General features: G+C 51.0%; 101 protein-coding genes and 11 pseudogenes (2 of these 112 cut by a window edge). 63 read left to right on the forward strand and 49 right to left on the reverse strand.

The features are described from left to right. Positions 1-266: the 3' portion of a ferredoxin:protochlorophyllide reductase (ATP-dependent) subunit N gene (locus tag ACM1PF_RS13145; protein WP_416675158.1), read on the forward strand. The gene continues 1,135 nt to the left of window position 1, outside the view; only the last 266 of its 1,401 coding nucleotides appear in the window; its start codon lies beyond the left edge, outside the window; its stop codon occupies positions 264-266. Positions 267-421: 155 nt separating this feature from the next. Here ACM1PF_RS13145 and ACM1PF_RS13150 read toward each other — a convergent pair whose 3' ends face one another. Further along, positions 422-745, reverse strand: a complete 324-nt coding sequence (locus ACM1PF_RS13150) for a hypothetical protein (RefSeq protein ID WP_416675160.1) — start codon at positions 743-745, stop codon at positions 422-424. 276 nt (positions 746-1,021) lie between these two features. Between ACM1PF_RS13150 and ACM1PF_RS13155 the strand changes: the two genes are divergently transcribed. Both ACM1PF_RS13155 and ACM1PF_RS13160 read left to right on the forward strand, forming a co-directional pair. Continuing rightward, positions 1,022-2,101: a substrate-binding domain-containing protein gene (locus tag ACM1PF_RS13155; protein ID WP_416675163.1), complete on the forward strand. Its 1,080-nt coding sequence runs from the start codon at positions 1,022-1,024 to the stop codon at positions 2,099-2,101. Between the two features lie 102 nt (positions 2,102-2,203). Further along, positions 2,204-3,079 (forward strand): S-methyl-5'-thioadenosine phosphorylase, encoded by an 876-nt coding sequence (locus tag ACM1PF_RS13160; protein WP_416675166.1) that lies wholly within the window; start codon positions 2,204-2,206, stop codon positions 3,077-3,079. 231 nt (positions 3,080-3,310) lie between these two features. On the opposite strand, the gene ACM1PF_RS13165 is transcribed toward ACM1PF_RS13160, so the two are convergent. The 3 genes from ACM1PF_RS13165 to ACM1PF_RS13175 all read right to left on the reverse strand — a co-directional run bounded on the left by ACM1PF_RS13165 (position 3,311) and on the right by ACM1PF_RS13175 (position 5,574). Beyond that, complete coding sequence (locus ACM1PF_RS13165; protein ID WP_416675168.1) at positions 3,311-4,474, reverse strand: DUF4335 domain-containing protein; 1,164 nt, start codon at positions 4,472-4,474, stop codon at positions 3,311-3,313. Beyond that, the gene (locus ACM1PF_RS13170) at positions 4,471-5,073 is read right to left on the reverse strand and encodes a DUF3038 domain-containing protein (RefSeq protein ID WP_416675171.1); all 603 of its coding nucleotides are present in this window, start codon (positions 5,071-5,073) and stop codon (positions 4,471-4,473) included. The genes ACM1PF_RS13165 and ACM1PF_RS13170 overlap by 4 nt, the downstream gene beginning before the upstream one ends. A gap of 216 nt (positions 5,074-5,289) precedes the next feature. Then, positions 5,290-5,574, reverse strand: coding sequence for a DUF427 domain-containing protein (locus tag ACM1PF_RS13175; RefSeq protein WP_416675173.1), 285 nt, complete (start codon positions 5,572-5,574; stop codon positions 5,290-5,292). A gap of 305 nt (positions 5,575-5,879) precedes the next feature. Here ACM1PF_RS13175 and ACM1PF_RS13180 point away from each other — a divergent pair. From ACM1PF_RS13180 to ACM1PF_RS13195, 4 genes and pseudogenes are all read left to right on the forward strand, one after another. Continuing rightward, a pseudogene (locus ACM1PF_RS13180) lies at positions 5,880-7,771 on the forward strand (AMP-dependent synthetase/ligase). 35 nt (positions 7,772-7,806) lie between these two features. Continuing rightward, positions 7,807-8,256 (forward strand): YlqD family protein, encoded by a 450-nt coding sequence (locus tag ACM1PF_RS13185; RefSeq protein ID WP_416675176.1) that lies wholly within the window; start codon positions 7,807-7,809, stop codon positions 8,254-8,256. Between the two features lie 2 nt (positions 8,257-8,258). Further along, a pseudogene (locus ACM1PF_RS13190) lies at positions 8,259-9,579 on the forward strand (dihydrolipoamide acetyltransferase family protein). 188 nt (positions 9,580-9,767) lie between these two features. Then, entirely contained in the window at positions 9,768-10,964 is a 1,197-nt protein-coding gene (locus tag ACM1PF_RS13195) for a thiolase family protein (protein ID WP_416675178.1), read from the forward strand. A gap of 121 nt (positions 10,965-11,085) precedes the next feature. Here ACM1PF_RS13195 and ACM1PF_RS13200 read toward each other — a convergent pair whose 3' ends face one another. Next, positions 11,086-11,907 (reverse strand): cyanophycinase, encoded by an 822-nt coding sequence (locus tag ACM1PF_RS13200; protein WP_416675181.1) that lies wholly within the window; start codon positions 11,905-11,907, stop codon positions 11,086-11,088. 31 nt (positions 11,908-11,938) lie between these two features. Beyond that, complete coding sequence (locus tag ACM1PF_RS13205; protein WP_416675184.1) at positions 11,939-12,535, reverse strand: chromophore lyase CpcT/CpeT; 597 nt, start codon at positions 12,533-12,535, stop codon at positions 11,939-11,941. 97 nt (positions 12,536-12,632) lie between these two features. Between ACM1PF_RS13205 and ACM1PF_RS13210 the strand changes: the two are divergent. Next, positions 12,633-14,196 (forward strand): annotated as a pseudogene (locus ACM1PF_RS13210) (phytoene desaturase family protein). A gap of 157 nt (positions 14,197-14,353) precedes the next feature. Here ACM1PF_RS13210 and psaK read toward each other — a convergent pair. Further along, entirely contained in the window at positions 14,354-14,614 is a 261-nt protein-coding gene (gene psaK, locus ACM1PF_RS13215; RefSeq protein ID WP_416675187.1) for a photosystem I reaction center subunit PsaK, read from the reverse strand. 230 nt (positions 14,615-14,844) lie between these two features. Between psaK and ACM1PF_RS13220 the strand changes: the two genes are divergently transcribed. After that, positions 14,845-15,354: a hypothetical protein gene (locus tag ACM1PF_RS13220; protein ID WP_416675189.1), complete on the forward strand. Its 510-nt coding sequence runs from the start codon at positions 14,845-14,847 to the stop codon at positions 15,352-15,354. A 193-nt stretch (positions 15,355-15,547) separates the two neighbouring features. Continuing rightward, positions 15,548-16,435, forward strand: coding sequence for a hypothetical protein (locus tag ACM1PF_RS13225; RefSeq protein ID WP_416675192.1), 888 nt, complete (start codon positions 15,548-15,550; stop codon positions 16,433-16,435). 221 nt (positions 16,436-16,656) lie between these two features. Here ACM1PF_RS13225 and ACM1PF_RS13230 read toward each other — a convergent pair whose 3' ends face one another. The 4 genes from ACM1PF_RS13230 to ACM1PF_RS13245 form a co-directional block, all read right to left on the reverse strand. Next, positions 16,657-17,328 carry a hypothetical protein gene (locus tag ACM1PF_RS13230; RefSeq protein WP_416675195.1) on the reverse strand — a complete coding sequence of 224 codons (672 nt, stop codon included), beginning with the start codon at positions 17,326-17,328 and terminating at the stop codon, positions 16,657-16,659. 120 nt (positions 17,329-17,448) lie between these two features. After that, positions 17,449-17,775, reverse strand: coding sequence for a hypothetical protein (locus ACM1PF_RS13235; RefSeq protein WP_416675198.1), 327 nt, complete (start codon positions 17,773-17,775; stop codon positions 17,449-17,451). Then, on the reverse strand, positions 17,775-18,704 hold the full coding sequence (locus ACM1PF_RS13240; protein ID WP_416675200.1) for a tetratricopeptide repeat protein: 930 nt from the start codon (positions 18,702-18,704) through the stop codon (positions 17,775-17,777). Before ACM1PF_RS13240 ends, ACM1PF_RS13235 begins: the two co-directional genes overlap by 1 nt. Before the next feature lie 73 nt (positions 18,705-18,777). Then, positions 18,778-20,160 (reverse strand): trypsin-like serine protease, encoded by a 1,383-nt coding sequence (locus ACM1PF_RS13245; protein ID WP_416675203.1) that lies wholly within the window; start codon positions 20,158-20,160, stop codon positions 18,778-18,780. A gap of 246 nt (positions 20,161-20,406) precedes the next feature. On the opposite strand from ACM1PF_RS13245, the gene ACM1PF_RS13250 reads away from it, so the two are divergent. Then, positions 20,407-21,912: a sensor histidine kinase gene (locus tag ACM1PF_RS13250; RefSeq protein WP_416675206.1), complete on the forward strand. Its 1,506-nt coding sequence runs from the start codon at positions 20,407-20,409 to the stop codon at positions 21,910-21,912. On the opposite strand, the gene ACM1PF_RS13255 is transcribed toward ACM1PF_RS13250, so the two are convergent. After that, a complete protein-coding gene (locus ACM1PF_RS13255) occupies positions 21,873-22,547 on the reverse strand; it encodes a response regulator (protein ID WP_416675209.1) in 675 nt (224 codons plus the stop codon). The two genes, ACM1PF_RS13250 and ACM1PF_RS13255, sit on opposite strands and share 40 nt — an antisense overlap. Positions 22,548-22,945: 398 nt before the next feature. On the opposite strand from ACM1PF_RS13255, the gene ACM1PF_RS13260 reads away from it, so the two are divergent. Beyond that, a complete protein-coding gene (locus ACM1PF_RS13260; protein WP_416675211.1) occupies positions 22,946-23,968 on the forward strand; it encodes an ABC transporter substrate-binding protein in 1,023 nt (340 codons plus the stop codon). Between the two features lie 113 nt (positions 23,969-24,081). Beyond that, a complete protein-coding gene (locus tag ACM1PF_RS13265; protein ID WP_416675213.1) occupies positions 24,082-25,215 on the forward strand; it encodes an aromatic ring-hydroxylating oxygenase subunit alpha in 1,134 nt (377 codons plus the stop codon). 164 nt (positions 25,216-25,379) lie between these two features. On the opposite strand, the gene ACM1PF_RS13270 is transcribed toward ACM1PF_RS13265, so the two are convergent. Next, a complete protein-coding gene (locus ACM1PF_RS13270) occupies positions 25,380-26,420 on the reverse strand; it encodes an ABC transporter substrate-binding protein (RefSeq protein ID WP_416675216.1) in 1,041 nt (346 codons plus the stop codon). 198 nt (positions 26,421-26,618) lie between these two features. Beyond that, positions 26,619-26,822 carry a hypothetical protein gene (locus ACM1PF_RS13275; RefSeq protein ID WP_416675219.1) on the reverse strand — a complete coding sequence of 68 codons (204 nt, stop codon included), beginning with the start codon at positions 26,820-26,822 and terminating at the stop codon, positions 26,619-26,621. 161 nt (positions 26,823-26,983) lie between these two features. Here ACM1PF_RS13275 and ACM1PF_RS13280 point away from each other — a divergent pair, with 161 nt between their 5' ends. The 3 genes from ACM1PF_RS13280 (at position 26,984) to ACM1PF_RS13290 (ending at position 28,498) form a co-directional block, all read left to right on the forward strand. Continuing rightward, positions 26,984-27,190, forward strand: coding sequence for a ribbon-helix-helix domain-containing protein (locus tag ACM1PF_RS13280; protein ID WP_416675221.1), 207 nt, complete (start codon positions 26,984-26,986; stop codon positions 27,188-27,190). A gap of 77 nt (positions 27,191-27,267) precedes the next feature. Then, positions 27,268-27,492 carry a hypothetical protein gene (locus ACM1PF_RS13285; RefSeq protein ID WP_416676642.1) on the forward strand — a complete coding sequence of 75 codons (225 nt, stop codon included), beginning with the start codon at positions 27,268-27,270 and terminating at the stop codon, positions 27,490-27,492. A gap of 241 nt (positions 27,493-27,733) precedes the next feature. Further along, positions 27,734-28,498 (forward strand): Rpn family recombination-promoting nuclease/putative transposase, encoded by a 765-nt coding sequence (locus ACM1PF_RS13290; protein ID WP_416675224.1) that lies wholly within the window; start codon positions 27,734-27,736, stop codon positions 28,496-28,498. A 20-nt stretch (positions 28,499-28,518) separates the two neighbouring features. On the opposite strand, the gene ACM1PF_RS13295 is transcribed toward ACM1PF_RS13290, so the two are convergent. Beyond that, complete coding sequence (locus ACM1PF_RS13295) at positions 28,519-28,779, reverse strand: hypothetical protein (RefSeq protein ID WP_416675227.1); 261 nt, start codon at positions 28,777-28,779, stop codon at positions 28,519-28,521. Between the two features lie 159 nt (positions 28,780-28,938). Between ACM1PF_RS13295 and ACM1PF_RS13300 the strand changes: the two genes are divergently transcribed. After that, positions 28,939-29,304 carry a hypothetical protein gene (locus ACM1PF_RS13300; RefSeq protein ID WP_416675230.1) on the forward strand — a complete coding sequence of 122 codons (366 nt, stop codon included), beginning with the start codon at positions 28,939-28,941 and terminating at the stop codon, positions 29,302-29,304. Positions 29,305-29,504: 200 nt separating this feature from the next. Beyond that, a complete protein-coding gene (locus ACM1PF_RS13305) occupies positions 29,505-30,017 on the forward strand; it encodes a transposase (protein WP_416675233.1) in 513 nt (170 codons plus the stop codon). 136 nt (positions 30,018-30,153) lie between these two features. Here the strand turns inward: ACM1PF_RS13305 and ACM1PF_RS13310 are convergent, their stop codons facing one another. After that, on the reverse strand, positions 30,154-31,203 hold the full coding sequence (locus ACM1PF_RS13310) for a glycosyltransferase family 4 protein (protein ID WP_416676643.1): 1,050 nt from the start codon (positions 31,201-31,203) through the stop codon (positions 30,154-30,156). 440 nt (positions 31,204-31,643) lie between these two features. On the opposite strand from ACM1PF_RS13310, the gene grpE reads away from it, so the two are divergent. The 5 genes from grpE (at position 31,644) to rsgA (ending at position 37,411) form a co-directional block, all read left to right on the forward strand. Beyond that, positions 31,644-32,426, forward strand: coding sequence for a nucleotide exchange factor GrpE (gene grpE / locus ACM1PF_RS13315; RefSeq protein WP_416675236.1), 783 nt, complete (start codon positions 31,644-31,646; stop codon positions 32,424-32,426). Positions 32,427-32,797: 371 nt separating this feature from the next. Then, positions 32,798-34,786, forward strand: coding sequence for a molecular chaperone DnaK (dnaK, locus tag ACM1PF_RS13320; RefSeq protein ID WP_416675239.1), 1,989 nt, complete (start codon positions 32,798-32,800; stop codon positions 34,784-34,786). A gap of 143 nt (positions 34,787-34,929) precedes the next feature. After that, the gene (gene dnaJ / locus ACM1PF_RS13325; RefSeq protein WP_416675242.1) at positions 34,930-36,045 is read left to right on the forward strand and encodes a molecular chaperone DnaJ; all 1,116 of its coding nucleotides are present in this window, start codon (positions 34,930-34,932) and stop codon (positions 36,043-36,045) included. Further along, positions 36,042-36,311: a sulfurtransferase TusA family protein gene (locus ACM1PF_RS13330; protein WP_416675245.1), complete on the forward strand. Its 270-nt coding sequence runs from the start codon at positions 36,042-36,044 to the stop codon at positions 36,309-36,311. The genes dnaJ and ACM1PF_RS13330 overlap by 4 nt, the downstream gene beginning before the upstream one ends. Next, positions 36,305-37,411, forward strand: coding sequence for a small ribosomal subunit biogenesis GTPase RsgA (gene rsgA, locus ACM1PF_RS13335; protein WP_416675248.1), 1,107 nt, complete (start codon positions 36,305-36,307; stop codon positions 37,409-37,411). Before ACM1PF_RS13330 ends, rsgA begins: the two co-directional genes overlap by 7 nt. A gap of 17 nt (positions 37,412-37,428) precedes the next feature. On the opposite strand, the gene ACM1PF_RS13340 is transcribed toward rsgA, so the two are convergent. Continuing rightward, positions 37,429-37,656: a helix-turn-helix domain-containing protein gene (locus ACM1PF_RS13340; RefSeq protein WP_416675250.1), complete on the reverse strand. Its 228-nt coding sequence runs from the start codon at positions 37,654-37,656 to the stop codon at positions 37,429-37,431. Between the two features lie 173 nt (positions 37,657-37,829). On the opposite strand from ACM1PF_RS13340, the gene ACM1PF_RS13345 reads away from it, so the two are divergent. Continuing rightward, positions 37,830-37,997: a hypothetical protein gene (locus ACM1PF_RS13345; RefSeq protein WP_416675252.1), complete on the forward strand. Its 168-nt coding sequence runs from the start codon at positions 37,830-37,832 to the stop codon at positions 37,995-37,997. Between the two features lie 138 nt (positions 37,998-38,135). Here ACM1PF_RS13345 and ACM1PF_RS13350 read toward each other — a convergent pair whose 3' ends face one another. The 3 genes from ACM1PF_RS13350 to ACM1PF_RS13360 all read right to left on the reverse strand — a co-directional run bounded on the left by ACM1PF_RS13350 (position 38,136) and on the right by ACM1PF_RS13360 (position 39,044). Further along, a complete protein-coding gene (locus tag ACM1PF_RS13350; protein WP_416675255.1) occupies positions 38,136-38,588 on the reverse strand; it encodes a hypothetical protein in 453 nt (150 codons plus the stop codon). A 121-nt stretch (positions 38,589-38,709) separates the two neighbouring features. Further along, on the reverse strand, positions 38,710-38,916 hold the full coding sequence (locus ACM1PF_RS13355; protein WP_416675258.1) for a hypothetical protein: 207 nt from the start codon (positions 38,914-38,916) through the stop codon (positions 38,710-38,712). Further along, positions 38,913-39,044 carry a hypothetical protein gene (locus ACM1PF_RS13360; protein ID WP_416675261.1) on the reverse strand — a complete coding sequence of 44 codons (132 nt, stop codon included), beginning with the start codon at positions 39,042-39,044 and terminating at the stop codon, positions 38,913-38,915. The genes ACM1PF_RS13355 and ACM1PF_RS13360 overlap by 4 nt, the downstream gene beginning before the upstream one ends. Before the next feature lie 166 nt (positions 39,045-39,210). On the opposite strand from ACM1PF_RS13360, the gene ACM1PF_RS13365 reads away from it, so the two are divergent. The 3 genes from ACM1PF_RS13365 to ACM1PF_RS13375 all read left to right on the forward strand — a co-directional run bounded on the left by ACM1PF_RS13365 (position 39,211) and on the right by ACM1PF_RS13375 (position 40,502). Then, the gene (locus ACM1PF_RS13365) at positions 39,211-39,453 is read left to right on the forward strand and encodes a hypothetical protein (protein WP_416675263.1); all 243 of its coding nucleotides are present in this window, start codon (positions 39,211-39,213) and stop codon (positions 39,451-39,453) included. 393 nt (positions 39,454-39,846) lie between these two features. Continuing rightward, positions 39,847-40,077 carry a hypothetical protein gene (locus tag ACM1PF_RS13370; protein WP_416675265.1) on the forward strand — a complete coding sequence of 77 codons (231 nt, stop codon included), beginning with the start codon at positions 39,847-39,849 and terminating at the stop codon, positions 40,075-40,077. Further along, complete coding sequence (locus ACM1PF_RS13375; protein WP_416675267.1) at positions 40,074-40,502, forward strand: type II toxin-antitoxin system VapC family toxin; 429 nt, start codon at positions 40,074-40,076, stop codon at positions 40,500-40,502. Before ACM1PF_RS13370 ends, ACM1PF_RS13375 begins: the two co-directional genes overlap by 4 nt. A gap of 84 nt (positions 40,503-40,586) precedes the next feature. Here ACM1PF_RS13375 and ACM1PF_RS13380 read toward each other — a convergent pair whose 3' ends face one another. The 5 genes from ACM1PF_RS13380 to ACM1PF_RS13400 all read right to left on the reverse strand — a co-directional run bounded on the left by ACM1PF_RS13380 (position 40,587) and on the right by ACM1PF_RS13400 (position 45,159). Continuing rightward, positions 40,587-40,796 (reverse strand): hypothetical protein, encoded by a 210-nt coding sequence (locus ACM1PF_RS13380; protein WP_416675269.1) that lies wholly within the window; start codon positions 40,794-40,796, stop codon positions 40,587-40,589. A 36-nt stretch (positions 40,797-40,832) separates the two neighbouring features. Beyond that, complete coding sequence (locus ACM1PF_RS13385) at positions 40,833-41,645, reverse strand: ABC transporter permease (protein WP_416675271.1); 813 nt, start codon at positions 41,643-41,645, stop codon at positions 40,833-40,835. A gap of 64 nt (positions 41,646-41,709) precedes the next feature. Further along, positions 41,710-42,624, reverse strand: a complete 915-nt coding sequence (locus ACM1PF_RS13390) for an ABC transporter permease (protein WP_416675273.1) — start codon at positions 42,622-42,624, stop codon at positions 41,710-41,712. Then, the gene (locus tag ACM1PF_RS13395) at positions 42,624-43,793 is read right to left on the reverse strand and encodes an ABC transporter substrate-binding protein (protein ID WP_416675276.1); all 1,170 of its coding nucleotides are present in this window, start codon (positions 43,791-43,793) and stop codon (positions 42,624-42,626) included. The genes ACM1PF_RS13390 and ACM1PF_RS13395 overlap by 1 nt, the downstream gene beginning before the upstream one ends. 157 nt (positions 43,794-43,950) lie before the next feature. Beyond that, complete coding sequence (locus ACM1PF_RS13400; RefSeq protein ID WP_416675279.1) at positions 43,951-45,159, reverse strand: ABC transporter ATP-binding protein; 1,209 nt, start codon at positions 45,157-45,159, stop codon at positions 43,951-43,953. Positions 45,160-45,566: 407 nt separating this feature from the next. On the opposite strand from ACM1PF_RS13400, the pseudogene mrdA reads away from it, so the two are divergent. Beyond that, positions 45,567-47,383: pseudogene (gene mrdA / locus ACM1PF_RS13405) on the forward strand (penicillin-binding protein 2). Between the two features lie 142 nt (positions 47,384-47,525). Here mrdA and ACM1PF_RS13410 read toward each other — a convergent pair. Further along, positions 47,526-47,813, reverse strand: coding sequence for a hypothetical protein (locus ACM1PF_RS13410; protein WP_416675281.1), 288 nt, complete (start codon positions 47,811-47,813; stop codon positions 47,526-47,528). Between the two features lie 385 nt (positions 47,814-48,198). On the opposite strand from ACM1PF_RS13410, the pseudogene ACM1PF_RS13415 reads away from it, so the two are divergent. After that, a pseudogene (locus tag ACM1PF_RS13415) lies at positions 48,199-48,584 on the forward strand (DUF1824 family protein). 50 nt (positions 48,585-48,634) lie between these two features. On the opposite strand, the gene hisF reads toward ACM1PF_RS13415, so the two are convergent. Further along, positions 48,635-49,405, reverse strand: a complete 771-nt coding sequence (hisF, locus tag ACM1PF_RS13420; RefSeq protein ID WP_416675284.1) for an imidazole glycerol phosphate synthase subunit HisF — start codon at positions 49,403-49,405, stop codon at positions 48,635-48,637. Between the two features lie 225 nt (positions 49,406-49,630). Here hisF and ACM1PF_RS13425 point away from each other — a divergent pair, with 225 nt between their 5' ends. Further along, a complete protein-coding gene (locus ACM1PF_RS13425) occupies positions 49,631-50,872 on the forward strand; it encodes a cation:proton antiporter (RefSeq protein ID WP_416675286.1) in 1,242 nt (413 codons plus the stop codon). Positions 50,873-50,923: 51 nt separating this feature from the next. Here ACM1PF_RS13425 and ACM1PF_RS13430 read toward each other — a convergent pair whose 3' ends face one another. Beyond that, positions 50,924-51,049: a hypothetical protein gene (locus ACM1PF_RS13430; RefSeq protein ID WP_416675288.1), complete on the reverse strand. Its 126-nt coding sequence runs from the start codon at positions 51,047-51,049 to the stop codon at positions 50,924-50,926. Between the two features lie 592 nt (positions 51,050-51,641). Here ACM1PF_RS13430 and gltB point away from each other — a divergent pair. From gltB to gltD, 4 genes are all read left to right on the forward strand, one after another. Further along, entirely contained in the window at positions 51,642-56,237 is a 4,596-nt protein-coding gene (gene gltB, locus ACM1PF_RS13435; RefSeq protein WP_416675290.1) for a glutamate synthase large subunit, read from the forward strand. Positions 56,238-56,320: 83 nt separating this feature from the next. Next, the gene (locus ACM1PF_RS13440; RefSeq protein ID WP_416675293.1) at positions 56,321-56,653 is read left to right on the forward strand and encodes a DUF6883 domain-containing protein; all 333 of its coding nucleotides are present in this window, start codon (positions 56,321-56,323) and stop codon (positions 56,651-56,653) included. 20 nt (positions 56,654-56,673) lie between these two features. Beyond that, on the forward strand, positions 56,674-56,922 hold the full coding sequence (locus tag ACM1PF_RS13445) for a DUF4926 domain-containing protein (protein ID WP_416675296.1): 249 nt from the start codon (positions 56,674-56,676) through the stop codon (positions 56,920-56,922). 68 nt (positions 56,923-56,990) lie between these two features. Beyond that, on the forward strand, positions 56,991-58,475 hold the full coding sequence (gltD, locus tag ACM1PF_RS13450; protein ID WP_416675300.1) for a glutamate synthase small subunit: 1,485 nt from the start codon (positions 56,991-56,993) through the stop codon (positions 58,473-58,475). Positions 58,476-58,559: 84 nt separating this feature from the next. Here the strand turns inward: gltD and ACM1PF_RS13455 are convergent, their stop codons facing one another. Further along, positions 58,560-59,111 carry a transposase gene (locus tag ACM1PF_RS13455; protein ID WP_416675302.1) on the reverse strand — a complete coding sequence of 184 codons (552 nt, stop codon included), beginning with the start codon at positions 59,109-59,111 and terminating at the stop codon, positions 58,560-58,562. Positions 59,112-59,265: 154 nt separating this feature from the next. On the opposite strand from ACM1PF_RS13455, the gene ACM1PF_RS13460 reads away from it, so the two are divergent. From ACM1PF_RS13460 to cbiB, 3 genes and pseudogenes are all read left to right on the forward strand, one after another. Then, positions 59,266-59,418, forward strand: a complete 153-nt coding sequence (locus tag ACM1PF_RS13460) for a hypothetical protein (protein WP_416675305.1) — start codon at positions 59,266-59,268, stop codon at positions 59,416-59,418. 159 nt (positions 59,419-59,577) lie between these two features. Continuing rightward, positions 59,578-60,296: pseudogene (locus ACM1PF_RS13465) on the forward strand (Uma2 family endonuclease). Positions 60,297-60,298: 2 nt separating this feature from the next. Further along, a pseudogene (cbiB, locus tag ACM1PF_RS13470) lies at positions 60,299-61,319 on the forward strand (adenosylcobinamide-phosphate synthase CbiB). Here cbiB and ACM1PF_RS13475 read toward each other — a convergent pair. Beyond that, positions 61,281-62,928 (reverse strand): annotated as a pseudogene (locus tag ACM1PF_RS13475) (B12-binding domain-containing radical SAM protein). The pseudogenes cbiB and ACM1PF_RS13475 overlap by 39 nt on opposite strands. Positions 62,929-63,035: 107 nt before the next feature. On the opposite strand from ACM1PF_RS13475, the gene ACM1PF_RS13480 reads away from it, so the two are divergent. Then, positions 63,036-64,661: a cyclic peptide export ABC transporter gene (locus ACM1PF_RS13480; protein ID WP_416675307.1), complete on the forward strand. Its 1,626-nt coding sequence runs from the start codon at positions 63,036-63,038 to the stop codon at positions 64,659-64,661. Positions 64,662-64,667: 6 nt separating this feature from the next. Here ACM1PF_RS13480 and ACM1PF_RS13485 read toward each other — a convergent pair whose 3' ends face one another. The 3 genes from ACM1PF_RS13485 to ACM1PF_RS13495 all read right to left on the reverse strand — a co-directional run bounded on the left by ACM1PF_RS13485 (position 64,668) and on the right by ACM1PF_RS13495 (position 66,871). Then, a complete protein-coding gene (locus tag ACM1PF_RS13485) occupies positions 64,668-65,465 on the reverse strand; it encodes a fasciclin domain-containing protein (RefSeq protein ID WP_416675309.1) in 798 nt (265 codons plus the stop codon). A gap of 122 nt (positions 65,466-65,587) precedes the next feature. Further along, a complete protein-coding gene (locus tag ACM1PF_RS13490) occupies positions 65,588-66,268 on the reverse strand; it encodes a dioxygenase family protein (RefSeq protein WP_416675312.1) in 681 nt (226 codons plus the stop codon). Positions 66,269-66,424: 156 nt separating this feature from the next. Next, a complete protein-coding gene (locus ACM1PF_RS13495; RefSeq protein ID WP_416675315.1) occupies positions 66,425-66,871 on the reverse strand; it encodes a hypothetical protein in 447 nt (148 codons plus the stop codon). A gap of 34 nt (positions 66,872-66,905) precedes the next feature. On the opposite strand from ACM1PF_RS13495, the gene ACM1PF_RS13500 reads away from it, so the two are divergent. After that, positions 66,906-67,037 (forward strand): hypothetical protein, encoded by a 132-nt coding sequence (locus ACM1PF_RS13500; protein WP_416675318.1) that lies wholly within the window; start codon positions 66,906-66,908, stop codon positions 67,035-67,037. Between the two features lie 343 nt (positions 67,038-67,380). On the opposite strand, the gene ACM1PF_RS13505 is transcribed toward ACM1PF_RS13500, so the two are convergent. Then, entirely contained in the window at positions 67,381-67,917 is a 537-nt protein-coding gene (locus ACM1PF_RS13505; protein WP_416675320.1) for a DUF937 domain-containing protein, read from the reverse strand. 565 nt (positions 67,918-68,482) lie between these two features. On the opposite strand from ACM1PF_RS13505, the gene ACM1PF_RS13510 reads away from it, so the two are divergent. The 4 genes from ACM1PF_RS13510 (at position 68,483) to ACM1PF_RS13525 (ending at position 75,341) form a co-directional block, all read left to right on the forward strand. Then, entirely contained in the window at positions 68,483-68,776 is a 294-nt protein-coding gene (locus ACM1PF_RS13510) for a hypothetical protein (RefSeq protein WP_416675322.1), read from the forward strand. A gap of 783 nt (positions 68,777-69,559) precedes the next feature. Further along, a complete protein-coding gene (locus ACM1PF_RS13515; protein WP_416675326.1) occupies positions 69,560-73,036 on the forward strand; it encodes a PAS domain-containing hybrid sensor histidine kinase/response regulator in 3,477 nt (1,158 codons plus the stop codon). Then, positions 73,033-74,328, forward strand: coding sequence for a hybrid sensor histidine kinase/response regulator (locus ACM1PF_RS13520; protein ID WP_416675328.1), 1,296 nt, complete (start codon positions 73,033-73,035; stop codon positions 74,326-74,328). The genes ACM1PF_RS13515 and ACM1PF_RS13520 overlap by 4 nt, the downstream gene beginning before the upstream one ends. Before the next feature lie 185 nt (positions 74,329-74,513). Beyond that, entirely contained in the window at positions 74,514-75,341 is an 828-nt protein-coding gene (locus ACM1PF_RS13525; protein ID WP_416675330.1) for a peptidoglycan-binding domain-containing protein, read from the forward strand. An 847-nt stretch (positions 75,342-76,188) separates the two neighbouring features. Here the strand turns inward: ACM1PF_RS13525 and ACM1PF_RS13530 are convergent. Beyond that, positions 76,189-78,495, reverse strand: coding sequence for a hypothetical protein (locus ACM1PF_RS13530; RefSeq protein ID WP_416675332.1), 2,307 nt, complete (start codon positions 78,493-78,495; stop codon positions 76,189-76,191). A 333-nt stretch (positions 78,496-78,828) separates the two neighbouring features. Between ACM1PF_RS13530 and ACM1PF_RS13535 the strand changes: the two genes are divergently transcribed. Further along, positions 78,829-79,479: a hypothetical protein gene (locus ACM1PF_RS13535; RefSeq protein WP_416675334.1), complete on the forward strand. Its 651-nt coding sequence runs from the start codon at positions 78,829-78,831 to the stop codon at positions 79,477-79,479. Positions 79,480-79,863: 384 nt separating this feature from the next. On the opposite strand, the gene ACM1PF_RS13540 is transcribed toward ACM1PF_RS13535, so the two are convergent. Further along, complete coding sequence (locus ACM1PF_RS13540) at positions 79,864-80,100, reverse strand: hypothetical protein (RefSeq protein WP_416675336.1); 237 nt, start codon at positions 80,098-80,100, stop codon at positions 79,864-79,866. Positions 80,101-80,735: 635 nt separating this feature from the next. Between ACM1PF_RS13540 and ACM1PF_RS13545 the strand changes: the two genes are divergently transcribed. Next, positions 80,736-81,626, forward strand: a complete 891-nt coding sequence (locus tag ACM1PF_RS13545) for a hypothetical protein (protein WP_416675339.1) — start codon at positions 80,736-80,738, stop codon at positions 81,624-81,626. A 397-nt stretch (positions 81,627-82,023) separates the two neighbouring features. On the opposite strand, the gene ACM1PF_RS13550 is transcribed toward ACM1PF_RS13545, so the two are convergent. Beyond that, a complete protein-coding gene (locus ACM1PF_RS13550) occupies positions 82,024-83,274 on the reverse strand; it encodes a glycosyltransferase (protein WP_416675342.1) in 1,251 nt (416 codons plus the stop codon). Between the two features lie 506 nt (positions 83,275-83,780). On the opposite strand from ACM1PF_RS13550, the gene ACM1PF_RS13555 reads away from it, so the two are divergent. Beyond that, entirely contained in the window at positions 83,781-83,918 is a 138-nt protein-coding gene (locus tag ACM1PF_RS13555) for a hypothetical protein (RefSeq protein ID WP_416675345.1), read from the forward strand. Between the two features lie 98 nt (positions 83,919-84,016). Here ACM1PF_RS13555 and ACM1PF_RS13560 read toward each other — a convergent pair whose 3' ends face one another. Beyond that, positions 84,017-85,048, reverse strand: coding sequence for an isochorismatase (locus ACM1PF_RS13560; protein WP_416675347.1), 1,032 nt, complete (start codon positions 85,046-85,048; stop codon positions 84,017-84,019). Between the two features lie 592 nt (positions 85,049-85,640). Between ACM1PF_RS13560 and ACM1PF_RS13565 the strand changes: the two genes are divergently transcribed. The 4 genes from ACM1PF_RS13565 to ACM1PF_RS13580 all read left to right on the forward strand — a co-directional run bounded on the left by ACM1PF_RS13565 (position 85,641) and on the right by ACM1PF_RS13580 (position 90,398). Beyond that, a complete protein-coding gene (locus ACM1PF_RS13565) occupies positions 85,641-87,107 on the forward strand; it encodes a sensor histidine kinase (protein ID WP_416675350.1) in 1,467 nt (488 codons plus the stop codon). Continuing rightward, positions 87,104-88,756: a hybrid sensor histidine kinase/response regulator gene (locus tag ACM1PF_RS13570; RefSeq protein WP_416675352.1), complete on the forward strand. Its 1,653-nt coding sequence runs from the start codon at positions 87,104-87,106 to the stop codon at positions 88,754-88,756. Before ACM1PF_RS13565 ends, ACM1PF_RS13570 begins: the two co-directional genes overlap by 4 nt. A 72-nt stretch (positions 88,757-88,828) precedes the next feature. Next, entirely contained in the window at positions 88,829-89,518 is a 690-nt protein-coding gene (locus ACM1PF_RS13575) for an NUDIX hydrolase (RefSeq protein WP_416675354.1), read from the forward strand. Positions 89,519-89,732: 214 nt separating this feature from the next. Then, positions 89,733-90,398: a class I SAM-dependent methyltransferase gene (locus tag ACM1PF_RS13580; RefSeq protein ID WP_416675356.1), complete on the forward strand. Its 666-nt coding sequence runs from the start codon at positions 89,733-89,735 to the stop codon at positions 90,396-90,398. A 231-nt stretch (positions 90,399-90,629) separates the two neighbouring features. On the opposite strand, the gene ACM1PF_RS13585 is transcribed toward ACM1PF_RS13580, so the two are convergent. Then, a complete protein-coding gene (locus tag ACM1PF_RS13585; protein ID WP_416675359.1) occupies positions 90,630-91,922 on the reverse strand; it encodes a hemolysin family protein in 1,293 nt (430 codons plus the stop codon). A gap of 295 nt (positions 91,923-92,217) precedes the next feature. Between ACM1PF_RS13585 and mfd the strand changes: the two genes are divergently transcribed. Continuing rightward, positions 92,218-95,850, forward strand: a complete 3,633-nt coding sequence (gene mfd, locus ACM1PF_RS13590) for a transcription-repair coupling factor (RefSeq protein ID WP_416675362.1) — start codon at positions 92,218-92,220, stop codon at positions 95,848-95,850. Between the two features lie 201 nt (positions 95,851-96,051). Further along, on the forward strand, positions 96,052-96,351 hold the full coding sequence (locus tag ACM1PF_RS13595; RefSeq protein WP_416675364.1) for a 30S ribosomal protein PSRP-3: 300 nt from the start codon (positions 96,052-96,054) through the stop codon (positions 96,349-96,351). Between the two features lie 159 nt (positions 96,352-96,510). Here the strand turns inward: ACM1PF_RS13595 and ACM1PF_RS13600 are convergent, their stop codons facing one another. Together ACM1PF_RS13600 and ACM1PF_RS13605 are read right to left on the reverse strand one after the other, a co-directional pair. Beyond that, a complete protein-coding gene (locus tag ACM1PF_RS13600; protein WP_416675366.1) occupies positions 96,511-96,684 on the reverse strand; it encodes a hypothetical protein in 174 nt (57 codons plus the stop codon). Next, entirely contained in the window at positions 96,665-97,186 is a 522-nt protein-coding gene (locus tag ACM1PF_RS13605; RefSeq protein WP_416675369.1) for a pentapeptide repeat-containing protein, read from the reverse strand. Before ACM1PF_RS13605 ends, ACM1PF_RS13600 begins: the two co-directional genes overlap by 20 nt. A 288-nt stretch (positions 97,187-97,474) precedes the next feature. Here ACM1PF_RS13605 and ACM1PF_RS13610 point away from each other — a divergent pair, with 288 nt between their 5' ends. Then, on the forward strand, positions 97,475-98,110 hold the full coding sequence (locus ACM1PF_RS13610) for a fasciclin domain-containing protein (RefSeq protein ID WP_416675370.1): 636 nt from the start codon (positions 97,475-97,477) through the stop codon (positions 98,108-98,110). 251 nt (positions 98,111-98,361) lie between these two features. After that, complete coding sequence (locus ACM1PF_RS13615; RefSeq protein WP_416675373.1) at positions 98,362-99,651, forward strand: glucose-1-phosphate adenylyltransferase; 1,290 nt, start codon at positions 98,362-98,364, stop codon at positions 99,649-99,651. A 216-nt stretch (positions 99,652-99,867) separates the two neighbouring features. Here the strand turns inward: ACM1PF_RS13615 and ACM1PF_RS13620 are convergent, their stop codons facing one another. Together ACM1PF_RS13620 and ACM1PF_RS13625 are read right to left on the reverse strand one after the other, a co-directional pair. Beyond that, entirely contained in the window at positions 99,868-101,460 is a 1,593-nt protein-coding gene (locus ACM1PF_RS13620; protein ID WP_416675374.1) for a M23 family metallopeptidase, read from the reverse strand. 52 nt (positions 101,461-101,512) lie between these two features. After that, on the reverse strand, positions 101,513-101,767 hold the full coding sequence (locus ACM1PF_RS13625; protein WP_416675377.1) for a hypothetical protein: 255 nt from the start codon (positions 101,765-101,767) through the stop codon (positions 101,513-101,515). Positions 101,768-102,017: 250 nt separating this feature from the next. On the opposite strand from ACM1PF_RS13625, the gene ACM1PF_RS13630 reads away from it, so the two are divergent. The 3 genes from ACM1PF_RS13630 to ACM1PF_RS13640 all read left to right on the forward strand — a co-directional run bounded on the left by ACM1PF_RS13630 (position 102,018) and on the right by ACM1PF_RS13640 (position 103,941). Continuing rightward, on the forward strand, positions 102,018-102,200 hold the full coding sequence (locus tag ACM1PF_RS13630; protein WP_416675379.1) for a CsbD family protein: 183 nt from the start codon (positions 102,018-102,020) through the stop codon (positions 102,198-102,200). A gap of 429 nt (positions 102,201-102,629) precedes the next feature. Next, on the forward strand, positions 102,630-103,403 hold the full coding sequence (locus ACM1PF_RS13635) for a sterol desaturase family protein (RefSeq protein ID WP_416675381.1): 774 nt from the start codon (positions 102,630-102,632) through the stop codon (positions 103,401-103,403). Positions 103,404-103,635: 232 nt separating this feature from the next. Next, positions 103,636-103,941 carry an RNA recognition motif domain-containing protein gene (locus ACM1PF_RS13640; protein ID WP_416675383.1) on the forward strand — a complete coding sequence of 102 codons (306 nt, stop codon included), beginning with the start codon at positions 103,636-103,638 and terminating at the stop codon, positions 103,939-103,941. A gap of 274 nt (positions 103,942-104,215) precedes the next feature. Here the strand turns inward: ACM1PF_RS13640 and ACM1PF_RS13645 are convergent, their stop codons facing one another. Together ACM1PF_RS13645 and ACM1PF_RS13650 are read right to left on the reverse strand one after the other, a co-directional pair. After that, complete coding sequence (locus tag ACM1PF_RS13645) at positions 104,216-104,470, reverse strand: DUF3134 family protein (RefSeq protein ID WP_416675384.1); 255 nt, start codon at positions 104,468-104,470, stop codon at positions 104,216-104,218. Between the two features lie 271 nt (positions 104,471-104,741). Next, the gene (locus ACM1PF_RS13650) at positions 104,742-105,845 is read right to left on the reverse strand and encodes a precorrin-8X methylmutase (protein WP_416675387.1); all 1,104 of its coding nucleotides are present in this window, start codon (positions 105,843-105,845) and stop codon (positions 104,742-104,744) included. 87 nt (positions 105,846-105,932) lie between these two features. On the opposite strand from ACM1PF_RS13650, the gene ACM1PF_RS13655 reads away from it, so the two are divergent. From ACM1PF_RS13655 to ACM1PF_RS13675, 5 genes are all read left to right on the forward strand, one after another. Beyond that, positions 105,933-107,843, forward strand: a complete 1,911-nt coding sequence (locus tag ACM1PF_RS13655) for a heavy metal translocating P-type ATPase (protein WP_416675390.1) — start codon at positions 105,933-105,935, stop codon at positions 107,841-107,843. A 68-nt stretch (positions 107,844-107,911) separates the two neighbouring features. Further along, a complete protein-coding gene (locus ACM1PF_RS13660) occupies positions 107,912-108,301 on the forward strand; it encodes a hypothetical protein (protein ID WP_416675391.1) in 390 nt (129 codons plus the stop codon). Between the two features lie 84 nt (positions 108,302-108,385). Beyond that, positions 108,386-108,526 carry an HNH endonuclease gene (locus tag ACM1PF_RS13665; RefSeq protein ID WP_416675394.1) on the forward strand — a complete coding sequence of 47 codons (141 nt, stop codon included), beginning with the start codon at positions 108,386-108,388 and terminating at the stop codon, positions 108,524-108,526. Further along, positions 108,501-108,704 carry a hypothetical protein gene (locus ACM1PF_RS13670; protein WP_416675397.1) on the forward strand — a complete coding sequence of 68 codons (204 nt, stop codon included), beginning with the start codon at positions 108,501-108,503 and terminating at the stop codon, positions 108,702-108,704. Before ACM1PF_RS13665 ends, ACM1PF_RS13670 begins: the two co-directional genes overlap by 26 nt. Next, a complete protein-coding gene (locus tag ACM1PF_RS13675) occupies positions 108,701-109,285 on the forward strand; it encodes a Uma2 family endonuclease (protein ID WP_416675399.1) in 585 nt (194 codons plus the stop codon). The genes ACM1PF_RS13670 and ACM1PF_RS13675 overlap by 4 nt, the downstream gene beginning before the upstream one ends. A 171-nt stretch (positions 109,286-109,456) precedes the next feature. Here ACM1PF_RS13675 and alaS read toward each other — a convergent pair. From alaS to ACM1PF_RS13690, 3 pseudogenes are all read right to left on the reverse strand, one after another. Further along, positions 109,457-112,082: pseudogene (gene alaS, locus ACM1PF_RS13680) on the reverse strand (alanine--tRNA ligase). Positions 112,083-112,183: 101 nt separating this feature from the next. After that, positions 112,184-113,358, reverse strand: a pseudogene (locus ACM1PF_RS13685) (HhoA/HhoB/HtrA family serine endopeptidase). 213 nt (positions 113,359-113,571) lie between these two features. Beyond that, a pseudogene (locus ACM1PF_RS13690) lies at positions 113,572-114,347 on the reverse strand (response regulator transcription factor). Between the two features lie 349 nt (positions 114,348-114,696). Between ACM1PF_RS13690 and ACM1PF_RS13695 the strand changes: the two are divergent. Next, positions 114,697-114,945, forward strand: coding sequence for a DUF6761 family protein (locus ACM1PF_RS13695; RefSeq protein WP_416675401.1), 249 nt, complete (start codon positions 114,697-114,699; stop codon positions 114,943-114,945). Between the two features lie 168 nt (positions 114,946-115,113). Here the strand turns inward: ACM1PF_RS13695 and grxD are convergent, their stop codons facing one another. Beyond that, positions 115,114-115,343, reverse strand: partial view of a Grx4 family monothiol glutaredoxin gene (gene grxD, locus ACM1PF_RS13700; protein WP_416675404.1) — the 3' portion only. Its footprint extends 94 nt past the window's final position; only the last 230 of its 324 coding nucleotides appear in the window; the start codon falls outside the window, past its right edge; it ends in the stop codon at positions 115,114-115,116.

Here is a 115,343-nt window from a genome sequence, read left to right on the forward strand (position 1 = left end):
CCCGGATTGTGGAGAAACCCGACAATTACAATCAAGTTCAACGGATCTACAAACTGGAACCGGATCTGGTGATTACTGGCATGGCCCATGCAAATCCCCTAGAGGCGCGCGGCATTAATACCAAGTGGTCGGTCGAATTTACGTTTGCCCAAATTCACGGGTTTACGAACGCCCGCGATATTTTGGAACTCGTAACCCGTCCCCTGCGCCGGAATAATTCCCTCAAGGATTTGGGCTGGGATAAGTTGGTGAAGGAAGTACGCTAGATGACCATAGGGTGGGCAATGCCCACCTTTTTGTTTTGTTGTTTGGTGCGATCGTTTTACATTGCTGACTGGGCGGGCAAGATGCCCACCCTACAAGAGTTTTGAACCCACAAGAGGTTTAGCCCCACAAAAGGTTTAGTTTGCCTGGCGACTCCTTACCAGTACTGGGCAGATAACCGATCGCTCGATCGCCGATATCGTTCTTCTAACCAGAACTGCACCGCTTCAGGGGAATCAAACTGCACTGAAGTGTCTTGCTCAGGAACATAGACTCGCCAGATGGTATTACCTGCGCGATCGACCGTTTCTCGAACGAGCGGCTCAGGATGGAACACAAGGATTGATTTGGTTTGCCCCCAAGCGCGATGCAGAAATGCCAGGACTGGAAACGGGCGATTTTGAGGCGGTGGAGTAGGAACGGCAATTTGCTCCAGTTCCTTGTAGTTCTGCCACTGTTGGTACGTTTGATGCGATTTCATTGGGAACCTCCCAAGTTTTTCAAGTGAAGCTGTGCGAGATGAACTAGAGAATAAAAACGGTGTAGCTGGTAGCTAGCCTGGGAACCGTTTAGTTTAGGGATGCCGTAACCTGAATGGAGGTATCTGGCTCTGAATCGATTCAGTTGCCCCTATGTTAACATTCGTATCTTGATCGATCAAGATAATCCTTTCCCCCATTAGAGTGAATTAGGAGCGAGCGGATAAACTTGGAAAGGCAGCACCTGTCCTGAGCCTCTTTCACTGCCATTCAGGAGCATGACGCACGATCATCCCCCAGAATCTATTACGTTGAAGGATATTGCTAAGGCAACGGGCGTTTCTCGAACCACTGTCTCCAATGCCTTTAATCGTCCCGATCAGCTTTCACCAGAATTGCGCCACAAAATTTTGAGTATTGCCCAGCAAATGGGGTATCTTGCACCAAACCCGATGGGACGAATGCTGCGAACTGGACGGACGGGGGCAATCGGCTTAGTCTTTCATGATTCTCTCTCCTATGCCTTTGCTGATCCAACTGCGATCGCATTCTTACAGGGGGTGGCCAAAATTTGTGAAACGGCCCAGGCAAGTTTGCTCATTGTGCCTGTTTTAGAAGATCGCTCCGTGCAGCAAACCGTTCAACAGGCTGCCGTAGATGGATTTATTGTTTACTGCTTGCCGAATCAAAGTGATGCATTTACCCAGGTATTGAAGCGACAATTACCTGTGGTGGTGGTGGATCAGCCGACGGTGAAAGGGTTTCCCTCCGTTGCCATCGACGATCGCCACGCAGCTTATACGGCTGCAACGCATCTATTAAAACTCAATCATCAGCGGCTTGCGATCATTTCGTTAGAGTTTCAAGACACGGTTCCCTCTGGACGGGTCGATCGGCAGCGGATTCAAACGGCAAGCTTTCCAATCACCCAACAACGCTGGCAGGGTTATATGGATGCGATTTGCGAGGCTGGGCTGGATCCAGAGGCAGTGCTCATCGAAGAATGTGCTGGGAACAGTGAGGAGAGTGCATTTCAGGCGACCCTGCGTATTTTGAGCCATACCCCTCGCCCCACGGGAATTCTCGCCATGAGCGATCGTCTGGCCCTGGGAGCACTGCGCGCTGCCAGGCAGTTAGGGTTAAGCATTCCCGCCGATCTGTCGATTGTGGGGTTTGATGATATTCCCCTGGCTGCCCAGGTTCAACCTCGCCTGACCACCGTGCACCAACCGTTGATCGAAAAGGGGACGATCGCGGCTGAACTACTCCTCAAAAACGTGCCTGCCCATTCCTCTAGAGTGCTGCCCACTGAGTTAATGATTCGGGAATCTTCTGGAGTCGCTCCGACCCGCGATTGATGTTGCGTGACGATCGGGACTGACTGATCGGCAAGAACCATAAGGCTGATAGAATATCCACGCATTACAAGATCCACGCATTGCAGCACAGGTAAGGTAACTATGGCAGATCCGGTCAAGATTGGGATTATCGGCGGTAGCGGGCTATACAAAATGGATGCCCTCAAAGAGGTGGAAGAGGTGCAGGTGGATACTCCCTTTGGCGCTCCATCGGATGCGTTGATCCTGGGAACGCTGGAGGGAACGCGGGTGGCTTTTCTGGCGCGGCACGGACGCAACCACACCCTGATGCCTTCAGAACTGCCCTTTCGAGCCAATATTTACGCCATGAAGAGTCTGGGCGTGGAGTACCTGATCTCAGCTTCTGCGGTCGGTTCCCTGAAGGAAGAAGTCAAACCCCTGGATATGGTGGTTCCCGATCAGTTCATCGATCGCACTAAAGGCCGGATTTCTACTTTCTTTGGCGAAGGGATTGTGGCCCATATTGCATTTGGCGATCCGGTCTGCCATAACCTGGCAGGAGTATTGGCCGATGCGATCGAGAGTTTAAACCTGCCGGATGTCACCCTGCATCGCGGTGGCACCTATGTTTGTATGGAAGGGCCCGCTTTTTCCACTAAGGCAGAATCCAATCTGTACCGCAGTTGGGGAGCCAGCATTATTGGCATGACGAACCTACCGGAAGCCAAGCTGGCCAGAGAAGCTGAGATCGCCTACGCCACCCTGGCCCTATCCACGGATTATGATTGCTGGCATCCCGACCATGATAGTGTGACGGTCGAAATGGTGATTAGCAACCTGCAAAAGAACGCAGTCAATGCCCAGCGCGTGATTCAGGAAACCGTGCGTCGCCTCAGCCAAACGCCTCCTGCCTCTGATGCCCATTCAGCCCTGAAGTTTGCCATCATCACACCGTTGGATAAAGCTCCTGCGGCAACGAAGGAGAAGTTGGGCTTGTTACTCAATAAGTACCTTTAGGAATGCAAATCTAATTGCCTGAAATTCCTGTGGGGGTAGGCAACTCTTGTGGGGTGGGCAGCGTTTCGACTGAACTAAAGCCGAAGTCTTGCCTGCCCAGTCAAAAAGTGGTCTAGCTACACAGGGGGATTAATCCACGCTCCCTGGTGCTGAAATCTCTGTAGGTGGGCACTGCCCACCCTACGCCTCACTCCTGTAGGGGCGATTCGCGAATCGCCCCTACTCCTCACTCTAAGGCTCTGCCCCAGGCGATTCCTGAGGGGCTGGCGTTGAATCTGGCGGCAGACCGTACCAGGGACTGACTTCGATGATTTCATCAGGACGGAAGACGACCAGAAATTGGGCCAGGGATTCGGGCGTGACTGTCCCCCCCGCTTCAGAGGTGGGAAATTGCACGTCGGATAAGGGAATCTCGTTCAGATAGGTGAGGGCGGGTTCATTCACAAACCGATACCCGACAATTTGCCCCGCTTGATCCACTCCAACCCGGTACTCCAGGGTTTGATCGAAGGACGGATCAGGTTTTTCAGCCCAGGCGGCGTACAAATTATTTTGCAATGTCGCAGTCAGGGCATCTAGCTCGGCAGGATCAGAAATATTGGCAGCAGTGGCAGCGATCGCATCTAAATCCCCTGGTTCCGAACTGGTGCCTGCTCCATTAGCGTCAGGAGAATTGGGCGAGTTAGGCGAATTGGGCGGCGGATCAACCACTTCTGTATCCGGGGGAGCCGCTGGGTCATCCAGATCGGTAGCGTTGGGGGTCGTTTCCTCCGTGGTTGGCTCGGGGTTCGTTTCGGTCCGACGAATTTCTGGAGTGGGTAAGAAAAACATGGCGGCGGCAGCAACCGCCAGGCTGGAAATCCCTAGAGCTGCGGGGACAGCCCGTTTCGTGATGGGTTCCTGAGAGATAACATACCGCTTTGGCAACGGCTTCAGGTTCAGGGATAGCTCTGGCAGGGTTTGGGCATCGGCATAGAGTTGATCGACTGCCTCCACCAGGTCAAACAGTTGCACCGTAGTCAGGTCGATTTCCATTGGAGGGGGAAAGTCTCCCGCCTTGCTGTCATCGGTGACGGGAGGTTGCAACGAGAGCCGATGCAAATTTTTGTCAATGCGGTAAAGCTGGACATACTCTGCATCCCGCCGATCGCGCCGAGCCGCATGGGGAATTCCACTCAAGTGATCCTGGGCATACTCACTGACGGCTTTCACCAGGCTTTCTAGAAACGATCGCCCTCCGGTTAACGGCTTTTCCACCCCCGTTAGATGGCATTCCACATAGGTCAGCATCGACAACTGAGGGCGGGCGGTTGCGCCATCCACCGGATGATCGTTGGGTAACCCTTCAATCACAAATTTGCAGTTGGGCAGACTGTACTGGCGTTGAATCGTCATGCCACCTCTCCATCAAACAAGCTGCTCCAGAGCCGTTGCACTCCGAAGGTTCCTGTACAGAATAACAACTGTCCCAATAGATCCATAGCCAGTTGATTCAGCCTTTCATCGGTGTAGGCCATGACGGCTGCCCGTTTGGGATTCATCCGGGAGCGAAAGTGGGCCCGAAACCGCTCCAGATATCTTGCCAGCCGCAGGTTATGTTCTGGGGAAAGCTGCTTTTCCAGGAGTTGATCGTAGGACAGCAGGAGTTGGCGAATCACAACCGTCAGCCGCCGGGATAAGTGACAGGTGATGACCACCAGTGCCTTTGCCTCCGATAGACTCATGGAACGACGCTGGCTATTGCGCCGCAGGGGATTGGTGGTTCGCAGTCTCCACAGGGCAACCCGGTTTTTCACTAACTCTTGCAATTCCAGGTCTCTCGCTGCCACCAGCAAGGCTTCTGAGCCACCCAGATCAAGGGCTTCGATCGCCAGCAGTAACAGATCAATTTGTTGCCGTGTTCTTCGAGGGCAAACTTTATCTGAAACTTGTGGATCGGGTAAGGTACTTAAAATTGCTGGCGTTGACGGGGCAGGGGGACTGTTGGCTTGCATTACGCTCACAGAGAAAACAGCAGAATTGTATCAGATGACTCAAGTAATGACCCGGCAAATGAATGCCGCTCAGGATAGTTTTTCCCAATTTTGGGTTGAATGTTTGTAACGAACAAATTCATCCACCCAGAATCGATAGGCTACAATCCTTGATCCTAGCGTACTCTCAATTTGAAGTAACTTGAGAGCTGGGATTCAGAGCTATCGTACCCAGAGTCAGGCTTCTACCTTCACTCCCCGCCAAAATGCCACATATCCCTCAATGTTTTTGGCAGCATCTTTAGCCTGGGGATAGTACCAGGCCGCATCAGTGTTTGCCTTGCCATCAACTTCGATCGTGTAGTAGCTGGCGATGCCTTTCCAGGGGCAAGTGGTATGGGTTTCACTGGGTTTGAAGTATTGAGACTGAATCGAGTCTGGGGGAAAATAGTAGTTTCCTTCAACAACTTCACACTGATTGCTTTCCGCTAATACAACACCGTTCCAAACTGCTTTCGGCATATCAATAACCTCCGGGGAATTGCAGGACAGATAGGTTTCCGTCCAACCAATTGTCTATTTTAATGTGCAGAAGCCTAGGGTAGGAATATAGCGATCGCCAAATCGCTTCAAGTTTTTTCAATTTCAAAACTGCCCTCGGATGCCACACTAGTGCATAAAGAGGGAGTCCCGCCGTTCGTTAGGAGGAAAATTCCATGACACCGTCCACACCATCGGGTTCTGCTGTATCCCCATCACCGAATCGCCCCTCCGTTCCTACGGTTCCGGGTTATCAACCCGATCCTGAGTATAGCCGCGCTCAGTCCTTGCCAGATGTTTGGACGATCGTTGCTCAACGGTTTGCCCAGATTACCGCTGTCCATGATCCCCATAGCCAGCCAGAAACCAAGCTGACCTACGCCGAACTGCACCAGCAGATGCTGCAATTTGCCTCAGGGTTGCAGGCTTTAGGCATTCAGCCGGACTATGCCGATCCCCATCCGCAACGGGTCGCCTTGTTTTCCGACAATAGCCCCCGCTGGTTGGTCGCCGATCAGGGGATTATGCGATCGGGGGCAGTGAATGTGGTGCGGGGTTCCCAGGCAGATGTGGAAGAACTGCTGTATATTCTGCGCCATAGCGGTTCGATCGCTCTGGTGGTAGAGGATCGAGAGCTACTTCAGAAAATCCGGCATGGCTTGAACGATGTGCCACTTCAGTTTGTGGTGCTGCTGTCGGATGAGACAATGGAAGATGAATCGTTCAAGGTGCTGAATTTTTCGCAAATTCTGGAATTGGGGGCCCAGCATTCCCTCCAGCCTAACCAGCAGACGCAAGACACGTTGGCGACTTTGATGTATACCTCTGGCACCTCGGGAACGCCCAAGGGAGTCATGTTGAGCCACGGCAACTTAATTTCCCAGATCCTTGGCTGTCCAGCGGTGGTCAAACCGCAGCCGAATGAACGGGTCCTGAGCATTTTGCCGATCTGGCACTGCTACGAACGCACCTTTGAATATTTCATTTTTGCCCACGGCTGTACTCAGATTTACACCAACATTCGCCACGTCAAGCAAGATATTAAGAACTTCAAGCCTCACTACATGGTGGGGGTGCCGCGCCTGTGGGAATCCATTTACGAAGGGATTCAGAAACAATTCCGCGATCAGCCTGCCAGCAAGCGGAGATTGGTCAACTATTTTCTGGAGGTGAGCCAGGAGTACATCGAAGCCCGGCGGATTGTTCAGGGATTAGATCTGAAGAATCCTAAGCCTTCTCCAGCACGACGGGCCTGGGCAACGGCTCAAGTCACCGCCTTAGCACCCCTCCATGCCTTAGGGGACAAGATTGTCTACAGCAAAGTGCGGGCTGGAACTGGCGGCAACATTAAGTTTGTGGTCAGCGGCGGTGGATCGATCGCCGATCACCTGGAGGATTTCTTTGAAATTGTCGGGATTGACATTCTGGGAGGGTACGGCTTAACGGAAACCTCTCCCATTACCAACGTGCGTCGTCCCTGGCGGAATGTACGCGGCGCAGACGGACAACCCATGCCGGACACAGAAATTCGGATTGTTGATCCGGAAAGCCGTCAACCGCTGACTGTGGGGGAAAGGGGACTGGTGCTGATTCGCGGCCCCAGGTGATGCAGGGCTACTACAAGAACCCGGAAGCCACCGCCAAGGCGATCGATCCAGAAGGCTGGTTTGATTCGGGCGATTTGGGCATGGTAACGGCAGCGGATGATCTGGTAATTACCGGACGGGCTAAGGATACGATCGTCCTGACCAGTGGTGAAAACATTGAACCGCAACCGATCGAAAATGCCTGTATTCGCAGTCCCTATATCGATCAGATCATGCTGGTGGGACAGGATCAGCGATCCTTGGGGGCATTGATCGTCCCGAACTTGGATGCATTGAAGGGATGGGCAGAGGAGCAAAATTTGCAGTTACAACAGCCTGATCAAGAACCAACTTCCTCCGGAAAGGAAACGATCACCCTGGATAGTAAAGTAGTGCAAGATCTATTCCGTCAAGAATTAAACCGGGAGGTGAAAAACCGACCCGGCTATCGTCCTGACGAGCGAATTGGGCCGTTCCGTTTGCTCCTGGAACCCTTTTCGATGGAAAATGGGATGCTAACTCAGACGCTAAAAGTCCGTCGAGCCGTTGCGATGGATCGCTATCACGATATGATCGACAAGATGTTTGGTTAGTTTTTTAACTTCATATTATTCTCCTGCCCTCGCTCATGGAAGTCTCCAAATCAAATTTGCTCCTCAAACGAGCGGTCAACGTAAAAGTTATTGTCACGCCTCGCTGGAAAGAGGAAGTACAACAACAGCTACAAAATCAAATTAATCAGTTCGATGGTCAGATTCAGCAGGTTGAATCCCAGGGCCAGCGAATGGTGGCGGATTTGCAAAAGCAAGCCGGATCCCCTGATAACCCGATCGTGTCCCAGCAAATGACGAATATTCAGGTTCAGGTGAACCAGAAGAAGAGTGAACTGCTGGAAAAGAAGAATCAAATTCTGCAACAGCTTCAGCAGGTTCAGTTGCTGGAAATGGATCAAGAGGTCAACCAGGGACAAATTGAAGGCTTCTTCCGGGTCGAAACCGGAGACAATTTGATCCGCAAAATGCAGGTGGAAATTCTGCTGCGGGATGGCGTTGTTGAAGAGATTCGGGGAGATCTGTAGCGATGATTAACGAGATCTTTATGCCCGCCCTCAGTTCCACCATGACCGAAGGCAAAATCGTTTCATGGGTGAAGGAAGCGGGAGACAAGGTTGAGAAAGGCGAAACGGTGGTGATCGTGGAGTCTGACAAAGCCGATATGGATGTGGAATCCTTCTATGAAGGCTATCTGGCTTCGATCGTGGTTCCGGCTGGGGAAATGGCCGCCGTTGGCATGACGATCGCCTGGGTGGCGGAAACGGAGGCGGAAATTGAAGAGGCTAAACAAAAAGCGGCTTCTGGTTCTTCTGGTTCCTCTGGTTCCTCTAGTTCCTCTGAATCGACCGCAGCCGCATCGGGTGAAGCGGGATCGCCTGCCCCATCCACTGCCACTGCCGTCGCTGAGGAATCCAGTTCTGCCCGGAGCAATGGCCGGACGATCGCCTCTCCCCGGCCCGGAAGCTGGCTAAAGAACTCAAAGTAGACCTGAGTACCCTCAAGGGCAGCGGCCCCTACGGTCGGATTGTGGCAGAGGATGTAGAATCGGCGGCGGGTAAACCCCCCTCGGCTCCCCCGGCTCCAGTTCCCACTCCGGCCCCAACGCCTGCGGCTCCGGCTCTCACTCCCGCTGTTGCAGCACGCCCCCCAGCCCCCGCAGCTCCGCCGCCCAACCCGGTCAGGTTGTAGCACTGAATACCTTACAGCAGGCAGTCGTGCGTAACATGATGGTGAGCCTGGAGGTGCCGACCTTCCGGGTGGGTTATACCATCACGACGGACAATCTGGATAAGCTGTACAAGCAAATTAAGTCCAAGGGCGTGACGATGACGGCTCTGTTGGCCAAAGCGGTGGCGGTAACGCTGCAAAAGCATCCTGTGGTCAACGCCTACTACACCGAGCAGGGGATTAACTATCGATCGGCGATTAACGTTTCGGTGGCGGTGGCGATGCCGGATGGGGGATTGATTACGCCCGTTCTGCAAAATGCGGATCAGGTGGACATTTACTCCCTATCTCGCGCCTGGAAGGATCTGGTCGATCGGGCACGCGCCAAGCAGCTTCAGCCGGATGAATATAGTTCTGGCGGCTTCACGATTTCCAACCTGGGGATGTTTGGGGTTGATCGGTTTGATGCCATCCTCCCTCCTGGACAGGGTGCGATTTTGGCAGTCGGCGCATCCCGTCCGCAGGTGGTGGCCACTCCCGATGGCATGATGGGCGTAAAATCCCAGATGCAGGTGAATATTACTTGCGATCATCGGATCATCTATGGTGCACAGTCCGCTGCTTTCTTGAAGGATCTGGCCAAACTCATCGAAACCGATCCGCAGTCGTTGACGCTGTAAATCAACAGGATAAACATCTTGCCCCCAATGCCTACCCGAAAACTCACTCAAGTTTTTGGCATCCAAAACCCTGATGGGACTTGCGGATAGGTTCTAAGGGGCTGAAGGAGAGGAGACGATCGTACCCAACTGGATAGGGACCGATCGTTTCCTCTCTCTACTTTGAGCAGGAGTAACTTGATTTCGCTATGGATACGGGCAGGTTACCCCCCCCCACTTCCCCACTCCCCATTCCTCTGATCATTGCCGCTCGCCGATCGCCCATTGGTCGGGCTGGACGATCGCTGAGGAGTTTGACCGCTGCAAAGCTCATGGTTCCAGTCTTGCAAGCTTTACTGATCGATAGTGGACTGGCGGCAGCTCAGGTAGAGGAGGTAATTTTAGGCAATGCGGTGGGAGGGGGAGGGAATTTGGCCCGGTTGGCCGCGTTGACGGCTGGATTTCCGGTCACGGTGCCTGGACTGACGATCGATCGCCAGTGTGGCTCAGGACTGGAGGCAATTAGTCTGGCGGCCCGGCTGATTCAATCGGGGGCGGTGGAGGCGGTGATTGCGGGTGGGGTGGAAAGTGTCAGTACAGCTCCCTGGCGGGTGGAAAAGCCCAAATCCCTGTACGATCTGCCGCAATTTGTGAATCGAGCCCAGTTTTCTCCCGATGGCATTGGTGATCCAGATATGGGAATCGCTGCCGAAAATGTGGCGCAAAAGTACGATATTAGCCGCGATCGTCAGGATCAGTACGCCCTCCGCAGTCACCAAAAGGCGATCGATTCTATCCAATCGGGACGGTTTCAGTCGGAGATTGTGCCGATCGGGCTGCCTGGAGCCAGTTCCATTGACACCGATGAATGTCCCCGTTCAAATTTAACCCTGGAGCGATTAGCCAAACTGCCGCCCGCCTTTCGGGAAGGGGGAACCGTTACCGTGGGCAACACCTGCCCGATTAACGATGGAGCGGCTGCGGTGCTGATGATCTCCGATCGTCTCTTTCACCAGCTTGGCTTGACTCAGGGATTGCGGGTGGTTGATACGGCTTCAGCCGGGGTTGATCCCAATCTATTGGGCATTGCCCCCATCGCCTCTACGCAAAAGTTGCTAAACCGCCACCCCGAATTATCGATTGACCAGATTGATTTAGTCGAATTCAACGAAGCCTTTGCTGCCCAGGTTCTCGCCTGTCTCGATGGGTTATCCATTCCCGAATCAAAGGTCAATGTCGGAGGAGGTGCGATCGCCCTGGGGCATCCCTACGGAGCATCGGGGGCAATCCTGGTGACAAGGTTATTCACGGAACTGGTACGCCGGGAGAGTTCGGCGCGTTTGGGTTTAGCCACAATGGGCATTGCAGGGGGGCTGGGGGTGAGTCTACTAGTGGAGAAATATTAGGCTCGCAATTCACACCCTGGGCAAATGGTCATCAACTCATCCCCCTGTACGGGCGAATCACGATTTGCTCAACCTCACTCCTTGCATGGGCGCATGGCAATGCGCCCCTACTCCCTACTCCCTACTCCCTACTCCCTACAACCTCCCCCATCGGCTGCCGACTGGCTAAATCAAACCAGTGCCCATCTGGCAAAATATGTAGCTTCACGCCGTAAACTGCCACGGGTTCATCCTGCAAGACGCGATCGAGGTTGTTGTAGGTAATGCCCGACTCATCCACAACGGTCACGGCCCCTTCGCCGATCACCTCTACCCGATCGCCATTGACAATGATAGCCGTGTTCTCATCAATGCCAAATCCCAACACGTTCGGCTTTTGTAGCATCGCCGAGAGCAAGCGTCCCAGTCGTCCCCGCTGGGCAAAGTGTTGATCAATCACCACACGCGACAAAAATCCTAACCCCGGTCCCATCGCCACTGCATCCATACGCGGATTGGTATCTGAATCCCCTTCGATAATCATCGTGTCAGGCATCACGGCTGCCCCTGCACTGGTTCCAGCAATCACCGCACCTTCCCCATAGCGTTTGTGTAGGGCATCCTCCAGAATCGTGTCTTTGATGGAGCGAATGATCCGAGCCTGATCGCCTCCCGTAAAGAAAATCCCCGTCGCTTGAGCCACAACCCGCAGCAGTTCCAGGGTGTTGCCGTCCTCCTGGGAGCGAGTGTCGATCACCTGCACCTGGGTTGCGCCTAACCGCTCAAAAATCTCAACATACTCGTACCCCACTTCAACGGGAATGCTGGAGGCTGCCGTAATCACCACAATTCGCGCCTTGATGCCCCCCGATCGTCGGACAAACTCCCGCAGAATCCGACATTCGCCGGTGGTTTCCTCGGCTCCTCCAATAATCATTAGCTGCCCTTGCGGTTGGGTTTCCATATCGTTGCCATAATTCGCACTAAGGGCAAATTTACACCAACTCCACCCCAAAATTCTGCCGTTTCTGAAACCGATAGGCTCCCATGATTGCGCCCCACAGTGCTTGCTCCGTCTTTGGATCAACGCCGCGATCGTAGCTCAGGAAGGTGTCTGCACTCACCTCAAACCCCAGGATCACCTGCCGGGTTTCCCCCTGATACTGAAAGCAGCATTGGGTATCGGGCACGGGGTCTGCCTTGAACCAGTCATCTTGCCGCATCACTGTTAACCGACAGCCAGGCAAAAGCTCCAGATCCTCCAGGGTCAGGGATTGCAGGCGATCGGGATTGGCTCCGGCTCCCTGCCAGCGATCGGGCTGTTTGCAGGCATAGTATTGGGCTTGTAGGCGATCGGGTGGGTCAGTCGGACGAAAGGTTACGACCCGTTGACGATAGGGCTTGTCCAGGTAAAGGGCATTGGCTTGTTCGGCAAATAGGGCGGGATATCCGTCAATCAAAAACGGTAGAGGACGATGCCATAACCGCAAATGGACAAACCAGGCAGGTTGATCCAGCGCTTGCGCCTGATTCTCAAACTCTCCCGCTAACCACGAAACGAGTTGATTCAGTGTCTCTAATCCGATTTCCATTCCATCCTCCAGGTGTAGAATCCCTCCCTGATGGCTCCCCAGATCGCCCAGCCATTCTATTATGCTGAATTTGGGGTACTCAAGCAGGGGCAAACGGATGCAGGCGCAACAGACCGATCGGGCAGATATTATCGTCATTGGTAGCGGCATTGGTGGATTGACGGCTGGAGCCTTATTATCCCGCTATGGTAAACGGGTGATCGTTTGTGAGAGCCACGCCATTCCCGGTGGAGCAGCCCACAGTTTTTCGCGGCAGGGCTTTCACTTTGACTCCGGCCCCTTTCTTTGCTGGATTAAGCGATCGCCAGTCTCTCAACCCGCTACGGCAAGTGCTGGATGTGTTGGAGGAATCGGTTGCCGCCGTCCCCTATGATCCCTTAGGACATTACCACTTTCCAGAGGGAACTTTTCCCGTGTATGGGAACGCCGATCGCTACCGGGAGGAAATCGCTAAAATCACCCCCCAGGGAGCACAGGAATACCAGAAGTTTGAACGGGATTTGATGCGGCTCTACGAAATCTTGCGTGACATCCCAGCCCTGACCCTGCGATCGGATCTCAACGCCATTTCCCTGTTGCTGACCCGCTACCCCTTTTCCATGCTAAAGCTGATTCCCCAGATTGCCGTGCTTCAAGCTTCAGCGGGCGACGTGATGAATGTGTTTGTGCGCGATCCCTGGGTGCGTCGATTGATTGATCTAGAATGCTTTTTGCTATCGGGGCTGAAGGCCAAAGGCACTGCGGCTCCAGAGATGGCCTTTATGCTAGGAGAGCGATCGAACTCAGTGATTGATTATCCTGTGGGGGGCAGTGGCGCAATCGTCCAGGCTTTAGTCCGAGGCTTAGAACGATGGGGGGGAGAGCTACGGCTGAATGCCCATGTGGAGAAGATTTTGGTGGAAAACCGTCGGGTAGTCGGGGTACGGTTACAGCGCGGTGAAATCCTCAGGGCAAATACCGTAATTTCCAACGCTACGGTTTGGAACACCTGCAATGATTTACTCGATCCATCTGACACCCCCGCTTTTTACCGTAAAAATGCCCTCTCAATGCCTGTGGTGGATAGCTTCATGCACCTGCATCTCGGAATTCGATCGGATGGTTTAGAAGGATTAACGGGACATCATGTCGTAGTTCACGATGCGAATCAGGAGATTACCGTACCTGGGAATACCTGCATGATTTCAATTCCTACCGTCTGGGATGCCAGTTTAGCCCCAGAAGGACATCATGTCGTCCACGCCTACACATTGGAACCCTACGAAGGCTGGAAGCGGGATGAAACCTATGAAGATCGCAAACGAGAACGGGCAGAGCCGCTGTATCGTGCCCTGGAAAAGATCATTCCCGATATTCGATCGCGCACGGCTTTAGAACTAATTGGCACACCCCTGACCCATGCCTACTACCTGCGACGACACCAGGGAACCTATGGGCCAGCGATTCCTGCCGGAAAGGGGATGTTTCCCAGTTGCCATACACCGATCGCCGGACTGTATCGGGTCGGAGATAGTACCATGCCAGGAATTGGTGTCCCTGCCGTTGCAGCCTCTGGAATTTTGTGCGCCAATACGCTGGTGAATCCGCAGCAGGTTGAAGCGTTAGTGCAAGAGTGGCAAACACCAGTAACCGTTAGTGATAGACCGAACAGTGAGTCGTAGAACCAACCGCCAGTCACAGAACGATGAAGCAATGTCTGGAAGTTAAATCAGGCACTCCCCCATCGCTCTGTCACGCAGATTGAATCTTAACTTCAGGAACACGATCGCAGTTGAATCGTGATGCCACAAGACACCATTCAACGAAGACTCGCCCAACCTAGAGAACTCCCAGGTTTGACAATCCTAAGATTGCGCCTGTACCAAGGATGTGGCCAAAGCAAATTGCGCCAATTAAAAATCCCAGGCTGGTTTCGCCGAGGAAGGGTAACGCAGGAGCCGAGGGCCCATCATTTTGACGCTGAACGGTATACCGGGCAAACGCAATCGCAAGAATATTGCAAATCAGCATAACCAGGGCAACCGAGGGATTCCAAGCCAGGGTCTGGGGGACAACAGCCAGTAAAGATAGGGTAAACAAGGTTTTCTCCTTAAAGGTCTTTCAGTAATGTATCAATTTGCAATCTCAGGTGAATATTTACCAAAAAACAGTAGCCTGTAGGCGCAAATTGAATTAATAGTTAACATTAGCCCAACGGAAATCCAGGAGTAAAGCAGCTTCCTGCAATCTATTCCTAGCAGTGTATTCCGATAGGACAGGATGTGCGCGAGAATGATGAGGTTCTGTCTTTCACTCAGGAGTGATACGTTATGCTTTCCCCCCGTTGGCGCAGGGCACTGGCTGCTATCCTGCTTAGCCTGGTGCTGTTCGTGTCGGCTTGTAGTGCGCAAGAACCATCGCGGTATACTCAGATCCAAGAGGAAACCTCTGGGCGCAATGCTCCTGCCGCCGTTTCCGATCAGGCTGCTCGTGGTGGTGACTTCAACAAGTATTTCCCGCGATCGGTTGCTGGGTATAACATTGTGCCCTATCAGGAAAAGAACGGATTTGCTGAATACAAAGTCAACCAGGATGGCAAAAATGTTGCCATGCTAGCAATTAATGATGTACTGGATACTCCGGCTGCTTATAAGTTTCAAAATAGCGCAATGACGATCGCGGGCTATCCTGCGGTTGAGCAAGGGCAAACGGCTACAGCAATTTTGGTGAACGATCGCTATCAGGTCAAAGTGCTTTCCCGAGATTCATCCTTTACCAAGGAAGACCGCGCCGCCTGGATTGAGAAGTTTGATCTGGCGGGTTTATCAGAACTGTCTTAAGGGCTGCAATGCTTCAGGATTTTAGATGGTTCAGTGTCGTTCGCCAGGTGTCGTTTGTATATATCCAGGCTCGATCGCTTCATTCTCTGAGCTTTACCCTTCGAGCTTCACAGTTCTAAAATCCAAGTCTTACATTTGATTCTCAATTTTTTATCTCAACGCATGACCCTCACATAGATTTAAGGAGTTTGTTGTGAGCAAACCAATCTACGAGTTGGTTGACCAACTACCAACGGGTGGCATTACCGTACGGGCTCTCAAGTCCCTCGATTTTGTCATTCCCGGACAGTGGCAGAATTTAACCGGCTTTGACAACACCATTCGCACCGTGACGGGTGAAACCGATGAAGCCCTGATTCAGCAAATTGGTGAACGGGCCGTGACGCTGTTTAACGACAAGTCCGAGGGCTATCAACGGGCCTTATGGCTCTATCAAACGGTGGATTCTGCTTCTGGAATGCTGGGTACAGCGGCCCTGGCAGGTCGTGTCGGCCAGGATATCTCTTTCCTGGGCATTCTCAAGCACTTGACCCCTAAACCCGAAAAGCTGCAAAGCATCGATTTGTGCGTCAAGTTGGTGGTGGAACTGGTAGCCTTTTGCCAAATTAATGGGATTCCCGGCGACAGTATTGGTGATTTTCTGGCGGCCCTGGGGGACTATGCGGGGGAATCCTTAATGCGGATGGCGGCCCTGACCTGCTTTGATGGGTTGATTCCGCTGGGGCCCGATTTTGTCGATAAGGCTCTGTCTGTAATGCGGCAAACCTCCCCGTCGGATCTGGAGAAAAACCAGACCTTTAAAGGGGTGAATGATCTGATTCCAGGCAACAATGCCTCCAGCAAGCACGGTTTCATCATTGATAGCTTTGAGTCCACGAAGGGCTGGATGACCAACTTTGTTTCCAGCAATCAGCTCACTCCGGATCGGGTGTTGGATAGCTTGCAGAAGTTTGTCGATATTTCCAAGGACAAAGCTGATTACGTCGGCGCATTCCTGGATATTTACGTCAAATACTACGAGCACACTGGCATCCAAACCCTGGCCCGCCGATTGGTTGAACGATCGGTTGCTGAAATCTAGAACGCTGAGGACTGGGATTGCATCACTAAAATTCTTGTGGGGTGGGCAGCGTTTCGACTAAGCTCAAGCCGAAGCCTTGCCCGCCCAGTCCACGCAAGCTGAACCTCTTGTGGGGTGGGCATCTTGCCCACCCAGTCCAAGGAGTAAAACGATTGCACCATTTATCCAGATCCTTCAAACCTCGACATAATGAAGCAAGCTATCCATACGTGAATTGGGTTTCATGCCTCAAATCGATCGGGGACGATGCCGTCGGGATTTTTGGCCAGTCTGCGTAATCGTCGCAGCTCCATCCCAATCTCACCGCCCATTGGATACCGCCAATCGATCGGTTGACCTTTTTCGATTTGATCAAACAATCCCTTGTGGCGAGACGGGCTGCCAGAGGTAAATTTATAGAAAAAGTATTGCAATCCCTGGGCGATCGCCAGTAGGGTGATGATCCAAAAAAACTCACGATCGGATGAGCGGAAAAACTCCCCGTCTGGCAAAACGCCGGGCAGTAGCTTCGCAGCACCCATCAGCACAACCAGCACCGTAAGTGCTCGTCCTAAGGCATAAATCACCTGAAACAGGGGCAACCGAAACCGGATCACATACCGAGCCACGGGACGGAAATATCCGCCCAATAGGTAAATCGTCCAAAAGCAAAGAATCAGGCTGGATAGGGCACTCAGCAAGATCAGTACCACTTCATCGATCGTCCAGCGCGAAGGGGGCTCGTTTATGAGAAGCCATCCGAGGGCGAACAGCCAGTGAATGGACGTGATACCAAGCCATTGACCCAACAGATAAGACGTTCGTAGCGTCTTAAACTTCATCTTGCGAGTACAACACTCAGCCTGATTCCAGACGGGAATCGATTGACCCAACAAATACCACTTTCGCTTCATTTTGTTGTCCTTTTGTTGCTGCGTATTTTGCTGTAATTTTGCTGACTTAATCTCGCGATCGGTGCAGGATCTAGCAGTACTGCACTCACTCCCTAAATTCCCCAACTCTGGAGACAGGGCTTATTCTTGCGTCACGCCAAACAGTACATTGACACCACAAAAAACACCAATACCCCCCAGCCCCCAGTCTCGTTGAGTCAAAATTAGACTAATGCCGCCCAGCACCAGCCATAACCCAATGGCATGGACAAAAAACAAAACCATTTTATTTGGGCTTTGCCTGAGGAAAGGCAATCCGCCATACAAACCGATCGACCAGAGCGTGAGGATTACCCCAATAACAGCAGCAATAATTGCCCAATGATTGGACAAAACCGCCAGTGATAGGCTCATGAGAAGAGTGGAAACCATCAGTGTGATAAATTTCCAGCTTTTTAGATCAGACATCAGAAGCCTCCAGAATGAATGGCAACTTCCTGTATTGCTTGGAGAATGAGGTCAATATTATTCAGCGTGATCGCTTCCCCTTGTAAATCGCCAATCTCCCGAAACAGCGGTAAGGCTTGATGAAGATAAGCCAATGCCTGCTCAAAGTGTTCTAGCTGGTAATGGGTTGCCCCAATATTGAGGAGCGTATACGCCTGCCCCGATCGATCGCCAGTTTCCTGCTTCAGGGGTAAAGCTTGATGGTAGTAGGACAATGCTTGCTCTGGCTGGTTTTGCTGGTCGGCAAGAACGCCCAAATTGTAGAGCGCGGTTGCCTCTCCTGCCCGATCGTCCGTATCCCGACTGGTTTGCAATGACTGGTAGAAGGTGTCCTGCGCCTGTTCCCACTGTTCTAAGGCAGAGTAGATCCCGCCGATATTATTGAGCACTGTGGCTTCCCCTTCCCGATCGCCCAGCGCTCTTCGCAATGACAACGCCTGATGAAAATAATCCAGGGCTTGTTCTATTTCTCCTGCATCAAAGGATGTTACTCCCATGCCGTTGAACGTGCTAGCTTCTCCCTGGCGATCGCCCAATGCCTGAAATAACGGTAAAGCTTGATTGAGGTAGACGATCGACTGTTCCCAATCGCCAGAGAGATAAAAAACTTTGCCTAAGTTAAGGAGGGTATTTGCCACTCCACCCTGATGATCTGCGGCTTCAAAAAGCTGCCTTGCTTGCTCAAGATTCTCGAAGGCCTGTCGGCGTGATTCCGCAGTGTTCTCTTCCAGCAGTTGCATGCTTGCTTCATAAAACCGATCGGCGGCGGCACTGCTATTTTCCTGGGCAACAAGTCTGGTTTGACTGATCAGAAGTAATCCAAGCACAAGTAAGCTTGGTTGGCTGCGTTTCCACCATTTTGGGAGGTTAATAGACAGACGATCGTTCACGTTGCTCACCTCAATAAGTGCTGCAAGGGTTGAAGATTAAACAGGATTGGACACAACAAGTTTCTGTACGCCGCTAGGACAGCAAAACATTGCTGGAATCAACGGTTAAAGAGCCGGATTCGATGCCATTCAGCCGAGCCACAATCCGATCGCCCACCTGGATCACAGTGTTGCGTCCTCTTTGAATGAGCATTGTGTCTGCCATAACAAAATTTTTGAATACAATGACATCGTTGCCTTTCGTGAAATCTCGAATCACCGAAAACCCCCGACGATCGAGCCAGAAAGAATTGCGCCCTGAACCACCCTGCAACCGATTACGCCCCCGTCCCCCAAGCAGCACATCATCGCCAGCCCGACCCACTAAAACATCGTTTCCCCCTCTACCCAGCAAGAGGTCATTTCCCCTGGTTCCCCGCAGCGTGTCATCGCCAGATGTACCCCGAATTGGGTTAGCCTGCTCAAATTTGAGGGCCTCATCAATCCAGTTGGCAACCGATGACACACGAGCTTCAACTGAAAACTCACCAAAGCTGGAATCAGTGGACAGGGAAGACAACAAAGGATAGCCACTCACTCCTCCAGCCAATTCAGGTCTGACAGTCACATCTTTCGGATTGGCATTAATTATTTGCTCAAGCGGCTCGGAGAACACAATACTGAGGAAATCGGTTAAATTATCGGCAACCGTTACATCAGTGGTTTGCCCACTGGGAAAAAGTAAGTGATCGCTAAACCCTGATTCTGTGACTCCAGCAATCTTGCCATCAATGAAAGCCGGACTGCCTGAGTCGCCCGGAGCAGTGTTGATTTCTCGATCGCCCAAACCCAAATCATTAAGACCAAAGTGAACCCCAAAGGCATCATTTTCTGGCTTGCCGTTATCAAAGTCAAAAAATAGTCGAGTCTGACCAAATTCTTCAATATTTGGGACAAATGGAACCGGAATGGAGGCATCCGCAAACAGTTCCCCAGTGGACTCAAAGCGGTTGAAGCCCGCCCGTTTTTGACCGTCAAAACTAGTGGCTCCCGTCTCTCCGGTTCCTGTGTCACCATAACCAACCTTGAGGAAAACTTTGCCCACTTCATCATCTTTGCGATAAAGCTCATACCGCTTCACCCCACGCGGAGCTTCTTGAGCCAATTGTAAAATTCCAATGTCGGGCCCGTTAAAGATGGCTCCTGGATAATGAATCGTTTTGCTCACCGGAATGGTGACTTTTCTATTCGGTAAGGTAAAGGTGACAGCAAAATCTTCATTCCGATTGTCGCTCAATCCATCTGATGAGAAAACATGGGCTGCGGTGAGTACATGACGACCCGTAGGAAGGAGCGTCCCTGTTGCAGCAGGCTGAAATTCTTGGGTACCTTTCGGTGCAGATTGAATTAGCCCAACACCGCTAAATTTTCCGACCGGAACAATGTATTCATCGGGATGCTTAACAGTAACAACCATAAATCCATGACCTGGTTTGAGTAGAGAATGGATGGCATAAAATTTGCTTGGCTCTACTCTAGGGGTGGTTTACTGATCTTTGCATCGGTCTAGTGTGCTGGACGATCGGCTGTTTCCTAATCGGTCGATCGTTCTGGCCAGTCGGTAGATGTGGAGGATTTTTATCGCAGGATAATTTAAAGAATCTGAGTTTTTCTCGAAGCGATCGTCTTTCCCTCAACCCGCGAAAATGTAAAGGAGAAAGCCTTGATTAAGCAGCTTGCTGGCAAATGCTGGGCTTGGTTCAAGTGGCTGGTTCGTCCGTCTGGTGAGTCGATCGATTATCTCATTTGGCGACATCAATTTCTGATCAAGCGATCGCGGCTCTACATGTGGATTAGTCTGCCGTTGTTTTTAACAGCAGTCCTACTTTTAGTGGTCTTTGTTCACCACTACCCCGAACCCCCAACCTTTCCAGAGCAGTCCCCCTTCTCTCCAGAGATGATTGAGGAATGGCAAACGTACTCTCGGCGAATTGTACAAGTTCACTGGGTAGCAATGGGGTTTCTTTCCCTTTGCCCAGTCTTGCAACGAACGAGATGGAGTCGTCGTTTTCCTGCTTTGTTATTTCTGGCAATTTCCTGGTCAATGACCCTGGTTCCTCAAATTGTTTTTTTAGGTTGGAGTGCGATAGCGCGTCCCGCCTGGGAATACATTTTCTTCATGCAAGCGGTTTTAGTGCCCGTGCATTGGCGGCTGCATCTGCTGTCTCAAGTGATGTCAATGGGGTTCTATTTTTGTGCAGGGTTATTTCTAATTTTGGCTGGAATAGAGCCTGGTAATTTTGATGAAACCCTCACCGTTGCTTCAGTTGGCTTAAACATTTTCAACATCTTTTGGACTTGTCTAATTTGCTGCCTTGCAGTCGCGTTGTATGAACGATTACAACGATCGGAGTTTGAATCGCGCAAACATTTGCAAATGTTTCTCCATGCCGTCACCCATGATTTACAAAATCCACTCATTGGCACATCGATCGTCTTGCAAAATCTCTTAAGACGCGATCGAGATGCAGATAATAATGTGATGGTATCTGCGCCAAAGTTAGAACAGTTATTAGCAGGGAATGCTCGCCAGCTTCAGTTAGTTCAATCTCTGTTAGAAATCCATCGCAACGAAACGCAAGACCTGATCCTTCAGCCTGCACCCTTACCGCTTGCCCCCCTTGTAGAGGATGTCCTATTTGATTTAGAAGAATTCCTGAAGGAACATCAGGCAACCATTACTAACCACATCAGCGATAACCTGCCTGCCGTTGATGCCGATCGCACCCAACTTGCCCGCGTCTTCAGCAACCTGATTTCCAATGCTGTGAAACATAATCCAGGCAAAATTCACCTGGTTTTGAATGCTGACGTGATCTGTACTGCATCCCGAAAAGGACTCAAATTAAAACCGCATCGCCCCAAACAGAATAAGCCAAACCATTCGGCAATTGCAGAGAAATGGATGGTGCGCTGTAGCGTCCAAGATAATGGATCTGGAATTCCCCCGGAACAATGTCGTCATTTGTTTGAACTTTACTGGCGGAATCCTCAAACTCGCCATTCTCCTGGGTTGGGTATGGGGTTGTATCTTTGCCGCCAAATTATTGCAGCCCACGGTGGACAGATTCATGTAAGCAGTGAAGTAGGGATGGGTTCAACCTTCTGGTTTACTGTTCCTCTTGTCGCTCATACCAGCCCCGATCGCAAAGCGACCACTGCCGCCTGAACCCGATCGTCTACTGCCAGTTTGTTCATAATGCTGCGAATATGGGTTTTCACCGTGCCCACGCTGAGATATAACGCTGCGGCAATTTCTGGATTACTTTTCCCCTCAACCAACAACTTGAGCACCTCTAGCTCTCGTTGGGATAGGGGGGCGATCGGTTCTGAAGGTAAACGCGGATTCAAGCTTTTCAAAATTTGCCGTCCAATCCGAGGATCTAGATAAATCGCACCTTCCTGCACACACTGAATCGCCAGCATTAACCGCTCTAGGCTAGTTCCCTTCACGCAATAGGCATCGGCACCGCTAGAAAGAGCCGCCACCATTTCATGCTCTGCGGTATGGGAAGTGAGCATCATCACCCGCACCTCCGGCAGCTTTGACTTGATTTCCTTTGTCGCAGCAATCCCATCTAATTCGGGTAGCCCAATATCCATAATCACCAGATCTGGACGAAGCTGAAGGGCCCGATCGCAGGCAGCATACCCATTCGTTGCTTGTCCAATCACCTGTATCGACGGGTGGCTCTCAAAAAAATCAACCAATCCCATCCGCATAACCGGATCATCTTCTACAACTAACGTTTTAAGCGGGGAAGGTTTTAGCGCAGCAGGTTGAAAATCTGGTTCAATGGTCATGCGGCTGAGTTATGCGGTTGGTAAAGTATAAACAAGGGATTGACTCGTTCGACCAGGCAACACATCAGGGCGGGCATCTGACATATCCGGTGGGGTGGGCATCTAACCCAATCAGTTCAAAAAACAGAACAACCCAGTCCACACGGCAAAACTACTGCACAGGGGATTTAATCCATAACCCTAAGTATACGAAGTTGGCTAAAAAAATTCGATCGCCTTTTCCCGCATCAGACCAACCGGATCAAACATCCTCAGAATTAGAACAATATCGTAGAACTAGCAGAACTAGCAGAACTACTGGGCAAAAGGCATCCCCAAAACGTGCTCGCGTTGAAAATCCTGCTCCGCTGTGGTAGTTATATGTGAGAGTTTGCATCCTACCTGGGAGGGATTGTCCAGTGAAGCGTCGGAAGTTTCTTAAGTACACCACGACCGCAGGGGCAGCCTTCACGATCGCTGCCTGTACCAATCGGCAAACCACAAGCTCATCGTCTGGGCAAGCTGGGTCATTAGAAGATATTAAAATTGCTATTCTCACCTGGGTCGGTTACGGCCCTTTTTTCATTGCCAAAGAGCAGGGATTTTTTGAGCAATACGGACTGAATGCCGAGATTTTGACCATTGAAGACTCTGCCTCTCGTCGGACGGCCTTGGCCAATCAAACCGTTCAATTCTCGATTTCTACTTTAGATATGTTCGCCATTGAGGCAGCCCAGGGTATTCCTGCTACCTGCATCATGAAGCTGAACGACTCCTATGGGGCAGATGGCATCATTACGACGCAGGATGTTTCTGGTATTGCCGATTTGCGTGGTAAGTCGATCGCCGTTGAACAGGGATCGCCATCTCACTTCTTTTTGCTCTATCTTTTGGAACGCGAAGGACTCACTCCAGACGATGTCCAGATTAGATATGTCCCAACGGCAGGCGATGCAGCCGTCACCTTTGCGGGCAATCAGGCAGATGCAGCCGTCACCTGGGAACCGTATGTGAGCCAGAGCGTTGCTGAAAAAGAGAATGGCAAGATTTTGCTGACCAGCCGCGAACAATTGGGGCTGCTGCTGGATCTGCTGACGGTGAACTCGGACTATGCCCAGTCGAACCCAGAGGCGGTCAAAGGAGTGCTGAAGGCCTGGTTTGATGCGGTGGCATACTGGGAAGAAAATCCCGAACCGTCGAATGCAATCATGGCGCGGGGTTTAGGTGTAGATGAGCAAGAGTTAGCTGAAATGTTGAAGGGCACAAAGTTTTCCGACTATGACGAAAATGTTTCCTACTTTGGCTTGAATGGAGAAGCGGGACAATACTTCGAGGTCTTTCCGGCGGCTCAAGAGATCTGGTTGGGTCAAAATTTGATTGAAAAAACCGTATCAACTGAGGCAGTGACCGATACATCTTTTCTAGAAAATCTTTACTCATAGCCCATTTGCAATCCGATCGCTTGAAGGTCGATCGGTTATAGGGTGAGGGCGAATGTTGGTTCGTCCTTACTCAGAATCTTGCGTCGTCGTTTGGAAAAATCAACTGAATTTCTATGCCCACCCCTACCCTGGACTCCATTGACCGCGATCGATTGCGCCAGATTCAGCAAAGCATTCTGGCTGTGGCAGAGCGTCCGTTTGAACAGGCGATCGCCCTTCCGGCAACGGCTTATACCGATCCCGACTTTTACAATTGGGAAGTTGAACATATTTTCAAGCAGCAGTGGCTTTGCGTTGGGCATATCTCACAGATTCCCCGGCCAGGCGATTACATGAATTTTGATCTGTTCAACGAACCGATGACGGTAGTTCGCGGGCAGGATGGCAATGTGAATGTCCTTTCGCGGGTGTGTGTGCATCGGGCGATGGATATGATGCCCGCCGAGTATGGACATCCGCCTGAAGGCAATCGTCGAAGTTTTCTTTGTCCCTATCACCACTGGAGCTATGGCCTGGACGGGCAGCTTTTGGGTGCGCCCCACATGCAGCAAAATGAAGGGTTCAACGCCAAGGAGATCTGTCTCCATCGGTTTCGGACGGAAATTTGGGAAGGATTTATTTTCATTACCTTCAACCCTTCCCTGGAGCCAGTGAGCCACCATTATGCTGGGCTACTGCCCCATGTGGAACGCTGGAACCTGGCAGAAATGGAAATGGTAGCCAATTTGCGGTGGGAGTGTGACTTCAACTGGAAGCTCCTGGTGGAAAACTTTATGGAACCGTACCACCACATGGGCGCTCATCACAAAACCTTTGAGCCACTGATGCCCGCCGCAGGCACCTGGACGGAAGCTGAAACGCTCAATTATGGGGTGTGTCATCTACCTCTGGCAAACCATCTGGTGGAACAGATTAAGTCCGGTCAGTCGATCGAAACTTTCTATCCACCCCACACCTTGAAGCCGGAAGATCATTACGAATACGCTGTTTATCTGGGCAATCCCGATTTTCTCCTGTTTATTGGGCCGGATCAGGTTTATTGGTATTTCCTGATACCTCAAGCTCCAGGCAAAATGACTTTGCATACGACACTACTTGTCACGCCAGAAAGCAAACAGTTAGATGACTATGAACAGAAGCTAAAACAAACGATCGAAGGATTACAGCGATTTCATCTAGAAGATATGGAAGTTTGCACTGCGATGCAACGAGGATTAAATTCGGACTTCTATTCTCCTGGACCCTGAGCCACCTGGAAATGCCAATCTGGCTATTTCAGCGATACCTTGCCCGCCAAATTCGATCGGTTGTGTCATAACGAGAATTTAATCGATGTCCTTCCATCTGGCGATAGGGCCCTGGCAATGCCAAGACCCTGCCAGCTATGGAGTCTATATATCCTGAGGAAAAATCAAGCCCTGTCACTCAGAGCTTGCACAAATCTGGGTTCAACCAGCTCAGGTAAATTTGGAATGGCATCAATCAGCTTTTGTTCTTCTAAAAAGTTGGCAAAAACCGTTAATGTATCTAGCAAATAACGATCGCTCTGAGGGTTAGTTAACATATCCATATTCATTTGCAACGTCGGAAAGCGAATCACTTCGAGTTGCTCTCGTACCTCCTGGGGACGCATTCTCAACTGCCTGGCAGTGATGGCGATCGCTTCATCGGGATTGGTGTTGTAGAATTCCACCCCTTTAAAAATTCCGGTTAAAAATGCCTCTATAGTTTGTGGCTCGTTCTCTATCGCACCTGTGCTGACAAAATAGGTATCTGCTAACACCAGGGTGCTGGTCGATGAGTCATATATAATGCGTCCATCCGGTTGAGCTGCGATCGCTCCGCTAGAAAACGGAGGATAGGAGTAGGCAATTTCTACATTTCCGACTTCATAGGCTTTTGCTGCTGTAATCGGATCAATATTGAGAATTGTCACATCCGTTTCAGACAAACCAGCTTCTGCCAGAGCTTGCAGCACAAAAAAATGTCCAATTCCGCCTTTTTGGACTGCAATTTGCTTACCCTTAAAATCAGCAACACTGGCAACGCTGTTTCGGGCCATAATGACATCTGCCCCTACAGAAATTCCCATAACGGTTACTAACCGTCCGGGTGAACCTTCTGCAAATAGCGAAACCACCTCTGAGCTTGCTGGGGCAATACCCTGGAATTGATTTGCATTAAATGCCGGAAAGGCTTCTGCGATTGCATCAAAATCCCTGGCATTGACGGACAACCCGACTTCTTCAAAAAACCCCTTTTCTTTTGCGACAAAAAACGGCAAATTACCCGTCCATAGCGGAAATCCAAAAGAGAAAGTAGCAAGGTCGGATGCTGCTGAGGTGGCAGCAATGCGAGGAGCACGAACGCAGGCGTTTAGCGCAAGGCTACCGGCAGTCCCCGTGAGAAGTTGAAGAACCTGGCGGCGTGTCCGGTGTGAGGAAATATTCATGTGTAAAGTTTATTGATGGTCTACTTCTCTTATCTAAATTTGTCGCCCAATTACGGACATTTTTTGGGAAAGAGCAGGAATAGACTCGCAATCACCATATCTTCACTAAAAAGCCCGGAAAAAGGTAGAAATTTAACCGAATTGGGTTGACGTTATTCTTAAATAAATGCCATTCAAATGGCCCTCTAACCGGACAAATCAGGAATTTCGATCGCCTGCTTCCACATCAGACCCAACCGGATCAAACACCACAATAAACTCTCCATCGGTCACTAATCGCCGCATCGCCTGAGCGTGACCCTCCGCATCCGATCGACTGCGAAAGCGATCGACCACCACCCGTTGACAATTGGGCAGCAGACGAATCACCGCCCAGTGATTCAGGCGTTCTCGATAGGTCATAATTAAATTGTCTCCATAAAAATGTGGAACCAGAGCCAGTCCCCCGGAGCCTGAGAAACTTGGGAGGGCTGGCTTTTGGTTTTCGCGTATTTTCAATATAACACTAAAAAAGCACTAATATGTTACCAATAAAGCACTTTTGCTTACTTTGAGGCACGGAAATGTACGATGGAGGCGGAAACCAAGCACACGCGATCGTGAGCAAACGAGTTAATTTGACATTACCGGACTCTGTGTTTTATGCCTTGGAGCGATGGGCGGAGGCGGAGGGTAGACCCACTGCCAATTTAGCGGCATTTGTGGTTGAGCTTGCCGTGAAGGAAGCAGAAGCACAAAATAAAATCCCTCCCCCAAGCGACAAGAAGTAGTGATGAGTGTTGCGGCACCGTTGTGGTAAGGCGATCGCTTGAGCTACGATCGGCCCATTCAGTTCAACTTTAGCTCCATGCAACCCCAGTTTGAAGTGGAATACTTAACGGATAAAGCCGGTCAACCCAAAGCGGTGGTGATTCCGATCGAGCTATGGAAACAGCTATTTCCTCAAGAGGATCTGTCTACTGAAGAGATTGTCGAAAGGATTGAGGACTACTGTTTAAGTCGAGCGATGGATGAAGCGGAGAACAGCCCACTGCTCGATCGGGATGCGGCACTGAGTTTTCTATTCCACTAAGCTTTTCTATTTGACTGCCCATAGAAACAAGCTGAAATGATTATTTTGGAGTCCAGAGCCAGCGGTATTTGCACTTTGGACAGGTTAAATTTAGTCGCCCCAAACTACCTGGAGCGCGTAAAAGCGTTATGCAGCGATCGCTCAACACTTTGGCTCTCCCCCATGCTATACAACCCTGATCTTCTCCGAAGGAGTTATCGCCCCTACCCTGGACACCGCACCAAAGTCATACAATGTCTCCATGTACGATGACACCTGCCGCTTTCTTGCTGAAAACTTCTCTGCCGATTTTGCCCGTTGGCTCCTGGGAAAGCCAATTCTCCTTACAGAACTCAAACCTTCCGAACTCTCCCTCGACCCGATTCGAGCTGATGCCTTGATTCTGCTGAAGTCGGATGAGTCCGTTTTACACCTGGAATTCCAAACTCGTCCGAAACGGGATATCCCATTCCGCATGTTGGATTATCGAGTGCGGGTGTACAGACGCTATCCCGACACAACTATGCGCCAGGTCGTTGTGTACCTTCAGCCCACTGAATCAGCCCTGATTCGGAAAAACCACTTCACGCTAGAACGGACTCGCCATGAGTTCGATGCCGTTTGTCTATGGGAGCAACCTGCTGAGAATTTTCTTCAGTATCCTGGACTGCTTCCCTTCGCAGTTTTAGGGCAAAACGCAGACGCAGAAGCAACCCTCAGACAGGTGGCTCAAAGGGTGAATCAAATTTCAGACCCCATAATGCAAGCCAATCTGGCAGCCGCTTCAGCAATTCTCGCTAGGATAAGATTAGAGCAAGACATCATTTATCGGCTACTGCGGAGGGATATCATGCAGGAATCTGTGATCTATCGCTCAATTCAGCAAGAGGCAGAGGCACGAGGGGAGGCGAGAAAGCAAAGAGAAATTGCTACGAATTTACTACGAGATGGAGTATCGATCGAAATTGTTGCCCGTGGAACCGGACTATCGATCGAAGAAGTACAACAGCTTCAGCAACAAAGTTAAACTGCTCAAACGCTTTGCGCTCAAAGGCGATATTTCTCATTCCACTCCTCTGGCGACATCACCACCAGATTTTCTGGAGCATTGGCAGATTCGATCGCCTCTAACAACTGTTGCCGATTCGCTTCTGTGGAGAGCAGATAATTGGTTTCATCAGACATGGAGGAGGCTGCGGGTTCAACCAGAACAATGATTTCGACTGTTGTTCCTTCTGGCAGTTCAGACTCAATCTCAATCCTGCCATTTTTGCCCACAACCCCATGCTGCTTGATGCCGTTAATCATGATGTGCGGTTGGACGCTATAGATGTATTTCTTAGTATACGAAGTTAGCTGAAGAAAGTTCGATCGCCCTCACGCCCAGAGTCAGCTCCAGGCATCCCTTTTTACTTTTCATCCTGCTTCGGTTAGATTAGGGGGCAGGTTGCAAGAATCGATCGCATCATGCTAACCGGGCAAGCCCTCAGGGGACGCTACGAAATTCTAGGGAAACTGGGCGAAGGAGCCTTTGGCGAAACCTACAAAGCCAGGGATTTGGAAAAACTCAGCAAGCCTTTCTGCGTGGTGAAGCAGCTCAAACCTGCCCATACTAATCAACTGGTGCGAGATTTCTTTCTGCCGGAGAGTACCGCCAACGAACGATCGACGTGGGAAGAGCGATCGACGGCTCCTGCGCGGTGGTTCTTGGAACAACGCCCCCAGGATCTGTCGTTCTGCGGCTCGTATCTGGCTCTTACCGCTCTATCGGTTCGACATCGGCTTTCGGGTTGTTCTGTCTGCCAGGACTTCATAACTCTTTACACTTTTTAACTTTTATGCTTTACACTTCTTCGCGCGAAGCGATCTCCCGACACATCCCGTACGGGCGAAGCATTTGCCAATTAACGTTTCGGTCAATCTCAGCCGTATTGATGCAAACGCTTCGCCCCTACCCGTCGCGGGGAATTCGATATTGGGAATGATACAAACGGATTGGGCATCCTGAACACAACCGATCGCACCCCCCACCCATGCCATACAACCCCAATCTTCACCACAGACGATCGATCCGCCTCAAAGGATACGATTATTCCAGTTCAGGAGCCTATTTCATCACCATTTGTACGTGCGATCGGCTTTGCTGGTTTGGGGAAATTGTGGATGAAGAAATGCAGTTGAATCAATTGGGTCAGGTGGTGGCGAATGCATGGCAATGGTTGGCCATTCAACATTCCTACATCGAATTGGACGAATGGATCGTCATGCCCAATCATTTTCACGGAATTTTGGTCATCACCGACACACCCCGTAGGGGCGGTTCGCGAACCGCCCCTACCCTGGACACCGCACCACAACCATTGGACACCACCCCCACCCTGGACACCACCCCACAACCATCGAACCCCCCACAACCACCAGACGATCCCACCCAAATCAAATCATTAGGACGGTTAATTGGGGCATTCAAGACCGTTTCCACCAAGCAAATCAACCAGATTCGCAAAACACCTGGTACGCCCATCTGGCAGCGCAACTACTACTAGCACATTATCCGCAACGAAACCACATTACACAACATTCGCCAATACATTGCCACCAATCCAGCCTCCTGGCAGCAAAACTCACTGCACCCATCCATCTAACGCCTCATCCGTCCGAGTAAGAGCAGTTCACTAAACACTACCCGTGTTTCATCAATATCTCTGCCAACCACGCCTCCATCCGATCGCCCATTGCCTGCATCGAATACTCCGCTTCAGCTTGTTGACGGCAGGTATAACGATCGATCAAGTCCAACTGATGAATCGCTGCGACCAACCCATCCACCCGATCCGGTTCCACCAGCCATCCCGTTTTGCCGTCTTGAACAATTTCCGATGGACCACCTCGTTCATAGGCGATCACCGGAACCCCGCAGGCCAATGCTTCGATCGCCACATTACCAAACGCTTCCACCCACTTCGGAGTCATTATTAATCCCTGACATTTGCCCAATTCCGCCTGCAACGCCTGCGTGTCCAGAAAGCCCTCATAGCAAAATCCGCCCCCTGGATACCGATCGCAAACCTGCTGCCAGTAGTCCGGATCCGGCATTGCTCCCCAGATCTTTAACAATCGTCCAGCTCGACGAGCCGCCCCGATCGCGTCTTCAATTCCTTTCTCTGGCGCAATTCGCCCCACCCAACCCAAAACATTCTCTGGCTCTGGACAGAATTGATACAGGGACAAATCCAGCCCATTCTTGACACAGCGAAAGCGATCGCCCCCTGAGAAAGTCTCCGCTTGCGCGCGGCTATGAACCGCCAGAGTCCCAGGAAACCGTACCAGCGTTTGCTCAATCATGCTATCCATCGCATCCGTTAACGATCCCATACTGACCAGATGGGCGATCGGGCGGGTGAAAAATGGAGTCAGGTAAAAGGGTAGCCAATCGTAGGCAAAATTAATCAGCACATCATAGTCCTGCTGATATCGACGGGCATGATCCCACATATTTCCCAAAACTGACTGATTGGGCAGGGTAATCGGTGCATCCCGTCCCTGAGTTTGGGCTGTGGTTTGAACCGTTCCAGGGATAGGGATGATTGATAGTTCAGGCATCACAGATCTTTCCGGCGCGACGATCTGCACCGTATGACCTCGCTGTATTAGCTCCTGGGCAATATTTTTGAGGGTTAGCTCCACCCCTCCCCCCAGACCTGATCCCAACGCACCTACCGGAGTAGACATAAACAGTAATCTAAGCGGTTTTGCCAGCAAAGACACAGAATTAAATAGTGTGGGCACAGAAAGCTCCTGAATTGGCGAAAACGATCGGGCTGAACCATCGGACAGGGTTTCCTGGTGGGATAGTACCCGGTCAGTCAATTGCTCAAACAGTATAAAAGTGTCATGTGGGGATTTCCTCACACTGCCAAACGAGTGTACGGGGTGGCAATCTCGATAAGATTAAAAATATCTTGAGTCAGTATGCCAGTGAATTGGTATATCGGAGCATGCAGACCAGAGTATGCATCGCAAGATACGGTAAGGCTAGATGTTAGACTACCGCAGATTGCTAAAACTCAAGGAATATTAGGAGTAAAAGTCATCTAAGGTGATTTTTCTGGTACTTTCTGGCACTTTTGGTGATCAGGTTTGATAGAAATTAGGGCAGAATAGTTTGAGCTATGGACGAAGAGAAACGGCAAGAAAACGCTCAGGAATCAGAGACTCAATTCTCCGAGACGGTAGAGCAAATGGAAAATGAACCAATGTCTGCTGAATCAAATCAACAAAACGATATGGACGTAACGCAAGAGGGCATTCCCGTCCCTCCAGAACAAGAGCCTGTAGCGGCTGAAGCAGAATTGCTAGATGCAGATGTTGAGCCGTTCGACCTCAGCCCAGACCAACCTGCATCTCAGCCCGCCGCAGAAACTACGGAAACGACGCTGCAACCCGAAGTTGCAGAGCTAAACCAGCGCATTGAAGCCCTCAAAGCCCAGCTCGAAGATCGCAATAGTCAATATATGCGCCTGGCCGCAGATTTCGAGAACTACCGCAAACGGACTCAGAAAGAGAAAGAAGATCAGGAGCAGCAGGTTAAGGGCGCAACCATCAAAGAATTGCTCTCGGTGGTAGATAACTTCGAGCGGGCCCGATCGCAAATTAAACCCCAAACTGAAGAGGAGACGGTGATCCACAAAAGTTATCAGGGGATTTACAAAGATTTCGTCGATCGCCTCAAGAAAATTGGCGTTGCCCCCATGCGGGTGGAAGGGGAAGAATTTGATCCCGGACTGCATGAAGCCGTCATGCGGGAAGAAACCAATGAGTATCCTGAGGGAACCATCACTGAAGAACTGCGGCGAGGTTACATTCTAGGCGATATTGTCCTGCGCCATGCCATGGTTAAGGTGGCCACCGCTCCGATCGGCGGAGACTCAGACGAAGCGGGAGAGGCAGAATAGCACTCAGGCACCGATCGTCTTCATATCGATCGCCTTCATGAAGCCCAAATTTATGAAGGTTGGATATAGTTAGCGAGAAATAAATTATTTTCTGATGGGTACTGCGGCGAGGAAGATGCGAATTTCCCCGATTGCAGTACCCTTGCTGTTATGTTTGAGAAATATGTTTGAGCAAACTGTAATCCCTTGTGGTACTCGCCACGGGAGTCAAAATAGAGCGAACGAACCGGGTTACAGGGTCGCTTTATAAACATTTTGAATAAAACTGATCGTATTCCCGAAAAAATGCGGAATACTGAGCTAGAAATGAAGCGAGATTCACCCGTCGGTATGCGCTCATTTATTTGAACCGTATACATAGCCGCATAATTATGGGAAAAGTCATTGGCATCGATCTGGGCACGACAAATAGCTGTGTTGCCGTCCTCGAAGGTGGTAAACCCGTTGTCATCACCAATTCTGAGGGTGGACGAACCACACCCAGTATTGTTGGATTTGGCAAAACGGGAGAACGCCTGGTTGGGCAACTCGCTAAACGACAAGCTGTTACAAATGCAGAAAATACCGTATTTAGCATTAAGCGATTTATCGGTCGTCGCTGGAATGATACGGAGGAAGAGCGCGGTCGAGTCACTTACAACTGCGTCAAGGGCAAAGACGATACGGTAGATGTCCAGATCCGGGGACGCACCTATACGCCCCAGGAAGTTTCTGCCATGATTTTGCAAAAGCTGAAGCAGGATGCGGAAACCTATTTAGGACAGTCTGTGACGCAGGCTGTGATTACGGTTCCCGCTTACTTTACCGATGCCCAACGGCAAGCCACCAAAGATGCAGGCACGATCGCCGGATTAGAAGTCCTCCGCATTATCAACGAGCCGACCGCAGCCGCCCTGTCCTACGGGTTAGATAAGCAGGATCAAGACCAGCGAATTCTGGTATTTGACCTGGGCGGAGGCACATTTGATGTCTCCATCTTGCAGCTTGGAGATGGGGTGTTTGAAGTCAAGGCGACTTCAGGGAACAACCACCTGGGCGGTGATGACTTTGATAACGTGCTGGTGCGCTGGCTGATTGATAATTTCCGTGAGCAGGAAAGCATTGATCTTTCAACGGACAAGATGGCCCTGCAACGGCTGCGGGAAGCGGCAGAGAAAGCCAAGATCGAGCTTTCTACTATGCTGACAACTTCGATTAACCTGCCCTTTATCACGGCAGATGAAACGGGCCCCAAGCACCTGGAAATTGAGCTAACGCGGGCCAAGCTGGAAGAATTAACCCAGCATTTAATCCAGGCGACGATCGAACCCGTGTCCCAGGCTCTTTCGGACTGTAACCTGACTCCAGAGCAGATCGATCGCATTATCCTGGTGGGTGGTTCCACGCGGATTCCGGCGGTTCAGGAGGCCATCAAAGCTCACTTCGGTGGCAAACCCCCCGATCGCTCGGTCAACCCCGATGAGGCAGTAGCTCTGGGCGCAGCCATTCAGGCTGGAGTACTCGGCGGTGAAGTTAAAGACCTGTTGCTATTAGACGTGACTCCGCTCTCCCTGGGCATCGAAACCCTGGGCGAAGTCTTTACCCGGATTATCGATCGTAACACCACGATCCCCAGCAGCAGAAACCAAACTTTCTCAACGGCTACCGATGGGCAAACCTCAGTGGAAATCCACGTCCTCCAGGGAGAACGGGCCCTCGCCAAAGACAACAAAAGTTTAGGTAAGTTCCAACTGACCGGCATTCCGCCTGCACCGAGAGGTATCCCGCAGATTGAGGTGTCCTTTGAAATTGATGCCAATGGCATCCTGAAGGTGGCAGCACGGGACAAGGGAACCGGGCGAGAGCAAAGCATTCAAATCTCCAATACGGGTGGTTTGAGCGACTCGGAAGTGGAACGGATGCGGCAAGAAGCAGAACTGTATGCCGATGAGGATGAACGGCGGAAACAGCTCGTATCGCTGCGGAACCAGGCAGATACCCTGCTCTACAGCTATGAGTCCACGATGCGGGATAATGCCAGCTTTATCACCGAAGATCTGAAGGCGATGGTAGTTCAACGGGTGACAGCTCTGAAGGCGGCCATGGTCGATCGGGCCATTATGCCAGAGGTCTTGCGACAGCACATTGACGCACTCCAGCAAACCCTGCTTACGATCGGTGAGTCGGTCTACAAGCAGTCCCAGAACGATAGTGACTATGCCTCCTACACCACCGATGCTTCCCCCACCCATGAGTATGCCGCTCCCTGGGAACAGAATGGGTTTGCCACTCCGGAAACGGCCGCCATGGACGATATGGATATGGGCAGCGAATTTACCAATGATGAAACGATCACGGCGGATTATGAGGCAGTCGATTAGGGAGAGGATCGGATTTCCGAAATTCCTACAGACGATCGGGTTAGTTTAGGATGGAGTAGTGGTCGCAAAATTCCGGCGATCGGCTACGATTACTTAGAGTTCTACTTACCTCGACCCCCTTTCACTATCCTCAAAACCGCTCTATGGCAGATTATTACGATATCCTTGGTGTCTCTCGTAGTGCAGACAAGGAGGAAATTAAACGGGCATATCGGCGATTAGCTCGTAAATATCATCCTGATGTCAATAAAGACCCAGGAGCAGAGGATCGGTTTAAGGAAATTAGCCGGGCCTATGAGATTCTTTCGGATCCGGAGACACGCGCCCGGTTCGATCGCTTTGGTGAGGCGGGGGTTAGCTCTGGGGCTGGAGCCGGATATCAGGACTTTGATATGGGCGGTTTTGCCGATATCTTTGAAAGCTTTTTCAGCGGCTTTAGCGGAGTCGGTCAGCAAACGGCTCGGCGCAGGGCGGGCCCCGTTCGTGGTGATGATCTGCGTCTGGATCTGAAGCTGGACTTCCGGGAAGCGATCTTTGGCGGTGAGAAAAAGATCCGCATTAGCCATCTGGAAACCTGCACGGCCTGCACGGGCACGGGCGCGAAACCCGGAACTCAACCGAGGGTCTGTTCCACCTGTAATGGGGTAGGGCAGGTTCGCCGCGCCACCCGAACCCCCTTTGGCAGCTTTACCCAGGTGTCCACCTGTCCCACCTGTAATGGCAATGGGCAGGTGATTGAAGACAAGTGCGATGTTTGTGGTGGTAGTGGGCAAAAGCAGGAAGCCAAAGAGCTGAAGATTCAGATTCCGGCTGGGGTAGATAACGGAACGCGACTGCGGGTTTCTGGTGAAGGGGATGCGGGTCAGCGAGGCGGCCCATCCGGCGATCTGTACGTTTACCTGTTTGTTAATGAAGATACCGAATTCCAGCGGGATGGAATTAATATCCTGTCTGAAGTGAAAATTAGCTATCTGCAAGCCATCCTGGGCGATCGCATTCCAGTAGACACAGTCGATGGCCCGGTTGAAGTCACCATCGCCCCTGGAACACAGCCCAATACGGTACATACTCTAGAAAATCATGGCGTGCCGCGCCTGGGGAATCCCGCCAGCCGGGGGGATCATCTGGTGACGATTCAAATTGATATCCCCACTCGCGTTACCCACGAAGAGCGAGAATTATTAGAGAAATTAGCTCAGATTCGAGGCGATCGACTGAGTAAGGGGGGCGGTTTTTTAGGGGGGCTATTCCGGGGATGAGTCATTCTACAGCGGGGCTACAGCCGGATGCCCAACTGGATTTGCGGGGAACGCCTTGCCCACTGAACTTTGTGCGGACGAAGCTGCGGTTGGAAAAAATGCCGCCAAATGCGCTCCTGGAAGTCTGGCTGGATCCAGGGGAACCGATCGAGCAGGTTCCGGATAGCCTGCGGATGGAAGGGTACGGCATTGAGCAGATCGATGATCGATCGGAGTTTTTTGCATTGCTGGTGCGTCGTCCTGTCACGGAAACCGAGGAATGCTGAATGTTGACCCTTCATCCTTAACGGGCACCGTTCTGGCAGTGCAGGCCAATTACTACTGGGTGAAGCTACATGACTCAGCCGTTGAGGTAGCTAGCCAAGATTCTCAATCGATCATTCCCGCTACCTTACTTTGCACTCGTCGAACCCGCTTAAAGAAAGTTGGGCAGCAGGTGATGGTGGGCGATCGGGTACGGGTGGAAGAACCCGACTGGGCCGGAGAACGGGGAGCCATTGCCCAGGTCTTTCCCCGACAAACGGAACTCGATCGACCGCCGATCGCCAATGCCGATCAATTATTGCTGGTGTTTGCGCTGGAGGAACCTACCCTCGATCCAATCCAACTCAGCCGTTTTTTAGTCAAGGCAGAGTCCACCGGACTTTCAATTTGTCTCTGCCTGAACAAAGCTGATTTAGTCACAAAGGAAACCCAGTCAGAATGGGGCGATCGCTTGCAGGAATGGGGCTACGATCCTGAATTTATCAGCGTGTATGAGCAGGTGGGACTGGAAGCAGTGCAGGCGCGATTGCAAAACCAGATTACCGTGGTGTCGGGGCCATCGGGGGTGGGGAAGTCTAGCCTGATCAACCATCTGATTCCTGCCGCCGAAATGCGGGTGGGAGCTGTGTCGGGCAAGTTGGGTCGCGGTCGCCATACGACTCGCCATGTGGAACTGTTTGAACTACCCCAGGGTGGACTGCTGGCGGATACCCCTGGATTTAATCAACCGGACTTAGACTGCACGCCGGAGGAGCTAATGAGCTATTTCCCAGAGGTGCGGCAGCGACTCGCTGAAGACTCCTGCCAGTTCAGTGATTGCCTGCATCGAGATGAGCCAAACTGTGCGGTACGGGGCGATTGGGAGCGGTATGATTACTATCTCATGTTTTTAGAGGAAGCGATTCACTACCAGGAAAGCCTGGAACAAATGAGGGATGCGGAATCGACGACTAAGGTAAAGGTGGGAGAAGCGGGACAACGCCACACAGAACCCAAGCTGGAAACCAAAAAGTATCGTCGTCCCTCTCGCCGTAGTCAGAAGCAAGAGTTACAGGATTGGTATCAGCAGGATATCGATGAGCTGATGACGGATGAAGATTAGATTCAGGCTCTTTTCTATCAAAGCGATCGTTTTTGGGTGGCTTCAACCAGTTCATCCAGGGAGCATTGCAATACTTCGGTCATTTTCTTGACCTGAGCAAAGTTCATCGTTGGCTCTTTTGTGCCTCGCTCCCAATTGCTGATGGTCGTGATGGTGACACCTAGCGCATCAGCTAGCTGCCTTTGCGTCAATCCTGCCCGATCGCGCAACTTTGCCAAAGTTAATTGACTGTCCTCCGTTGTCATATTAAACTCAAGTTGTACAACTCTAGTTGAAAACGGGCAGGAGTATTTCACTGCTTGCCCAAAAGCATTTGCTAATCAGTTTCTCATCAAGTGGTTGGTGTCTCCAGGTTTTTCACCAGAGATGGCAATCCCTCGCTTCGTGCTGCTCATTTATTCACAATCAGGAGATGATAATGTCCTACGCCGATCGCCTTCGCCCCTGGTGTATCATTCGGTGTTTGCCCAATGCTCAGACCATTACGGTTGCCCAGTTCAGGCGACGCAATGATGCTGAAGAATACCTGAAGTGTTTACGTACCCTCATGCCAGATGGAGTGTTTGAGCTAATTTTTGTAGGATGAATTCGATGGCGTGACGAGTGCTGCATGGCGTGTTGAAGAAGTAGAGGTTCCTTTTACTGTTGATGAGACTCGATCCAGGGTGCGGATTTTGCCTCTCTCATCAACCGAGTAAACCGTTTTAGCCGCAACTGTTTTCAGTCACGCATCAAAGGGTTTGATCCAACCGCGCCGCAGGGCCCAATCCAACGCTAATCCCGCCCCAGTGAAAAGCAACACGCTGTCTAAAATCTGAATCCCCGATCGCACGCCATCCCATTGAGCTAGTTCACCCACATGAGCCAGCCCTCGCACCAGCCCAAAGGCCATTACCGCACCCATTTTGAGTTGCGGATTTTGGTCTTGTCGCATCACATAGCGATAGGTGACTCCAAACAGAAACCCGGAGAATAAAACGATCGCCCTTGGCACTAGGCCAATCCATTCCCAGGACAATGAATGCCTGGAAAATAAATTTGCGATCGGTTCACCTGCGCCCATCCGCCGCACAATCAGCCCGACAACTTCCAGCCCACCCAACGCTAACCCGGCTCCGATCGCTCCAAAAATTCCAGCTTTTAGAGACTCAATTCGTTCTGCATTGGTTTGATTCATACTTTGATTCATACTCGAAATCCCTAATTCTGTGTTGATTGGGCAGGCAAGACTTCGGCTTGAGCGCTCAGTCGAAACGCTGCCCACCCCACAAGAACTTTAGTTTATTTAATTTGCATTCCTAAGGCTGGTTTCGCAGTTCTCGGACAATTTCCTGCGCCAAGTTTCTTGACCATACGGAATCAAAGGGACATAGGATTTGGCGGTTTTCGGGAGAAGTCCAGACGAGAGCATCTTCGATGTCTGAGATTCGGTAGGTTTCGTTCAGCAGGATGCGGGTGAGGCGTTGATGAAGGACGATCGCCTGTTGATCGGTCAGGACAATCATGGGCGGACTCCTCGATCGGTTTTGGACAAAATCACGAGGGCTTTATCAATATCTCGAACTTTGATGGCTCTCAATGCGGTGAGGAGCGATCGAATTTGGGCAACTTCATCGTCGGTGAGGGTAATCATGTTGAGTCTCCATTAATACGCAACCCAGGAAGCGCAAAGCTTCTGGGTATTTTTTAGATGAATTTATTATTGCACAAAGCAGAACAGCACAACAGCAGAACAGCAGATTTATTAAAGTACTGTTTGCTCTATGGCAAAATTGCACCGTTGCTCTTCCGGCTCCGTAATGGCTAAAGCTAAAACTGTTCAATTCCGGGCACAGGTTCCCCAAGATATTGATTTCCTGATTCGGGCGATCGCACCGTTTAAAAATGCAGGGAAGGATTGGACACTCAGCGATATTGTTGTGGAAGCGTTAACGGAGTGGTTGCGGAAGCCAGAGAATCGAGAACTTGTGGAATCGCACAATATCCTTGAGGGCTTGGAGCGTAGAGGATTAGCAACGAACGTTTATGATGACATTCCGTAATTCTTGTGGGGTGAGCATCCTACCCGCCCAATCAACGAAGTAGGGCGATCGGACTGGCTATTGAAGTTGCGATCGTACGTAGGTTTCTTCAATGATCATGTACAGCGACATACGGTCAATCTGATATGTGCAGTCATCAACACGGTTTCTCAAATGGGTTGGCAGTTTCCTGGGACAGTTGGTTCAGGTAAAACGATTTGGGATCCCACCGCCCAGCACTCCACGGCAGTGGACGGACGAAAGTAGCTCTGGGCACAAGAGAATTGATTACAGCAAGCATCTTCTGGAGAGTGAACAAGTGACTGGAAGCCGTAACGTAAATAATCAGTTTGCCCACTCAAGATAGGATCGCTCATACTAGATGATAAATCCCGTTGAACTTGGGAGCAGTCTATGTTGTCACAAGAACTAAAAGCGCAAATCTTTAAGTTGCCACCCAGCGATCGCCTCGCACTGATCTCTGCTATCGTTGAGTCCTTGCAAGATACGACTGTTGCTCGACCAAACCGCTCTAGTGCAATTCGGCGGATGAGGGGATTGTTAAAAACAGAGCAGCCTGCACCGACAGATGAAGAAGTGGCAGTGATGCTAGAAGAGAGACGGGTGGAGCAGTATCTTCAGTGAGAGTTTTAGTTGATACTAATATTGTTCTAGATTTTTTGCTACAACGAGAACCATTTTTTCAGGATGCAGAACTGCTGTTTCGGGCAATTGATGTAGGCGAGATTGTTGGCTATGTTACAGCAACAACACTAATGGATATTTTCTATATCTCACGCAGGCACACCCGTAGTGTTGAGCAAGCGCGGCAAGCAATCTCAGAAATACTGACCGCCATGATGATTTGTCCGGTTGATCGAGTCGTTCTGGAATCGGCTTTTAACTCTGGCTTAGCTGATTTTGAAGATGCTGTCCAAATTTTTAGTGCCGTTAACCAAGGAGCAGAAGCAATTGTGACCCGTGATGCTCAAGGCTTTTTGAGTTCACCTATATCCGTTTTATCCATTCAAGAGTTGTTGCAGCAAGTCAAGCAGCAAAATGGTGGTTAGGTTCGTTAGGAGATATAGATTGCGATCGCATTGTCAGCTTGTCGCAAACGCTGTCCCCCATAATTCCGGTGCAACGGACGGGCGTTAAGTGATCGGGTGAGAGCCATAGGTTGCTTGCCGCCGCACAACTTCGACGTTGTGCCGCTCAATTCTCAGTGGTGACAGCACCGGAAGCGCATCTGTTTGTAATGTAAGGAATAAAAGCCGCGATCGCCCAAGCCCTCGACCGTCACCGTAAACTCGGAGAATCGATCGCCATCTGGCGCGATGGCAGCGATTTGATTCGTTCAGCATTGGTTTGATTCATACCTTGATTCATGCTCGAAATCCCTAATTCGATCGCCGTTGATCGCTGCGGTAGCGAAAGTATTCTGAAACAAACGCCAGCATTCCAGAAACCAGAATCAGAATCACACTCAAGGCATTGATATCCGGTCTAACTCCCGTCCGAACCCGGCTAAAGATTTCCATTGGCAGGGTACTCGCTCCACTTCCCGCCGTAAAACTGGAAATCAGCAAATCATCCATACTCAAAACAAACGCCAGCAAACATCCTGATAGAATCGCAGGCATTAGTTCCGGCAGCAGCACCTTGATAAAGGCCTGTCTGGGGGTTGCCCCCAAATCCAGAGCCGCTTCCTCCAGATCCGGATTTAAGCCCGCTAAACGGGTTGAAACAACCACTGCAATGTAGGCCAAGCAAAACACAATATGGGCTGCAATAATTGTCCAGATACTCAGGCGGACAAAGCTAAACACACTGCTGAGGGTGACTAAAAACACCAGCGTGGCCACGGCGATCGCAATATCGGGAATAATCAATGGCAGGTAGGAAATTCCGCGATACAGACCTTTTCCGCGAAACTGATACTTTGCCAGCCCTACGGCCATCATCGTTCCCAGCACCGCAGAAATGGCCACCGCAACGATCGCCACCGTCAGGCTGTCCCACAGCGATGAAAGAATCCGCGAATCATTCAGCAGGCTGACATACCAGCGCAGACTAAATCCCTCCCAGCGAGAGCTGTAGCGGGAAGCATTAAAGCTGTAGAAAGCCAAAATTCCGATCGGCAGGTACATAAAGCCATACATGGCGATCGTGAAGATCAGTTGCCAGCTTGGGCGAGATTTTGCAGCAGACATAGCTTTGAGATTTCTGAAATTGATGGGTAGGCATAGGAACCGAGTAGAGTCTCATTGACGATCCTCAGGTCAAGTCACTGGAGCGATCGCCATACTTGAGCAAGAGGGCAATGGCAATACTGACGGCAAGGATCATCACCATACTGAGGGCAGACCCAAAGCCCCAGTTGCGCGTTGCCCCCAGGAATTGGTTATAAATCAGGCGAGACATCGTCATGCTGGATGCTCCCCCCAATAGTTCCGGAACAACAAAATCCCCAACGCTGGTAATGAACACCAGTAATCCTCCTGCGGCAATGCCAGGGAGAGTTTGGGGAACCGTAATTTTCCAAAAAGCCTGGTAGGGAGTCGCCCCTAAATCTGCCGCTGCCTCCAGGAGCCGTTTATCCAGCTTTTCCAATGAAGCATACAGAATCAGCACCATATAGGGCAAAAAGCCATAGGTCATGCCAATAAACACCGCAGGCATATCATTCAGCCAACTTTGCCCCGGTAGCCCGATCGATCGCAGAACCGTATTCAGCACTCCACTATTGCGCAGGATTGTAATCCAGGCATAGGCCCGCAATAGCGAAGAAGTCCACAACGGCAGCACAAAGGCCACCAACAGCACATTTCGCCACTGTTTGGGAGCCATTACCGCAATCCAGTAAGCCACTGGAAAGCCCAGCAACAGGCAAAGGATCGTTGTGCCCAACGCAAACAGGATCGATCGGCCAATCACCTGAAGATAAACCGGCTGCAAGATATCCAGGTAATTTCCCAAGCCATAATCTCCGGCCACCTGCCCCAGACGGTACCCCGGAACCAGGCTCAGTTCCAAAATCAACAGCGTCGGAAAGACCAGCAGCAGCAAAAGCCATACGCCAGAGGGCATCAACAGCAGCAGGGGCTGAATTAATCCAGCCAGGTGTTGCTGCCAGAGACCTCTAGATTTAGGAGATTGAGGCAGGGAAGGAGGGGAGGTGGTGGTAGACATTAGCTTGTTAACTGCGTCCAGTAGCGATCGTACAGAGCCAGGGCATCCTCCGGAATCGGCGCAATCCCCTCGCATCGAGCCAGAATTTCATCGGGTGGAAACAGATCGGTATCCGATCTCAGTTCATCGGGTAATTTGTCAAAGGCAGATTCTAAAGGCGTGGAGAACTTCAACCGTTCCACCAGGCTGGCCGAGTTATCACTATCCATCATGAAGTTAATCCATTCATAGGCCGCATCCACATTCGGAGCCGTAGTGGGAATCACCATTGTGTCCGTCCAAACCGATGAGCCTTCCTCTGGAATCACATAGACCAGATTGGGGTATTCATCCATCAGGGTTAGAGCGTCTACGGAGTAGGCCATAGAAACCAGCAAATCTTCACCTGCTAGTTGATCTTGCCAGCCATCGGAGAGGAAATTTGCCACAGCCGGCCTTAGCTCCATCAGGGCTGCAAAGGCTGCTTCAATCTCCTCCGGGTCAGTGGAGTTGTAGGAATAGCCGAGATACTTCAGGGCGGCTCCCTTTGTTTCCCGCACATCGTTCAAAAGCGTGATTTGACGATTCAACCGATCGCGGTTTTGCCAGAGGTAGTCCCATTCAGTAACTTCTTCCCCCAGGACTTCCGGATCGTAAATCAAGCCCGTTGTCCCCCAGGCGTAGGGCACGCTATGGGTATTGTTGGGATCGTAGACCGGATTTTGCCACTGAGATTTCAATTCATCCAACCCGTTCAGGCGCGATCGATCGAGTTCCGTTAGCATTTCCATCTCAATCATTTCTACTACCATGTAGTCAGACGGATAGATGATGCTATAGGCAGTTCCCCCGCCCGCCTGCATTCGAGCCAGCATGGCCTCATTGGAATCGTAAATGTCTACGATCGGTCGAATGCCGGTTTGCGCCTCAAAGGCTCTCAGTGCTTCATCATCAACGTAGCTACTCCAGGTATAGATGTGCAGCGTTCCAGGATCCCCGGCTGCTGGAGCAGGAGAAGGGTCTGCATCGGTTGGGTCGGCGGTTGGGTCTGTTCCCCTGAGATTGCGAGTACAGTTGCTCAAGAGCACGCTTGATAAAGCTGTAGCAGACCCCAACAGGAATCGTCTACGGGTTGTGGACGATCGAACCGTCGATCGCATTCTACTCGGTCGAACATTCCGGGGTGACATGGCAAAATCCTCGTCTAACTACAAAAACTAACCACAAAAACTGCAATCAACGTTGGAGTTATTCTTAGTGCCTATCCGAATCGCTAGAGTTTTTGGCATCCAAACCCCCTGACAGGGTTTTCAGATAGGTTCTTACTGGGCCATAGTCAGAGCTGAATTATGGGATCGAATCATACAGGGGAATACCGTTTCGCTCTTGGACTGCCAGCGCCAAACAATCGTTTGCTGACCAGAAAACCTGGATGGGATCGTGAAGATGGAAGGCACGGGAACGATTGGGCTGAAGAACCGTTAGCCGATCGCCTGTGATCAACTCCACTACATAGTGAACGTGAGTACCAAGGTACATCATGTTCTTTAACGTACCCTCATAGCAATTCACTGGATCAACTTGCCTGTCGGCTGCAGGGGATGCAGAGGATACATGAGAGCCACTGGATTCATGGGTTCCCACCTGAATTTTTTCGGGGCGAACGCTGACGACAATATCCGACGGGGGAGAACCGTTCCATGCCCCCTGGGGCTTGACCCACATTTTTAAGCCCTTTTCGGTAACGATCTCCATTGCAGAGGTATGGGTGGCTGAAATTTTGCCCTGAAAAAGATTAGTATCTCCGATGAAATCGGCAACAAAGGGGGTTGTGGGATTTTCATAAATTTCGCTGGGAGTGCCAATTTGCTCTATTCTTCCAGCATTCATTACGGCAATGCGATCGGACAGGCTGAGAGCCTCCTCCTGATCGTGAGTCACCATGACAAAGGTTACCCCCAACTCCCGGTGCAAGTTAGACAGCTCCACCTGCATTTCCTTGCGCAGTTTTAAGTCCAGGGCACCCAGGGGTTCATCTAACAGCACAACGGTGGGACGGTTGACCAGAGCCCGGGCCAGGGCGACTCGTTGCTGTTGCCCACCGGATAATTGAGCCGGATAGCGACGGGCAAAGGATTCCATTTTTACCAACCGCAGCGCATCACGGACGCGATCCTGAAGTTCCGCTTTGCTACTTTTCTTCAGGCGCAAGCCAAAGGCGACGTTTTCCCAGACTGTGAGATGGTTGAACAGAGCATAGCTTTGAAAAACGGTATTCACCGGACGACGGTATGGGGGAACATTCAGCATCGATCGCCCCCGAATCAATACTTCACCGCCTGTTGGATCTTCAAATCCGGCAATTAGCCGCAGTGTTGTTGTCTTGCCGCAGCCTGATGGCCCGAGAATACTGAAAAACTCCCCTTGCCGAATATCGAGATCAATGCCTCGAACTGCCGTTTCCCCCTGAAAGACTTTGAACACTTTTCGGAGTTCTACATCCAGTTTGGTATCGATTTCAGCGATCGAACGATCCTGTGCCACGGTCTGCGCCATAGTTGAACGATTTCCCATAAATCCAATAACCCCTGATCCAAACAACCCGTGAACCCTGTAACCCCTAACCTCCTGATCTTGCAATCAATCATTTGCGATCGACTAACGGCCCGATGTGCGATCGACCATTAATTTTCGCTCCATAGCATACCGCAAGAACCATTCTCATCTCGTCACCTTTTAGACAGTTAGCTTGATTAAAAAAGTAGAAGATCCCGTTGTCCGACTCATCTCATCCTGAAATCACGGCGATCGATCGACTTCTACGCAGACCTCTATCCTTACCGATCCCAACGAAGGGAAAAACTAACGGTAGACTGATGAAGGTACTTTTGTAACTTTTTCCAAAAACTCTGCTGAGGGTTTTGGATAGTCACATCGACGGATCATATACACTGCGACTGTCTATGGCTTTAACTCAACATTCCCCCTATGCTCAACACTCTAACGGGCGCACCGTTGGGCGGCGGTATCAGTCGTTAATGGTGATGCTCATGATCACGGTCATTATGGTGGGCGGTATTGCCTCCCGTTTGGCCTATCTCCAGCTGCTTCAGGGGGAACGAAATCGGCAGTTGGCAGATGACAACCGGATTCGCTTAATTCCCCGCCAGCCTGAACGCGGCAGAATCCTGGATCGCAAAGGTCGGATTTTGGCTGGAAATCGGTTGTCCTATGCCGTCTTTCTATGGCCGATCGCCAACCGCAAGCAGGACTGGGCACCCATCTTGCCTCAATTAGCAGAAGTGCTGAATATTCCGCTTCAGGAGATTGAAGATCGCTTGGAGCAAGCCGGATATACCTCTCCAGTACGGGTACGGATTGCTAGAGGGTTGAGTCCGGCCCAGGTAACGGCACTGGCAGAATTCAGTCAGGAGTTGAAAGGTGTGCAGGTCGAACCGGAAGCGGTGCGGAATTATCCCTACGGGGATCTGGCGGCCCATGTATTGGGCTACACCGGGGAAATGAGCGATGAAGACCTGAGACTGCGCCAAAATGATGGCTACCGTCTAGGTGATGTGATTGGGCAGATGGGGGTAGAGTCAGCTTTTGAGTCGCAGTTGCGGGGCGAATGGGGCGGACAGCAGGTGGAAGTGGATGGCGCAGGTCGGGTGCTGCGGATCATGGAGGAGAAGCCGACAGAGGCGGGCGATGATGTGCAACTGACCCTGGATCTTGACCTGCAACGGGCTGCGGAAACCGTTTTAGGGAACCGCAAAGGGGCGATCGTTGCGTTGAACCCCAACAATGGTGAAATTCTGGCGATGGTCAGCCGTCCTGCCTTTGATCCCAATCTGTTTTCCACGTATATTACGGACGCACAATGGCAGCAGCTCCAAAGCCTGGATTTTCCCTTTGTGAACCGATCGCTGCAGGGGTATCCCCCCGCCAGTACCTTCAAGATCGTGACTACGGCAGCCGCGATCGAATCTGGAGCTTTTCCACCCGGAACCGTATTACCCACCTATCCCTACGTTGAAGTGGGTGGCATTCAGTTCTGGGACTGGAACCGGGCGGGATTTGGCCCCTGGATTTTCAGGGTGCAATGGCCTGGAGTAGTGATACTTTCTTCTACCAAACTGCTCTGACGATGGGAGGAACACCCCTGATTCAGTGGACGCGACGGTTTGGCTTTGGGCAAAAAACAGGCATTGAGATTGCCAGGGAAGAAGCGGCGGGTCTGGTTCCCGATGGAGCCTGGAAGCAGGCAGAACTGAATGAACCCTGGTATGCCGGAGATGCGGTCAATATGTCGATCGGGCAGGGGTATTTACAAAGCTCTCCGCTTCAGGTGGCGGTAATGTTCGCCGTTCCAGCCAATGGCGGCTACCGGATCCGACCTCACCTGCTGATGAGCAACCAGGAAGCGAGTAGTTGGCGAGAATCGGTTGATATTTCCCCGACGACGCTACGAATTTTGCAAGAAGGATTACGTGAGGTCATTACTGGGGGAACGGCACAAAGCCTCAACGTTCCTTCGCTACCACCGATCGCAGGCAAAACTGGAACAGCAGAAGATCCACCGCGTTTATCTCATGCCTGGTTTGGGGCCTATGCTCCTCTGGATAACCCCGAAATAGTCGTAGTTGCCTTTGCAGAAAACTCCGGTGGGGGTGGCGGTAAGGTGACAGCACCCATGGTCAGGCAGGTTTTGGAAGTTTATTTCAACGGCAGCACCGTAGAGGAGGCAACCCAGGTAGAGGAAGATGTGGTGAGTGATTAACCAGCGCATGCAAAAAATAACGAATCCCGTAGGGGCGCACAGCAGTGCGCCCTCATGTTGGTTTTGATTATTAGGCTGGTTTGACAGTAAGTGAATTCGTAATTCGATCGAGATGTTAAAGATACAGCTACAAGTTCAGCATTTACGGAGTCGTGACAACCTGGGGATCAGCAGCATGAACTACGGCATAAATTGGGGGATCGGTTGCTGGGACGATCGCCTGGACTTCTTCGATCGCCACCTGACTGAGGGCAACCAGGGGTTCCAGCCTTTCCCAGGCGGGTATAAAAGGAGGAACTGCAAGGGAGCAGGTTTTCCAGTAACTCTGTACGGGAACACCGAGCTGACGACATTGTCCACCCCTTCGCCCCATAGATTCGTAAAACAAACAGTGGCGGCAGGACGAAATCGCACAACTTTTGGCTCTCATAGTTACTGGAGTCCCTAAAATATGACTGACTTCATTTTCTCCGCAAATTAATGTTCAATTTTGGGGCAATTAGGACAGTCAAACGGTTAATAGGCTTATCTTCCAGCGATCCCAAAGAGAAAATAACGATTTAGATTATCTTTATACTCCTGTTAAATTCTGGTCACATTTCAAATATCAAGTGTTGATTAGAAGATTTTTAGGTAAAATCACGGTTTTTGACTAAAACCAAATGGGGATCAACTAAAACCAAAAACATCAATTGACAAATTAAAGAATTTTCCCCTTAAACGTTCCATAACCTTTCAGGTTGAATTGCAAAACTTTTAGAACAAAAATGATGAACCTACAAGAAGCCCATACGCTCCTTAAACAGTTTGATTGTCTGACCGGGACTCCCGAAGCATTACCGGAACGGACACAGCTTCAGCAGGCGTTGCTCCAGGTTGCCGGTCAGTCAGACTATCAAATGCTGGGAATTTGTGCCGATACGCTGGTACAGGGACAGCGGCCCTGGAAACCTACGCTGCTGCCCTGGGATCTCATCCTGAACCCAGGTTTGAGCCGATCCAGGGGGCAGTCTATATTAAGTTCAACCCCAAATCCGGTCTATGCTACGCCGATTCTTACCTGGGGGATCACCGGGGCGTGTTAGTGTCCTGTCAGTCTGCCTATGAGACTGGACTGAATGAAATGTATGGACATTTACCCCTGGACTTATTTGAAGGTTATACCCCGATGGAGGATGGGCAAGGACTCGTAAGGGATTAACTGCAAGGATTCAGGCTGGAAATGATCAAACGATGGAAACGCTGCAAGGATCAGGTCTGCCGGACAGTGACCTGACGATCGCCCAGGTATTGTTTGATTTCTGCCACTGTTAACTGGCCGTAATGCAGCAAAGAGGCCAACAACGCGGCCTCTGCCCTGCCCTCGGTAAGGGCTTCATAGATGTGCTGACAGGTTCCCGCCCCACCGGAGGCAATCACCGGAATTTCCACCTGTTCAGCGATCGTCCGTGTCAGTTCCAGATCGTAGCCCGCCTGGGTGCCATCCGCATCCATGCTGGTGACTAACAACTCTCCAGCCCCACGTTCTGCGACTGACTTAGCCCACTCGATCGCATCGATCCCCGTATTCTCCCGTCCCCCCCGGACATAGACATCCCATCCAGGATTATCCCGATCCTCCCGGCGACGGGCATCGATCGCCACCACAATACACTGGTTGCCGAAGCGATCGCTGGCTCGGTTGATCAAGTCGGGATCCCGCACCGCTGCGGAGTTAATACTGACCTTATCGGCTCCGGCCCGCAACAGATCCCGAATCGTCTCCAGGGATTGAATCCCGCCGCCTACAGTGAGGGGAATAAACACCTGCTCGGCAGTCCGATACACCACATCAAAGATAATGTTTCGATCCTCATGGGTGGCGGTGATATCCAGAAACACCAGCTCATCGGCTCCCGCATCGTTGTACACCTGAGCCAGTTCCACCGGATCACCCGCATCCCGCAGATCAACAAAGTTGATCCCCTTCACCACCCGCCCCGCCTTGACATCTAAGCACGGCAAAATCCGCTTGGCTAGCATCGCTTTCCCCCATCTCAGACTCTAGATCTTATCCTGCTTTCGTCCAATCGGCAGAGGGCGGAGGGCAGAAGATGGGACGAATTTTTCAAGCCGTCTCAAGGGGCAAGGAATTGATCTTAAAAGATCTATCTCAGGTTGAAACCAGGCTCAGAACGCCGCGCCTAGAGTAAGGAAGCACTCCTTTGCCAATTTTTCTCGCGAATCAATAGCCTGTGGATATCTCCTGTGGACATTTATATTCTTGATCTGCTTGTCATTGGGTTGTTGCTGCTGCTTGTCGTGCTGGGATCAGGCTGGATTCAGCGATTGCCGCTATCCTATGCCCTGATTTACCTGATTGTCGGAATTCTGCTCAGTCCCTACGGTTGGAACCTGATTCAGCTCCGTCCAGACACCAATTTTTTGGAACGGCTCACCGAATTTGTTGTACTGATCTCGCTGTTTAGCTGTGGGTTGAAAATGAACCGCCCGTTAACCCGGTGGGCCTGGAATTCGACCATTCGGTTAATTGGATTTTTGATGCCAATTTCTATCTTTGCGATCGCAGCGATCGGGCATTGGCTCCTGAGACTGGAGTGGGGAGAAGCAATTCTGCTGGGAGCGATTTTAGCTCCAACCGATCCGGTTCTGGCATCGGAAGTACAGCTAGACGACCCAGAAGACCGGGATGAACTGCGGTTTGGCTTAACCTCGGAAGGTGGGCTGAATGATGCCCTGGCTTTTCCCTTTGTCTACTTTGGGCTGCACTGGTTGGAAAACGACAACTGGCAGGACTGGTTTGGTCGCTGGGTCGCCATCGATTTAATCTGGGCGATCGGGGCAGGGCTGGCGGTCGGTATTGTGATCACCAAAGCTTTGATCTGGGTAGAACATCACCTGCAACGGTATCGGCCCGTGGATGAACTGATGGAGGACTTTGTGGGGCTGAGTACGATCCTGATCGTGTATGCGATCGCTGAACTCGTCCACAGCTACGGCTTCCTGGCAGTGTTTGTTTCTGGGGTAGTTGTCTCTCGCCAGCGATTTAACACACCTAAAACCGTTTCTCGCCTGCGCTTCATGGAGCAGCTTGAAAAACTGACCGAGGTTGGCACGATCCTGCTGCTTGGCTCACTGTTGCGAATTGAGCCAATCCTACGGTTTGCGCTGCCCGCCCTGCTGGTGACAGCCATCTTACTGTTCGTGATTCGTCCCGTTGGAGCCTGGATCAGCACGATCGGCTCCCCCATTCACCCGGCAACCCGCTGGTTCTTTGGCTGGTTTGGCATTCGGGGGGTGGGGTCGCTCTATTACCTGTCCTATGCTCTGGGGGAAGGGTTGGCAGGCGAGGTGGGAGAACTGATCGCCTGGACAACGTTCATTGTGGTTGTGATTTCTGTGACCATTCACGGGGTGAGTGCCACGCCGCTGATGCAGTGGTATAAGCAAAATGTTGAACGGCATCCTGCTGCAACCGAAAAGACCTGAACGCCTGACCGCGATCGATCCCAGAAGATCCCCAGATCCCTTAATAACTGTCTAATAACTATCGTCTCTGCCAACTGTGAGCATTGCCAGCAGCCGATTCGCCTGATTCAACCGTTCTGAGATCGCCTGTCGCCAGCTTAAACTCACCTCTGGATTGGCCAGGACTTCCTGCGCCATCTCACGACAAACGGCACTATTTACTACATCTTCCTGCTACAGTTGATTGAGATTGTCATAGACCGTTTGAGGAGAAATTGCTGCCATATTGCACTCCTTAGACAATGCTCTGAAAAGATCATGCGTTCAAAATTCTTAAACAACGTATAAACTATGCGTTGTCTACATAACCATGATCGCTAACTAGACAGAAGCAAAGCAGTTCACGACATAGTTTTTGCAGGTTATTTACAGTAATTAACATATCAATATAATTATTTATTCTGGTCACAGTTGTCGAACTGGATATGACAATTTCCTTAAGACCTGCGCCTTAGCCGGATTCTTGTTGGAGAATCCAAATTAGCGTACCCAAATTGCTAGAATAATCAGCCTGGAATCGATCGATATCAAGCAATGCGGTTGACCTTGATCGCTGGAATCAGCCATCGAAATATTTTGTGGTGAAGTGATGACATTTGATGGTTTTTGAGGATCAGTTCTAATGGTCAGTTAATTGTTATGGTAATGGTCAATTGATTATCGTGAATGAGCGATCGTTTTCATCTTTTTTGACAGAATGCCACCTTTTCGTACTTCTTTAACCAGCACTATGAACAACAACAGTCTGCCCACCAAACAAGGTCTTTACGATCCCCAGTTTGAACATGATGCCTGCGGCGTTGGGTTCGTGGTGCATATGAAGGGGGCAAAGTCCCAGGCGATCGTCGAGGATGGCTTGACGATTCTCCTGAACCTGGATCACCGGGGGGCGGTGGGGGCTGAAACCAATACGGGAGACGGGGCAGGCATTTTACTACAAGTACCGCATAAGTTTCTGAAGCGGGTGATGGCGGAGCAGGGGATCGCCTTGCCGGAAGCGGGGCAGTATGGCGTTGGCATGATCTACACATCGCCGGATCCAGCAGTGCGGCAGGCAAGCAGACAAATTTTTGAACAGGTGGTCGCAGACGAAGGGCTGCATGTTCTGGGTTGGCGGGATGTGCCAACGGATAACTCTTCTTTGGGGAATATGGCGAAAGCCAGTGAACCCTTTATGCAGCAGGTGTTTATTCAACGATCGCCCGATCTGACAGATGATCTGGCTTTTGAACGGAAGCTGTACGTGATTCGCAAACTGACCCACACGGCGATTCGAGCTGATGGAGTGGATACCTACTGGTATCCGTCGAGCCTGTCGTCGCGGACGATCGTGTATAAGGGAATGCTGATGCCCGTGCAGGTGGGGCAGTATTACCCGGAATTGCACGATCCCGACCTGGAAAGTGCTTTGGCGTTGGTGCATTCTCGTTTCAGTACCAATACTTTTCCCAGTTGGGAGCGATCGCACCCCTACCGCTACATTGCCCACAACGGGGAGATTAATACGCTGCGGGGCAATATCAACTGGATGCACGCCCGTCAGTCATTGTTTGAGTCGGAGTTATTCGGGGAAGATATTCACAAAATCAAGCCCGTGATCAACATTGACGGCAGTGACTCCCTGATTTTCGACAATGCCCTGGAACTGTTAACGCTGTCGGGACGCTCTTTGCCCCATGCGGTGATGATGATGATCCCGGAACCCTGGACGGCTCACGAGTCCATGAGTGACGAAAAGAAAGCGTTTTACGAGTACCATTCCTGCCTGATGGAACCCTGGGATGGCCCGGCTTCGATCGCCTTTACCGATGGCACGATGATGGGAGCCGTCCTCGATCGCAATGGGCTACGTCCCTCCCGCTACTACGTCACCAAGGACGATCGGGTGATCATGGCATCGGAAGCCGGAGTTCTGCCCGTTGCACCGGAACAGGTTGCCCTGAAGGGACGCTTACAACCCGGTCGGATGTTCCTGGTCAACATGGAAGAAGGACGGATTGTCGCTGACGAAGAGATTAAAACCGGAATCATCTCGGAACAACCTTACCGCGACTGGCTGAATCAAAACCTCGTTGATCTAAACGATCTTCCTCTTCCCACTCCTCCCTCCTCTCTCCTGCCTCCTCTCTCCTTACCCCTCACCCAACGCCAAACCGCCTTCGGCTACACCTTTGAGGATCTACGACTCCTGCTCACACCCATGGCAAAAGACGGGGTAGAGGCAGTCGGTGCCATGGGAACGGATACCCCCTTATCGGTACTGTCCGATCGCCCCAAGCTGTTGTACGATTATTTCCAACAACTCTTCGCCCAAGTGACGAACCCGCCGATCGATTCGATTCGGGAAGAGATCATTACCTCAGCGCAAACGACGATCGGTGCGGAGCGCAATTTGCTGAAGCCGGAACCAGAAAGCTGCCATTTGATCAAGCTGAAAACGCCGATTCTCAGCAATGAAGAGTTGGCAAAACTGAAGCAGTTGTCTGGCGGATTCCAGTCGATCACAGTGCCAATTCTGTTTGATCCGAAGTCCGGTACCGAAGGACTGGCAGCTACTCTGGAAAACATCTTTGAGTCAGCCGATCGCGCCATTGCGGAGGGAGCCAGCATTATCATCCTGAGCGATCGAGAAATGAATGAGCAACTCGCTCCGATCCCGGCATTGCTGGCAGTATCAGGATTGCATCATCACCTGATTCGGGAAGGGACACGAACCAGAGTCGGATTAGTATTGGAATCCGGTGAACCCCGTGAAGTGCATCACTTTGCTACGCTGATTGGCTATGGCTGCGGTGCGATTAATCCTTACCTGGCATTTGAAACGATCAATGAGATGATCGAGGAAGGGATGCTGGTGAATGTGGATTATGCCAAAGCCTGTCAGAACTACATCAAAGCAGCAACTAAGGGCGTAATTAAAGTTGCCTCCAAGATCGGTATTTCCACGATTCAAAGCTATCGCGGTGCCCAAATTTTTGAGGCGATCGGCTTGAATCATTCTGTGATTGAGAAATACTTCACCTGGACAGCTTCCCGGATTGAAGGAGCCGATCTGGAGGTAATCACCAAAGAAGCGGTACTGCGCCATCACCATGCCTTCCCCGATCGCCAAACCAATGGTCATGTCCTGGATGCGGGCGGTGAGTATCAGTGGCGGAAGGAGGGAGAGGCGCATTTGTTTAGCCCTCAGACGATTCACGCGCTGCAAAAGGCGGTACGGGAAGGCGATTACGAACAGTACAAGCAATATGCTGCTCTGGTGAATGAACAAAATCAAAAGTTTTTCACCCTGCGAGGATTGCTGGAGTTCAAGTCCCGTGAACCGATTTCGATCGATGAAGTGGAACCGATTGAGGCGATCATGTCCCGCTTCAAAACGGGAGCCATGAGCTACGGTTCGATTTCTAAAGAGGCACACGAAGCCCTCGCCATTGCCATGAACCGGATCGGCGGCAAGTCCAACACCGGGGAAGGTGGCGAAGATCCGGAGAGATACACCTGGACAAACGATCGCGGCGATTCCAAAAATAGTGCGATTAAGCAGGTGGCATCGGGTCGGTTTGGAGTCACCAGCCTGTACCTGTCTCAGGCGAGAGAAATTCAGATCAAAATGGCGCAGGGGGCAAAGCCGGGAGAAGGCGGACAGCTTCCTGGAGCCAAGGTCTACCCCTGGATTGCCAAGGTGCGCCACTCGACCCCCGGTGTCGGCTTAATCTCACCTCCGCCCCACCACGACATTTACTCGATCGAGGATCTGGCAGAACTGATCCACGACCTGAAGAATGCCAACCGGGAAGCCCGGATCAGCGTCAAGCTGGTTTCGGAAGTCGGAGTTGGGACGATCGCGGCAGGCGTTTCTAAAGCCCATGCGGATGTGGTGCTGATTTCCGGCTATGACGGGGGCACCGGAGCCTCGCCTCGCACCTCGATCAAACACGCCGGATTGCCCTGGGAGCTAGGCGTGGCAGAAACCCACCAAACCCTGGTGCTGAACAACCTGCGATCGCGCATTGTGGTGGAAACCGATGGACAGATGAAAACCGGGCGGGATGTGGTGGTTGCGGCTCTGCTGGGGGCAGAAGAGTTTGGCTTTGCCACGGCTCCTTTGGTGACGTTGGGCTGCATCATGATGCGGGTTTGTCACCTCAACACCTGCCCTGTCGGCGTGGCGACCCAAGATCCGCGTCTGCGCGAGAAATTTACTGGCGATCCGCAACACACGGTCAACTTCATGACCTTCATTGCCCAGGAAGTCCGGGAATTGATGGCGCAACTGGGCTTCCGCAGCCTGAATGAAATGGTCGGACGGACGGATGTGCTGGAACCGAAAAAAGCGGTTGACCACTGGAAGGCGAAAGGGCTGGACTTCTCTAAGATTCTCTATCAGCCGGAAGTGGCTCCAGAGGTGGGTCGCTACTGCCAGATTCCCCAGGATCATGGCATCGATAAGTCCCTAGATATGACGGTACTGCTGGATCTGTGCCAAGGGGCGATCGAGCGAGGAGAGCCCGTCAAGGCGACTCTACCCATCAAGAACACTAACCGCGTGGTGGGCACCATCCTCGGTAACGAAATCACCAAACGCCATTGGGAAGGGCTACCGGAAGACACGATTCAGCTCCACTTCCAAGGCAGTGCCGGACAGAGCTTCGGTGCGTTCGTTCCCAAAGGTGTGACGTTGGAACTAGAAGGCGATGCCAATGACTATCTGGGCAAGGGCTTGAGCGGCGGCAAGATTATTCTCTATCCCCCTGCCGGATCGACCTTTGTCCCGGAAGAAAACATCATCACTGGCAATGTGGCTTTTTACGGGGCAACGGGCGGCGAGGCGTACATTCGCGGCATGGCGGGCGAACGCTTCTGTGTCCGCAACTCTGGGGTGCGGGCAGTGGTCGAGGCAGTGGGCGATCATGGCTGCGAGTACATGACCGGCGGTAAGGTGGTGATTCTGGGTGCCACCGGACGCAACTTTGCAGCAGGCATGAGCGGCGGGGTTGCCTACATCCTGGATGAAGTGGGCGATTTTGCCACCCGATGTAATCAGCAAATGGTGGGGCTGGAATCCCTGGAAGACCCTGAAGAAATCCGGGATCTGCGCCAGATGATTCAACGTCACGCCGACTATACCCAGAGCCAGAAAGCGGCTCAAGTGCTGAACCAGTGGGATGAAATGCTGCCGAAATTTGTCAAGGTGATGCCCAGGGACTACAAGCGAGTTCTCCAGGCGATCCAGGATGCCCTGGCGGCAGGACTGAGTGGCGATGATGCCTTGGCGGCTGCCTTTGAGCAAAATGCCCGTGATGTGGCGCGGATTGGAGGAGGTTAAGCCATAGAGAGTGGAGTTCATTGGGTGATGGAGCCTGCCTGACTCAATGAACTTCCAGCCAATGGATGGAATGACGGTTTGCAATGAAACTCCCCAATCACGAGCTTGCTATTATCGAATCATCCAAGCTCACAAACTATCTGCTCAATCCAAACCATAAACGCGGTGGGACAAAAGCAAAACTGTTACTTCAATGCGGATATTCCCAGGACAATTGGCAGCAATTAGACGCAGATATTCGCGCCTATCATCTAACCGCAGAAGTGGATCGAATTCGAGAAACTCCCTATGGAGTGCGATATGAAATTAGGGCATCTTTGCAAACTCCGATCGATCGCCTCCTTCCAGTCAGAACCGTTTGGCAAATTGATACAGGCACAACCCTTCCACGGCTGATCACGATGATTCCAGACTAATTTAAGTTGATCCAACTGTTATGAACTACGAACTTTATTCAGATGTCATCCTATTATCTGACCTGCCCGATGAAAGACTCTATGCAGGGGACATTGGCACCGTTGTAGAACAGCATATTGTGGAAGGACTTGAACCTGGATATAGCGTTGAATTTTTTGATCTGTTAGGAAATACAGTTGCGGTTGTGACTTTGCCTGGAAGTTCTCTACGCTCTCCCACCCCTGCCGATCGTCCCACCGTCAGATCCGCTAATCACGTTGCTGCCTAGCCGCTTTCCAATTTTTCAATTTTCCAGCTCTCCAAAATCTAAAATTCAAAATTACTTGAGTTACCACTATGGGAAAACCAACTGGCTTCATCGAATTTCTCCGCGAATTACCCTCTGAAGTAGCTCCCGCCGATCGAATTCGCAACTGGGATGAATTCCATCTGCCCATGCTAGAGGAAAATCTGCGAACGCAAGGGGCCCGCTGTATGGATTGCGGTATTCCCTTCTGCCATACCGGAACGGTGATTAGCGGCATGGCCAGTGGATGTCCGATTAATAACCTGATTCCGGAATGGAATGATCTGGTCTATCGCGGACTTTGGAGAGAGGCACTCGATCGCCTGCACAAGACCAATAATTTTCCGGAATTTACGGGGCGCGTTTGTCCGGCTCCCTGTGAAGGGTCCTGCGTGTTGGGGATTACGAATCCGCCGGTGACGATTAAGAATATTGAGTATTCGATCGCCGAAAAGGGTTGGGATGAAGGCTGGATTACGGCGCATCCACCCACGAAGCGCACCGGAAAGAAAGTAGCGATTATTGGTTCTGGTCCCGCTGGGTTGTGTGCCGCTGCCCAGTTGAATACGGCAGGACATACCGTGACGGTGTTTGAACGAGCCGATCGTCCCGGTGGGCTGCTGATGTATGGTATCCCCAACATGAAGCTGGACAAGCAGGAAGTCGTGATGCGGCGACTGAACATCCTGGAGGCGGAGGGGGTGAAGTTTGTCTGCAATACGGAAGTGGGCAAGGACTTTCCGGCAGAGAATTTGCTGAAGGAATTTGATGCGACGGTGCTCTGTACGGGTGCAACTCGTCCCCGTGACCTGCCGATCGAAGGGCGGAATTTGAATGGAATTCATTTTGCGATGGAGTTTCTCACTGCCAATACTCAGGCGGTGCTGGATGGACATCCGAATCAAAACTATATTTCTGCTGCTGGCAAGGATGTGATCATCATTGGTGGGGGCGACACGGGAACCGACTGTGTGGGAACTTCCATCCGTCATGGTTGTAAGAGCGTGACGCAACTGGAGATTATGCCGCAACCGCCTGCGGAACGTGCTGCGAACAATCCCTGGCCCGAATGGCCCAAGGTTTACCGCATGGATTATGGACAGGAAGAAGCCGCTGCGATGTTTGGTGATGATCCCAGAGTTTACACAACAACGGCGACGAAGTTTGAAGGCGATGAGTACGGTCAGGTGAAAGCGGTTCATACCGTGCAAGTCCTTTGGGAGCGAAACGAAAAAGGACAATTTGTTCCTAACCCGGTTCCTGGCACGGAGAAAGTGTTACCCGCCCAACTCGTCCTCCTGGCAATGGGTTTCCTGGGTCCCGAACAACCCCTCCTGGATGCCCTCGGACTCGATCGCGATGCCCGCAGTAACGTTAAGGCAGACTACGGCAAATACACCACCAGCATTCCCGGTGTCTTCGCCGCTGGAGATTGCCGTCGGGGACAAAGCTTAGTCGTCTGGGCCTTTAATGAAGGACGGGAAGCCGCCAGAGAGTGCGATCGATACTTGATGGGTAGTACGGATTTGCCCTAGAGATCGATCGCCTGGAATCGATCGCCTGGGAACGTAACGGTACGCTGGGAACGTGACGGTAAAAGGGCGCACTGCCGTGCGCCCCTACGGGTTGTGGGGGTGTAATTGGTCTTGTGCCCAAACGGAAGGATTGTTCTGAATGTACTGACGAATTTTTGCGGCGGAATCTCGATCGCGGATGATATGTTCGTGATAACTGCGTTGCCAGACTGGTGTTCCGGCGGCATTGCGGATGGTATTAATGCGTTTGGTTGTAATGGATTTAAAACCCGCCACAAAAGACGACAAGGATTGCGGTCTACGATGTAACGAGGTCGGTAGGGGCGCACTGCTGTGCGTCCTTTCGGCAGGTAGCGATCGATCAAAATTATCTATGATCACGATCCCATGTAAATGATTTGGCATGACAATCCAACCATCGATCGCAAAATTAGCACGGATTTCTGGGGTGCGCTGCCATTCTTCTGCTACAATCTCTCCGTAAAGATTCAATTGCATCTCGCCTGCCACAATTTCACCGAATAGGCACTGTCGTTGATGGGTACAAAGGGTAATGAAATAGGCACCGGATGAACTATAGTCATAACCTTTGAGCCGAATGGTTTGCCGATGATGTTTAGCAGGATTGTATTTCACAAAATCAATTGAATCGCCACATCAATCAGGATTCCCAGAAATGGCGGTCAATCCGATCGATCGCACATGAAATCCGCAACGGTAGGGGCGCACTGCTGTGCGCCCTGTATACCCCTGTGCGCCCTGTATACCCCTGTGCGCCCTGTATACCCCTGTGCGCCCTGTATACCCCGTGCGCCCAAACAACGGCAATGGTAAAAACGATCGCCTGGAAACACGATGGTATTCTGGAAACACGACGGTAAAAGGACGCACCAGTGCGCCCCTACGGTGGGTGGGGGCGATCGGGGATAATGATATTCAATAATTGGTTTCGACGGTGAAGCGAATTCTGTTTGTTTAGGAAACGATCGGGAACACAACTATAGATTCAGCCAGAGAGTTCGTTATTCCGCACCCCAATTTCGATTCAGCCACTTTGAGAACGATACAATAGAGGCAATTTACTTGTCGCTCCTCATTTGTAATGGTGGACAGCCCTCATCAGCAGCCAACAATCACAACGCCAACCCAGATTCCGCCCTTAGAAAGTGGCGATCGCCTGACTCGACAAGAGTTTGAACGTCGTTACGAAGCCATGCCCCATCTCAAAAAAGCTGAACTGATCGAAGGAGTGGTTTACCTGCCGGCTGCCCTACGGTTTCGGAGTCATGGTCAACCTCATGGAGATTTGATCACCGGGTTGGGGGTTTATCGAACATTCACACCGAACATTGCGCTGGGGGACAATCCAACCATTCGCCTCGATCGAGACAATGAGCCTCAACCGGATGCAGTTCTGTTCATTGAAGAAAGGGCGGGGGACAGTCCCGACTCAGTCAGGATGACTATGTAGAAGGCGCACCAGAGTTAATTGCCGAGGTTGCAGCCAGCAGTGCCTCCATTGATCTGGGGGACAAAAAGCGAGTGTATCGTCTGTATCGTCGGAATGGGGTGCAAGAATATATGGTTTGGCGAGTATTCGATCGGCAGATTGATTGGTTTCGTCTGGAAGCAGATGATTATGTACCCTTGCGATCGGATGATCAGGGTATTGTTCGCAGTGAAGTATTCCCTGGTTTATGGCTAGCGGTGTCTGCTTTGTTGAATGGCGATATGCCCCAGGTTTTGACCGTCTTGCAGCAAGGGATTCATTCCGAAGTGCATCAGCAGTTTGTGCGGCAACTTGCCCAGAATGAACGTTAAGTATGAATGTGTCTGTCCTGATCCTGCCGCTGGCTGCTCTGCTTGATTACCTGATTGGCGATCCCTGGAATTGGCTGCATCCGGTTCAGGTCATGGGCTGGGGGATTCAGCACTACACAAATTTTGTCTTGAAACGCTGGGATGCGCCCGTAGTACAGCGAGTTGCGGGAATGCTATTGGCGATCGGACTGATCAGCCTGAGTGGATTATTGGGTTGGTTGATGGTTCAGGTTTCGGACTGGATTCATCCCTGGTTAGGGCTGGGGGTTGCCAGTGTGATTCTTGCCAGTTGTTTTGCCGCGGAGTTTGCGTCAAGCCGCCGAGGAAGTCCTCACCCCCCTTGAACAAGGAGATCTGGGATCAGCCCGATCGACCCTCAGCCGCTACGTGGGACGGGACACGGACGAATTAACAGAGGCAGAAATCCTGAGAGCCGTCCTGGAAACCGTGACGGAGAATGCCACCGATGGAGTGATTGCACCGTTGGTCTGGGCAATCGTTGGAGCCTTCACTCCCCTGGGGAGCGTCCCCTTTGCCCTGGCTTATAAAGCGGCCAGCACCCTGGATTCAATGGTGGGTTATCGGGATGCACCCTATACCGACATCGGCTGGTGCAGTGCCAAACTGGAGGACTGGCTCACCTGGATTCCCTGCCGTCTGACCGTATTGCTCCTGGCGATTTTGTCCGGCAAACCATTGCACGTCTGGAAACTCTGTCAGCGAGATGCGCCTCAAGATCCCAGCCCGAATGCAGGATGGAGTGAATGCGCTTATGCCGCCGCGTTGGGGGTACAGGTTGGCGGGACGAATCGTTATCGAGGGGTGGTCAAACACAAGCCGTTGCTGGGAGATGCGCTCCGGCCGATCGCACCAGACGTAATTCAGCAAGCGATGGGTCTGACTCGGCTCAGTGTGTTGATTGGATTGGCGATCGGAGTAGGACTCCTTTTCTCTAACGGTGCTTTGCCTGTAGAAAGGCACAACTTAGCCACGTCGCAACTTCTGGGAGTAAAACGAAGCTGACTCTTCCCCTCTGGCACATTCCTGAGTAAACCGAATCAAATGATGAGCAACTAATCCCACATGAATCACCCGCTCGATTTTGCCTGTCTTCAAGGCCGGAGGGCCATCTTCCAGAACGTTTTGCGATATTGGCTGAACACTCCCACCCGTAAAAGAATCTTCCCCAGCATCGTCAGCCCCTTCTGGATGTTCTTTTTGGACACTCGCGCTGGACTGTTGGGCGCTTTAATCCGGTTGGGGTAAGTGTGCTCACACTGATGGAGAAATCGCTCATAAAGGAATTCCGGCTCATAGGCCGTCGTGATGCACTTGCGCCACATTTCCACGACTTGTTCGTAAGGCATGAGAAATTCCACATTGGATTCCCGATCGGCTTCAAACACCAGTCGTCCTTCTGCTTCTAACCGTTCCCACAGAGTGGTTTTGGGTAAGGCATAAAGCAAATTAATCGTCAGCATCGGAATCTGAGAGAGGCGGATGAATTCCAGAATGCGATCGGCGGTATCGGGGGTATCGGTGTCCAGTCCGATAATGATGCCGGAAACCACCTCCATACCGTAACGGTTGAGCGTCTGCACTGCCTCCAGGATCGGCATACTCAGGTTGTGCCCCTTGGAGATTGCCTTCAAAGCATCGGGCTCCGGGGTTTCAATGCCGCAGAATACGGTACAAAAATAGGCTTCCCGCATCATTTCCAGCAGCTTCGGACTTTGGCCAAATTCAGCGTTGCTTCGCAGGCAAACTGGACTGGATAGCCATTGCGCTTTTGCCAGTCGATTAAATGGGGCAGCAGTTCCATCGCGGCTCGGCGATTACCAACAAAGTTATCATCTACAAAATAAACTGCACCGGGATTGCCCACCTCCAGCATCGCATCCAGTTCTTGCAGCACTTGCTCTGGCGTTTTCATCCGGGGATTGCGCCCATAGAGAGCTGGAATATCGCAAAACTCACAGCTATAGGGACAGCCACTAGAGAATTGAATGTTGGCAAGGAAATAGCGATCGAGTTCCAGTTTGTGATAGGCGGGCGTGGGAAACTCGTTCAGGGGTAAACGTTCCCTGGTTTCAAATCGCAGTTGTTGGGCTGGACGTTGATCGTGGTGGTCTAAATACTCAATCAGGCGATCGGTGGCATCCCCCAATTCCCCCAGGTGCAGAATATCGAAATCGGGATAGTACTCAGGACAGCCCGATACAGAGGGACCACCCACGACGGTAATTTTGCCTGCTTGATGGGCTAATTCGTTAATCCGGTTAATCTGCGGTCGCTGAATGTGCATCCCACTGGCAATCACCACATCCGCCCAGCGATAATCCGCCGGAGTCGCCGCCTGCACATTTTCATCAATAAACCGGACTTCCCAGGTGGGGGGCAGGTAAGCTGCCACAATCAGCAACCCTTGAGGCGGCATGAAGGCATTGACCTGGCGCATCAGGGGATAGGCGTGGTGCAACGTGCCAAAGGAGCGACTGTAAGGGGGAAAGACGCAGAGGATCTTGCGGTGATTGTGCGGCACATAATCGGTTCCGTGGGGAGCGCGATCGAGTTGGGAAGTTGGATTGCTAACTGGAGTGGAACGTTGGGGAGCGGATAGTACGTCTACCATGGATGATGCCTCACACAACAAATGCCCTCATACCTGCTCATAATAAAGGATGCGGAACGGTGAGTTCACCCCCGATCGCTGCAATCATTGGAACGAGTTGACGGTCTATGCAATTGATTTCTTTTTTGGCGCGTTCATCCTGGCAAATGGTGGTAATTGCCATTCTGCTGGGGTTTCTCAGTGGGGGCAGTAGTGCTGGACTGATTGCTTATGTGGGGCAATTAATGGAACAGGCAACGGCTCGACACGGGTTCGGAGCCATCATGATTTTTTTAGGATTGGCTGCGATCGCCCTGATCACCAACATCCTGTCTCAAATGTTGCTGATTCGCTTAGCCCAGCAGGCCATTTTTCGGCTGCGGATGACCTTGAGTCAGCAAATTCTGGCTGCGGAACTGCGCCATCTGGAACGGGTGGGGAATGCTCGTTTATTGGCAACCTTAACGGAAGACATTCAGGCGATCGCCGAAGCAGTGCGGCTCCTACCCTTTATCTGTATTGACCTGGCGACGGTGGTGGGGTGTTTAGCCTACATCATCTGGCTGTCCTGGGACATGGCTTTGTTTGTTTGTGGACTGGCAGCCCTATCGGTAACGGTTTATCGCGGGATTTTGCACCACGCCAAACATCAACTTGCCCTGGCACGAGAGGAGCAGGATAACCTGTTTCGCCACTTTCAAGCCACTACGGACGGGGTGAAAGAACTGAAGCTGCATTACCGCCGCCGCCAGGCGTTTCTGCGAGAAGAACTGCAAACCTCCGCTGCCACCTATCGTTACCACAGCATTAAAGGACTCGATCTATTCGCTATCATCGTTAACTTCGGCAATTTTATTCTGTTTTTCGCCTTAGGGCTGGTTTTGTTTGTCCTACCGCGACTGTTTGCCATCTCCTTTCAAATTATTTCTACCTATCTGCTGCTTTTCACCTACATGATTTTGCCGATGCAGCAGTTGGTCGGACGCTTGCCCATTCTGATTCGGGCTGGCGTTTCTCTGCAAAAGGTTGAATCCCTGAACCTTTCCCTGATCGATCGCACTGAAACCGATACCATCCCACCTGCCATCACCCCCCAGTGGACAACCCTACAGCTCCAGGGAGTCACCCATACCTATCAGACCGATCTGGAGGACTCTCACTTTGAGCTAGGGCCGATCGACCTGACTGTTCACCCCGGCGAACTGATCTTCATCGTTGGCGGCAACGGCAGTGGTAAATCGACCCTGGCAAAGTTAATTACAGGCCTATACGCGCCAGAATCCGGCGAGATTCGCTTCAATGATCAACCCATTCACACCGACAATCGGGAATGGTATCGACAGCACTTTTCCGTCATCTTTTCGGATTTCTTTTTGTTCGATCGCCTCTTGGGTCTGGATGATCTGGATCTGGATCACACCGCCCAAACTTACCTGAAGCAATTACAGCTCGATCACAAAGTCAAAATCGCCCAGGGCAAGCTTTCCACGACTTCCCTCTCCCAGGGACAGCGTAAACGTCTTGCCCTCCTGACGGCCTACCTGGAAGATCGACCCATCTACCTGTTTGATGAATGGGCTGCTGATCAAGATCCTATTTTCAAAGATCTGTTTTATACTCAGCTTCTTCCCGATTTACGCAATCAGGGTAAAACCATCTTTGTGATTAGCCATGATGATCACTATTTCCATATGGGCGATCGGATGATCAAGCTCAACTATGGCAAAATTGAATTCGATCGGGAACGTATGTAGTCCTTACTACAGTAAGTCTGCAATTTGTTGGCGTAATTCGCTCGGCATCAAAACGCGATTGATGACGTGAACCACTCCGTTCGCAGCCTGAACATCCGCTTGAATGACGCTACCATCATTCACGATGATCCGATCTTCCGCCACCTGTACCGCAATGCCACCACCTAGCGTCTCAACCCGCCCCGTACTGATGTCATCAGACATGACTTCAGCCGGAATCACATGGTAGGCCAACACCTGCCGCAACAAGCCCTGATTTTCCGGTTGTAAGAGTTGTTCCAATGCTCCTTCGGGTAGTTCGGCAAAGGCCTCATCGGTCGGTGCCAGAATCGTATAGGATTCACCCGTCCCCTGCAAGGCATCACCAATTTCAGCCGCTTCAACTGCCTGGGCCAGCGTCGTAAAGGATCCTGCTGCCGATGCTTGCTGTAGTAGCTCAGTCAAAGACTGGTTTTCGCTGTCTTCCAGTAAGTCATCCGTTGGAGTCGTTGCGTCGGGCTGTTCCACTCCATTCACAGGGGGTTGAGGCATGGGGGTTGTATCCGGTTGTTCGTCTTCGGGCGTGGGCGTTGCGTCGGGCTGTTCCACTCCATCCACTGGGGGTTGAGGCGTGGGGGTTGTATCTGGCTGCTCGACTTCAGGGGTAGGCTGAACGGGCGTAGGGGTTGTATCCGGTTGCTCAACCCCAGGAGTTTGCTCCGGTGTCGGAGTCGTCTGGGCCCGAACGATGCCACCAGCATAGGCAATCAGTCCCACCAGACCAGTAGCGACGGAAAAGGAGCGAATAAGACGTGAATAGTTCATTTTTGACAGTTCTCCTGTAATTTTGTATAGAAAAGCTCAACTCTCTAAACAAGTTAAGGAGAATCGGCACTTCTGCCGTCTGCCAACAGAGCTATTTTCAATGATGAAGCCTGCCTTACCCCCTAAACATTCAACACAAAATCAAACGTCCCCCGTCCCTGCTCCGACTCCTGCATCCCTATCAGCAACTCTGGTTGAAACAAACCATCTCGCTGGTTCTGAGGTACATCTGGGAAATAAAGCTGTGTGGTTAAGATTGGCTGATTCGCAGCCTGAACTTTAACGTGGATATGGCGGGTGCGGCCAGGATAAAAACCGGGAACGATCGTTTCCAGAAAGTAGCGTCCTTCAGCATCGGTAAACTGGTGTCCCCGCAATCGATACCCCTGATTGTCATACTCTCCCCGATCGTCCGCCTGCCAAAAATCAACCAGGGCACCAGCGATCGGCTCACAATTTCTGGAGAGGACTACTCCCGTCAAAATCAGGGGTGTGCCCACGATTCCGGGTTCCAGCAAGGACGAGCGCTCTGGGGCATTGGGCGTATAAAATGGCCCTGCCGTTTGAGCTGGGGTAATGTCCTCATCATCCCCACAGGCAGGGGTGGGCGTAAGAGTTTGGGCTTGGGAAGCAGGTGCAGGTGAAGCAGCTGCGTTGGGAGATGGCGACGATGGACTGGATGTCGAAGTTTCTGAGCGGGCAGACGATCGAGTGCAGGCAGTTCCCACCCATGAGGAGAACAGCAAAGCCCCAAATTTGAGGAACGTACGGCGCGATCGAGTGATTCGAGACAGTCTAACCATAATCTCAGGCAGCAAGGAGTGACACATCTACAGCAAAGCAGTTTAGCCTTGCCCTCCTCCAGCCTACACAATGCCATTCCTGATCAGTTTGAGGGTGAAACTTCAGCACAGACACTGGAATCGGGAAAAGCTCCCTGGATGAATCACGATTCGCCCCTACTTTCCTGCCAACCGATGCTTCTGCTCAATCTCACTAATATCTTCCAGCAAACCCTTCATTACTAAATGCATATTGCCACTCGGCGTTTGCACCCGATCCCAAGTTTGAATCTGCGCCTTCAATTCATCACTGGCGAACGCCTTTCGCAGCATTTTTTCACTTCGTTCATCCTGAAGGTATTCGCCCAGCGTTGGCCCCATCACATCCTGCCACATCAGATTAATCAGGCTGTTGGGCTTGCTGTGATCCACGCAATCAAAGAACCACTGTACAATGTCGAGTAGGCGAATGGTTTCCTGTACTGCTAAGGGAAAAAGATAATCAATTCCCTCCTGGCACTGGCAATAAAAGTCGATAAATACGGTGGAAACTAAATCCGGATATTTGGGTTTGAGCTCCTGCACCTTTTGATTGAGCTTCTTCGTGGATTCTGTAATGTTCATTGAAACGCTACCAGGTTGAGAGATTGAGTTTTAGATGCTAGAACCACGGCGATCGTCCCTCTGGTTTGAACAGGAGCATCCTCAAGCAACCCCTCATCCCATTCAAATTCCCCATAATAACGACGAGCATCCGGGCGACACTATCATCTCATTGCTCAACCCGTAAAGGTGTGATCAAAGTTGCCTTCGATCGACTTTGAATTTGTTAGAGTTGAAAGATTTAGTGAGCTAAACAACCGGAGTCGCTCAAATCTGAAATTGCGGGTTTCAGAATCTCGCTGGCAGGCAAGATGCCTGCGCTACGGCGATCGCTCTTTGCATCAATGGAATGATCTCAACCTCCCCCTTTCGCAAACCATTCACCTTGTAAGCAGGGATTCCTCAAGATCCCCGACCGGGAGGGGGCAGGGGTGGGTTTCCTGACTATGCTCAACCTGCGATCGCCCTACCCTGAAGATTGAGCCTAGCCAGAACTGACCTTGCTGCCCAAATGCTACCCAAATCTCAGCCTAAATTGTGCCTGGATTGAGGAACCGATTGGCAAACTGAAAAACGTGCCCTAAATCTATATCGCTATCATTTTTGCTATTGAGAAATGTATCGAGGATAGAGTTTGAACCTTGTACTCCCGGCTTAGGAGAACCCATGTTTAACAAACTGAGAACTGCGGGGATCAGGGTCGGTAAAGCCATTTGCACCAGACTGGAACTGATGCCTGTTTTTTGAGAAATGAGCTGGGTTAGCTGTTGCTGGAGTTGTGGAGTAAATACAGACTGCATCAGAGAAGCGTTACCGCCGCGACCGCCGTTCGCAAGTTGACCAATCAGTCCACCCAACTGATTTCCGCCCATCGTTGATTGCTGCTTCTGCAACATTGGGCGTAAGGCTCCCCCCAGAACCGTCATCATACTCTGCATCTGATTTGGCTGGATACCACTACTAGCAGATAGCTGCTGGAGCGAACTGGTAATGGAATCTAGTTGGGATACACTGGCTTGCTGATTGGGATTATTGATTGAACTCAAAACGTCAAAAAACAAACTCATAAAGAAACCTCACTTTAACTTTAAATAAGACAAGCTTAGTGCACAGATTCAGGATGAGATAGGAATCAAGAAACAAAAAAATTAACGGCTTGCATTGCTCGAATCACTCTTGATTAAGAGGGACAGGAGAACGCGACAGGACTAACAATCATCATAAACCGCATTTCTAAACAACCTTAAATACTCCCTACCATGAGCTTTTACATCAACTGCAATCCCCCCCTTAGGTGATGTCATCCTATTTTTTTTACCCAGGCTTGTCAAGTTGCCTGTGCGACATGGGTATCGCGCGATCGTGGCATTGCGAACGATGTTGCCGACTCAAACTCAGTAGATCGAAAACGAATTGCATTCACGGCAACGCCTGCGTTAGATCCCCCTAAATCCCCCTTAAAAAGGGGGACTTCAACCCCTCTTCGGCTCGGTTCCCCCCTTTTCAAGGGGGGCTAGGGGGGATCCAAACAGGGTTTGTGATCTACTCAAACTGTTAATGCGAGGGATATCGTCCCACCACCCAGCCCCCAGGTTATAATCCTCCTGCATTCAGTTCCCGCGTTTGCTGCTCATGAAAATGATTACCCTGCTGCTGTCGGCTGTTCTCATCAGTCTGGTGGTTCTGCCGCATCCGGCGATCGCCGCTTTTTGTCGTCCGGTGAATCAACAGCAGGTTTGCATTGTCAGTATCCAGCGCAGTGCCAAATACTACTGGGAATATCGGGTGGTGCTGCGGGTAAACGGAGAGGAAAAACCGCTTGAGGTCTATAATTGCCGCGATCGAGTCCGGACTCAATCTAATGGATCACGCCGATCGTTTCAGCCTGACGGAGTCGGTGAGATGGTATGTCGTGCGTTTCGATAAGGACGGGGTTTGTAGCGTGTATTCCGCCATTTGGCTGAAATTAAACTGGTTCTGAAAATTGCCCTGTATCTCCTGCAATCCGATTCATGGCGGATGCTTATCTTAGGAGGACTGCTCTAGTCTTAATCCTAGACGCACCGACAATCAGATGTACGTCTAGTGACGCATCCAGTTGAAGGGGTGTATTAGGATCAAGGAGCAATCCTGTCCCTTTCCTACCAAAGGGGCAGGATTTACTTATATCAGGATTTACTGATATACAGCATAGGATTGAGTGAGGCGGATGCTTACTGCCCAACCGAGGAGAAGTCAGGGTTTTCAGCTGATATATAGTATTTCCGCTATATCAACAATAGAAATTCAGTGGATCTAAAATGGGTTCGTTTCACAGTGAACCCTTGTTTGTGAGCTACTGAAACTAACTAAAAGATGAAAAGTAGGGCATCCGTTCAGGCGCAAATTGATAGTAGGAAGCAATTTGAAGTAGATTGTCATACTGTAAAAATCATCCCGTAATTAATCCTTAGCTTCAGCAGTTCCAGCTTCTAAGCCATCGAAAACATAATTTGTTAGCGAATCAATGGATTGAATTAGTTCCATCTAAGGGCAGAGTAGGTTAACTTTACTTATTGAGACTTGCTGAAGGAGTGCAATATTTCTTCAAGTGATGGCTCTTCTGCGCAAAGCTGAGTACGGAATGGGTTCGTTATGCGATCGTTCGGTTGGCTCGGGTTGAGAAGCGGTTCTGTTCCATTCAAATCCTTCCTACGGCAGCTGGTTCGTGTGGCAGCCGTGATTTTGCCGTTGATGGCTTTGATTTACATCACTCAATCGGGGGCATTCCAGCGTGAGCGATCGGAGCAAGGTGAGCCACTGGGGGCAGTTTTGTTCGGTGTGAGCCTTTTCCTGGCAGGAGTGGTGACTGGACTACTGATGGCGCGGTTGCCTCGCATCCGGCGATCGCTACGCAGGCAAACCCATCATAACGACAGCCTTACTGTTCAGAGGGATCAGCCCTCTGCAACTGCATCACCTACCAGCCCAACGGCGATCGATGCAATTCATGCTCCTCGCTTTTCAACTTGCCCGGATCCAAGCAAACACCCGCATCTAGAATCCACCCTGCGCCGCTCGAAAAGTGTGCTGGATGACCTCCTGGATAGTCCGATCATCGGAATTTGCTGCTTCCGGACGCGCACAACGCTGGACGTGCAGTACGAATACTTTTCCACGGGAAATGCCCGCATCTTTGGCTATTCCCAGGCAGAATTTTTAGCGGATCATACCCTGTGGCGGTCTTCGGTTTTTCCAGAAGATTGGGAAACCATCGTGCAGCCCACCTATGAGAAGCTATTTGACCAGCGCACTGCATCAATGGAGTATCGCTTTCGCCGGAAAGATGGCAACCTGCGCTGGGTTTCTGATTACTTGACGGCCCGCCGAGATCCAGAAAACAACTGCTGGATTGTGACTGCGGTTGCCGTTGATGTGACAGAACGGAAGCAGGCAGAAGAGGCATTACGCCGCCACGAAATCCAACTACAACAGATTACAGACGCATTACCGGCCTACGTTTCCTACCTTGATTCCGACCACCGCTATCGATTTGTCAACAAAACCTATGAAGAGCGATTTGGCATACCGCGAGAACAGTTTTACGGGAAGCGCATTTGTGAGCTTTTAGGGGAAGCCAGCTATCGATCGATTCAACCCTATCTCCAACAAGCCTTTGCTGGCAACTCCATCACCTACAGCACCACCCAGACCGATGACAAGGGTATCACTCGCCACCTGGATGTCACCCTGATTCCTGACTTTGCCACCGATCGCCAGGTGAAGGGTTGCTATAGCTTTATCATGGATAACACTTCTCGCCAGCAGACAGAAGATGCTCTGAAGCGCAGTGAACAGCACTTTCGCAGTATTTTCTTGAGCAGTTCAGTTGGCATGAGTCTTGTGGCTCCAAGCGGGCAATTTTCCCAGGTGAATCCGGCCCTGTGCAAAATGCTGGGGTATACCGAATCGGAACTGATGGAATTAACGACGCTGGAGATTACCCATCCAGACGATCGAATGCTGGCTTCAGAGTCAATGCAACGCTTGTTTGCGGGGGAAGCGTCTAACTTTCAGCTTGAAAAACGGTTTTTGCATAAAAATGGGCAACCGATATGGACAACCATTGATGTCTCGGTGGTGCGCGATGCAGCAGGGCAACCGCTTTACTTCATTGGGATGGTGCAAAATGTAACGGCTCGGAAGCAGGCAGAGGCAAGCCTGGAGGCCCAAAGAAAATTTTTGCGCCAGGTGATTGATGTGGTTCCCAGCTACATTTTTGTGAAGGATGCCGAGGGATATTTTTTAGTCGTCAACCAGGCGGGTGCAACGGTACATGGTTTGCCGGCAGAGGACGTTTTGGGGAGACGAGAAATTGATCTGTTTCCCTCGCAACCCGAACGATTCGATGAACACATGGCGATTAACCGCGAGGTTATGAAAAGTCGTCAGCCTACCCTGACTCCGATGGAACCGCTGATGAATGCTCAGGGGGAAGTGCGCTGGTACAAAACTATTATCAGTCCGTTTATTGATGCCGCAGGTCAGGTTCAGGGAATTATTGGGGCTTCCACGGATATCACCGATCTAAAAGCGATCGAAGAAGAACTGCGCCAGGCCAAAGATGCAGCTGAGTCAGCCAATCAGGCCAAAAGTGAGTTTCTCGCCAATATGAGCCATGAACTCCGCACCCCGTTGAACACCATTCTGGGATTCACAGAACTGATGCTGAATGATGAGAACCTCACGGCAGCCCAACGGGAGGATTTATCAATTATTAATCGCAGTAGTGAACACCTGCTGGAACTAATTGATGAGATTTTAGATTTATCCAAAATTGAAGCGGGGCAAATGTCCCTGGATGAACGACCGTTTAATCTCCACAGCCTGCTCCGAGATCTGGTGCAAATGATGCGGGCGAAGGCTACGGCGAAGGGTTTAAATCTGGCGATCGAATATAGCTCAGATGTTCCAGCTTGCATTCAGGCGGATCCGCAGAAACTACGCCAGATTTTGATTAATCTTTTGAGCAACGCCATCAAATTTACTTCCCTGGGGCAAGTGATTTTACGGATCCGGAGAGCCGACCGCACCGCACCCGATCGGTCTGCAAAACTGAACTTATCCACCTCATTTCCCCCCCTGGACTGGAGCGATCCAACCCGCTTTCCCCTCCTGTTTGAAGTTGAAGATACAGGATTTGGCATCGCCCCGGAAGAACTCCCTTCGATCTTTGATGCCTTTGTGCAAACCGAGGCAGGACGACGTACCCAAAGGGGAACCGGATTGGGGTTGGCGATTAGCCATCGGCTGGTGATGTTGATGGGAGGGGCAATTCATGTCAGCAGCACCGTTGGAGTGGGCACAACCTTCCAATTTTGGGTGCCGACCAAGGCGATGGATCATCAAACCCTATCCGCCAGTGGTAGCGTGCGTCGGGTCATGGGACTGGAACCCGGTCAACCCACCTACCGAATTCTAGTCGTTGATGATTCGGATGAAAATCGCCAGCTTTTATCCAAGCGGTTGCAGTCCGTCGGCTTTGATGTCCGGGAGGCAGCGCATGGGCAGGCAGCGATCGAATTGTGGCAAACCTACGCCCCTCATTTGATCTGGATGGATGTGCGGATGCCGATCATGAACGGTCTGGAGGCAACTCAGCGAATTCGTCAGCAGGAAACCGCTTTAGCAGAAGCCTTACCTGAGACAACCCCAAGCCGCCCCCCAACCAAGATCATTGCCATCACCGCTAATGTCTTTGAAGAAGAACGGCAACCTGTGCTGGCGATCGGTTGCGATGATTTTGTCGCCAAGCCCTGTCCGGAAACCATCTTTTTTGAAAAGATGGGCAAACATCTGGGGGTACGCTATATCTATGCAGCTGAGAACGTGATACAGAATGGCAATCAAACCCTGGCTAGCATTCAGGATGGAACCAGTGTTTATACATTGGATCACTTTACATCGAATGATTCCAATCCATCCTCGCCCCTGTTCAAACTACAACCTTCTGCCTTTGAGTCAATGCCACCCGGCTGGTTAGAGCAGCTGAACCTGGCGGCCCGTCGCGCTGATGAACCTGTGATTCTGGCTCGATTAGCTGAACTTCCAGACACGCAGGCCGAGCTACGAACTGCCCTCATCACCCTGGTCAACAACTTTCAACTCGAACAACTGATTCAACTGACTCAGCCTCCAAGTGTATGACTGTTCCCTCCGACACCCGTGAAACCAGCGAAACCAGCAGCGGCGATATTCTGGTCATTGACGATACGCCCGATAATTTACGGTTTTTATCTAGCTTACTGACTGAAGCAGGGTACACCGTTCGTAAGGTGATTAATGGTGCTCTGGGATTAGAAGCAGCTCAATTACAGCCTCCTGATTTAATTCTGCTTGATATTGTTATGCCTGGTATGAACGGCTATGAGGTCTGCCAGCGCATGAAGGCGAGCGATCGAACCCACGACATTCCCATTATTTTTCTCAGTGCCCTGGATGAAGAACTGGAGAAAGTGCAAGCCTTTCAGACGGGGGGAGTGGATTACGTCACCAAACCCTTTCAGGTGGTGGAAGTGCTGGCCCGAATTGAAACCCACCTCAAAATCAGCAGGCTGCAACAGCAACTCCAGCAGCAAAATCTACGCCTTCAGCAGGAAATTGCATATCGCACCTCAGCGGAAGCAGCATTACAGCTTTTAAACCAGGGACTGGATGCCCATGTTCAATCCCAAACAGCAGAATTGGTCGCAAAATATGAACGGCTTTCAACCCGATATCAAGAACTAACAATTGTCCTGGAGCAAACGGAAAATCAGAATCAGATTCAAACCCAAACGATCGAAACCCTGGGACAGGATTTGCGTAGTCAATTGACGGCCATTACATCTGCGATCGACCAACTTAAACGAACTCGCCCCGACAGCCTCGATCACAAGCACATTGAGCAAATTGCCAGTAGCGTCGAGCAAATGGAGCAATGGATCAGCAACGCCCTGACCCGTGCAGCCCTCAGTTACCAGCAGCCCGATTTTCATCCTGTGCCCCTTGACTTAGAACAATTTTGTCGAAATATTGTGAATCAATGGCACTTGCCGGAGAACAGCCCCCATTGCCTGAATTTTCTCTCCATCAGCCAAACTCCAGTCCAGGTTTCGGCTGACCCCGATCTACTCCAGCAACTTTTATCCCAGCTCATCTCCAACGCCATTCGCTTTTCGCCTCAGGGTGGCACCGCTCTCCTGAAGCTACAAACCACCCCAGACGATGCCCCCACCCACGCCATACTGCACGTCCAGGATAATGGTATTGGCATTCCCCCGGAAGAAACCACTCTGATTTTCGATCGCTTCTACTGTGCCAGTAATGCTGGAGAATTCAGTGGGGCTGGAATCGGTCTGACGAAGGTAAAGCAAATCGTGGAGCGTCATCGTGGTACTATCACCGTAGCAAGCACGCTGGGCAAAGGAACCACCTGTACTGTAACTTTGCCGCTCTGAGCTACCTGGGTTGTGTTTCAATCCTTGATTTCAAGTCCTTTTCCGCAACTTGGCGGAAAAAAAAGCCTCTCAAGTGATCTACTTCAGCAAAATAGCACTAGCAGTGGGCAAAGGATCAGTGCTATTACAACGGTGGGCGATCGGTTTACCCGTCTCGAACCCTCTGACAGAGAGAAGCTTGTTGTATGGCAATTTATTTACAGCTACGTGAGGGCGATCAGGGCGCGCTGACTCGATACTTACAGGTATTGCTCTGCGCTCATGAAAGTGCCACGCTTATCGCCGATGGTTGGTTTTGGGAAGGCACTAAAGCCGCTGTTGTTGCATTTCAGTCTGCCCAGAAATTACGCCCCAATGGTGTAGTCGATCGGGGAACATGGGATGCGCTGCACCAATTTTTGTTGCCCCAGTTTCCGTTTTCCCAATGTCCACCACCGTACACTTACCCCTTGGAATTTCAGATTCGAGCCGGGGACTTTGGAGCGATCGTGTGTCAGTTGCAAACATTGCTCCGCACCCATTACTCCAATGTCATTGTCAACGGTTGCTTCAGAGCCAGGGACGTTGAACTGGTCAAACGATTTCAGCATAAGCATGGCTTGCCCAGTACGGGTATCGTCAACATCGAAACCTGGGCATTACTGTGCCGCAAAATCCTGCACCTGGGGGATACCGGCAGCAAGGTACGCGATTTGCAAATGCGGCTCCGCCAGCACGGCTACATTTTGCTAATTAACGGCATCTTCGATGAGGCAACGCTGATTGCGGTGATGGACTTTCAGCAGAGATTTGGGCTTCCAGTGGATGGATTAGTGGGATTGATGACCTGGGTGGTTCTAACCGAAGCCGCCCCGTCTTTGTCCTGCACTATCCAACTGACCAAATTACACTTGTCTTACACCCACCTGCACCAACTACAGAAGGCACAATCCTTGCCGTATCCAGCTTTGCCACCTGTGTTGACCAGCCAGATTGACAGACCAGTCGATCCCGTCCAACCACGGGTAAACTAAATTCTAAGGAATGCCAACCTAACAACCTGCTCTTGTGGGATGGGCATCTTGCCCGCCCAGTCGGCAAAGGAATATACCTTAGAGGATGTTTTAAAAGTCCTGCTGTTGGTAGTAAAACGGTTTGGATCCCCCTCAATCCCCCTTAACAAGGGGGACTTTGAGTTCGGTTCCCCCTTTTCAAGGGGGGTTAGGGGGGATTTAATGTGTCCAAAAGCACAACAGACCACTTTTCAAACACCCTCTCACAGGTCATTTAATCCCCACCCCAAATCCAGTTCCTTCAAACCTTAAACCACAAAATTTGTCAACTGCTATCTGGCGGAATTTATCTAAAAGTAGCCCCAAAAGATAGGGATATCCTGCAACATTTTCGAGCCAATGATTCGGCCAAACTCAGGAAGCATTATTTTTACAGCCGCCCTAGAATTTAACGAGAATAAACGAACGACACTCCAGCCCTCGCTTTGCTCTACCGGCAATTGAAATCCCACTGTTTGGTAGCAGCAAGGTTAGGGTTTTTTTTGTCTGTATGGGCATTAGGGACATTTATGGGCATTAGGGACATTTAAGGATCATAGATTCAATAACCTGCAACGTTTTTCTTTGTTGACTGGGCGGGCAGGATGCCCACCCCACAAGAATTTCAGATTATTAAATTCGCATTCCGAAGCTTTGGTGCTGGTGATCGGCTGGCTGGGGTGCATCCCAATTTTGCATTTGCACGACAACTATAGTCTGATGGCAGGCAAGACTTCGGCTTGAGCGCTCAGAGTTCAGCAAGGCTCACTCGAGCCGTCGAAACGCTGCCTGCGCTACGGATACTCGATGCTTTCCTAAAGTCCAGGATTTAAAAGCCAGGGTTGAGGCTGAGGGGTTCATATTCCAGCCGCTCTTCACTGAGAGGAATCGCTTCTTCCCCTGGGACAGAAGCAGGCTCGTTAGGGGCATCGTTGGGTACAGGCTCACTGAAAGCAGGCAGTGGGTCGATCGCATCCTGCCCATACTCTTCCGTGGGGAGCGGGAAGATCGGCGCGACGGGTGCGGCCGGAGCAGGACTGACGGGAGCCGCTTCTAGACCCGCATCCGGGCTGGAACTCGGTTCTGCAAGTACCTCTGGAACAGGGCTGGAACTCCATTCTGGGGATTGAATGACGGTTGGAGCAGGGGGAATGGGTGCAGCGGGAATCACTTCCGTGGCAGAGGGCTGATTCCGTCGCTCCTCGGTCACACCGTTGGATCGGGTTGGACGAATCTGGCTTGCAGGGAGGCGTTCATCGGCTGGACGGGGATGAGTCTGCATTAGCTCATCAATGGTGCGGGGGAGATGATGCGGCGGAGAGGCGATCGGTTGCGGGGAAGGCATACTAAAGGAATCTGGCAATGGGTTCGGTTCCACCTCAGCTTCGATCGCCCGGTCTGAATTGGCCGCCGTCGATCGAACCTCATCTTCGGTATCCTCCTGAGCCGTAACCGTCCGACTGGGCCGGCTGCGCGGCGATTCATCAGGATTTAATTGTGCTTGCCAATCTGCAATGGCGGTCTGGGCTTTGCGGTAAAGTGCCCGCTCTGGACGAATGGTTGATGCCGCCTGAATCGCTTCCGTCAGTCGTCCCTGCCTCGCATGAGACTGGGCCATTTGCAGGAAAGGTTCATCTTCCAAAACTTCAACTTTCCGGCTCCACTCATAGGACAACCCCTGCGCCTCGCCGTACAACACTCGCCCCAAAGGAATTTGTTTTACCTGAGTAATTGCCGCTTGGAGGGCTTGGAGGGTTCCCGCTTCAGCCGTTCTCTGGGCATATTGCAGGATGGGCTGATCCTCCAGACGTTCCGCTTCTACCCGCCAGTGAGCAATCAGAGTTTGGGCCTGGAGCCTGCGGGGACGACTAGAATCAATTTGGGTCGCCTGCTCGATCGCCATCTCCACGGCATCACGGTTCCCCAAGCTTGCCAGGATTTGGGCTGCCTGCAACTGTCGCATATCCTGGAGTTGAGCCTGCCAACTTGCCAAACTGAATTGAGCTGGGTCGTAAAAGCGGCTTTCGGGTGGAATTTTTTGAGCGGCGGCGATCGCCTCCATCATGCGCCAAATGTGTTGAGGGCCAACTTTCCATCCAGAACCACTGGCAATAGCCAGTTCTCGTGCCTGACTCAGTTTGTTGAGATTCTCTGCCTCAGGAGCCATGAAATCGCTCAGTTTGGCTAATTCTGCCAGGGAACGCGCCTCCTGAAACTGCTGATCTTGCCAGTGCTGATAACCCGCTTGCAAAAGAACTTCCCCCCAATCATTCAGGGTGGATTGGGCCTCAGCCCAGGTATGCGTCTGGCGATCGATCGGCTGTAAACGCTCAAAGGCAGCCTTCAACTGCTGGGGACGTTCAATTTGAGCGATCGAAATGGCCTCAGCCAACAGTCGTCGAGCCTGCTTTTCGGCCAGGACTTGTTCAGATAAAGCATTGGCCTGCTGACCACTCCAATAGCTGTAGGGATGTTCCCGCAGGTCAAAAATTTTAGCGTAGGCAAGATCCCAGTCTTGCTGTTTCAGGGCCTCTTGAGCCTGATTATAGATAGCTTCACCCGCTTGCCATCGGGTTTGCCACTGGGCGATCGTTTCCTGCACTTCGGCATAGATTGGGCTGGAATCGGGGATGCGGTTTGCCAATTCCAAAGCCCCGTCTAAATCATTCTGAGCCATGCGTTGGCGGGCAATTTGGAGGATGGAGCTTGACCATTCTGCCATCCAGCGATTTGCCTCATTGTAGAGCGGATGATCCGTTGTCCAGGTTTCAACTAGCTCTACACCCGCCAGCAATTGGGGAAGTTCACCCGAACGAGCCGCGTCCTGAGCACATTGGAGCCGTTCGATATCGGGAGAAATAGATGAAATGTTCTGACAGTCGGTGGCGGGAGGAAGAGCGGTCAGCAACAGGAACCCAAAGGCAGAAAGTCCCCCCAAACTACAGCTCACCAGAAACCAGAGGGCAAACCAGAGATAGGGTTTCTGGGGCTGAGGAGCAAAAGTTTGGGAAGTCGGGACAATGTTTTGTGCCAACTCTGGCTGGGAAGAAGGCTCCACAGGCGATTCACGGTTTTCTCCCAGCAAGGTATTCAAGTCGATCGGATTTGGATCAGAAAACTGATTCATTTCGTTCATGGTGAATCTCCTTCACTCCTCGGCAAGCCATCCACGGGTCACAGGTTCAATTTGTCTGCAAACCAGCTTCACTAAATCTACATAATCTATTCTCTGCAAACTCTTCCCAAATCGGAACCCCCTGAATGATGGTTTCCAGACAAAATCGTTAATTCTGGTTGATCAGCCATGTTACGGTTCCTTGCCTGTGCCCATAAACGTAGATTTTTGTGATGGGGTGAACAATGAACGATCGCAGTTTTAATCCTGGTTGGGGCAAGACGGCATAGAATAAAAACGCCAATAAACCCCCTTGCAATTCAGATAAAGCTTAGACAAAGCTCAGAGAAACCAATGATCAGAACCAAAGTAGTTGAACTATCCACGATCGAAGCCGTTGCCTATCGCCAAAAGCTGAGGAATGGCAAATCCGGTGTTGTGATCATGCGCTACGATACGGATCAGCCTGGTCTAGCTTCGTTGAACCGCAGTACAGGAGAACCTGATCCCTCTGCCAATACCAACCTGGATGTGTTTCCGATCGAAGCGTTCCGGGAGGCATTGGAGTTAACCTCTGGGATGCCCTACTCCAGGCGAGGGGCGATTAAACTCAGTGGAGACTCGGAAAAAGCGGGTACAGAAGAACCACCAGAGGACGCATCACCGGAAGAACTGGCTACCGTTGATAGTGCTGAGTATGAAGCCATTGTCAAAGCCTACACCAACAAGAAAGGGGAACTGTCCTACGATCTGCTGAACAAAGATTTTATTCAGTTTGCCAAATCCAGCAAAATTGTCGCTGAAATGGTGGCAAACCAGGCTTCCGAGGATGAAATTCGCGATCACATTGTGAAAGTCAAGCTGGAATCACTAACGGGCAATCGGGAACTCACGACGGCTCAAACGCAGCGAATTGTGGAGATGCTGGATGAGGTTAGCCCCAGGTATGTCTTCCGAGAACTGAATGATGAGCTAAGAAGAATGTTGAGCCAGGCGAAAGGCTAAATTCACGATCGCACGCTGCCCCAATCTCATCGTTAGGATTGTGGATTGAATAACCTGTTCATCGTTTTGCTGCTTTGACTGGGCGGGCAAGACTTCGGATCTCGGCGTGAACTCGGTCGAACGCTCACTCGAGTCGTCGAAAGCTCGATCGAACGCTCACTCGAGCCGTCGAAAGCTCAGACGTTCGGCGAAGCTCAGTCCAACGCTCAGTCGAGCCGTCGAAACGCTGCCCACCTCACAAGAAGTTCAGATGATTCAATTTGCATGACCTAGCTCCTCAATCTCCTGATCCTGGGAACTTTTGCTCTTTAGGCTCAGGAGAACGGAGGCAAAAATGGATGCCGAAATGAATCAATTGCGGCAGTTTTGCAAGGGTTCGTTATTTCATCGCATGGTGCGATATTCGGTGCTGATGGACATGAACACGGTTGGATCGGGAGTGGGGAGTAAGGGACTCCAGCTTTCGATTCTGCGGAAGTTCTTGAGATAGAGATCGTGAATGGTGGCACGAACCACTTCTTTCGATCCAAAGATGATAATCCGAACGCGCTCTTGTCCGGCATTCGGATCAGAATCATCTCCAAAAGCAGCACGATCGAACAGGTTAAAATCACCTGTCATAGGAATTCTCCTTGTATAGGTTAGGGTTTATTGATCAGAAGAAACCCACCAACCCGGTTGTCCCCCGCGTTCAACCATCGCAAAGCCAGGGATAGGAAGTGTTCAACGGATTAGGTGGAGTCCACTAAAAACGCTAAACTAGTCCAAGCCCGACGGACAGCTACGGTCGTCTGTGGGGTTAGAGGTGTGTTGTAGGTGACGCTACTTCATACCTCGCCAGGTTGTTGGGAGCCAGGCTACTGCGACACGCATTGCTTACGCATTTATGTAGCCATGAATTAAGAAGATACCAGATCGATCGCCTCAGTCAAGTGTTCTGTTGTACAAATTTACTGGCGCGATCGAGGTTGCACCTTAGGTTGCTACTGGATAATGCCGTTATCAGGGGTGTTATCCAGCAAAAGTGACGGATAAGCACCCTAATCTCCATACTTAACTATCAAAAGTGACGGATAACACCCCAAGTCCCCGGACTTAACTATCAATTTTTCTGTTTAAATCCTGAAAAGTTGGGTGTTATCCCGCAGATCTGATGGATAATCCTGGAACATAGGGGCGTTATCCCGCACTTTTGACGGTGAATATATAGTTAGCTAGAAACCCAGGCTTTAGTTCTTCAACTTTCTTTATTAAGCATGAAACCTGAAATAATAATCTCTGAGGATGAGCAAAAGTTACTTGAAGAATCACCTGAGGAACTTCTTGAAGATATTCGCAATATTGTTAATACTTACACAAAAAATCGCGAGGATCGACTTCCCAAAATTACATCACTTGTTCAGCGTGAGTTAGAACTTCTTGACTTTGCATTCGCAAATGTCTTGACACTCTGGGTAATCTTCCATTCAAGACAAAATGATGATATTCCTATGCTCTGGTTCAATGACAATAAGTTGACATCACTATGCTTTACAAGCTTGCTCCAAAATATTGCTGATTCAATCAGTATTGTTCGGAATTTAAGTGGTGCTGGGAATCATTCACGTTTGGTATTTAGATATTTGGTAGAAACGTTTGATTTCACTATTGCTTGTGCTGGTGATGAAGCTACTTTTATGGATTTTATAAAGTCATTTGATGCTGAAGAAGATACCTTAAAGCACTGGCGAAAAAACCTTTCACCTGGACGAATACGAAAGACTCTTAGCAATATTGAGATGAACATAATCGGTGCTGAACCTGAAGTCGTCGCGCATCTACATGAGATGAGAAAAGATACTTATTCGTGGCTGTCAAGGGCTGGACATGTCGATTTCATCGCGTACATCGGGGATTCAGTTACAGATAGCTACGTGGAGATGGCGACTGCAACCCTTCGCTCTTTGCTTCAATATTTAGCTTATTCTCAAACATTCTTTGCTACTCTTCTAATAGGCAAACATCGGTGGTTTCCTGAGCTAGAAAACGATAATCACACTCCTGATGATGTAGAACGACAGCTTCTTGAGAAAAAATGTTTCATAAGGATAAAGCGTTTTGCAGATAACTACACCATATACAGACGTGAACAAGAAGGCATATTTTAAGAGCGTATTGAAGGGCAATCGGCGTGTCTCTCAGCTAACAACGCTGTTGCAACGGATTGTTGGGTTCTGCTTGTAGGGGAGCAAGGTTGATCTGCAACCGCTGAACAGCAACGTTAGCTGGCTTCGTTTCTGGGTTGGGGTGTACCTCCAGATTATCGGTGAAATGCCTATGTTGAGCGATCGCAAATCAGTTGAAAGAGTTGGGGCTTGGTGTCAAGATTACAGTAATTAAGTCAGTGGAAGTCGATATAGATTGGTTTGCAAAAATTTAATGCTATGGAGGCTAATCGGAATTTCCGAACCCTAGTTGATTTTGCTAAGGAGGCTAAACAAGGTTGAAACAGTGACGAAGATGTTCAGATTGCGGTGCAGCTCATTTCTCGTTGGGGGAACCCCATTATTTTCCGCCTCTACGGCTATTGTCCAACAGCGATGCGAACTGTTGTTGAAACGCAGCTTTACCAAACAGGTCGATCGCCTGCTGTCTGAGCCAAACGCCATCACAGCGCCGATCGTGGGGCAGTCCCTGAGACAGGGCCAGTTTGTTTTGCAAAATTTCAATACAGGCTTGGGCAACGGCTTCTGAATTGCGGTGGGGAACCTGCCAGCCCAGTTGGCCATCCTGAAGCGGATCTGCGGAACCATCGGCATCCCCTGACAGCACCGGAACTCCACAGGCCATGGCTTCCAGGTAAACAATGCCAAACCCTTCCTGGGAGGGCATGATGTAGGCATCTGCCAGACGGTAGTGATCGGCTAGGGCATCCGTGGGAACAAATCCGGCAAACACCACCCGATCGGCAACTCCTAATTCGGCAGCCAGGGCCGCCAACCGGGGCTGATCATCCCCCCTGCCAATGACCAGGTACTTGACGGTGGGAATGGTACGAGCGATCGTCGGCAGGGCCCGAATCGTGACATCAACTCCCTTATAAATATCGCCTGACCAGAGCCGCGCGACCGTGACTAACACCATTGCATCCGCCAAACCATATTGCTCCAGCAGTTCTGGAGACTTGGCACCCGGCAAAAACCGATCGCCATCCACTGCACAGGGTAAGAACTGAATTTTGTCTGGATTAAGCTGATTGGCCTGACAAGCCTGATCGCAGCTGTAGCGGCTAATCGTCCAGAGGCGATCGGCCTGCTGTAGGGCAGTGCGGGGAAAAAACGGCAACGGTTCCCAAACTTCCTTGCCGTAGGTGAGTACGGTGTAGGGAATACCCAGGGGTTTACAGAGCAACCAGACCAGGGGAGCCAGGTGAATGTGGCCGCAAAAAACGCGCTGAGGTCGATGCTGCACCAGGTAAATCAGTAAAGCGATCGCAAATCCAATTCGCCCCCAACGAACCGACTGCCGTTTGAAATAGCGAAAGGTGAGGTTCCCTCCCGTAAAGGGATTGGTGCAGTTTTCCCCATCTCGCAGCAAAAAAACATCGGCAGGAGGGAGCGGCTGGGGTGAGGTTGTGGCGCGATCGGAGAGTCCCAAATAGCTCTGGAAAATATCCTGCACATAGGACTGAATCCCTCCCTCCCGTGAAAAAATCTCCAGAAAAATGAAGAGATATCCGGCTTTGCTGGACTGGTCAGGAGACAACACCGGGGACGGTTCGACCGATGGAGAGGAGGAATAGGAGGAGGGATACATAATCAAGTCAGTTGATTGGACTCCCCTCAGTATTGACACGATCGACCGAAAAGTATGCATGGATGGCGATCGTCTTGCCGGATCGCTTTATTTACAAAGGAAACTTATTTATAAAGGGCACATTAAAGAAGTAACAAATTGTAAAGAAGTGATGAAGTCTGGGGAAATCCCCCTGTAGTAATCATTGTCAACATGAAAAATACCAATACAAAACCTGATATCACCGATAAGTTTTGTTTAGATTATTAAAAAGTTATATCATGACACTACGGTGTCGCTCGTGGAGGTTCAGACGATGGATCTTTTGAAAGCAGTTCGCGTGGTTTCCGCCCTTTTTTCCACAACCTGTGTTTTTTGTTGGGTGTTAACGACGCACTGGATTTTGGCCCCCTGTTCACCACTGTGTTTTTTCTGGGTGGCGTACTGGGGATTAGCTTGCTCGGCGTATCCATTTTGGAAGAGTAGGGCTGGAATTCGGGCTGGAATTCGGGCTGGAAGGGTCAACGATGCAGCTTTTAACCTTTTCCCTGGTGATTGATCGCCCGCCTGATTGCCATTTGATACCCGTCCGGTCTGCCCCCTCGCCTGCCCCCTCGCCCAAGCATCCTCCAACCGATCGACCAACGGTTAACGCTTCAACTTAGGAATGCGAATTTAATAAACTGGAATTCTTGTGGGGTGGGCATCTTGCCCGCCCAGTCAGCGAGGTAAAACGTTGCACAGGTTATTTAATCCATTCTCCTTACCGCTTCAACCAGTTTTCGATCGGATCAGTGGATTGCACAACATGCATTCCAGCCTCTGCAAAACGTTGAAAGGCGGCCTCGGCGGAGTCTGTGAAATCAACGACATCGGGCACAACGACGGGAGAGGAACAATCCTCAAGCAGATAAACTTTTTGCGCCAGGGCTGGATCCGTCGCTTGAATCTCAGCCAGCAAATCATCGATCGTCCAGGCAACGCAATGACTTTTGGCCTGTCCTGCAATCACCACCGCATCAAAGTTCAGCAGGGTTTGTAAAAAGGCTGTATTCCTGTGGGCGATCGGCTGCTGGTGCTGATCTTCCAACACTTCCGGCTTGAGCACTGAATAATTCTCTGTCAGGGGATTTCCGCCCTTAATCTCAAACAAGGTCTGACTCTGCCGGGCAATATTGTGAAAAAAGCAGGCTTCTTCCACCGCAGAGACAATCGCATGGCCAATGCCACCCAGCATGGAATGGTAGGGCCAGATCGTTAAAGGGAATTTGCTATCGTAGGACAGCTTACGGACATAATGTCGAGCATAGTCCTGCAACGCTTCCCCCGACTGCCCCAAAACGGCAGCAACAGCGGGATTCACTGTCCAGGTTCCCTTTTCCACATCCTCCAGCGTGATCATTGTCATGGCTGGCGGGTGTTCTCCAGCCGGATTCACCCAGAAGACCGAGTGAAAAATTTGAGTGGCCGAGTGGGTATCCATCGTCAAAGCAATCTGCGTGATTCGATCGAGATACCGATAAATAAATTCACAAAGCCGGACATTATCCTCCACGGCTCCCATCCCCGATCGCCCCCCCACAAACAGTTCAAACTCTGGAATGCAGAAGGTATTTTGCACATCAATGGCCAGAAGACAAATACGAGTGCGATCGATCGCCGCCGCCGATAGGTGATGGGTGTTTGCCCAGGCTTTTGCTTCGGTAGCCCGAACCTGATAGGGAACGCGCCAGACCTCCCCAACGGTTTCCGGCTTGAAATGTTTTGGAATTGGCAGTTGTGTGGCAGTAGTCATCCCATTAAAACCTGCAAACAACATCACATTGAGTAAACTGACCTTCAGGATTCACGCTATAAAAGTAGATGAATCCTCCGATTGCTCTCCATTGAATCCGCTAATTCTGCTGATCCCGACCGATTCCGACCGATTCCGACTACGCTGATCCGAGAAACACTGAAGGATACTGATTCCAGTTTAAGATCTCAACCGGATGAATTGATTTCGTTTAACGAAGCAGCTCAACAACGGTTAGAGGATCCGGATGTAGGTTGGCAAAGCGCACCAGCACCGATCACAAAATCGGATGAGCACACAATGCTTGACCCAGCCTCCGAGATTCTGCTGCCTTCAATGGTAGTGAAACATCTCATTGAATCCATTGTGCAGGTATTGGTCTGCCTGTGAACAATCGCCCAAACGCAATGACTCAACTCAATTTTTGATCTCCATCCAACGGTCTGCCAAAACTAAAAAGTCGCTAGGACTTTGCGGCAGAACTCTGCCCATACAGATGCTTTTATCCCACAGCACCCGATCGGATTTCATGAATTGGGTGGGTCAACTCAGTGCCAATCCGCGATCGCATAGAAAATGCGCAGGAGTTGTTATGCAAATTGTTTGGTCTGATTCCCTTGCCGCTGCAATCTTTATTCCCCATGGACACTGCTATCTCTGGAGGCCGGGTCTGGTGTGGCTCCATATCATTGCCGATGGATTGACTGCTCTGGCCTACTACTCCATTCCCCTGACCCTGATCTACTTTGTGCGCAAGCGGCAGGATGTTCCCTTTGGCTGGATGTTTCAATGCTTCAGCGCCTTTATCATTGCCTGTGGCACAACCCACATGATGGGCATCTGGACGATCTGGCATCCCACCTACTGGCTTTCAGGAATGGTCAAAGCCCTCACAGCCGGTGTTTCGATGTATACGGCTGTCGCTCTGATACCGCTGGTGCCTGCGGCCCTGGCTCTCCCCAGTCCGGCGCAGTTGGAAGCTGCTAACCGTGAATTGGAGAAGGAAATCATGGAACGGAAACAGGCAGAAGCCGCTCTGCAAGAAAGTCAGCGATTTGTGCAAAAGATTGCGGATACGGCTCCAGCCATCCTCTATGTGTATGATTTACTGGAAAAGCGAAATGCTTACATCAACCGTGAGTTTACCGAGCAATTGGGGTATCCCCTGGATGAAGCCCAGTCAACGGTCGAGGATCTGCCAACCTTGATCCATCCCGACGATCTGCCGGTGTTGCAGAAGTTTGTTCAGCAATGGAAAACGGTTGAGGATGGTGATGTTTTGCAGTTGGAGTATCGCATGAAGCATTGTAACGGGAACTGGCGGTATTTTCAGTGCCAGGAAACGGTGTTTGCCCGGACTGCGGAGGGTGCTCCCAGGCAAATTTTAGGAGCCGCAGTGGATGTTACCGATCGCAAAATGATTCAACCGTTGCAGAGTGCTTTGAAAGAAAAAGAAGTATTGCTCAAAGAAATCCATCATCGAGTTAAAAACAATTTGCAAATCATCTACAGTTTGCTGCGGCTCCAACGGCGGAGTTTAACCGATGAAAATGCGATCGAAGCCCTACTGGATAGTCAAAACCGGATTAAGGCGATCGCCCTGATCCATGAGAAACTGTATCGATCGGAAAATCTGGCGGAGATTGATTTGCCTCACTATATCTCCCACATTGCCACAGGGTTGTTTAGCGTTTATCAAACCTACTCCAAGTCCATTACGTTAGAAACCCAAATTGCTGCCATTCCAATGGATATTGATACCGCCATTCTGTGTGGTTTAATCACAAATGAGCTTGTCTCAAATTCTCTAAAGTATGCTTTTTCTAATCAGCAAACGGGGAAGATTAAAATTAATCTCTCTCAGGGCAACGACAACATGGTGCATTTACAAATTAGCGATGATGGTCAAGGATTACCCAAGGATTTTGCTGAAGCTAACTCCACTTCACTGGGGCTAAAGTTAGTGACCGATCTGGTGGAACAACTGGAGGGAATTCTGGCGATCGATCGCTCTAAAGGAACAGCATTCAAAATTTCGTTTCCCTGGAGGACACTGTGACCAATCAGGTGAATGCAAACATTGAACCACCGCAGGCGGTTCAGATTCTTGTGGTTGAAGATGAAAGCATTATTGCCAGAGATATTAAAGATTGTTTAGAAAATCTGGGCTATGAAGTTCCGGCGATCGCCACAACTGGTTCAGAGGCGATCAATCAAGCAACTCATTTAAATCCAGATTTAATCTTGATGGATATTCGCCTGAAGGGCGATATGGATGGGATTCAGGCGGCCGAACAAATCTGGAACCGTTTGCAAATTCCAATTGTCTATGCCACTGGGTTTTCCGATCGCCCAACTCTGGAGCGGGCAAAGTTAACTCGTCCCTTTGGCTATATTTTGAAGCCGATCGAGGAGCGCGAACTATATGCCGCAGTAGAAACCGCACTGCATCAATATCGGGCGAACCGTGACCTGCAAGACCGGGAGCAATGGCTAAGTACCGTCCTGCGGGATATTGGCGATGGAGTGATTGTCGTAGACACTCAGCTCAAAGTTTGCTTAATGAATCTGGTGGCTGAGGCCCTCACAGGATGGCGACAGAATGAAGCTGCGGGACGCAATATTTCAGAAGTGTTTCAGGTGGTTCATGAACACACTCAGACTGAATTGCCCAATCCCGTTGTAGCGGCGATCGAGCAGGGCAGGGCAGCTAATTTACCCAGCAACGCCCTACTCATTCCCAGGGATAGTGTCGCGATTCCCATTGCCGATACTGCAACTCCTATCCGTGATGGGACAGGTGAAATTACTGGGGCTGTCGTTGTGTTTCATGATGTCACTCGTCGTCGGCTCGCGGAAGAAAGAGAACTTGCCCTGCAGCGAGCACAGCAGCTTGAAACCCAGATGCGAGAAATAGAACGTTTAAACCAACTAAAAGATGATTTTTTGAATACGGTGTCCCATGAGCTGCGAACCCCGTTGGCGAATATGAAAATGTCAATTCAAATGCTGGAAATTGTGCTGAGTCAGGGTGGGGTTCTCCAGGGTGAGGATTCATCAGCCCGGCGAACGGTAAAGTATTTAGAAATTCTGCGAGAGCAATGCAATCAAGAACTGATTCTAGTCAATGATCTGCTGGATCTACAGCGGCTGAACGCAGACACCTACTCCCTGGCTTTTTCTGCCATCACTCTTCAGGACTGGATACCGCACATCGTCGAAAATTTTCAACTTCGCATTCAGGCGGGCCAACAGCAGCTAGAAATGGATATTCCTGAGTCCCTGCCAACTCTGACCTCTGATATGGCTAGTTTGACGCGAATCGTCTCAGAACTGTTGAATAATGCCTGTAAGTACACCCCAGCGAATGAAAAAATTACGATTACAGTTCGGCTGCAACCCATACAATCGATCGCGGCAGGAAATCTGAAGTTACCCCCTGAGTTTTCGGTTCCTGGGGTACAAATTAGCGTTTGCAATTCTGGTGTGGAGATTCCCGAAGAGGCTCTGTCTCAAATTTTTGAGCCGTTTTACCGCATTCCTAATTCAGACCTGCGCAATCAGGGGGGAACTGGATTAGGGCTGGCGTTAATCCGCAAATTGGTAGATTATTTGAATGGAAGAATTACGGTAGAGAGTGCATCCAGGCAAACTTGCTTCAGGATTCATCTTCCCATTACTCCACTCAACGCTGAACCAGCTCCGTAAGCGTTCAGTTCATCCGTTCATCCTTCCACCCAGATCTTTAAAGGTTCCTATACTTTATCCGTCCGTTTGTCTATGCCCACCTACAAATATCCCAGACCCGCCCTCACGGTTGACTGCGTTATTTTTGGTTTCGATCGCCAATCGACGCTGAAAGTCATGTTGATTCAGCGCAAGCTTACACCGTTTCAGGGCAGTTGGGCCTTGCCAGGGGGCTTTGTCCGGATCGATGAGTCGATCGAAGCGGCGGCCCTACGGGAATTGCAGGAAGAAACGGGACTAGAGAAATTATTTTTAGAACAACTCTATACTTTTGGAGCCGTTGACCGCGATCCACGCGAACGGATTGTGACTGTAGCCTACTACGCCCTGATCAACCTGGAAGAATACGTCGTGAAAGCTGCGTCTGATGCCAGTGATGCCGCCTGGTTTGCGATCGATGCGTTACCGCCCCTTGCCTTTGATCATGACCAAATTTTACTCATTGCGCTGAATCGACTGAAGAATAAAGTCCAGTATGAACCGATCGGGTTTGAATTACTGCCCCGGAAATTCACACTGTTTCAGTTGCAGAAGTTATATGAGACGATTTTAGGCCATGAACTGGACAAGCGAAACTTCCGCAAAAAGATCCTCAAGATGGGACTATTGCGCGAACTGAATGAAGTCCAGCAGGATGTTCCCCATCGGGCGGCCAAGCTGTACGAATTTGACGAAGTGGCGTACGAACAGCTCCGGGAGAAAGGATTTAATTTTGAGATTTAAGCTAGGGTTGAAAGGTTGACCAAGCCGCTCAGGATCATGGACGGCGTAGAGTCCAGAGTAGGTGTACTTTTGCCCAGGTTGAAAGGTTGACCAAGCCGCTCAGGATCATGGACTAACTTGGGCAACGTTTTACTTCGCTGACTGGGCGGGCAAGATGCTCACCCCACAATAATTTCAGATTATTAAATTCGCATTCCTTAAGTGAACAAAAATTATGTCAAAGCAAACACTCAACCTGGACGATCGCCTTTACCAATACCTCCTATCCACCTCTCTACGGGAACAGCCCATTTTGCAAGCACTACGGCAGGAAACGGCAAGTCATCCCATGAGCCAGATGCAGATCGCCCCAGAGCAGGGGCAATTTATGGGGTTTTTGGTGCAGTTAATGGGGGTGAAAAAAGCCCTGGAAGTGGGAGTATTTACCGGATATAGCTCCCTGGTGGTTGCGTTAGCGATGCCCCCCGATGGTCAACTGATCGCCTGTGATGTGAGTGAGGAGTTTACATCGATCGCCCGTCGCTACTGGGAACAGGCTGGCGTTGCTGACAAGATTGATCTCCGCATTGCCCCCGCCCTGGAAACCCTGGATCAGCTGATTCAGGAGGGTCATGCCAACACCTTTGATTTTGCCTTCATTGATGCCGATAAAAGCAATTACGACAACTACTATGAACGCGCTTTGCAACTGGTGCGGACTGGCGGACTGATTGCGATCGACAATGTGCTGTGGTCAGGACAGGTGGCCGATCCTGAAGTGCAGGACACCCGGACAACCGCCATTCGTACCCTCAACCAAAAAATTCAGCAGGATCAGCGGGTTGTGATGTGTTTAGTGCCGATCGCCGATGGATTGATGCTGGCCATGAAGCGAGGTTAGTTCATGAAACGAGTTTAGAAGCGAACAAACAATCTTGGCGCATGGTAGGCAAGGGATCTGTAATCAAATGGCATCCCCATTTTTGAAAAAATCGGCTGTCAGGGCGTACAGCAGTGTGCCCCTAACGGGTATGTTATTGTGCTGCATCCCCCAAGATGCCTGCCCTACAGAAAATCAGCTCCTGACTCCTGACTCCTCACCCCTCACTCCTCACTCCTCACTCCTCACTCCTCACCCCATCGGCATGATCAACACCTTATCCACCCGATTCCCATCCATGTCCATCACCTCAAATCGATAGCCATTCCACTCAAAGTGATCGGAGGCTCTGGGAATGTGACCGAACCGGGTGACGATGAAGCCCCCCAGGGTTTGAAAATTGCCGCGATCTTCTCCGGGAAGTTGTTCGATCGCCAGGAGTTCCTTGAGTTTGGCGATCGGCACCATCCCATCCACTAACCAGGAGCCATCATCGCGTTGCACAATCTCCGTTTCCTGCGGTTGATCGGCAAACGGGATATCACCGATCAGCACTTCCATCACATCATTGAGGGTGACGAGTCCCTGAATCACCCCATACTCATCCACGACGAGGGCAATATGAGTACCTGATTGTTTGAACAACTCCAGCACCTTCAGGGCGTGGGTCGTTTCTGGAATAATCAGGGGAGATTGCAGCAGCGAAAGCAGGTCGATCGGTTGTCCTTTCAGGCTCTGGGAGAGCACATTCGTGACATGGACAATACCCAGAACATTGTCCAGATGATCCTGGCAAACCGGAAAACGAGTGTGGGAAATCTCGATCATTTTGCGGCGATTCACTTCGATGGAATCACTGATATCGAGCCAGGCAATGTCAGGACGAGGAGTCATCAAGGCATTCACCTTCTGATCATCCAGGCGAAACACTCGCTCCACCATATCCTGTTCCGCCGCCTCAAACATGCCGGCCTCTGCCCCCTGTTGCAGCAGAAGCTTAATTTCCTCCTCCGTCACCAGGGGTTCATGGGTGGAGAGATTCACCTGTAGGATTTTCAGTACCCATTCCGTAGAAAGGCTCAAAAGGTAAACCACCGGAGCAGCAAACTTGGCAATGCACTGCATCGGCACAGCCACGATCGCCGCAATTTTCTCTGGATTGTTCAGGGCTAACCGTTTGGGAGCCAATTCACCCAGAATCAGGGATAGATAGGTAATCAAAATCACCACCAGCCAAAACCCGATCGCCTCACTATAAGGACTGAGGATCGGAATTCGGTCAATTTGCGCTGCAATGGACTGAGCCAGGTTTGCCCCCCCAAACGCCCCGGCCAAGATTCCAATCAAAGTAATCCCAATTTGCACTGTAGAGAGGAAACGATTGGGGGAATTCGCTAAATCCAACGCCACCCGCGCCTTCGCATCTCCCCTGTTGGTCATTTCCTGAAGACGCGCTTTGCGGGAAGAAACGATCGCCATTTCAGACATGGCAAACACCGCATTGGCCAGGATTAGCAGCAGAATGACCAGAATCTCAAGGGACATAGGAGGATTTAGAAGGAGCAATTACCAGGGGCTATGCTCAATAGTTTGGACATACAGCACGGTAGCATTCCCATGCCTTCAACAGCCAGATATTGGGTTGCATCGCCTCAACCTGAGCTACACCGATGATATAGTTTCGTTCGCAAACCTAGATAAATTCTGGTGTAAATCCGCCCCTTGAAAGAGGGGTATTCCTATCCTGTCTTAACTGACCTTTTAGAATAGTAAACATTAATAAATTGCTGTATGATTGCCCTTTCCCATCCTTTAAGTTCTGTTTCCGACCCTCTACTGTATGGCTTTCTCCTCCATCACCCGCGCCCTAGGACGATCGCCCCTGACGGCTGAACTGCTGACCAAGCTCGACCAGCAGCATCACCTGAAGCTGAACGGCATCCCGCGTCTACCCAAAGGGCTAATTGCTTCGGCGATCGCCCAGGCTCAAAATCGTCCCCTGCTCCTGGTGGCTGCCACCCTGGAGGAAGCCGGCCGCTGGGCAGTCCAACTAGAGGCAATGGGCTGGCGCACCCTACACTTCTACCCCACCTCCGAAGCCTCCCCCTACGAACCCTTCGACCCCGAATCCGAGATGGTCTGGGGACAGCTTCAGGTACTCGCCGACCTCCTCAAAGCCCAAGGAGAACCCCCCACCCAGCTCTCACCTACCCCTCCTCACTCCTCACCCCTCACTCCCCACTCCTCCCTGGCGATCGTCACCACCGAACGCGCCCTCCAACCCCACCTTCCTCCCGTCGAAGCCTTCCGCCCCTACTGCGTCACCCTCGATCGCGGCATGGAGTTGGATCTGGAGGGATTCAGTCATCAGCTGGCCCAACTCGGCTACGAGCGGGTGTCCCTCGTTGAAACCGAAGGGCAATGGAGCCGTCGCGGAGATATTATTGATGTCTTTCCCGTTGCCCTGGAACTGCCCGTGCGAATCGAGTTCTTCGGCGATGAACTGGACAAAATGCGGGAATTTGATCCCTCCACCCAGCGATCGCTGGATAGTATTAACCAACTGGTTCTGACGGCAACGAATTTTCGTCCAATGATTTTGGCGGGGTTGGGGAGTCAGGAGTCAGGAGCCAGAAGTCAGGAGTTCGAGGGAACAGACTCAGTCCTCAGTCCTCAGTCCTCAGTCCTCAATCCTCTCCTCTCTCCCGAAGAACTGGAACAGCTAGAGTCCGGCACTCTGGAGGGAATGCGGCGATTTTTAGGACTGGCGTTTGACCAGCCTGCTTCCCTGCTGGATTATTTGCCAGATAATACCCTGGTGGCGATCGATGAGCCAGAACAGTGCCGCGCCCACAGCGATCGCTGGTTTGAACATGCAGAGGAACAGTGGCAGGAACTCAACTATCGGGGATTATCTGAGGAGAATCAGCCCACTTACTCCTCCCCATTCCCCACCCCCCATTCCCCGATTCCTCCTGTCCATCGTGCCTTCACTGAGTCCCTGACCAACCTGGAACGGTTCGATCGCCTCTCCCTCTCGGAAATTGCTGAGGAGAATCATGGATTGAACCTATCTAGCCGTCCGGTTCCGGCGATTCCTCATCAGTTTGGCAAGCTGGCGGAAACCCTGCGGCAGGAGCGCGATCGGGGGTTTGCCATCTGGCTGGTGTCCGCCCAACCTTCGCGATCGGTTGCCCTATTGCAGGAGCATGACTGTCCGGCGCAGTTTGTCCCCAATCCCAGGGATTATCTGGCGATCGACAAGCTGCAATCTCAGAAAACCCCGGTGGCGGTCAAATACTCTGGCTTGGCAGAGTTGGAAGGGTTTATTCTGCCGACCTTCCGATTGGTGGTCGTTACCGATCGAGAGTTTTTTGGGCAGCACACCCTGGCAACGCCGACCTATGTGCGCAAGCGCAGACAAGCCGCATCGAAGCAGGTAGATCCCAACAAGCTTCAGTTAGGAGATTTTGTCGTCCACCGGAATCATGGCGTGGGGCGATTCCTGAAGTTGGAAAGCCTGACCATCAACAATGAAACCCGTGAGTATCTGGTCTTACAGTATGCTGATGGCTTGCTGCGGGTAGCGGCGGATCAGGTGGGGGTGTTGTCCCGCTTCCGGGGAGCCGGAGGGCAAACTCCTGAACTGAACAAAATGTCGGGAAAGGCGTGGGAAAAGACCAAGAGCAAGGTTCGCAAAGCCGTTAAAAAGGTGGCGGTGGATCTGCTCCAACTCTATGCCCAGCGATCGCAGCAGGAGGGTTTTACTTTTCCGATCGACACCCCCTGGCAGCAGGAAATGGAGGACTCTTTTCCCTATCAGGCAACTCCCGATCAGTTGAAGGCGATCCAGGATGTGAAGCGGGACATGGAAAATCCCCGCCCGATGGATCGGTTGGTCTGTGGGGATGTCGGCTTTGGCAAAACGGAGGTGGCCATTCGCGCTATTTTCAAGGCAGTAACTTCCGGTAAACAGGTGGCCCTGCTCGCCCCCACCACGATTCTGACCCAGCAGCACTACCACACCATCAAAGAGCGATTCGCCCCCTACCCGATTCAGGTGGGCTTACTGAACCGTTTTCGGACGGCGGAGGAACGCAAGGAAATTCAGCAACGCCTGACGACGGGTGAGTTAGATATTGTAGTGGGAACCCATCAACTATTGGGGAAAGGGGTGAAGTTCAAAGATCTGGGTTTGCTGGTGGTGGACGAAGAACAGCGATTTGGGGTGAACCAGAAGGAGAAGATTAAAGCCCTGAAAACCCAGGTGGATGTACTGACCCTCAGTGCGACTCCGATTCCCCGAACCCTCTATATGGCCCTTTCCGGCGTACGGGAAATGAGCCTGATTACGACTCCGCCACCGTCCCGTCGCCCCATCAAAACCCATTTGTCTCCCTACGATGGGGAAGTGGTGCGAACTGCAATTCGGCAGGAACTCGATCGCGGTGGACAAATTTTCTACGTTGTACCTCGCGTGGAAGGGATTGAAGAAGTGGCGGGACGGATTCGAGAAATGGTTCCCACTGCCCGACTGGCGATCGCCCACGGACAGATGCAGGAGGGGGAACTGGAGGCAACCATGCTCACCTTCAGCAATGGGGAAGCCGATATTCTGGTCTGTACCACGATCATCGAGTCCGGGCTGGATATTCCCCGTGTGAATACGATCCTGGTGGAAGATGCCCAACGGTTTGGCCTATCCCAGCTTTACCAGTTGCGGGGACGGGTGGGACGCGCCGGAATTCAGGCCCATGCCTGGTTGTTCTACCCGAAGCAAAACCAACTCACTGATGCGGCACGGCAACGGCTCCGAGCGATTCAAGAATTTACCCAGCTTGGCTCTGGCTATCAGCTTGCGGTGCGAGACATGGAAATTCGCGGCGTGGGGAACTTACTGGGGGCAGAGCAATCGGGACAGATGGATGCGATCGGCTTTGACCTGTATATGGAAATGCTGGAGGAAGCGATTAAGGAAATTCGCGGCCAGGAAATTCCCCAGGTGGACGATACCCAAATCGACCTGAACCTGACGGCATTTATTCCGGCGGATTATATTCCCGACCTGGATCAAAAGATGGCGGCTTATCGGACAGTTGCGTCAGCCCAGTCGAAGAAAGAACTGGCGCAAATTGCCGCTGATTGGATCGATCGCTACGGCACGATTCCCCATGCCGCCCAGCAGTTGATTCGGGTAATGGAACTGAAGCAGGTCGCCAAGTCCCTTGGATTTAGTCGAGTTAAACCGGACGGCAAGCAGCATGTGGTGTTGGAAACGCCGATGGAGGAACCCGCCTGGAATTTGTTGAAGGAAAACTTGTCCGATCACCTGAAATCCCGCTTTGTCTACACGCCCGGAAAGGTGACGGTGCGAGGGTTGGGCGTACTCAAAGCCGATCAGCAGTTGGAAAATCTAGTGGATTATCTCAGTCGGATGAAGGGGGCACTGCCCGAAGCGGTGATGAGTGCTTGATGCGCTTGATGCTTACGACTAGTAGAAGCGAGCGTGAATTGAGCAACCGTAGAGCGGGCAAGATGCCCGCGCAGGCTGGAAGCCTGCACTACGAAAGGTGGGCGTATTGCTGCCGAGGTCTACTAGCTTCCCTGGGGAAGGATGCGTTATTATAAGGGATTGTAAAGTTATCAAGATGATCCGTCTGGCTAGGAGGTTTGTTTGGCAAAGTTCATCTTAAAAGTTTTGTGGTTAGAAGAAAACGTGGCACTAGCGGTTGATCAGGTTGTGGGCAAAGGCACCAGCCCCCTGACCTCCTATTTCTTTTGGCCTCGTAATGATGCCTGGGAACAGTTGAAATCCGAACTAGAAGCAAAGCACTGGATTTCAGAAGTCGATCGCATTGAGTTACTGAATAAGGCAACTGAAGTGATTAACTACTGGCAGGAAGAAGGCAAGCGTCAGCCCATGACGGAAGCCCAAGCCAAGTTTCCAGAAGTAGCCTTTACTGGCAGCAACTAAATTATTTAGTAGGCAATAAGGTCTACTCAGATGATTGAGTTCTTAGAACGCCCGCAACTGGTTCGCGGGCTATTTTATTGTTTTCACACAAAATTTTTCCATAATCCGATATGCTCCTCTGGGGTGTCACTTTTACCGCAAAGGAAAGCTTCATGAACCTTATCGCCCCAATCTCGTCAACCAGGTGCAGGCAGAACTCTGGGGTGGTGCCCCTGTGCGCCTCACGCCATCATTGAGGTCGATCGGCTGAACCAGGACAATATTTTGAGGTAGAAGGAACGTTTCACGCACCAGTTGGTAATCTGTGATGCGGCTATGGATGAATCGAACCATTGGGCAATGTTGCCCCTTGCAGACTCGCGCCACTCAAATCAGCACATCCTCCCAGGTTGAAACTGAGGGTCGCTCCGCGTGGATCCGTTGTGATGTTGAAACCTAACGGCAGATTTTGGGGATTGCCTGCTTCAGGATTTTCATCCAGGTTGAAGTCCAGGTTAGCCGTACGCTCATCTGCGCGCAAGCTGAAACTGAAGGCATTACAGCCCAAATCAACCTGCTCTAAATTGGCACGACGCAGATTGGTACGCTGTAAGTTGGCTTGGCCTAGCTTCGAACCGCGAAGACTGGCTCCCTCCAGATTTGCCTCTGATAAATTAACACCCTCCAGATTCAACCTTTCTAAATTGGCATTACTCAGGTCACACCCCTGACATTCCCTCGTCTCCAACAATCGCTGCACATGATCCTGGCGAGAAGCAAACAACGCACCATAAACTCCGACAAAAATTGCCAGAGTAACTAGAGGAATGGCAAATGCAAGCGTTTTGAGGTTCATAGCTTCCAGTTCACTGCATCTGACCGCAGTGACCACAATTTGGATGATGAGTTCTAATAACCAGTTCTTATAACTACTAGCGTAGCGCGGGATTTTCCGGATTTACGGTGTTTCATTTCACTACAGATCAGTCGTAATTTACGTACTGACGCACTGGGGGAATCTCTACCTTGCGGATGAGGTCAATGGCGGGGTATCTAATTTAACTTGGTCAAAAGGTAAGAGCGAGTCGATCGCCCACACGAGTTGAAAGACTCGTCATTTTATTACGCTTAGGAGGCCTTTACAATGCTTAACAGCATCAAGTTTTCCAGAAAGTTATTAGCTGGAGTACTCGGAGTCAGCCTGGTTGGTGCATTGGCAGCCTGCGCTCCTCCAACGGATACTGCGGCAGATGCTCCTACTGCAGATACTCCTACCACAGCTACTGATCCTGCTGTTGGCGATGACCCCGTAGCAGGTGAAGGCACCGCTACAACGGACGATCAAGCCTTTGCAGGTGATGAAACGGTCGTTGAGATCGTTCAGCAGGATGCATCCTTCTCCACCCTGGAGCAAGCCATTCAGGCAGCCGAACTGGAAGATGTCCTGGCGGATGATGGTCCTTACACCGTCTTTGCACCAACGGACGAAGCATTCGCAGCTCTGCCTCCTGAAACGTTAGATCAATTACTGCAACCCGAAAATCAGGATGCCCTGCGGCAGATTCTGACTTATCACGTTGTTCCTGGCAGCATTACCTCACCGAGCGTTACCCCTGGCGAAATTGGCACTGTAGAAGGAAGTTCCCTTGTGGTTGACAGTGCGGCTGGAGAAGTCCTAGTCGATGGGGCACGAGTCATTCAACCTGACATTATTGCTAGCAATGGTGTCGTCCACGCGATCGACCAAGTATTATTACCACCTGGCTTACAACTCCAGTAAGGTAATACCTTGGGGGGAAAACATCCCCCCAATTTTTTTCTATATTTTTAGCCTGGGTATTACAACAAAACTACTAAAGCCGTGAATAGATCTATTCCCTACGCCCTACTCTCTATTGCCTACTCCCTCTCTCCCCATTTCACCCCTATTCATAAATCTTTGTTGTCCTAGCCCCTTGCCAACTGCTACCTACAGTCCGACACTGTAGTTGGGAGTTGATTGGTTGTTAAGAAGCAGTTAAAGAGGTCACTGTGAAGAACGTACTAGCGATTATCTTGGGTGGGGGAGCAGGAACCCGCCTGTATCCATTGACAAAATTACGCGCGAAGCCTGCTGTACCTCTAGCAGGAAAGTATCGCCTGATTGATATTCCTGTTAGCAACTGTATCAACTCAAGCATTTACAAAATCTATGTGTTGACACAGTTTAACTCAGCCTCATTGAACCGTCACCTCTCTCGCACCTATAGCTTTTCTGGATTCCACGAAGGGTTTGTTGAAGTATTGGCAGCCCAGCAGACACCAGAAAATTCCAACTGGTTCCAGGGAACGGCTGATGCAGTCCGCCAGTATATGCGGCTGTTTGAAGAGTGGGATGTAGATGATTATCTAATTCTCTCTGGTGATCATTTGTATCGAATGGACTACGCTGACTATGTAGAACGTCATCGTGCATCCGGTGCAGATATTACCCTCTCGGTTCTGCCGATCGACGAGAAGCGCGCTTCTGATTTTGGTCTGATCAAAATCGATAATAATGGTCGAATCCTCGACTTCAGTGAAAAGCCGAAGGGAGATGCCCTGAAGCAGATGGCGGTTGATACCACCGTGCTGGGTTTAGATGCAGAACAGGCAAAACAAAATCCCTACATTGCCTCAATGGGCATTTATGTGTTTAAGCGGGAAGCACTGATTCGCCTGCTGAACGAATATGCAGACTGCACTGATTTCGGTAAAGAAATTATTCCAGCAGCGGCACCCCAGTACAAAACTCAGGCCTACTTATTTGATGGGTATTGGGAAGACATTGGGACGATCGAGGCTTTCTATGATGCCAACCTGGCTCTAACCCAACAACCCCAGCCCCCGTTCAGCTTCTACGATGAGAAGGCTCCTATTTACACCAGAGGCCGGTATTTGCCGCCAACGAAGGTGCTGAATTGCCGGATCACAGACACGATGATTGGTGATGGCTGCATTCTCAAGAACTGTCAGATCCACCATTCAGTGCTGGGGATTCGGACACGGATTGAGTCGAACTGCAATATTCAAGACTCTCTGATTATGGGAGCCGATTTTTACCAGCAGGCAGATAAGCGGCAAGCCGATATTGATAAGGGAATTGTCCCCATCGGCATTGGGGCCAATACCACGGTTCGTCGGGCTATCATTGACAAAAATGCTCGGATTGGTCGAGATGTTCAGCTGATCAACAAGGATCATGTTGAGGAAGCGCAACGGGAAGACCAGGGATTCCACATCCGCAGTGGCATCATTGTCGTCATTAAGAACGGTACGATTCCAGACGGAACCATTATCTAGAGCAGTCTAAGTATCCAGGGCGACCCAGGCTGACCTGGCTGGCAAAAGTATCTGGTGACAACCCAAACATTAAGTTGTGGCAGTTCCAGCACTGGTTTTCAGAGTGCAGTTGAGCTGTACACAACTTTTTTCAGATCTGTCGATTTTAGATTCTGTCGATTTTAGATTCTGTCGATTTTAAATCTGTCGATCGGTTTGGTTGATAAGCATGGCTCCTTAGCTGTCGGGTTTATCCTGGGATTGGGCTGCGACTCTCACTAAGTCCAGGAATTTGCCTGAATAGCGGAAGGGGGAAGGTAGTTCCAGCCCTGAGTTCGATTGAGCGATCTGAGGTGATCGCCCCATTTGGGCCAGGGCATATTCCAGGGCTGGGCCTGGATTCATCACCGTCCATCCTTCCTGGGTCATTCGCCGAAACTCAAAGTGAAGATGGGGCCCGGTTGATAACCCCGTACTACCAACTCGACCAATCACTTCTCCCTGCCGCACCACATCTCCTGGACGGACAAAGATCTCAGATAAGTGGGCATACAAGGTCTGTTCTGTGCCGTCATTGTGCAGGAGCACGATCGTCAGACCATATCCCCCTAAAAAGTTAGACACTTCAACCCTGCCGTCAAAGGCTGCCAGCACTGGGGTTCCCTGCGGTGCGCCAATGTCTGTGCCGGAATGGAACCGGACTGCACCTGTAACGGGATGAGTCCGCCAACCGAAGGAAGAAGTGATAACGGCTGGAATCGAGAGGGGAAAGAGCAGACTGGCATTACCGTTACTGAGTTGGGCCGGCGGACGAACACTGAGATTGTAATAATCCCGCGCAGAAGTACTATTTGCCCGAATGGTGTAGACACTATAGGCAGAATCGGTTTGTCCCGTTGGGCGGGCAGCGATCGAGGACTCGCCGGAGGGTGCCACTATTGGCTCAACATTGGCATGAGTCGCATCGTTATCCTGATTTGCCGCAGAGGAGCTGCTATTCTCAACAGTGGTATCAGGCGGACAAATGCCACTGGGGAGGGTCTGCTGGGGGCTAAGAGCAGCTTCACAAATGGATTGGGCTAGCAATGAGCCATTGAGCAAATCATCATCCAGGAAGCTGGCATCGAAGGGATTAGCAGCGTCGGACTCCGAGGCATTCTCAAAGGCAACGATCGCATTTTCTGCCAGATTGGGGGCAATTAAACTATTCAACGACAGTCTGCTTCGTCCCGCCAGGGCTGCATCATCGGCTTGCTGTTGTAAAGCGGCAAGTTCTTCAGGGGTTAGGGCTTGAACCTGAACATTCGATACGGCTGTCCTGGCATGGTCTGATTGGGCAAGTTCCGCGAGTTCACTGGCATCAACGGTCTGGAGGGGAGGTGCAGGAGCAGCAGGGGCTTGCGGGCTGGGGCTTGCGGAGGGAGACGGTGAGGGAGTGTCCCCATCCGGTTTGGCAGCAGCGGCCGTTACCGTTTCATTCGGCTTGGCAGCGGCTGGATTGGCTGTCTCAGGTTTGGCAATTTCGGGAAGCAGGGCAGGGGGATTTGGTTTGGGCAGCTCAACGGTTTCTGCGGGAGTCAGAGGTTTGATGGGAAGCGGAGGGCGGGCCGCTGATGGTGGGTCATGGGTTACTGGGACGGTCAGGGGAGGGAGCGTCTCAACGGGGGCGATTGGGTTCACTAGCTCCAGATTCACAGCAGGAGTGGCATCGGGAGCCAACGTGTCCGGTGATGGATTGAGGTCAGGGGGAGTTGAGGCGATCGCGTGGGCAGTTGCCTCTTGGGACAGGAGAGCAGCGATCGTGTAGAAAGCAGCAGTGGAGATGCGCATGGTAACTATCCAGGGGGCGAGCACGATAATTTTTATACCGTTACGCCATCCTTCAGTGGAAATCAGGATAAAACAATGGGTCTACATCATTTCTTGAAACTTGCCTGAAAACTGCTGAATCTTCCTGATCAGAGAAGATTTCGATCGAATATCCTGACTGCGTTGCCAGCTCTGCCTTTGATCCAGACAGCAAAATGAAGTAATATTTCTTGATCAGGGAAGTATAAAATTCACAAAATTTTTGCAAATAAACCGTATTTTCACTTAATTTATCTGTTTTTTGTTGAGCGGTAATAGCCGGGCGCAACCGGAAAAACGGGTTTCAAATCACGTTTGATTCTGCCAGCAAATCTGCTCCCCTGGCAGGATGCGTCTTCCTGCCCTATTACTTACGGTTCATCCGGATCACCCTTAAGGGGAGTAACAATAGGCTTGAAGGATGCATCCTTTGATGGAAGATGCTTTTGGTAAATCTCGATACTGTTGAAGAAAGGTCAAAACCGAGCGAACAGCGTTTTAACCTTTGCAACTAGTTACAACTAGCATGGAGAGAACATATGTCTTTAGAAGATAGAGCAAAAGCAACCGCTAAAAACATTGAAGGTAAAGCTCAAGAAGCCAAGGGTGAAGTGACAGGCGATCGGAAAGACAAGGCTGCGGGTCAAGCCAAGCAAGGCGAAGCTCAGGTTCGTCACGGTGTAGAAGACGCAAAAGATAGCGTAAAAGATGCGATCGACTAGACGCAGTTAACTAAGGGTGACTATCGGGAGCATCCCTTTTGCGCCAATCAATTCACCTCCGTAGCGCAGGCATCTTGCCTGCCAGTGAGATAATTATTGCGCAAATGCAAAGTTGGGATACACCCGTGATCACCTCGGCTCAGTCGAGCAACCGTTAGCGTTAAACAAGATAGTGGTTCAACTGGCTCTGTAGCAAAGAGCCGATCGACTGAGTTCAGTTCAGTCGGGGCGAGTATTTCTTCGCTTCTACTGAGATACCTTGGGTAGGGACACATAGATTGCCCCTACCTTTTGGCATTCATCCGCCTGGAATGAAAAATTATTCTACGATCGTACCAACGCCACGGAGTTTCCATGCCACATCAACGCTAAAAGGGCATATTCTCTAAATGTGTAGGAGTGTTTGGCTTTAAAAAGGAAACTTTGAAATTGCTAGATCAATCATTTGAGTATTACTGGTCTGTTCTCTTCGGACTGATTTTAATTCGTTACTTTTTGATTGCCGGAGGAGCGTACTGGCTGTTTTACCGATGGCAACAGCCCTCTTTGAAGCGAACCTTACGGCGATCGCCCCCCTCGCTGCAAGCTATTCGAACTGATATTAAACTCTCGGTACTTTCAGCGATCGTGTTTGCCCTGGGCGCGGCTTTCATTTTGCGGGAATACAACCTGGGCAGAACGCTGGTTTATAGCGATCCGGCTCAGTACGGGTTGTGGTACCTCGCAGCCAGCTTCATGACAGTGCTACTTTTACAAGATTCCTACTTTTACTTCATTCATCGGGCAGCGCACCATCCCCGTCTGTTTAAGTGGATGCATCATGGGCATCATCGCTCCGGTGATCCAAGTCCCTGGACTTCTTTTGCCTTTGATCTGCCTGAAGCTTTGATTCAAGCCCTATTTTTCGTTGCTATTGTCTTTGTAATTCCGCTCCATATCGGTACTCTGATCGCCGTACTGTTAACAATGACGCTTTGGGCCGTTTGGAACCATCTGGGGTTTGAGTTGTTTCCTGCCAACTTTTCTCGCCACTGGCTGACTCGATGGCTAATTGGCCCAACTCACCATGCCATCCATCACCGTAAGTACACTGCTCACTATGGACTCTATTTCACTCTCTGGGATCGGCTGCTGGGAACGCAGGATCCAAACTACGAAAGTGTATTCGACGCGACTTTAAATCGTCCCTCACGGGAACTGTGAGCCAGAAAACCGTCAAATGTAACCGAAAGTAACGAAAAATGTAAACATTTAAGTTGATTTTGGCAGCAGACCGATCGCCCCCTTCCAAAAGATGTGTTACGGTAGAGAACGAGTAAAGGTAATTCGGTAGTAGTGTTGGTGTCTAGTATTGGCGGGTTTTTTCCACGTTGGGTATGGGCAGACTCCTCTCCGAAATCTCACTCTCTACGTCCTACGATTTTGGAGACTGTTTATGTCTGTTTACATTGGTAATCTTTCCTACAGTGTAACTGAGGAAGATTTGACGGCTGTGTTCGCGGAGTACGGTACGGTGAAGCGAGTTCAGCTTCCTACCGATCGTGAAACGGGCCGGATGCGGGGCTTTGGCTTCGTTGAAATGGGTACGGAAGATGAGGAGCAAGCGGCGATCGATGCGCTGGATGGTGCAGAGTGGATGGGCCGTGACCTCAAGGTTAACAAAGCAAGACCTCGTGAGAACAGAGGTTCTGGATCCTTTGGTGGCGGACAAAGAAACAACAACTATTCTCGCAGCTACTAGGGAAGACGAATTGAGTTCATTATAAATTTTCGCTGGTAGGGATAGGGTATTACCACGTCCCTATCAGTTCCTAGTGTCACACTCCTACGATGTGATCATTGATTTGAATTTGAATGATTAAAGAGGTTCAGGTAAGTTCAATGCCTGAACCTTTTTTGGTGCAATGTTTTGGTGCGATGTTTAGGAAAACCGTTAAAACAAATTTTGGCTTTTGCGATTTTCTAATATGCAGGCAAGATGCCTGCACTACGAAGGTCATTCAACCTCAACCCCATTAATCTTCTTCCCAGGAATCATCATCACTATCATCATCCTTGTCAAAGTTGTAAGACGTTTCGATGATGTCATCCAACTCTTCTGCTACTTTTTCTTCAGTACCCGGCTCAACCTCGCGGCTTTCAAACCGACCCGTGCTTTCTAGCCAGTGTAAAAGTGACTCCCTTTCCCTGGGAGGAATCACCCGTGCCTGCTGACTCAAAGACTCTTGATGAAGAGCAGGATTAGATATCGCAGACGTGTGCGGAACCATTTTGCTTACCTATTGAGGTTTGTTCTTCAATCTTAGCGTCCAGCTCTGGATTCGGCGGGCGATCGGCTGATTCTAGCCCATTCACCCGTCAGAAATATCAGAAATATAGTGCTACGCACTGAGATTAGGAAGGTAAAAGCCCCGCGCTGCGGGGCTTTTACCTCTAAATTTGTCCTAACTACTGTGACTACAGCTATATCAGAAATATCAGAAAGACACGGAAAATAACCTACCTGGCAGGAGCACACCGCAGAACACTTTTACAGCTCCCTCAGCCCTTTTCCAAATAACAGTGACAATCGGGCTTGGCAATGAGGGATTCTGCCAGGGCATTCAGTACCGTCGCAGCCAGTAACCCTCCCCCCAGGGAACCTTCAATCGTGATGTAGGGAACGCTCGATCGCATGAGTAACCGTTTGGCGGCAGGGGCATGGCTAAACCCTATGGGCATTCCAATCACCAGGGCGGGCTGAAGGTGTTGCTGGGCGATCGCTTCACAGACCGTCAGCAGCACCGAGGGAGCATAGCCAATCACCAGAATGCAGTTCTGAGGAAGCTGATGCAGCCGTGTTTTCAACTGATCATCCTGCCAGAATTCCTGCTCTAGCTCTGCCGCACTCTGGAGATGAGGGTTGTCAATTAAGGGAGTGATGGAGCAGTGGAGATGGGCAAATCGCGTCTGATCCAGGGCAGCCGCCACAATTCCACTATCCGTGAAAATGGGACAGCCCGCCTGAAGGGACGATCGCGCTGCCTTCAGGGCATTCTCCTGACCTCGGCTCAACCGGACAAAGGACAGCAAACTGACATCCCCGCAGGCTAAGACCAACTTTTCCAGTAAATCTCTTTCTATTTCCGAGCGATCGCTCAGATCCGGCAACAGCCGTTGCAAGGACTCCTGAAATTGCTCTGGATGGGCATGAACCTGGGCATCTAAACCACTCCAGAGTTTTTCCAGTCCCACCTGCGACTCGACCTCTAGCTGCTTCAGTTGCGCTAAGGCCTGGGCCTGAATCGACTGACAGGAATGATCGCGCCCTAATAGTCCTTCCAGGGCCACGGCCGTTTGTCGCAGGTGCGTCATCTGCTGCATGACGGACTGATATTGCTGCTGAAGTTGTGCCATCAGGGTTTGGGTTTGCTGCGTTTCCGGCTCCAGTTCCAGCAGCTTATGAATATGGGATAGCTGAAAGCCCTGTTGTTTCAGAGCCACAATTCGCTTTAATCGCTGCACATCTCGATTGGAGTAGAGCCGATAGTTTCCTGGCGATCGATCGGGTTGGGGCATTAAACCCAGTTGGTGATAGTGGCGCACCATCCGGGGGGTAATCCCATTTCCTACAGCTTTGGTGAGTTCTGCGATTGTTAGCGGCATAAACCAGCCTCAAACTTTCCGTTTTTTCTTGACCTTAACATCAATGTCAAGGTTTAGGGTGAAGGATAGTTGAATCTGTAAATCGGTATGCTGTTTCCGTCGCGCTTTAAGTTCCCTGGTGCTCAACAGTTTGAGACGATCGCTGCCTTCGCCTGTGCCGTGCTGGTGCTGTTGGGCTGGTTAATCCTCCAGATGAACTGGATTGGATTGGCAGTGCTGGTGCTCTGTGCGGCCTATGTGATCGGCGGATACGAGAGTGCGCGGGAGGGGTTCACTACCCTACTGGAGGAAAAAGAGTTAGATGTTGATTTGCTGATGATTGTGGCGGCCCTGGGCGCGGCAGGGTTGGGGCTGTGGCGACAGGAATATTTCTTGATTGTGGATGGCGGAATTTTGATCCTGATTTTTGCCATTAGTGGAGCATTGGAAGGCTATGCCATGCGCCGGACAGAGCGGAGTATTCGGGGACTGATGCAGCTCACGCCAGATACCGCCAGAGTGCTGCGGGGCAATGGCGAAGTGGCGGTAACTATTGCTCAGTTGCAGGTCGGCGATCGGCTATTGGTCAAACCGGGGGAACGAATCCCGACGGATGCTTTAATTACCGACGGTCACAGCACGATCAATCAGGCGGCGATTACAGGGGAATCTATCCCGGTGGAAAAAGCGATCGGCGATGAAGTATTTGCTGGAACCCTGAACGGCAATGGGGCGTTGCAACTCAAGGTTCATCAACCGCCAGAGAGCAGCCTGATTCAACGAGTGATTCGGCTGGTGGAACAGGCCCAGACCGAAAAGCCCCCATCGCAGCAGTTTATCGAACGGTTCGAGCGGGGTTATGCCAAGGTAATTGTGATCGCTGGAATTGTTCTGGCACTACTGCCCCCATTTCTCTGGAATTGGGATTGGGAAACGACGATCTATCGCGCCTTGATTTTCCTGGTGGTGGCTTCTCCCTGCGCCTTGATGGCCGCCATCATGCCGACGCTACTTTCAGGCATTGCCAACGGAGCCAGACAGGGAATTTTGTTTAAAAATGGCTCTCAGCTCGAACAAATGGGACGACTTCAGGCGATCGCCTTTGACAAAACTGGTACGCTAACGACTGGACAACCCGATGTCTGTCAGGTGATTCCCGCGCCTGGGTATGCCGAACGAGAAGTCTTGCAGGTGGCAGCGGCTCTGGAAGCCTACTCCGAACATCCGATCGGTCAGGCCATTTACCAGTATGCGACTCGACAGATGCAGGTTCCCCCGGCTCAAGAAATACAAGCCTCACCGGGACAGGGCATTTGGGGACTGGTCAATGACCAATCGGTGCGAGTCGGGCGGTTTGATTTTGTGAAGCCTCATCTGTCGCAATGTCCAGACCTTCTACGAACCCAGAGCCAACAATGTCAGCAAGAGGGCAAAACCGTAGTTTGGGTGGTGCAGGAAAATCTGGCTTTGGGATTGATTGTGATTGCCGATCGCGTCCGCATTGATGCGACCCAGACGATCGCCCAACTCAAGGCGATTGGGGTGTCTCCCATCATTATGCTGACGGGAGATAACCAGGAAACCGCTCGAACTGTGGCCGCTGCTGTCGGAATTGATCAGGTTTACGCGGAACTATTACCGGAGGACAAGCTGGACTTGATTCGGCAATTGCAACAGAAATATGGGCATGTGGCGATGGTGGGTGATGGCATTAACGATGCGCCTGCCCTGGCTCAGGCTTCGGTGGGGATTGCGATGGGAGCGGCGGGGAGTGATGTGGCTCTGGAAACGGCCGATGTGGTGTTGATGGCCGATCGTCTGGATAAAATTGCAACGGCCGTGAAATTAGGACGGCGATCGCAGGCAATTGTCAAGCAAAACATTGTCTTTGCCCTGGGATTTATTGGACTCCTGCTGATAGCCAACTTCACAGGCAATATTAATCTCCCCCTGGGCGTAATCGGTCATGAAGGCTCGACCGTGCTAGTGACCTTAAGTGGACTGCGGCTGCTGCGGTAGGTTACATTTAACAGTGCTAGCGTACTACTGAAAGAAACCCAGTCTGCACAAATAGTTGAGGCGCGACTATGAGTACCCAAATCACAATTACTTTACCAGATGAGGTTTACCAGCGGGCTGAACGTTTTGCGCGATTGGCTAACCGGGAGGTTGCTAGTATTTTGGCAGATACAATTCAACTTTCCATTCCACCTGTTCGAGCAGATATTCTCGATCTTGAACCGATCTCAGACCTCGCTGATGAACAGGTTCTAGCTCTAACAGACTTACAAATGGAACCCGATCAGGATGCTCGACTAAGTGAATTACTCGATCGTCAGCAATCAGGCTTTTTAATAGAAGATGAGCGTTTAGAGCTACAGTCTCTCATGCAAATTTATCAAGAGGGACTACTACGAAAAGCGACTGCGTTGAGTGAAGCTGTCAAGCGTGGATTGATCGAACCTTTAAGCGAGTGAGCCAAATATCTGAAGAAGTCCGGATGAAAGTGAGGGCAGCGGCATAACCAGTGTGGTTACTGCCGCTGCCTTCAGAAGTATGTTTTGGGAGTTTTAGAAATTGAATACATCATACCCAAAGCAGTCGGTGGCTCTGATGATGAGGAAAATCTGTGGCTTGCCTGCCGTTTATGGAATTCCTATAAGGGGGTACAAACCCATGCTAAAAGTTTGGGAAGCCCCTGATTCCGTTCAACCAAAAATCAGAAATAAAGTTGAAACGTCCCATCAAAAGCGAGAACAGGCAAAACAACTGCTAGAAATTGCTAAAACAGGAGTAGAAAGGGCGATCGAAACAGATGAGGCGACAGCCACAGATTGGATCAACAAACAGCTAAAAGCCTTGGGAGTGAAAATCTCATGATCATGCAAATTGAAGAGGAAAAGATTTATACACCTGAAGAGTATCTTGAGTTTGAGGTGAACTCAGAGATTCGGCATGAATATATCAATGGAGAAATCATTTCCATGACTGGCGGTACCCCTGAACATAATGAAATTGCCAGTATTCTCAATGCGGCATTAAGAGCCAGCTTAAAAGGGAAACCGTACAGTATTTTTGTTGCAGATCAGCGACTTTGGATTCCAGATCGCAATCTTTATACTTATCCAGATGTCATGGTTGTTCCCCGTCCGCTCCAACGACAGCAAGGGCGAACTGACACAATTATCAATCCAGTGATGATCGCTGAAGTCCTTTCAAAGTCAACCAAAAGCTACGATCGAGACGAAAAGTTCTCAGCGTATCGAACCCTTCCAACATTCCAAGAATATCTATTGATTGATCAATATACTCCTCATGTTGAGCAATACTTCAAAACTGGCTCTCACAAATGGATTTTTACTGAATATGATGATATGAAGTCGTCTATTTCACTATCATCAATTCCCTTTGAAATTCGTTTAGCAGATCTCTATGAGAATGTTGAATTTGGGGCATCTTAAATCAATCAGAAATTAGAAGCCGGGAGCATCCCATTAATGCACATGGATCGATTTCCGTAGCGCAGGCATCTTGCCTGCCAGTGAACGATCCATCACGCAAACGCAAACGTGGGATACACCCGTTGACGGCTACTCTTCTACAGACGACTGAAGGCAGCACGACAATAAACCCTACCCCAAAGCCGATCGCAACTCCTGACGAGCCGATTTCAAAGCCTCTGGCAGCTTACTGGCATCCCGTCCCCCTGCCTGGGCAAAATTGGGTCGCCCCCCGCCCCCGCCCCCGCACTGCTTGGCGATCGCCCCGATAAACTTTCCGGCCTGCACGCCTTTTTGGTTGACTCCAGGGCTGAAGGCCGCTACTAAGCTCACCTTGTTGGGTTCCGGAACAGAAGCCAGTACCACCGCGCCTTCCCCTAGTTTCTGCAAGAGGCGTTCAGCGGCCGTTTTGAGGGAATCTGCATCCACCCCTTCCATCTGAGCCACCAGCACCTTAAAATCGCCGATCGCTTCTGCCTGGTCTAACAGTTGATCGGATTTAGTTAGAGCCAGTTCTGCCTTCAGGGCATCCAGTTGCTTTTGGGTGCTGCGTAGTTCTGTTTGTAATGCGGTAATCCGCTCCGGTAATTCCTCCGGTTTGGCTTTGAATCGATCGCTCAGTTCCCGCACCACCTTATCCCGCAGGCTGAGGTATTCCAGAGCGGCCAGACCCGCGACTGCCTCAATCCGGCGAATGCCAGCCGCCACACCAGACTCAGAAATGATCTTAAATAACCCAATTTCTGCGGTGTTGTTGACGTGGGTGCCACCGCATAGCTCCATCGACACCCCAGGAAAATCAATTACCCGCACCTCATCCGCATACTTTTCGCCAAACATGGCTGTTGCGCCCTTCGCCTTGGCTTCCGTCAGGGGCATAACCGCCACATCCGCCTGATGAGCCTCCGCAATCCAGAGGTTCACCTGCTCCTCCACCTGCTGGAGTTCCTCTGGCGTAACCCCACGGGAGAGGCTAAAGTCAAACCGCAGGCGATCGAACGCCACCAGCGATCCGGCCTGGGCAATGTTCTCATCCACATATTTTTTCAGGGCGGCCTGTAGGAGATGGGTCGCAGTATGGTTTGCCTGGGCCCGACGACGGCAGGATAGATCAATTTGGGCCGTGACGGAATCGCCCAGCTTCAGCGTGCCGCGCTCGACTCGACCAAAGTGGACAAAAATGCTGCCCTCTTTTTTAACATCCTCCACCCGCACAACTACCTGATCACCAGATAGATAGCCGCGATCGCCAATTTGTCCGCCCGACTCTGCATAGAACGGGGTTTGATCCAGAATCACCTGCACCGCTGCTCCAGCCGCCACCGATTCGACGGTCTTGCCGTCCACCAGTAGGGCCGTGACCTCAGCACTGCTGGACACATGGTTGTAGCCCAAAAAGGCCGTTTCATGGAGTTGCTCCGCCAGCTTATCCAGCGTGCCCTGTACCGTCAGGTCAATGGTTTCGTGGGCTGAACGCGATCGATCGCGCTGTTTCTCCATTTCCGCCTCAAAACCAGCCTCATCGACAGTGAAGCCCTGCTCGGCAGCGATTTCCTGGGTCAGTTCCAGGGGAAAACCGTAGGTGTCGTACAGCTCAAAGGCATCGGTTCCGGCAATCTCACCTTTGGTAGGCAATTTAGCCATGATTTCCGCCAGCAAATTCTCACCGCGATCGAGGGTTTTTCGGAAGCGATCCTCTTCAGCGTGGAGTTCCACCTTGATGGACTGGGCGCGGTGCCGCACATCGGGATAGGCCGATTCCGACAGGGCAATGGCCGTTTCGGCCACTTCAGAGGTGAATTCCTGGTCAATCCCGATCAGCCGCCCATGCCGCACCACTCGCCGGATCAGTCGTCGCAGCACGTAGCCCCGTCCCAAGTTGGAAGCCGTAATCCCATCAGCAATCATGTGAACCACAGCCCGGATGTGATCGCCAATCACCTTCAGCGAGACTTTAGTCGATTCATCTGCCTTGCCATAGTTGATTCCAGCGATCTCAGCCGCCGTTTTGATAATCGGAAAAATTAAATCAGTTTCGTAGTTATTGGGAACCCCCTGGAGGATCTGCGCCATCCGTTCCAGACCCATGCCCGTATCAATGTTTTGATTTTTGAGGGGAGTCAGCTTGCCTTCTGCATCGCGGTTGTACTGCATGAAGACCAGGTTGTAAAACTCAATGAAGCGAGTATCATCCTCCAGATCGATCGCCTTGTCGCCAAGTTCAGGATGAAAATCGTAATAGATTTCCGAGCAAGGGCCACGGGCCCGTCGGGCCGGAAGCCCAGAAGTTATCTGCCTCACCCATGCGCTGGATGCGGTGGGCTGGAATCCCAACTTGATCGCGCCAGATGGCAAAGGCTTCATCATCCTCCCGAAAGACGCTCACCACCAGGCGTTCTGGCGGTAGTTTAAATACTTTCGTAGACAGTTCCCAGGCCCAGGCGATCGCCTGCTCTTTGAAGTAGTCCCCAAAGCTGAAGTTGCCCAACATTTCAAAGAAAGTGTGATGCCGTGCCGTGCGCCCCACATTCTCAATGTCATTCGTCCGGATACATTTTTGCGAACTGGTGGCCCGATCGAACTCCGCCTGACGCTGTCCCAGGAAAATCGGCTTAAACGGCAGCATCCCAGCGATGGTCAACAACACCGTCGGGTCTTCCGGCACCAGGGAAGCACTGGGCAAGATTTCATGCCCTTTGGCTGCATAAAACTCCAGAAAAGTTTGTCGAATTTGGGAACCGCTCAGAGGGGTAGGCATGGGAATTCTACAAGGGTTGAAGGAATCGCTAGGGCGAAGTAATATCTATAGCGCAATTGTAACAAGACATTGCCAACGCCCATCGCTTGTCTCGGACTGACCTATCGAGAACTGGCTTGCAATTCTGCCGTCCGAACCGAAAGTTGCTGAGTCTGATTCCCCCGCTTCACCGTGAGCCGCAGGGATTGACCCACCTGGCTGCGATCGACGATGCCCTGAAGCTGTTCTGAAGTCGTGACGGCCTGTCCTTCAATTTGCGTCACCACATCCCCCCGTCGCAAACCAGAAGAGGCGGCTGGAGAATTGGGAACTACGCCCACAACCAGGACTCCGTTCACTTCCGGTAGCGTCACCGTCGAGTTGGGATCGCTGTTGTTGCGCCGAGCCAGGTCAGGAGTCAGGGTGGCGATTTGGACACCCAGATAAGGATGAGTCACCCGTTCGCCCCGTTCCAAAACGGGCATGATTTCCTTCGCCTTGTTAATCGGAATGGCAAACCCAATCCCCATTGCATTAGCCCGAATTGCCGTGTTAATCCCAATGACTTCGCCCCGCTCATTCAGCAGGGGCCACCGGAATTACCGGGGTTGATCGCTGCATCGGTTTGAATGAAGTCGAGCCGTTTGTCAGGAATCCCCACCATGGCACTGGAGCGATTCAGGGTGCTGACAATCCCCAAGGTCACTGTATTGTCCAGTCCCAGCGGATTTCCTACCGCGATCGCCCAATCGCCCACCTGGACTTGGTCAGAATCACCCAGGGGAGCTGTCGGCAACCCTTCCCCCCGAATATTAATTTTGACCACTGCCAAATCGGTGACTTCATCTACTCCAGCCACTTCACCGTCAAAGCTGCGTCCGTCTTTGAGGATCACTGTGACGCGATCGGCATTTTCTACGACATGGGCATTGGTCAAAATCGTGCCGTTTCCATCCACAATGAAGCCCGATCCCTGTCCTTGCAGCCGTTCTTCAAAGGGTTGGGTAGGAAATGAGTTGCCAAAAAATTGCCGAAAAAAGGGATCGCCATAGAACGGATCCGGGTTGCGGGTAATGGTGCGTTCGGTGTCGATGCGAACTACCGCCGGCCCGACTCGACCCACCGCCGCACTGACGAAGCTGGTACTCTGGGAAGTGGGTGCAGCCTGGGCCACCAGAGAAGTAGATGGCATATCATCAAATCTGAAGCGAGGCAGTGGCATCGCCCAGCTGGGCTGTCCAAACGACCCAAATGCCAGGAGGACACCTAAAACAATTGCAAATACGCGAGTGATCATTCGTCCTTAACTCTTTACCTAACGCTAAGGGTTTTAGCCATAGTCCAAAGGCACTAAAAATTAGCAAATTGTCCGGTGGGCAATCCACCATCCTTAAGCCAGTGCCATTCAGCTATAGTCCAATTTTAGGTGCCCAACGGAATGACCTGGCAAGTCGATCGAAGTTCGGTTTTGCCTACCTGAAATGAGGCATAGATTTTTTGATTTTTTGATCTATTGATTCTCAGCCGCTTTGGAGAAAGGCTTGACGGAGGGATGCCTGCGATCGAGTTTTTGGTTGGGGTAGGAATCGGCAGTGTTCGCATTGACCGTTTCCACGTTAAAGCGGTAGCCGACATTCCGCACCGTCTGAATCAGGTTGGGCTGACGCGGATCAACTTCGATCTTTTTGCGCAGGGACAGCACGTGAGTGTCTACCGTCCGGTGATTATCAATTTCGTCGGGCAGGCCTTACGCAACAATTCCGATCGGGTTAAGGCGGCTCCTCCAGCTTGAGCCAGAACATAGAGTAAGCTAAATTCCTGCGGGGTGAGGTCAATTAGCTCATCCTTCAGCCGGACTCGTCGCTGAATTAGATCGATTTTCAAGTCTCCATAATCCAGATAAGCAGGGGCAGCCACCGTCCGGGTACGACGAATCAAGGCCTCTACCCGGGCCAAAAATTCCTGCATTCCGAAGGGCTTGGTCAGGTAATCATCGGCACCGGCCCGTAACCCAGCCACGATATCCGCTTCCGTATTTCGAGCCGAAAGCATCAAAATTAAAGTCTGCTGCTGCTGTTGGAGCCAGCGACAAAATTCTAATCCATCGCCATCGGGCAACTCAGAATCCAGGATAACCAGATTGGGTTGCCGATGCAAAAAAACGTCTCTCGCCTGCTGAAGGTCAGCCGCTTGATGAACCCAGTATCCAACCTGCTGTAAGTGCCAGCCTAGCAGCGATCGGAGGTGAGGGTTTCCCTCGACAATTTGGATGCAAACAGATCCCACAATGCAAGCTTTGCTTAAATCTATGTAATATCCAGGCTAACAGAGCAATTGTTAGGGTTTTGTAATTCCTGCTACCTCAAGTCAGTCCGTCTTTCCCTCTACAGGTAGACTTTACTGGCCTGAAAGGTAACCTTTCGTCCTAAGTTCCTACTAAATGCATACGGGGATCACACCTGGCTCACCGCAAATTTACCGTTAGAATAGTTAATAGATAGATTAACTTCTCTGCCTACAGAGCTTATAATTCTATGAAGCTCCTATAGCTTTTGCAGCACACAGCTTTAAAACCTATAAGGGTTTTTCGATCGCAGCTCTTGCAGTCAGGAAAGGAATATTCTGGAACCGCACTATGCTACATGATGCCCAAGCAATCCGCTATTACCAAAGGATCACCGATGCACTAGTCGATCAGTGGAACCGGGGTTATCGTCAAGAGGAACTCCGCCACTACGTCGATGGATACATTGCTGCCATGCACCATGCTAGCGCAATCGAGCCGTATCTGATCCATCAGTTAGAAGCAGAAGTTCTACGCTTCTTCTATGACCCGTCCAACTTTGCCATGGTTCAGCCAGAACCTGATCCGGACTATCGCTGACTGACCGCTAACACGCTAGCATTTACCCACTGTTTGCACTTTTTTGTAAATAGGTTTCTGCACCTAAAGCTAATCCCTCTAGCATTTCCGAAATCTAGAGGGATTAATCTTATTTGAGAAATTTAACTTGTAACAGAAATCTGGTCAGACAAATTCCGAGCGACCACTTCAGGAAGCCAGAGCCACTTCCACCATCTGCTGCAACTCTCCCTTCTGGTAAAGCTCAATCATGATGTCAGAACCACCAATGAATTCACCATTGATGTACACCTGGGGAATGGTTGGCCAGCTTGAGTAATCCTTGATGGACTGACGGATTTCATAATCTTCCAGCACATCAAACGTTTCATAGGGAACAGCCAGCATATTAAGAATTTGTACCACGTTGTTTGAAAAGC

This window comes from Egbenema bharatensis FJBBOT/2019, assembly GCF_048077055.1.
Lineage (GTDB): Bacteria > Cyanobacteriota > Cyanobacteriia > Elainellales > Elainellaceae > Egbenema > Egbenema bharatensis.

Excerpts from the sequence above, each read along its gene's own strand:
- ACM1PF_RS13150 (WP_416675160.1), bottom strand. The coding sequence starts at position 745 with ATGAAATCGCATCAAACGTACCAACAGTGGCAGAACTACAAGGAACTG.
- ACM1PF_RS13155 (WP_416675163.1), top strand. The coding sequence starts at position 1,022 with ATGACGCACGATCATCCCCCAGAATCTATTACGTTGAAGGATATTGCT.
- ACM1PF_RS13160 (WP_416675166.1), top strand. The coding sequence starts at position 2,204 with ATGGCAGATCCGGTCAAGATTGGGATTATCGGCGGTAGCGGGCTATAC.
- ACM1PF_RS13165 (WP_416675168.1), bottom strand. The coding sequence starts at position 4,474 with ATGACGATTCAACGCCAGTACAGTCTGCCCAACTGCAAATTTGTGATT.
- ACM1PF_RS13170 (WP_416675171.1), bottom strand. The coding sequence starts at position 5,073 with ATGCAAGCCAACAGTCCCCCTGCCCCGTCAACGCCAGCAATTTTAAGT.
- ACM1PF_RS13175 (WP_416675173.1), bottom strand. The coding sequence starts at position 5,574 with ATGCCGAAAGCAGTTTGGAACGGTGTTGTATTAGCGGAAAGCAATCAG.
- ACM1PF_RS13185 (WP_416675176.1), top strand. The coding sequence starts at position 7,807 with ATGGAAGTCTCCAAATCAAATTTGCTCCTCAAACGAGCGGTCAACGTA.
- ACM1PF_RS13195 (WP_416675178.1), top strand. The coding sequence starts at position 9,768 with ATGGATACGGGCAGGTTACCCCCCCCCACTTCCCCACTCCCCATTCCT.
- ACM1PF_RS13200 (WP_416675181.1), bottom strand. The coding sequence starts at position 11,907 with ATGGAAACCCAACCGCAAGGGCAGCTAATGATTATTGGAGGAGCCGAG.
- ACM1PF_RS13205 (WP_416675184.1), bottom strand. The coding sequence starts at position 12,535 with ATGGAAATCGGATTAGAGACACTGAATCAACTCGTTTCGTGGTTAGCG.
- ACM1PF_RS13220 (WP_416675189.1), top strand. The coding sequence starts at position 14,845 with ATGCTTTCCCCCCGTTGGCGCAGGGCACTGGCTGCTATCCTGCTTAGC.
- ACM1PF_RS13230 (WP_416675195.1), bottom strand. The coding sequence starts at position 17,328 with ATGAAGCGAAAGTGGTATTTGTTGGGTCAATCGATTCCCGTCTGGAAT.
- ACM1PF_RS13235 (WP_416675198.1), bottom strand. The coding sequence starts at position 17,775 with ATGTCTGATCTAAAAAGCTGGAAATTTATCACACTGATGGTTTCCACT.
- ACM1PF_RS13245 (WP_416675203.1), bottom strand. The coding sequence starts at position 20,160 with ATGGTTGTTACTGTTAAGCATCCCGATGAATACATTGTTCCGGTCGGA.
- ACM1PF_RS13255 (WP_416675209.1), bottom strand. The coding sequence starts at position 22,547 with ATGACCATTGAACCAGATTTTCAACCTGCTGCGCTAAAACCTTCCCCG.
- ACM1PF_RS13265 (WP_416675213.1), top strand. The coding sequence starts at position 24,082 with ATGCCCACCCCTACCCTGGACTCCATTGACCGCGATCGATTGCGCCAG.
- ACM1PF_RS13270 (WP_416675216.1), bottom strand. The coding sequence starts at position 26,420 with ATGAATATTTCCTCACACCGGACACGCCGCCAGGTTCTTCAACTTCTC.
- ACM1PF_RS13275 (WP_416675219.1), bottom strand. The coding sequence starts at position 26,822 with ATGACCTATCGAGAACGCCTGAATCACTGGGCGGTGATTCGTCTGCTG.
- ACM1PF_RS13280 (WP_416675221.1), top strand. The coding sequence starts at position 26,984 with ATGTACGATGGAGGCGGAAACCAAGCACACGCGATCGTGAGCAAACGA.
- ACM1PF_RS13285 (WP_416676642.1), top strand. The coding sequence starts at position 27,268 with ATGCAACCCCAGTTTGAAGTGGAATACTTAACGGATAAAGCCGGTCAA.
- ACM1PF_RS13290 (WP_416675224.1), top strand. The coding sequence starts at position 27,734 with ATGTACGATGACACCTGCCGCTTTCTTGCTGAAAACTTCTCTGCCGAT.
- ACM1PF_RS13295 (WP_416675227.1), bottom strand. The coding sequence starts at position 28,779 with ATGATTAACGGCATCAAGCAGCATGGGGTTGTGGGCAAAAATGGCAGG.
- ACM1PF_RS13300 (WP_416675230.1), top strand. The coding sequence starts at position 28,939 with ATGCTAACCGGGCAAGCCCTCAGGGGACGCTACGAAATTCTAGGGAAA.
- ACM1PF_RS13305 (WP_416675233.1), top strand. The coding sequence starts at position 29,505 with ATGCCATACAACCCCAATCTTCACCACAGACGATCGATCCGCCTCAAA.
- ACM1PF_RS13310 (WP_416676643.1), bottom strand. The coding sequence starts at position 31,203 with ATGTCTACTCCGGTAGGTGCGTTGGGATCAGGTCTGGGGGGAGGGGTG.
- grpE (WP_416675236.1), top strand. The coding sequence starts at position 31,644 with ATGGACGAAGAGAAACGGCAAGAAAACGCTCAGGAATCAGAGACTCAA.
- dnaK (WP_416675239.1), top strand. The coding sequence starts at position 32,798 with ATGGGAAAAGTCATTGGCATCGATCTGGGCACGACAAATAGCTGTGTT.
- dnaJ (WP_416675242.1), top strand. The coding sequence starts at position 34,930 with ATGGCAGATTATTACGATATCCTTGGTGTCTCTCGTAGTGCAGACAAG.
- ACM1PF_RS13330 (WP_416675245.1), top strand. The coding sequence starts at position 36,042 with ATGAGTCATTCTACAGCGGGGCTACAGCCGGATGCCCAACTGGATTTG.
- rsgA (WP_416675248.1), top strand. The coding sequence starts at position 36,305 with ATGCTGAATGTTGACCCTTCATCCTTAACGGGCACCGTTCTGGCAGTG.
- ACM1PF_RS13340 (WP_416675250.1), bottom strand. The coding sequence starts at position 37,656 with ATGACAACGGAGGACAGTCAATTAACTTTGGCAAAGTTGCGCGATCGG.
- ACM1PF_RS13345 (WP_416675252.1), top strand. The coding sequence starts at position 37,830 with ATGTCCTACGCCGATCGCCTTCGCCCCTGGTGTATCATTCGGTGTTTG.
- ACM1PF_RS13350 (WP_416675255.1), bottom strand. The coding sequence starts at position 38,588 with ATGAATCAAACCAATGCAGAACGAATTGAGTCTCTAAAAGCTGGAATT.
- ACM1PF_RS13355 (WP_416675258.1), bottom strand. The coding sequence starts at position 38,916 with ATGATTGTCCTGACCGATCAACAGGCGATCGTCCTTCATCAACGCCTC.
- ACM1PF_RS13360 (WP_416675261.1), bottom strand. The coding sequence starts at position 39,044 with ATGATTACCCTCACCGACGATGAAGTTGCCCAAATTCGATCGCTCCTC.
- ACM1PF_RS13365 (WP_416675263.1), top strand. The coding sequence starts at position 39,211 with ATGGCTAAAGCTAAAACTGTTCAATTCCGGGCACAGGTTCCCCAAGAT.
- ACM1PF_RS13370 (WP_416675265.1), top strand. The coding sequence starts at position 39,847 with ATGTTGTCACAAGAACTAAAAGCGCAAATCTTTAAGTTGCCACCCAGC.
- ACM1PF_RS13380 (WP_416675269.1), bottom strand. The coding sequence starts at position 40,796 with ATGCTGAACGAATCAAATCGCTGCCATCGCGCCAGATGGCGATCGATT.
- ACM1PF_RS13385 (WP_416675271.1), bottom strand. The coding sequence starts at position 41,645 with ATGTCTGCTGCAAAATCTCGCCCAAGCTGGCAACTGATCTTCACGATC.
- ACM1PF_RS13390 (WP_416675273.1), bottom strand. The coding sequence starts at position 42,624 with ATGTCTACCACCACCTCCCCTCCTTCCCTGCCTCAATCTCCTAAATCT.
- ACM1PF_RS13395 (WP_416675276.1), bottom strand. The coding sequence starts at position 43,793 with ATGTCACCCCGGAATGTTCGACCGAGTAGAATGCGATCGACGGTTCGA.
- ACM1PF_RS13400 (WP_416675279.1), bottom strand. The coding sequence starts at position 45,159 with ATGGCGCAGACCGTGGCACAGGATCGTTCGATCGCTGAAATCGATACC.
- ACM1PF_RS13410 (WP_416675281.1), bottom strand. The coding sequence starts at position 47,813 with ATGAGAGCCAAAAGTTGTGCGATTTCGTCCTGCCGCCACTGTTTGTTT.
- hisF (WP_416675284.1), bottom strand. The coding sequence starts at position 49,405 with ATGCTAGCCAAGCGGATTTTGCCGTGCTTAGATGTCAAGGCGGGGCGG.
- ACM1PF_RS13430 (WP_416675288.1), bottom strand. The coding sequence starts at position 51,049 with ATGGCGCAGGAAGTCCTGGCCAATCCAGAGGTGAGTTTAAGCTGGCGA.
- gltB (WP_416675290.1), top strand. The coding sequence starts at position 51,642 with ATGAACAACAACAGTCTGCCCACCAAACAAGGTCTTTACGATCCCCAG.
- ACM1PF_RS13440 (WP_416675293.1), top strand. The coding sequence starts at position 56,321 with ATGAAACTCCCCAATCACGAGCTTGCTATTATCGAATCATCCAAGCTC.
- ACM1PF_RS13445 (WP_416675296.1), top strand. The coding sequence starts at position 56,674 with ATGAACTACGAACTTTATTCAGATGTCATCCTATTATCTGACCTGCCC.
- gltD (WP_416675300.1), top strand. The coding sequence starts at position 56,991 with ATGGGAAAACCAACTGGCTTCATCGAATTTCTCCGCGAATTACCCTCT.
- ACM1PF_RS13480 (WP_416675307.1), top strand. The coding sequence starts at position 63,036 with ATGCAATTGATTTCTTTTTTGGCGCGTTCATCCTGGCAAATGGTGGTA.
- ACM1PF_RS13485 (WP_416675309.1), bottom strand. The coding sequence starts at position 65,465 with ATGAACTATTCACGTCTTATTCGCTCCTTTTCCGTCGCTACTGGTCTG.
- ACM1PF_RS13490 (WP_416675312.1), bottom strand. The coding sequence starts at position 66,268 with ATGGTTAGACTGTCTCGAATCACTCGATCGCGCCGTACGTTCCTCAAA.
- ACM1PF_RS13495 (WP_416675315.1), bottom strand. The coding sequence starts at position 66,871 with ATGAACATTACAGAATCCACGAAGAAGCTCAATCAAAAGGTGCAGGAG.
- ACM1PF_RS13500 (WP_416675318.1), top strand. The coding sequence starts at position 66,906 with ATGCTAGAACCACGGCGATCGTCCCTCTGGTTTGAACAGGAGCATCCT.
- ACM1PF_RS13505 (WP_416675320.1), bottom strand. The coding sequence starts at position 67,917 with ATGAGTTTGTTTTTTGACGTTTTGAGTTCAATCAATAATCCCAATCAG.
- ACM1PF_RS13510 (WP_416675322.1), top strand. The coding sequence starts at position 68,483 with ATGAAAATGATTACCCTGCTGCTGTCGGCTGTTCTCATCAGTCTGGTG.
- ACM1PF_RS13520 (WP_416675328.1), top strand. The coding sequence starts at position 73,033 with ATGACTGTTCCCTCCGACACCCGTGAAACCAGCGAAACCAGCAGCGGC.
- ACM1PF_RS13525 (WP_416675330.1), top strand. The coding sequence starts at position 74,514 with ATGGCAATTTATTTACAGCTACGTGAGGGCGATCAGGGCGCGCTGACT.
- ACM1PF_RS13530 (WP_416675332.1), bottom strand. The coding sequence starts at position 78,495 with ATGAACGAAATGAATCAGTTTTCTGATCCAAATCCGATCGACTTGAAT.
- ACM1PF_RS13535 (WP_416675334.1), top strand. The coding sequence starts at position 78,829 with ATGATCAGAACCAAAGTAGTTGAACTATCCACGATCGAAGCCGTTGCC.
- ACM1PF_RS13540 (WP_416675336.1), bottom strand. The coding sequence starts at position 80,100 with ATGACAGGTGATTTTAACCTGTTCGATCGTGCTGCTTTTGGAGATGAT.
- ACM1PF_RS13545 (WP_416675339.1), top strand. The coding sequence starts at position 80,736 with ATGAAACCTGAAATAATAATCTCTGAGGATGAGCAAAAGTTACTTGAA.
- ACM1PF_RS13550 (WP_416675342.1), bottom strand. The coding sequence starts at position 83,274 with ATGTATCCCTCCTCCTATTCCTCCTCTCCATCGGTCGAACCGTCCCCG.
- ACM1PF_RS13555 (WP_416675345.1), top strand. The coding sequence starts at position 83,781 with ATGCAGCTTTTAACCTTTTCCCTGGTGATTGATCGCCCGCCTGATTGC.
- ACM1PF_RS13560 (WP_416675347.1), bottom strand. The coding sequence starts at position 85,048 with ATGACTACTGCCACACAACTGCCAATTCCAAAACATTTCAAGCCGGAA.
- ACM1PF_RS13565 (WP_416675350.1), top strand. The coding sequence starts at position 85,641 with ATGCAAATTGTTTGGTCTGATTCCCTTGCCGCTGCAATCTTTATTCCC.
- ACM1PF_RS13575 (WP_416675354.1), top strand. The coding sequence starts at position 88,829 with ATGCCCACCTACAAATATCCCAGACCCGCCCTCACGGTTGACTGCGTT.
- ACM1PF_RS13580 (WP_416675356.1), top strand. The coding sequence starts at position 89,733 with ATGTCAAAGCAAACACTCAACCTGGACGATCGCCTTTACCAATACCTC.
- ACM1PF_RS13585 (WP_416675359.1), bottom strand. The coding sequence starts at position 91,922 with ATGTCCCTTGAGATTCTGGTCATTCTGCTGCTAATCCTGGCCAATGCG.
- mfd (WP_416675362.1), top strand. The coding sequence starts at position 92,218 with ATGGCTTTCTCCTCCATCACCCGCGCCCTAGGACGATCGCCCCTGACG.
- ACM1PF_RS13600 (WP_416675366.1), bottom strand. The coding sequence starts at position 96,684 with ATGGTTCGATTCATCCATAGCCGCATCACAGATTACCAACTGGTGCGT.
- ACM1PF_RS13605 (WP_416675369.1), bottom strand. The coding sequence starts at position 97,186 with ATGAACCTCAAAACGCTTGCATTTGCCATTCCTCTAGTTACTCTGGCA.
- ACM1PF_RS13610 (WP_416675370.1), top strand. The coding sequence starts at position 97,475 with ATGCTTAACAGCATCAAGTTTTCCAGAAAGTTATTAGCTGGAGTACTC.
- ACM1PF_RS13620 (WP_416675374.1), bottom strand. The coding sequence starts at position 101,460 with ATGCGCATCTCCACTGCTGCTTTCTACACGATCGCTGCTCTCCTGTCC.
- ACM1PF_RS13630 (WP_416675379.1), top strand. The coding sequence starts at position 102,018 with ATGTCTTTAGAAGATAGAGCAAAAGCAACCGCTAAAAACATTGAAGGT.
- ACM1PF_RS13640 (WP_416675383.1), top strand. The coding sequence starts at position 103,636 with ATGTCTGTTTACATTGGTAATCTTTCCTACAGTGTAACTGAGGAAGAT.
- ACM1PF_RS13645 (WP_416675384.1), bottom strand. The coding sequence starts at position 104,470 with ATGGTTCCGCACACGTCTGCGATATCTAATCCTGCTCTTCATCAAGAG.
- ACM1PF_RS13650 (WP_416675387.1), bottom strand. The coding sequence starts at position 105,845 with ATGCCGCTAACAATCGCAGAACTCACCAAAGCTGTAGGAAATGGGATT.
- ACM1PF_RS13655 (WP_416675390.1), top strand. The coding sequence starts at position 105,933 with ATGCTGTTTCCGTCGCGCTTTAAGTTCCCTGGTGCTCAACAGTTTGAG.
- ACM1PF_RS13660 (WP_416675391.1), top strand. The coding sequence starts at position 107,912 with ATGAGTACCCAAATCACAATTACTTTACCAGATGAGGTTTACCAGCGG.
- ACM1PF_RS13670 (WP_416675397.1), top strand. The coding sequence starts at position 108,501 with ATGCTAAAAGTTTGGGAAGCCCCTGATTCCGTTCAACCAAAAATCAGA.
- ACM1PF_RS13675 (WP_416675399.1), top strand. The coding sequence starts at position 108,701 with ATGATCATGCAAATTGAAGAGGAAAAGATTTATACACCTGAAGAGTAT.
- ACM1PF_RS13695 (WP_416675401.1), top strand. The coding sequence starts at position 114,697 with ATGCTACATGATGCCCAAGCAATCCGCTATTACCAAAGGATCACCGAT.